The sequence below is a fragment of the Tepidiphilus succinatimandens genome, from assembly GCF_006503695.1.
Taxonomy (GTDB): domain Bacteria; phylum Pseudomonadota; class Gammaproteobacteria; order Burkholderiales; family Rhodocyclaceae; genus Tepidiphilus; species Tepidiphilus succinatimandens.
The window spans coordinates 56,187-146,736 of record NZ_SBIK01000002.1 but is presented as its reverse complement, the minus strand read 5'-3'; the positions used below and the strand labels follow the sequence as shown (position 1 = coordinate 146,736).

The window sequence follows — 90,550 nt, the reverse complement described above, 5'->3', positions numbered from 1 at the left end:
AAGACCACGGTCACGGGCGTGGAAATGTTCCGCAAGCTCCTCGACCAGGGGCAGGCGGGCGACAACGTCGGGGTGCTGCTGCGCGGCACCAAGCGCGAAGACGTCGAGCGCGGTCAGGTACTCGCCAAGCCCGGGACGATCACGCCGCACACGCACTTCGAGTGCGAAGTGTACGTGCTCTCCAAGGAAGAAGGCGGGCGTCACACGCCGTTTTTCAGCAACTACCGGCCTCAGTTCTACTTCCGCACCACCGACGTCACCGGCGCGATCAAGCTGCCCGAAGGGGTGGAGATGGTGATGCCGGGTGACAACGTGAAGCTGGAAGTGAAGCTGATTGCCCCGATCGCGATGGAAGAAGGCTTGCGCTTCGCCATCCGTGAAGGCGGTCGCACCGTCGGTGCCGGCGTCGTCTCCAAGATCATCGAGTAATTGCCTTGCCCGTACAGCCCGGCGGGGATCGCTCCGCCGGGTTTTTCTTCTCCCTCGCTCTTTGGAATGAATCATGAACAACCAGAAGATCCGCATCCGCCTCAAGGCATTCGATTATCGGCTGATCGACCAGTCCGCGCACGAGATCGTCGAGGCGGCCAAACGCACCGGCGCCGTCGTCCACGGCCCGATTCCTTTGCCGACCAAGATCGAACGCTACAACGTGCTGCGCTCGCCGCACGTGAATAAGACTTCGCGCGACCAGTTCGAGATCCGCACGCACCGGCGTCTGATGGACATCGTCGAGCCCACGGACAAGACCGTCGATGCGCTGATGAAGCTCGATTTGCCCGCCGGCGTGGACGTCGACATCAAGCTGATGTAACCCCCGCTTGCATGCGGGATCGAACCGCCTTATAATGGCGTGTTTTCCCCGCTGCGGCGGGTGGTTTTTCGTAAACGTCCGGTCAATCGTAACCGGTTCGAGGAGAACAACATGAGTCTAGGCCTTGTCGCTCGCAAGGTGGGCATGACTCGGATTTTCACCGAAGATGGCCAGTCCATCCCGGTGACCGTGCTCGAAGCCTCCGCCAACCGTGTGACGCAACTCAAGACGCCCGAGACCGACGGCTATGCCGCCGTCCAGATCGGGTTCGGGTCGCGCAAGCCCTCGCGCACCACCAAGGCGCTCGCCGGGCATTTCGCCAAGGCGGGGGTCACTGCGGCGCGCGTGCTGCGGGAATTCCGCGTCGATCCTGCCGAGCTCGCTTCGCTGCAGCTCGGTCAGGAACTGTCCGTGACGATGTTCCAACCGGGACAGAAAGTCGACGTCACTGGCCGCTCCATCGGCAAGGGCTTCGCCGGCGCGATCAAACGCCACAACTTCAGCTCCAACCGTGCCTCGCACGGCAACTCGATCACCACGCGCGCGCCCGGCTCCATCGGCATGGCGCAGGATCCCGGCCGGGTCTTTCCCGGCAAGCGCATGGCGGGGCATCTGGGCGACGAGACCGTCACGGTGCAGAATCTCGAGATCGTGCGCGTCGATGCCGAACGCAATCTCCTGCTCGTCAAGGGGGCGGTTCCCGGTGCCAAGGGCGGCGACGTGATCGTGCGCCCGGCGGTCAAAGGCTAAGGCGAGGTGGATATGGAACTCAAGCTATTGAATGCGCAGGGTCAGCCTGCCGGAACCGCCCAGGTCTCCGACACGCTCTTCGCCCGCCCCTACAACGAGGCGCTGGTGCATCAGGTCGTCGTCGCCTATCAGGCCAATGCCCGGCAAGGTACGCGCGCCCAGAAAGATCGCTCGCAGGTGCATCACTCCACCCGCAAGCCGTGGCGCCAGAAAGGCACGGGCCGCGCGCGCGCCGGGATGACCTCCAGCCCGCTGTGGCGGCATGGTGGCAAGATCTTCCCGAGCTCGCCCGAGGAAAACTTCAAGCAGAAGGTCAACCGCAAGATGTTCCGTGCGGCCATGGCCACCATTCTCTCGCAGCTCGCCCGGGAAGACCGCCTGGCGGTGATCGACGACTTCCGCGTCGAGGCGCCCAAGACCAAGCTCGTCGCCCAGAAGATCAAGGACATGGGTCTGGCCGGTACCCGCGTGTTGCTCGTCACCGACGAACTCGACGAGAACCTGCTGCTCGGCAGCCGCAACCTCAAGGACGTGCTGGTGCTGGCGGCGCATGAAACCGACCCGGTGGCGCTGGTGCATTTCCCCAAAGTGCTGCTCACCAAGGGCGCCGTGGCCAAATTCGAGGAGATGTGGCAATGACGATCAGCGAAGAACGCCTCTATCAGGTTCTGCTCGGACCGCAGATCTCGGAGAAGGCCACGATGCTTGGGGAGCGCCTCAACCAGGTGGTGTTCCGCGTCGCCTCCGATGCGACCAAACCCGAGATCAAGGCCGCCGTCGAAAAGCTTTTCGAGGTCGAAGTCCAGGGCGTGCGGGTGCTCAACGTCAAAGGCAAGGAAAAGCGGATGGGGCGCATCACCGGCCGTCGTTCCGGCTGGAAGAAAGCCTTCGTCTCGCTCAAGCCGGGCCAAGAGCTCAGCTTCATGGCCGGGGAGTAAACCATCATGGCAGTGATCAAGATGAAACCGACTTCGCCTGGCCGCCGTGCCATGGTGCGGGTCGTCAACAAGGAACTCTACAAGGGGCGGCCGTATCCCTCCCTCGTCGAGGCGATGACGCGCCTGGCGGGCCGCAACAACGCGGGGCGCATCACCACGCGGCACAAGGGCGGCGGGCACAAGAAGTTCTACCGCATCGTCGACTTCCGCCGCAACAAGGACAACATTCCGGCCAAGGTCGAACGCATCGAATACGATCCGAACCGCTCGGCACACATCGCGCTGCTGTGCTATGCCGATGGCGAGCGCCGTTACATCCTCGCGCCGAAGGGGCTGACGGTGGGGCAGACGGTGATGAGCGGCCCGCAGGCGCCGATCAAGCCCGGCAACGCGCTGCCGATCCGCTCCATCCCCGTGGGTTCGACGCTGCACAACGTCGAGCTCGTTCCGGGCAAGGGCGGTCAGCTTGCCCGAGCCGCCGGGGCGTCGGTGCAGCTCGTCGCGCGCGAAGGCGCCTATGCCCAGGTGCGGCTGCGCTCGGGCGAGGTGCGTAAGGTCCACGTCGAGTGCCGCGCCACCATCGGCGAAGTCGGCAACGGCGAGCATTCGCTGGAAAAACTCGGCAAGGCCGGCGCCTCGCGCTGGCGCGGGATCCGTCCCACCGTGCGCGGCGTGGCGATGAACCCGATCGACCACCCGCACGGCGGTGGCGAAGGGCGCACCGGCGAAGGCGGCGTGCCGCGCAGCCCGTGGGGTCAGCCGACCAAGGGATATCGCACTCGCCGCAACAAGCGCACGGACAACATGATCGTCCAGCGCCGGCACAAGCGTTAAGGGGTAAGCCATGGCACGTTCAGTCAAAAAAGGGCCGTTCGTCGACGCCCATCTGCTCAAGAAGGTCGAGCAAAGTCGCGCGACCAACGACAAGCGTCCGATCAAGACCTGGTCTCGTCGCTCCACGATCATTCCCGAGTTCATCGGGCTGACGTTCGCGGTGCACAACGGCCGGCAACACGTCCCGGTCTTCATCACCGAGGCGATGGTCGGGCACAAACTCGGCGAATTCTCCTTCACCCGCACCTTCCGAGGGCACGCCGCGGGCAAGAAGGCCAAACGCTAACGCTCGAGGATACGAGATATGGAAACCAAGGCTATCGTGCGCGGCGTGCGCCTTTCTCCCCAGAAAGGCCGACTCGTCGCCGACCTCATCCGCGGCAAGCCGGTGGCGCAGGCGCTCGACATTCTCGCGTTCTGCCCGCAGAAAGGCGCGCATTTGATCCGCAAGGCGCTCCTGTCGGCCATCGCCAATGCCGAACACAACGACGGTGCCGACGTCGACGAGCTCAAGGTCAAACGCATCATGGTCGAGAAGGGCGTGGTGCTCAAGCGCTTCCGGGCGCGGGCCAAAGGGCGCGGGGCGAAGATCCTCAAGCCCACGGCGCACATCATCGTCGCGGTCGGAGAATAAGGAGCAAACATGGGACAGAAAATCCATCCGACCGGCTTTCGCCTCGTCGTCACCCGTGACTGGGCTTCGCGCTGGTTTGCGCCGAGCAAAGATTTTCCGCGCCTGCTGCAGCAGGACGCCCAGGTGCGCGGCTACCTGAAGAACAAGCTCAAGCACGCCGCGGTGAGCCGCATCGTCATCGAGCGCCCGGCCAAGAGCGCCAAGATCACGATCCACTCGGCGCGTCCGGGCGTGGTCATCGGCAAAAAGGGCGAAGACATCGAGCTGCTCAAGGCCGACCTCAACCGCCGCATGGGCGTGCCGGTGCACCTCACGATCGAAGAGATCCGCAAGCCCGAGCTCGACGCGCAGCTCATCGCCGAGTCGGTCGCCACCCAGCTCGAGAAGCGCATCCAGTTCCGGCGGGCGATGAAGCGCGCGATGCAAAATGCCATGCGGCTCGGCGCCAAAGGCATCAAGATCATGACTTCCGGCCGTTTGGGCGGAGCCGAGATCGCGCGTTCCGAATGGTATCGCGAAGGCCGCGTGCCGCTGCAGACGCTGCGCGCCGACATCGACTACGGTTTTGCCGAGGCGCAGACCACTTACGGCATCATCGGCGTCAAGGTCTGGCTCTACAAAGGTGACATCCTGGCGCGCAACCAGGCGCCGCAGGAGCCCGTCGAACGGGAAGCCCGGCGTCCTTCGCGGGGCCGTCGCGAAGAAGGAGAGGGCGCGCGTCGTGGTCGTCGCACCCGCGCCGCCAAAGCGAACGTAACTTCGGGAGTGGGCGATGCTGCAGCCGAAACGAACTAAATTCCGCAAGGTCCAGAAGGGCCGAAACAAGGGACTGGCGACACGCGGGGCTTCCGTTTCCTTCGGTGAATTCGGTCTCAAGGCCATCGGTCGCGGGCGACTGACCGCCCGCCAGATCGAGGCCGCGCGGCGTGCCATGACCCGCCACATCAAACGCGGTGGGCGCATCTGGATTCGCGTGTTCCCCGACAAACCCATTTCCAAGAAGCCGGCCGAAGTCCGGATGGGGAGCGGGAAAGGGAACCCCGAATACTGGGTCGCCGAGATCCAACCGGGCAAGGTGCTCTACGAGATGGATGGCGTGAGCGAAGCGCTCGCCCGTGAAGCCTTCGCGCTCGCGGCCGCCAAGCTGCCCTTCAAGACCATCTTCGTCACCCGCAAGCTGGGAGCGGCATGATGAAAGCCAAGGAACTGCGCGAAAAAAGTGTCGCCGAGCTCGAGCAGGAGCTGATTGCGCTGCGCAAGGCGCAATTTTCCCTGCGGATGCAGCAGGCGACGCAGCAACTGACCAATACCGCGGCGATGCGCGCCACGCGGCGTGACATCGCCCGCATCAAGACCCTGCTGCGGGAAAAAGGGGTGCGTAAATGACCGAAGAAGTGCAAAACAAGACCCGGCAGCGCATGGTCGGGCGCGTCGTGAGTACGGCCCGGGCCAAGACCGTGGCCGTGCTGGTGGAACGTCGCGTGGCGCATCCGCTTTACGGGAAGATCGTTACCAAGTCCCGTAAATTCCATGCTCACTGCGAGGACCCGGCCGTGGCGCTCAACGACATCGTCGAAATCGAGGAGTGCCGTCCGATCTCCAAGACGAAGACGTGGAAAGTCGTCCGGCTCGTCGCCAAGGCGGCGTTGGCCTGATTTTTTCCCTTGCATTTTCCTGCCGCATCAGTTATAGTGCCGGACTCTCGCCCCGTCGTATGGCGGGGCGCTTCGCTTTCCCGTCCGCCCGTCGATGAAGTCGGGCGGACGTGCGAGTCCAAGACTGTCCGCACTTGCGGTATAAGTTGGAGAAATTCATGATCCAGATGCAGACCCTCTTGCAGGTCGCCGACAACAGCGGCGCGCGCAAGGTCATGTGTATCAAGGTGCTCGGCGGCTCCAAGCGCCGCTACGCCAACATCGGCGACATCATCAAGGTGTCGATCAAAGAGGCCGCGCCGCGCGGTCGCGTGAAAAAGGGCGATGTGTATAACGCCGTCGTGGTGCGTACCGCCAAGGGCGTGCGCCGCCCCGACGGTTCGCTCGTCAAGTTCGACGGCAATGCGGCCGTGCTGCTCAACAACAAGTTCGAGCCGATCGGTACGCGCATCTTCGGTCCCGTCACCCGCGAGCTGCGTACCGAGCGCTTCATGAAGATCGTCTCGCTCGCCCCCGAAGTCATCTGAGGTGTCGCAATGAAGAAGATCCGTAAGGGCGATCAGGTGATCGTGATCGCCGGCAAAGACAAAGGGCGCCGGGGGGTGGTGACGCGCCGCGTCAATGACGAGAAGCTCATCGTCGAGGGCATCAATCGCGTCAAGAAGCACGTGCGCCCCAATCCCTTGCGCGGAATCCCCGGCGGCATCGTCGAAAAAGAGATGCCGATCCACATCTCCAACGTCGCCTTGTTCAATCCGCAGACCCAGAAAGCCGACCGGGTCGGGATCCGGGTGCTGGAAGACGGCCGCAAGGTGCGCTTCTTCAAGAGCACCGGCGAATTGGTGGATGTCTAAGGAGCGAACATGGCCCGGTTGCTGCAACAGTACAAAGAAAAGATCGTGCCCGAACTCATCAGCAAGTTCGGCTACAAGTCGATCATGGAAGTGCCGCGCATCACCAAGATCACGCTCAACATGGGTGTGGGTGAGGCGGTGGCCGACAAGAAGGTTCTGGAAAATGCCGTGAAGGATCTTGCCGCCATCTCCGGTCAGAAACCGGTGATCACCAAGGCGCGCAAGTCGATTGCCGGCTTCAAGATCCGCGAAGGCTATCCCATCGGCTGCAAGGTGACCTTGCGCGGGGAACGTGCCTACGAGTTCCTCGATCGGCTCATTTCGATCGCGCTGCCGCGTGTGCGTGACTTTCGCGGCGTGGGCGGAAAAGGGTTCGATGGTCGCGGCAACTACAACCTTGGGGTGCGCGAGCAGATCATCTTTCCGGAAATCGAATACGACAAGGTCGATGCGCTGCGCGGCATGAACATCACGATCACGACCACGGCGAAGACCGACGAAGAGGCCAAGGCGCTGCTGGCCGCATTCAAATTTCCCTTCCGGAATTGAGGCTGACATGGCAAAGAAATCGATGATCAACCGCGAGGAAAAGCGTCGCAAGCTCGTGGCCAAGTACGCGGCCAAGCGTGAAGCGCTGCTCGCCAAAATCCAGGACATGAGTCTGTCCGAAGAAGAGCGCATGCAAGCGCGCTTCGAGCTGCAGCAGCTGCCGCGCAACGCCAGTCCCACGCGGCTGCGCAACCGCTGCGCGATCACCGGCCGTCCGCGCGGAACCTTCCGCAAATTCGGGCTGTGCCGCCACAAGCTGCGCGAGATGGCTTTCCGCGGCGAAGTCCCCGGCATGACCAAGGCGAGCTGGTAAGGGAGTCCGAAGATGAGCATGTCTGATCCGATCGCCGATATGTTGACGCGCATCCGCAATGCGCAGAAGGCGGAAAAGCCCACCGTCGAGGTTCCCGGCTCCAAGCTCAAGGCCGCGATCGCCCGAGTCTTGCACGAAGAGGGCTACATCGATGGGTTCGAGGTGCGTCAAGAGGGGCCGAAGTCGACCCTGGTATTGAAGCTCAAGTATTACGCCGGTCGCCCCGTGATCGAACACATCGAGCGGGTCTCTCGTCCCGGTCGCCGTATCTATCGTCCGGTTGCCGAGCTGCCCAAGGTCATGAACGGCCTGGGCGTGGCCATCGTGTCGACCCCCAAAGGGGTGATGACCGATCGTGCCGCCCGCAAGGCGCAGGTTGGCGGCGAAGTGCTCTGTTACGTCGCCTAAGGGAGATCGAGATGTCGCGTATCGCAAAACAACCGATCGAGGTTCCGGGTGGCGTCGAGGTGAAAATCGACGGCAGCCGCGTGGCGGTCAAGGGGCCGCTCGGTGCACTCGAGTTCGCCTTCAATCCGGCCGTACGCATCGTCAAGGAAGGTAACGTCTTGCGCTGTGAGGCCGACGAAAAACTTCCCGGCAGCGATGCTCAGGCTGGTACCGCCCGTGCCATCCTCGCCAACATGGTGCATGGCGTGGCCAAGGGGTTCGAGCGTCGCCTTACCCTGGTCGGCGTGGGGTATCGGGCGCAGCTCCAGGGCAACAAACTGAACCTTTCCTTGGGCTACTCGCATCCGATCGAGCACGAGCTGCCTGCCGGCATCAAGGCCGAAGTGCCTCAGCCGACCGAAATCGTGCTCAAAGGGGCCGACAAGCAGCAGCTCGGTCAGCAAGCCGCCAAGATCCGCGCCTATCGTCCGCCGGAGCCTTACAAGGGCAAAGGCGTGCGCTATGCGGATGAAATCGTGGTCTTGAAAGAGACCAAGAAGAAATAAGGGCATTCGATCATGAACAAGAAACTTGCACGTCTGCGCCGCGCCCGCAAAACCCGGGCGAAGATCGCGCAGCTGAAGGTGCCGAGTCTGACGGTCTACCGTTCCAACTCGCACATCTACGCCCAGATCATTTCCCCGTGCCGTTCGCGCGTTCTCGCTGCAGCGTCTACGCTCGACAAGGACCTGCGCGAAAAAGTGAGCAATGGCGGCAACAAGGCCGCCGCGGCGCTCGTCGGCCGCGCCATCGCCGAGAAGGCCAAGGCGATCGGCATCGAGACGGTTGCGTTCGATCGCTCGGGGTATCTCTATCATGGTCGCGTGCAAGCCTTGGCTGAGGCCGCGCGCGAAGCCGGGCTCAAATTCTGATACGGGAAAAGCGATGGCCAGGAATCAGCAAGACAAGCGGCGGCCTGCAGAGGAGCGGCAGGACGAGCTCAATGAAAAGATGGTGTCGATCAACCGCGTCAGCAAGACCGTCAAGGGCGGCCGCATTTTGAGTTTTGCGGCGCTGACGGTCGTTGGTGACGGTGACGGCGGCATCGGTATGGGCAAGGGCAAGGCGCGCGAGGTGCCGGTAGCGGTGCAAAAGGCGATGCAGTCGGCCCGGCGCGGCATGGTCAAGGTGCCCCTGAAAAACGGCACGATCCAGCACACGGTGATCGCCAAGCACGGTGCCTCCACGGTGATGATGAAATCCGCCCCTCCGGGGACCGGGATCATTGCCGGCGGCGCGATGCGTGCGGTGTTCGAGGTGATGGGCGTCAAAGACGTCATCTGCAAGATCGTCGGCTCGACCAATCCGTACAACGTCGTGCGTGCCACGATCAAGGGGCTGACGGCCACCCGCCGCCCCTCCGAGCTCGCTGCCAAGCGTGGCAAGACCATCGAAGAAATCGTGGAGTGAGCCATGGCGAACGATAAAGTCAAGGTGACCCTGGTCCGGTCGCTGATCGGCACCCGGAAGGATCATCGCGCCACCGTGCGCGGGCTCGGCCTGCGACGCCTCAACCATACGGTGGAACTGGCCGATACGCCGCAGGTGCGCGGCATGATCGCCAAGGTTTCTTATCTCCTGAAGGTCGAGGGCTGACATATGCGACTCAACACCATTCAACCGGCCGAGGGGGCCAAGAAGGCGAAGAAGCGGGTCGGACGCGGCATCGGTTCGGGCTTGGGCAAGACCTGCGGCCGCGGCCACAAAGGCCAGAAATCGCGTTCGGGCGGCTTTCACAAGGTCGGCTTCGAGGGCGGTCAGATGCCGCTGCAGCGGCGCCTGCCCAAGCGCGGTTTCGTTTCGCCCACGGCCGGTGACGTCGCCGAGGTGCGCCTCTCCGATCTCGAACGCATCCCGGTCGACGACATCGACCTGCTCGTGCTCAAGCAGGCGGGCGTGGTGCCGCGCGCGGCCAAGGCGGCCAAGGTGATCCTTGCCGGCTCGCTCACGCGCAAGCTCACCCTGCGCGGCATTGCCGCCACCAAAGGGGCCAGGAACGCGATCGAGGCGGCCGGTGGCACCCTTGTCGACGCCTGAAGCGGGTAGCCCGTCGTGACCAAAGCGACCCAACACGCCTCGGTCGGGAAGTTCGCCGATCTGAAACGCCGCCTCTGGTTTTTGCTGGGAGCGCTCGTCGTTTTCCGGATCGGCGCGCACATTCCCGTGCCGGGCATCGACCCGGCCAAGCTCGCCCAGCTCTTTCAGACGCAGGGCGGTGGCATTCTCGGCGTCTTCAACCTCTTCTCCGGCGGGGCGCTGTCGCGCTTCACGATCTTCGCGCTCGGGATCATGCCCTACATCTCGGCTTCGATCATCGTGCAGCTCATGTCTTACGCCTTTCCGGCGCTCGAGGCATTGAAGAAAGAAGGCGAGGCGGGGCGGCGCAAACTCACCCAGTACACCCGCTATGGCACGGTGGCGCTGGCGCTGATGCAGGGCTTGGGGATTGCGGTCGCCCTTGAGGCGCAGCCAGGGCTGGTGCTCGAGCCGGGCCTGATGTTCCGTTTCGTCACGGTGGTGACGCTGGTCACCGGCACCATGTTCCTCATGTGGCTGGGCGAGCAGATCACCGAGCGCGGCATCGGCAACGGCATCTCGCTCATCATCTTCGCCGGGATCGCCGCCGGTCTGCCGAAGGCTCTGGGCGGACTCTTCGAGCTCGTCTCGAGCGGTTCGATGCATCCGCTCTCGGCGCTCTTCGTCTGTGCCCTGGTGGTGCTGGTGACGGCCTTCGTCGTCTTCGTCGAGAAGGGGCAGCGCAAGATCCTGGTCAATTACGCCAAGCGTCAGGTCGGCAACAAGATCTATGGCGGCCAGAGCTCGCACCTGCCCCTGAAGCTCAACATGGCCGGTGTCATTCCGCCGATCTTCGCCTCGTCCATCATTCTCTTTCCTGCCACGCTCGCGCAGTGGTTCGGGGCGGGCGAGCGCTTTGCTTGGCTCAGGGATCTCGCGGCGGCGCTCTCGCCCGGTCAGCCGGTGTATATCCTGCTCTATGCCTTGGCCATCGTCTTTTTCTGCTTCTTCTATACCGCGCTCGTCTTCAATGCGAAGGAAACGGCGGAGAACCTGAAGAAGAGCGGTGCCTTCGTGCCCGGCATCCGTCCGGGTGAGCAGACGGCGAAATATCTCGACAGGGTGCTGATGCGGCTCACGCTCGCCGGGGCGATCTACATCACCCTCGTGTGCCTGATCCCCGAGTTTCTCATCCTCGAGTGGAACGTGCCGTTCTACTTTGGCGGGACGTCGCTGCTCATCATCGTGGTCGTGACGATGGATTTCATGACGCAAGTGCAGTCGTACGTGATGTCGCACCAGTACGAGAGTTTGCTCAAGAAGGCAAACTTCAAGACCGGCGCGCTGCGGAGGAAGTAAGGGATGGCCAAGGAAGACGTCATCGAAATGCAGGGCGAGGTGATCGAGACGCTGCCCAACGCGACTTTTCGCGTGCGCCTCGAGAACGGCCACGTGATCCTCGGCTATATTTCGGGCAAGATGCGCATGCACTACATCCGCATTCTTCCCGGCGACAAGGTGACGGTGCAGCTCACGCCGTACGATCTCACGCGCGGTCGCATCGTATTCCGTTCCAAGTGAAGAATCCAAGGAGAACTCCATGAAAGTCCAAGCTTCCGTGAAGCGGATCTGCCGCAACTGCCGTATCGTGCGGCGCAAGGGCGTGGTGCGGGTCATTTGCAAGGAAGCGCGCCACAAGCAACGCCAAGGTTGAAGCCGGGGCGCGAATCTTTTATACTTGAGAATTTCGTTTTTTGGGGTGAGTGCAGATGGCCCGTATCGCTGGGGTGAATATCCCGAATCACAAGCATACCGAGATCGCCCTCACGGCGATCTACGGCATCGGTCGTTCCCGTGCCCGCAAGATTTGCGAGGCCGCAGGCGTGCAGCCGACGGCCAAGGTCAAGGATCTGACCGAAGCCGAGCTCGAGCGCCTGCGCGAGGAAGTCGCCAAGTACAAGGTCGAGGGCGACCTGCGGCGCGAGATCACCATGAACATCAAGCGGCTGATGGACTTGGGCTGCTATCGTGGTATGCGCCATCGCCGCGGACTGCCCGTGCGCGGACAGCGTACCCGTACCAACGCGCGCACCCGCAAAGGTCCGCGCAAGACCATCGCTGGCAAGAAGAAATGATGAGGTCGTTCCATGGCTAAGACTACGACGAAGGTGCGCCGCAAGGTCAAGAAGAACGTTGCGGAAGGCATCGCCCATATCCACGCGAGTTTCAACAACACGATCATCACGATCACCGACCGTCAGGGCAACGCGCTCTCGTGGGCAACCTCCGGTTCGGCTGGCTTCAAGGGCTCGCGCAAGAGCACGCCGTTCGCTGCCCAGGTGGCGGCCGATGCCGCCGGCAAGGCAGCCCAGGAATGCGGCATCAAGAGCCTGGAAGTGCGCGTGCAGGGTCCTGGCCCGGGGCGTGAATCCTCGGTACGGGCGCTCGCTGCGCTCGGGATCCGCATCTCCAGCATCCAGGACGTGACGCCGATTCCGCACAACGGCTGCCGTCCGCCCAAGAAACGTCGGATCTAACAGGAGTCGAACGTGGCACGCAATCTCGATCCCAAGTGCCGGCAGTGCCGGCGGGAAGGCGAAAAGCTCTTCCTCAAAGGGGAAAAATGCTTCACGGACAAGTGCGCGATCGAGCGCCGTAGCTATGCCCCAGGTCAGCACGGTCAAACCTCCGGTCAGCGCCTGTCCGAATTCGGTCAGCAGCTGCGTGAAAAGCAGAAGATCCGTCGCCTCTACGGGGTGCTGGAAACCCAGTTCCGCCGCGTCTATGCCGAGGCGGCCCGCCGTCGCGGCCAGACCGGCGAGAACCTGCTGCAACTGCTCGAAGGCCGGCTCGACGCCGTGGCCTACCGCATGGGCTTTGGCGCCTCACGCGCCGAGGCGCGCCAGATCGTGCGCCACAACGGCGTGACGGTCAACGGTCGCCGCGTCAACATCCCTTCCTACCTCGTGCGCCCGGGCGACGTGATCGAGCTCACCGAGAAGGCGCGAGGCCAGCTTCGCGTGAAGGCGGCGCTGGAAGCGGCCGCGCAGCGCGGTTTTCCCGAGTGGATCGAAGTCGACGTGCAAGCGGGCAAGGGGGTGTTCAAGGCCTATCCGCAGCGCGCCGAGCTCTCGCCCACGCTCAATGAAAACCTCGTGGTCGAACTCTACTCGCGATAAGCCCCTCGCAGCGACGAGAAACTGAGGATACGCATCGATGTCTTTGGATAGCCTGCTGAAACCGCGCAGCATCGACGTGGAAAATCTGTCGCCGGTGTTGGCGCGCGTCACGATGGAACCGTTCGAGCGCGGCTTCGGCCATACGCTGGGCAACGCGCTGCGGCGCGTGCTGCTGGCGGCGCTGCCCGGTTGCGCGCCCACCGAGGTACGCATCACCGGACTGCTGCACGAGTATTCGACGATCGAAGGCGTGCGAGAAGACGCCGTCGATCTGTTGCTCAATCTCAAAGGCGTCGTGTTTCGGCTGCATGAGCGCGACGACGCGACCGTGCGCCTCGAAGCCGTGGGGCCCAAGGTGGTGCGCGCTGCCGACATCCAGCTGGGTCACGGCGTCGAGGTCATCAACGGGGACCACGTCATCGCCCACGTCGAAGAGGGCGGCCGCCTGGAGATGGAGATCCGCGTGCAGCGCGGCCGGGGGTACGTCCCGGCCTCCGCGCGCAAGACGGAGGGCGATCGTGCCATCGGTCACATCCTGATGGACGCGTCCTTCAGCCCGGTGCGGCGCGTGGCCTATACGGTCGAGAGCGCTCGTGTCGAGCAGCGCACCGACCTCGACCGTCTGGTGCTCGAGCTGGAAACGAATGGCTCGATCGATCCGGAGGAGGCGATCCGCTACGCCGCCCGGGTGCTGGTCGACCAGCTCTCCGTCTTCGCCGATCTCGAAGGGCGGCAACCTGCCATCCGTTCCGAGAGCGGCGCGGCGATCGATCCGCTTCTGCTGCGCCCGGTCGACGACCTGGAGCTCACGGTGCGCTCGGCCAATTGCCTCAAGGCCGAGAACATCTACTACATCGGCGACCTGATCCAGCGCACCGAGCAGGAACTCCTGAAAACCCCCAACCTCGGCCGCAAGTCGCTCAACGAGATCAAGGAAGTTCTCGCCGCGCACGGTCTGACGCTGGGAATGAAACTGGAAAACTGGCCCCCGCCCGGTTTGGAAAAACTCGGCTGACGGTCAACGCACGAGGAAAGAACAATGCGTCACGGAAACGGATACCGCAAGCTCAACCGCACGACGAGCCATCGCCAGGCGTTGATGCGCAATCTGGCCAACGCCCTGCTGCGCGAAGAGGTCATCAAGACCACCCTGCCCAAGGCCAAGGAACTGCGCCGCTTCGTCGAGCCGCTCATCACGCTGGCGAAGAAGCCGACGCTGGCCAATCACCGGCTCGCCTTCGCCCGTCTGCGCGATCGCGAGATCGTGCTCAAGCTCTTCAACGAAATCGGCCCGCGCGTGCAGAACCGTCCCGGCGGTTACACTCGCGTGCTGAAGTTCGGCTACCGTGACGGCGACAACGCGCCGATGGCGATCATCGAGCTCGTCGACCGTGCCGGTGCCGAGGCCCAGCCGGCGCAGAACGCAGGCTGATCACTCTCTCCTTGGCGGGGAGCAGACCGAGCGCCGCACCGCTTTCCGGGTGCGGCGTTTCGCTTTTTTCAGCCTTGCGCAAGCCGCCCGGCGAGGTAGCGCCCGGTCGCGGAATCCGGATGATGGGCGATCGTCTCGGGCGTGCCGCAGGCGACGATCCGGCCACCGTCGGCCCCCGCGCCAGGCCCCAGGTCGATCACCCAGTCGGCGTGGGCGATCACGTCGAGCTGATGTTCGATCACCACCACCGTATTGCCCCGGTCGCGCAGGGCGAAGAGCGCAGTGAGGAGCTTCTCGACGTCGGCCCAGTGCAGCCCCGTGGTCGGCTCGTCGAGCACGTAGAGGGTGTGCCCCGTGTCGCGGCGCATCAGCTCCGCGGCGAGTTTCAGCCGTTGGGCTTCGCCGCCGGAAAGGGCCGTGGCGGGCTGGTTGAGCGGCAGATAACCCAATCCCAGTTCTCGCAGGGTCTCCAGCTTGCGCCGCAGCGCCGGGTGCGAGCCGAAGGGATGCAGTGCCTCTTCCACGGTGAGCGAGAGCGCCTCATGGATGTTCAGTCCGCGGTAGCGGATCTCCAGCGTCTCGCGGTTGTAGCGTTTCCCGCCGCAGGCCTCGCACGGCAGGTAGACGTCGGGGAGGAATTGGAGGTCGATGCGCCGGTAGCCCTCGCCTTCGCATACTTCGCAGCGCCCCCCTTTCACGTTGAAGGAAAAGCGGGCGGCGCGATAGCCCCGGGCGCGCGCTTCGGGCGTCGCGGCGAAGAGCTCGCGTACCCCGTCCATGATCCCGGTGTAAGTGGCCGGGTTCGAGCGCGGCGTGCGTCCGATCGGGGACTGATCGACGCGGATGAGTTTGTCGATCGCCTCGATCCCCGCAACCCTATCGCAGGGGGCGCGGTATGGGCGGCCAGTGAGATGTCCGAGGACGGCCGGCACCAGCGTCTCTTCCACCAAGGAAGATTTTCCCGAGCCGGAGACCCCGGTGACGACGACGAGCCGTCCCAGGGGAATTTCGACGTCGATCCCTTGGAGATTGTGGGCGCGGCAGCCGTACAGCCGCAGCATCGGCTCGCCTTCCCGGAGCGGGAGGGGGCGATGGGCCACCTGCAGTGGCCGTTTCAGATAGGGGGCGGTTCGGGAACGTGGCGAGGCGAGTAGCGCCGGCAGTGGCCCCGAGACGAGGATCTCGCCGCCTTCGCGCCCGGCGCCGGGGCCTATCTCCACCACGTGATCGGCGCGGCGAATCGCCGCTTCGTCGTGTTCGACCACGACCACGGTGTTGCCCAGATCGCGCAATTCCTCCAGCGTGCGCAGCAAGTCGTCCTGATTGCACGGGTGCAACCCGATGGAAGGCTCGTCGAGCACGTAGAGTACCCCGGTGAGCCCCGAACCGACCTGGCTCGCGAGCCGGATGCGCTGCGCTTCCCCGCCGGAGAGGGTATGCGAGGCGCGATCGAGCGTGAGATAAGCAAGGCCCACCTGCAGCAGAAAGCGCAGGCGCGAGCGGATCGCGCCCAACGTCAGCTCGGCCACTGGATGCGCGGCGCAGGCGGCGGAGATTTTTTCGATCGCCGCGGCGCAGCCCGACAAGGGCAGCGCCGTGAGCTCCGGCAGGCTCATCCCCGCCACGCGCACGGCCCGGGCGAAGGGTTGCAAGCGGCTGCCGCTGCAGGCAGGGCAGGGCAGGTCCTGCCAGGGCAGATCCAGCTTCTTCTCCTTGCGCGCTCTGTCTTCATCGGGGCGGTGGCGCCGCTCGAGATAGGGGATCCAGCCCTCGAAAGGATGGGACTGGCTTACCGTGCGGCCGCCATCGAGCGGGTAGCGAAAGGAGATGGCTTCTCCCCCCGAACCGAAGAGCAGGACCCGGCGCACCGGCTCCGGCAGCTCCTGCCACGGCGTGTCCAGGGAGAAACCGTAGTGCGCCGCTAAATCCTCCAGCAGCCGCGCCGAGAAGGCATTGTCCGCATCGAGCCCGGGTAAGGCGCCCTCGCGCAGGCTGCGTGCGCCCGCCGGCAGGCGATCGGTATCCAGTCTCCATTGTCGTCCCGTGCCCTCGCAGGCGGGGCAGGCGCCGGCCGGGTGGTTGAAGGAGAAACACTGGGGTTCGAGCGCAGGGGCGGTGAAACCGCAGCGAGGGCAGGAGGGCGTGGCGCTGAAGACCAGCTCTTCGCCTGCGTCGAGGTTGCGCACGATGCAGCGCCCGTGTCCCATCTTGAGTGCCAGTTCGAGCGAATCGGCGAGCCGGGCTCTTGCCTCGCCGCGCACGCGGATCCGGTCGATCACCAGGCGCAGCGGTCCGGCGGGCGCTTCTTTCAAGCCGTCGAGCTCGATGAACTCGCCTCCGGCTTCGAGGCGGGTGAACCCCTGCGCCCGCAAGGCAACGAGCGTGCCGCCGGCTTCGCCCTCGATCGCGACAGGAGCGAGTAGGGCGATGCGCCGCCCGGCCAGGGTGCGCGACAGCTCCTCGACGAGCTCGCTCACCGGGCGATGCGTCAGCGCCACTTCCGGATGTTCCGGACAATGCGGCGTGCCCAGGCGGGCGAAGAGCACGCGCAGATAGTCGTGGATCTCGGTGAGCGTGCCCACCGTCGAACGCGGGCTGGGGGTGAGCGTCTTCTGCTCGATGGCGATGGCCGGAGAGAGCCCCTCGATCGCATCGACCTCGGGCCGCGGCAACTGGTCGAGGAACTTGCGCGCCTGGGTGGAGAGCGATTCGACGTAGCGCCGTTGTCCTTCGGCGTAGAGCGTGTCGAAGGCGAGCGAAGACTTGCCGGAGCCGGAGACGCCCGTAATGACGATCAGTCGATGTTGGGGAAGATCGAGATCGACGTTCTTGAGATTGTGGGTACGCGCGCCGCGAATACGGATAAAGACCATGGAGAGGCGGCTGGCAAGAAGGCACGAGGTGCGGCGTAACTGCCCGCGGGGGAGGATTTTCGTGTCTGCAGATGGGTCGTGCAGGATTCGAACCTGCGACCAACGGATTAAAAGTCCGCTGCTCTACCGGCTGAGCTAACGACCCGTCGAAGAAGGCAAGATTATAGGGAATCGTCCGCAGAACTGTCAAGCGATTTCCGCGTCTTTTCCTTCTGGGCAGGGCAGAGAAGGATGGCGAGGCTGCGCTTTCCTTTGACGCCTCATTATGGAACAATAGCAGCAACGAAGAATCGAGGAAACGACCATGCTCGACCGGGAAGGATACCGCCCGAACGTCGGCATCGTGCTCGTCAACGCGCGCAACGAGGTGTTCTGGGGCAAACGGATCCGCGAACATTCCTGGCAGTTCCCGCAAGGCGGCATCAAGAAAGGGGAGACGCCGGAAGAGGCAATGTACCGCGAGCTGCATGAGGAAGTCGGGTTGCTGCCGCAGCACGTCCGCATCCTGGGGCGCACGCGCGACTGGCTGCGCTACGACGTGCCGCGGCGCTGGGTGAAGCGCCAGTGGCGCAATGTCTATCGAGGGCAGAAGCAGATCTGGTTCCTGCTGCGTCTGGTGGGGCGTGACTCCGACGTCTGTCTGCGCGCCACCGCACACCCCGAGTTCGATGCCTGGCGCTGGGCGCACTACTGGGTGCCGCTCGATGCGGTGATCGCCTTCAAGCGCCGCGTCTATCAGCTTGCCCTGATCGAACTGTCGCGCTATCTCGACGTGCCGCCACCGCACACCCAGCCGCAGTATCGCGAGCTGATCGAGGAACTGCCGCCCGACTTGCCTGCCGCGCCGCGAATGGAGGAACGCCATGGACGCTGAACGGCTCGACGCGCTCGACCGGATGATCGTGGAATTCGATCGCGCCTTGCGCACCGTGTTCGCGCCGGCAAGGGGTGCCCGGCCCATGCCCGGGGCCGATTTGCCCGGCGGCCCGCTCGAAGAGGCCGAGCGCCGGCACGTGGAGGGGCTGTTGCGGGTGGATCACACCGGCGAGATCTGCGCCCAGGCGCTCTATCAGGGGCAGGCGCTCACCAGCCGCGACCCCGCGATCCGCGAGGCGCTGCGCCGCGCCTCTGACGAAGAGGTCGATCACCTCGCTTGGACCGAAGCGCGTCTGCATGAGCTCGGCGGACGGACCAGCCTGCTCGATCCTCTGTGGTATCTGGGTTCCCTGGCGATCGGAGTGGCGGCAGGGGTGGCAGGGGACGACTGGAACCTGGGCTTTCTCGCCGAGACCGAACGTCAGGTCGAGCGCCACCTCGAGGGGCATCTGCAGGCGCTGCCGCAGGCGGATCGGCGCAGCCGCGCCATCCTCGAGCAGATGAAGGAAGACGAGGCGGGACATGCCCGGCTCGCGGAGTCGCTTGGCGCCCGGCCTCTGCCAGCGCCGATCCGCGGCGCGATGAGGCTCGCTTCCAGGGTGATGACCACGCTCGCCTACCGCATTTGAATCGCCGCCAGCGGCGGGGTCACGCTTCCTCGACGATCTCCCAGGTGTGTTCGAGTTCGGCCGTCTTGCCGAGCATGATGGACGCCGAGCAGTATTTTTCCGCCGAGAGCTTCACCGCCCGCTCGACGCGGTCCGCATCCAGTCCCCGGCCGCGCACGACGTAGTGGAAGCGGATGCGGGTGAAGACTTTGGGGTCGCTCGGGGCGCGTTCGGCCTCGAGCCGTACTTCGCAGCCGCGCACCGCCTGCCGCCCTTTTTCCAGGATCATCACGATGTCGAAGGCGGTGCAGCCGCCAGCACCGGCGAGCAGCAGCTCCATGGGGCGCGGCGCCAGATTCCGTCCACCCGCCTCCGGGGCTCCGTCCATGGCCACGAGGTGGCCCGAGCCCGTCTCCGCCAGAAAAGTGCGCCCCTCGACCCAGCGAACCGTGCATTCCATGTCACATCCTCCGTGTTTTGCGCAGTGCAAGATTGTAGGAGATTTCTCGATAAGAGAGTCTGATTTTATTATCGAAAAGTTTATTGTGCAGCGCGCCATTTTTTCTTGCTTTTTACGCCAGGCATCCCTATCATACGCATCAACGAATCACGACTTGTGTGGTTCGACCGGTGTCTCCTCCACCCTCCTCCTTTGGTGTGGATTGAACGCCGCCTCTTCGAGGCGGCGTTTTTTTTTCGTCTGCCCTGGAGGATGCGATTGACAAGGGGGCTCTCCTTGCGCTAACATCGCCTGCTTTCCAGAAGGGCCAGACTCGGGCCTGAGATGATCGAGGATACGCATGAAAACGTTCTCCGCCAAGCCGCACGAAGTCACGCGTGACTGGTTCGTCGTCGATGCGTCGGGCAAGGTGCTGGGTCGGCTCGCGGCCGAGATCGCCCGCCGCCTGCGTGGCAAGCACAAGGCGATCTACACCCCCCACGTCGATACCGGTGATTACATCGTGGTCGTCAACGTCGACAAGATCCGCGTCACGGGCAACAAGGCTACCGACAAGAAATACTACCGCCACTCGGGTTATCCTGGCGGTATCTATGAGACTACATTCGAGAAGCTGCTGCAGCGCCATCCCGAGCGGGTGCTCGAGAAAGCGGTCAAGGGCATGCTGCCCAAGGGGCCGCTGGGTTACGCGATGCTGAAGAAGCTCAAGTGCTACGCCGGCGCCGAGCATCCGCACGCCGCGCAGCAGCCAAAAGTGCTGGAAATCTGAGGAGTCAGCGATGGCGGTGTCGTACAATTACGGAACGGGGCGGCGCAAGGAAGCCGTCGCCCGCGTGTTCATCAAGCCGGGTTCGGGCAATATCGTCGTCAATGGCAAGCCGCTCGACGAATTCTTTTCCCGCGAGACGGGGCGCATGATCGTGCGTCAGCCGCTGAGCCTGCTCGAAGTCGAGAATCGGTTCGACATCATGGTCAATGTCGACGGCGGCGGCGAGTCCGGCCAGGCCGGCGCGGTGCGCCATGGCATCACCCGGGCGCTCATCGATTACAACCCGGAATGGAAGGCGCAGCTGCGCGCTGCCGGGTTCGTGACGCGCGACGCGCGCGAAGTCGAACGCAAGAAAGTCGGCCTGCGCAAAGCCCGTCGCGCCAAGCAGTTCTCCAAGCGCTGACCGTCTTCGTCGGTTCCGTTTCATGGAAAGCCACCCCCGCGGTGGCTTTCGTCGTTTTCGGATGGCGCTCTCGATTTTTGATCGCGGCCGGGTGATAATCGCATCTGGTGATCCTTGGAGGTCGGACGATGATCAAGGTAGGGGTTGTCGGTGGCACGGGCTATACGGGCGTAGAATTGCTGCGGCTGCTCAGCCACCATCCCGAGGTGTCGCTCGAGGCGATCACCTCGCGCACCGAGGCCGGAATGCCGGTGGCCGAGATGTTTCCCAGTCTGCGCGGCCACGTGGACTTGCGTTTCGCCACGCCCGACGAAGCAAGGCTCGAGCGCTGCGACCTCGTCTTCTTTGCCACCCCCAACGGCGTGGCGATGAAAGAGGCGCGGCGACTCCTGGATGCCGGAGTGCGCCTCATCGATCTCGCAGCGGATTTTCGCCTGGCCGACGTCGACCAATGGGAGCGCTGGTATGGCATGACGCATGCCGCACCCGAACTCCTCGAGGAAGCCGTCTACGGCCTGCCGGAAGTCGAGCGCGAGGCGATCGCCCGTGCGCGTCTGGTGGCCAACCCTGGCTGCTATCCCACCGCGGTGCAGCTCGGCTTTCTGCCGCTGCTCGAGGCGAATGCCGTCGCGCGCGACGGGTTGGTGGCCGATTGCAAGTCTGGTGTCTCCGGTGCCGGGCGCAAGGCCGAAGTGCATACGCTCTTTGCCGAAGCCGCGGACAACTTCAAGGCCTACGGTGTGGCCGGTCACCGCCATCTACCCGAGATCCGTCAAGGGCTGCAGCGCATCGCCCGCGGCCTGCCGGTGGAATTGACCTTCGTGCCGCATCTCACGCCCATGATCCGCGGAATCCATGCCACCCTCTATGCGCGGCTCACGGACCCGTCACTCGACGTGCAGGCGCTCTTTGCCGAGCGCTATGCCGGAGAACCCTTCGTGGACGTGCTGCCGGCTGGTTCGCATCCGGAGACGCGCTCGGTGCGCGCGAGCAACCTGTGCCGCATCGCCGTGCACCGGCCGCAGGGAGGTGACGTCGTCGTCGTGCTCTCCGTGATCGACAACCTGGTCAAAGGGGCGGCAGGGCAGGCGGTGCAGAACATGAACCTGATGTTCGGTTTTCCGGAAACCCTGGGGCTAGACCTGGTGCCAGTGAGCCCCTGAAACCACGGGAACGGCGCGCGCCATTTCCGGTCCATAACTCCGTCGCGCCCGCGACGACCCTGACGAGGAGCCCATATCATGACGACCGAAACCCAGACCGACGACGTGCTCATCTTTACCGACAGCGCCGCCGCCAAGGTGCGCGAGCTGATCGAAGAAGAAGGCAACCCGGACCTCAAGCTGCGCGTGTTCGTGACCGGCGGCGGCTGTTCCGGCTTCCAGTACGGCTTCACCTTCGACGAGGAAGTGGCCGAAGACGACGCCGTGATCGAGAAGGGCGGCGTGACGCTGCTCATCGATCCCATGAGCTACCAGTACCTGGTCGGCGCCGAGATCGACTACGTGGAAGGAATCGAAGGGGCGCAGTTCGTGATTCGCAACCCCAATGCCACCACCACCTGCGGCTGCGGACAGTCTTTCTCCGTGTGACGCTTTCGGCAAAGATCGGCGAACGATAAGGGAGGGAGCGATGCAGATCGCAGGGGGAGTGTTTCTCATCACCGGTGGCGCCTCCGGCCTGGGAGCGGCCACCGCCCGCATGGTCGTGGCCGGTGGCGGCAGAGTGGTACTTGCCGACCTCGACGAGGCGAAGGGCCAAGCGTTGGCCGCCGAACTGGCTGGTAACGCCTATTTCGTACGCACCGACGTCACCGACGAAGCGAGCGCCAAGGCAGCCGTCGCGGCGGCGGACGAGCGCTTCGGCCGGCTCGACGTGCTGGTCAATTGTGCTGGCGTCGTTCCGGCCGAGAAGATCGTCGGCAAGGAAGGTCCGCACCGGCTGGAATCTTTCGCCCGAACGATCCAGATCAACCTCATCGGCACCTTCAACCTGATGCGCCTGGCCGCTGCCCGCATGAGCGCCAACGAACCCAATGCCGAGGGGGAGCGCGGTGTCATCGTCAATACGGCCTCCGTGGCCGCTTTCGACGGTCAGATCGGGCAGGCGGCCTATGCCGCTTCCAAGGGGGGAGTGGTGTCGCTCACCTTGCCGGCGGCGCGTGAATTGGCCCGCTGGGGGATCCGGGTGATGGCCATCGCTCCCGGGATCATGGAAACGCCCATGCTGTTGGGGATGCCGGCCGACGTGCAGGAGTCCCTGGGCAAGATGGTACCCTTCCCGCCGCGCATGGGGCGTCCGGCCGAATATGCCGTTCTGGTGCGGCACATCGTCGAGAACGTCTATCTCAACGGGGAAGTGATCCGCCTCGACGGCGCCATCCGCATGGGGGCAAAATGAACCGCAGCGGAGACGAACGAAGGCAGGGATGAACGAGACCACTTTGGAGCGGGCGGAGAGTGCTGCCGGCGCAGAGGAAAGCTGCTATCACTGTGGCCTGCCGATCCCGCCCCAGACGCATTTCACCGTGGTGATCGACGGCCGGGCGCGGCGCATGTGCTGTGCTGGCTGTGCCGCCGTGGCCCAGGCCATCGTCGATAACGGTTTGTCCGACTACTACCGCCACCGCGATGCCATGCCCGAGCCGGTGCGAGAAGCCCTGCCCGAGGTGGTGCGCGAGCTCGAATCCTTCGATCTGCCCGAGCTCACCGAGCAAGTCTCACGGCCGGTGGGCGAGCACGAGCGCGAGGTCACCCTCATCCTCGAAGGCATCACCTGCGCGGCCTGCGTCTGGCTCAACGAACAGCACCTGCGCCGTCAGCCGGGCGTCACCCACGTCGAGATCAACTACGCCACCCGCCGTGCGCTGGTGCGCTGGGACCCGGAGCGCACCAGCCTGTCGCGCATCCTCAAGGCGATCGCCGAGATCGGCTATCGCGCCCATCCCTTCGATCCGAAGAAGGCCGAGGAAGTGGCCCAGCGCGAACGCCGTTCCATGCTGTGGCGCGTCTTCGTGGCCGGCTTTGCCTCGATGCAGGTGATGATGTATGCCATTCCCACTTACCTGGCAGGTGAGGGGGACATGCCGGCCGACATCGAACGCCTGCTGCATTGGGCAAGCCTCGTGCTGACCCTGCCGGCGGTGTTTTATTCCTGCGGACCGTTTTTTGCCAACGCCTGGCGCGACCTGAAGCTGCGGCGCATCGGCATGGACGTGCCAGTGGCGCTGGGCATTGGCGTGGCGTTTCTCGCCAGCCTCTGGGCGACCGTCAGCGGCCAGGGCGAGGTCTACTTCGATTCGGTGTCGATGTTTGCCTTTTTTCTGCTGGGGGGGCGTTTCCTCGAAATGCTCGCGCGCCAACGGGCGGTGCGTGGCCTGGAAGAAGTCGCCCGCGTCATCCCTGCGGTGACCGAACGGCTAGAGTCTGGTACCTGGGAACGGGTGCCGGTGGCGCGGCTCGCGCCGGGCGATCGCATCCGCGTGCGTCCTGGACAGACCATCCCCGTCGATGGACGCGTGGGTTTGGGACACAGCGAAGTGAGCGAAGCCATCCTCACCGGGGAGAGTCGCCCCATCCCCAAGGCCGAAGGGGATCTGGTGCTCGGTGGCAGTCTCAACGGCGGCGGGGTGCTGGAGGTCGTGGTGGAGCGCGTCGGTGAGGAGACGCGGCTTGCCACCATCCGCCGGGCGATGGAGCGCGCCCAGAGCGAGAAACCGGCGCTTGCCTCGCTCGCCGACCGCTATGCCAGCCGTTTCATCATCGCGGTGCTGGGATTGGCCGTGATCACCATCGGGCTGTGGGCATGGGTCGATTCCTCCCGCATCGTTCCCATCGTCGTCTCGGTGCTCGTCGTCGCCTGTCCCTGCGCCCTGTCGCTGGCCACTCCCGTGGCCTTGACGGCGGCCACCGACGCCCTGATGCGCTCGGGGGTGTTGGTGACGCGCGGTCATGCCCTCGAGACCTTGGCGCGGCTCACCGACATCGCCTTCGACAAGACCGGCACGCTCACGCGCGGACAGCTGACCGTGGTCGAGGTCTTGCCGGCGCCCGGGCGCGATGCGCGCCAGGCGCAGACGCTCGCTGCGGCGCTGGAGGCGGCGAGCGAGCACCCCATCGCACGCGCGTTCACCGGGACGGCGCCGGCAAACGTGCCGGTCGCGGCATTCGAGGCCATCACTGGCCAAGGCTTGAGTGCCCGGGTCGCCGGCAAACGGACCTGCATCGGTCGTCCCGAGTGGGTGGCCTCGACGCTTGGGCTGTCCCTCGAGGCGATGCCGCGCGCAAGCGATGATCGTGCGCTCACGCGCGTGGCGCTGGGGGACGAAACCGGCTGGATCGCCGTTTTCGGTCTGTCCGATGTCCTGCGTGAGGAGGTACCGGAGCTGCTGCACGAACTTCATGGACTCGGTTTGCGCACGCATCTGCTCTCCGGCGATGCGCCGGAGATCGCGGAAACGGTGGCGCGCACGCTCGCCATCGACGAGGTCCGCGCCGGCATCACGCCCGAAGGCAAGATCGACGCCTTGCGTCAGGTGATGGCGCAGCCGGGGCGGGTGGTCGCCATGGTCGGCGACGGCGTCAACGACGCGCCGGTGCTCGCGGGGGCGCATGTCTCGGTGGCGATGGGTGGGGGGGCGGATCTCGCCCGACTCAATGCCGACGTCGTGCTGCTGGGCGACGATCTCTCGGGCATCGCACGCGCCATACGCCATGCGCGGCGCACGCTCGCGATCGTGGCGCAGAACCATCGCTGGGCCTTTGCCTACAATCTGCTCGCCATCCCCTTCGCCATGGCCGGCTGGGTGACGCCGTGGATGGCGGGGCTCGGCATGGCGGCGAGTTCCCTGGGCGTGGTGCTCAATGCGCTGCGCCTGCAGCGCGCGAGGTGAGACGATGGAAAGCCTCTATATCCTGATTCCGCTGTCGGTGGTGCTGGTGTTCGTCATCGGGCTCGTCTTCTGGTGGTCGGTGAAGAGCGGACAGTTCGACGACCTGCAGGGGCCGGCCTACCGCATCCTCTTCGAGGATAGGGACGAGGCCGGCTCCGGCGATGCGGTGCCTCCCTCAGGCAAGCCGGCGGATGAAGAAAAAAAGTGATGTTGTTTGACTTGCGTCAAAAACCTCTATGAAGACAAGGAATAGAATCTTCCTCGGTTTGGGTGCGAATCCAAGCCGTTTTTGGGTTCCTTGTCTCTCTGTTGGGGTTGGGGCACGCTGGGGCGTGCCCCTTTTTTTGTCCCCGCCGCCACACTTTTCCTGCGTTTGCTACGCCATCGACTAAAATGTTGACTGAAGTCAACACGACTTTGCACGTGCGGCGTATCCTACCGCCTGTCGCAGTCGGCGGACGCGCCGGGGTGATTTCGGTAAGTTCTCATTGGAGAGGTGACCATGCAAACGGAAACGACTTATAACTACAAAGTCGTGCGCCAGTTCGCCATCATGGCGGTGGTGTGGGGCATCGTAGGCATGCTGGTCGGGGTGTTGATCGCCGCCCAGCTGGTCTGGCCGCAGCTGAATTTCCCTCAGCTCGGCGAGTGGTTCCACTTCGGGCGCTTGCGCCCCTTGCACACGAACGCGGTGATTTTCGCCTTCGGCGGCTCGGCGCTCTTCGCCACGTCCTACTACGTGGTGCAGCGTACCTGCCACACCCGGCTCTTTGCGCCGGGCTTGGCAGCCTTCACTTTCTGGGGCTGGCAGCTGGTGATCGTGCTCGCCGCGCTCTCCTTGCCGCTCGGGTTCACGACGGCCAAGGAGTATGCCGAGCTCGAGTGGCCGATCGACATCCTCATCACCCTCGTGTGGGTGGCCTACGCCGTGGTGTTCTTCGGCACCATCGCCAAGCGGCAGGTGAGCCACATCTACGTCGCCAACTGGTTCTACGGCGCCTTCATCATCGCCGTGGCGCTGCTGCACGTGGTCAATAGCGCCGAAGTTCCAGTGCTTGCCGCCGGTCTTCTCACGCCGAAGTCCTATTCGGCCTACGCCGGGGCGCAGGATGCCATGGTGCAGTGGTGGTACGGCCACAACGCCGTGGGCTTCTTCCTCACCGCCGGGTTCCTGGGCATGATGTACTACTTCGTGCCCAAGCAGGCCGGTCGTCCGGTGTATTCTTACCGGCTCTCCGTGGTGCACTTCTGGGCCCTCATCTTCACCTACATGTGGGCCGGTCCGCACCACCTGCACTACACTGCGCTGCCCGACTGGACCCAGTCGCTGGGGATGATCTTCTCGCTCATCCTGCTCGCGCCGTCGTGGGGTGGGATGATCAACGGCATCATGACGCTCTCCGGTGCCTGGCACAAGCTGCGTGACGACCCGATCCTCAAGTTCCTCATCGTGTCGCTCTCTTTCTACGGCATGTCGACCTTCGAAGGCCCGATGATGTCGGTGAAGACGGTCAACGCCCTGTCGCACTACACTGACTGGACCGTGGGTCACGTGCACTCCGGGGCGCTCGGCTGGGTGGCGATGGTGACCATCGGCTCCCTCTACTACCTGATCCCGCGGCTCTACGGCAAGGTCGAGATGTACTCGAAGGATCTGGTCACGGCGCACTTCTGGATCGCTACCATCGGCATCGTGCTCTACATCGCCTCGATGTGGATCTCGGGCGTGATGCAGGGTCTGATGTGGCGCGCCACCAACCCCGACGGCACGCTCACCTATGCCTTCGTCGAGGCGGTGAAGGCCTCCTACCCCTTCTGGACCATCCGGGTGCTCGGCGGGCTGTTGTTCCTGACCGGGATGCTGGTGATGGCCTACAACGTGTTCAAGACCGTCGCGGGCGCCAAGCCCGTCGATGCGCCGGTGCTGGCTCCGGCCCATGCGTGAGGGAGAGTGAATCATGGCCAATTCCAAACACGAAATCCTCGAGCGTAGCGTCACGCTGCTCATCATCGCCACCTTGCTGGTGGTGAGCATTGGTGGCCTGGTCGAGATCGTGCCGCTGTTCTTCCAGCATTCGACCACCAAGCCGATCGACCGGCAGGGTAATCCGCTCGATGTCAAACCCTACGACGCGCTGCGCCTCACCGGTCGCGACATCTACATCCGCGAAGGCTGCTACAACTGTCATTCGCAGATGGTGCGTCCCTTCCGGGCCGAGACCGAGCGTTATGGCCACTACTCGGTGGCGGGTGAATACATCTACGACCGCCCCTTCCAGTGGGGGTCCAAACGTACCGGTCCCGATCTGCACCGTGTGGGCGGCCGCTATTCGGACAACTGGCACATCGCGCACCTGCGCAACCCGCGCGACGTCGTGCCAGAGTCCAACATGCCGGCCTTCCCCTGGCTCGACCGGCCGATCAGCCAGCGCGACATCAACGCCATCCAGGACAAGATGAAGGCGCTTCGTGCCTTGGGCCACCCCTACACCGACGAGGAGATCGCGCAGGCGCCATCCATGCTCGAGGGCAAGACGGAGATGGAGGCCCTGGTGGCCTACCTGCAGGGCCTCGGCCGGGCGTTGTCCAATTTCCAGTGAGTGAGAGGAGGGCGTGATGGACATCAACGACCTGCGTTCCTTGGTGACGGTGCTGTCGTTCCTTTGCTTCATCGGTATCTGCGTTTGGGCGTACAGCCGCGCCGCCAAGCCGGCGTTCGAAGAAGCCGCACGCCTGCCGTTCCTCGAGGACGACGACCCGGTGCTCGCCAACGATCACAAGGAAGGGAACTAAAATGGCAGACTTCATCAATGGGTTCTGGAACGCGTACGTGATGGTGCTCGTGGCGCTGAGTATCGCGTTCTGCATCTTCATCATCGCCTCCAACATGCGGGCGAGCGGCAAGGTGGGTGAGCTGCAGCCGCACAAGTGGGACGAGACGCTGCAGGAGTGGAACAACCCGCTGCCGCGCTGGTGGATGTATCTGTACTGGCTCACCATTTTCTTCGGCATCGCTTACCTCATCATCTACCCCGGCTTCGGCTCTTTCCCTGGCATCGCCAAGTGGACCTCGGTGGGGCAGTGGGAGCAGGAGATGAAGAAGGCCGACGAGCAGTATGGTCCGAAGTTCGCCAAATACCGCAACATGGACGTGAAAGCGGTGGCGGCCGATCCCGAGGCGATGGGCATGGGCAAGCGGCTCTTCCAGACCTACTGCATGCAGTGCCACGGGGCCGACGCGCGCGGGGCCAAGGGCTTCCCCAACCTGACTGACCATGACTGGCTGGGCGGGGACGGCTCGCCCGAGTACATCAAGACCACCATCACCGCGGGGCGCATGGGCGTGATGACACCCTTCAAGGACATCCTCTCCGAGGATCAGATGAAGGACGTGGCCAATTACGTGCGCTCGCTCTCGGGCCTGTCGCACGACGCGCAGCGCGCGCAGCGGGGCGCCCAGGTCTTTGCCGAGAACTGCGCCGTCTGTCACGGGCCGGACGCCAAGGGGAATCCGCTGCTGGGTGCGCCCAATCTCACCGACGACATCTGGCTGTGGGGCTCGTCGGAGGCCCAGATCATCTCCAACGTGACCAACGGCATCCAGAACCGTATGCCGGCGTTCGGGGAATTCCTGGGCGAGGACAAGGTCCACATTCTCACTGCCTACGTGTGGGGCCTGAGCAACAAGCAGTAAGGTCTGAGGCAGCAAAACCCGCGGCGGGGCGTCTGGGGACGTCTCGCCGCATCTTCCCTTCCCGCCGGAGTGCTTCTGTTCTATAAAGAACGCGGGTTCTGACGAAGAGTCTTCCTCATCATGAACGAACCGCTGAAAACCGCCGAGACGCGCCCTGCCGCGAAGGCCGCTGCTTCCGAAGAGGCGCCTTCCACGCTCTACGCCAAGCGCAAGAAACTCTATGTCCGTTCCACCACGGGGCCTTTCCAGCGGCTGCGGTGGTTCTTCGTCTTTCTCACCCAGGCGATTTTCTACGGTTTTCCGTGGCTCACCTGGAACGACCGTCAGGCGGTGCTCTTCCATCTCGTCGAGCGCAAGTTCTACCTCTTCGGCTGGGTGTTCTGGCCGCAGGACGTCTTCTACCTCTCGCTCATCCTGATCCTGTCGGCCTACGCGCTCTTTTTCTTCAGTGCCGTGGCCGGGCGTGTGTGGTGCGGCTATACCTGTCCGCAGACGGTCTATACCGAGATCTTCCTATGGTTCGAGGAAAAGATCGAGGGCGATCACATCAAGCGGCGCAAGCTCGACGCTTCGCCCTGGACCATGGAGAAAATCCTCAGACGCGGCGCCAAATACGCCGTATGGATCATCTTTTCCCTCGTCACGGGCTTCACGCTGGTCAGTTATTTCACGCCGCAAAGAGAGCTGTGGCATGAGCTGCTTTCCTGGAGCTTCGGCCCGTGGGAGACTTTCTGGATTTTCTTCTACGCCGGGTTTACCTTCCTCCTCGCCGGGGTGCTGCGCGAGCAGGTATGCAAGTACATGTGCCCTTATGCGCGCTTCCAGGGCGTGATGTTCGACCCGGACACCCTCATCATCACGTACGATGCCGAGCGAGGCGAGCCGCGCGGGCCGCGCAAGAAGGGGGTCGATCCCCGTTCGCTGGGTCTGGGGGATTGCATCGACTGCGGCATCTGCGTGCAGGTTTGCCCCACGGGGATCGACATTCGCAACGGGCTGCAGTATGAATGCATCGCTTGCGCCGCCTGCATCGATGCTTGTAATCAGGTGATGGACAAGATGGGCTACCCTCGCGGACTCATCCGTTACACCACCGAAAACGCGATGGCGAATCATTGGGACCGCGCCCAGACCATCCGCCGCGCGCTGCGTCCGCGGGTGCTCATCTACGGCGTCATCCTCATCGTGGTGGCGTCGGTGCTCTTCTGGAAGATCGCTACCCGGCCCGACGTGCGCGTCGACGTGATGCGCGACCGGGCCGCGCTCGCGCGCGAGATCCGCGGCGGTTGGATCGAGAACGTCTATACGCTCAACATCATGAACATGGTCGAGCGGCCGCGGCGCTTCACGCTCACGGTGGGTGGTTTGCCCAACCTCAAGCTCGAGGGTCCGGCGGAGTTCGACGTGCCGCCCGCGACGACCTTGCCGCTGACGGTGCAGGTGCAGGCGCCGGCAGGAACGGCCCCCGCCGGGACGCACAAGATCTATTTCGAGGTCAAAGTGGTGGGCGAACCCGAAGATGTGACGCGAGAAGTGGCCACCTTCATCATTCCGGAGTAAGGCAATGGAAGCTCGGATGGATGCGCGCAATACGTCCCGGACGATACCCTGGTACCGCCAGAAATGGCCATGGCTGCTGATGCTGCCGCCGGCGGCAGCGGTGGTGGGCGGGTTCATCACCCTGTGGCTGGCGATCAAGACCTGGGATGGCTTGGTGGTCGACGATTATTACAAGGAAGGCTTGGCGATCCGCAAGACGATGGATCGATCGCTGAAGGCCGGCGAGCTCGGCCTGACCGCCTATGTGAGCATCGATGCCGAGCGTCTGCGCCTGCGCTTCGACGAGGAGCGCGCCAAGGCGAGACCGCCTTTTCTCGTCGTGACGCTCACCCATCCCACCCGGGCCGGCATGGATCAGGTGGTGCGCCTGGTGCGCGACGAGGGGCGCTACGTCGCGCCGATTGCGCCGCTCAACGCTGGGCGCTGGCTGGTGCAGATCGAAGATGAGTCCCGCGAGTGGCGACTGAACGGGACCGTGCATGTTCCCACAGAGAGCGAGGTGAAAATCGAACCGTTCGTACCTGCAGCAGACTGAAAGGAGGGACGTGCCATGTCGGATGCACTGCGTGAATTGTTTTCTTCGGGGATTGGCTTGCTGAGCCTCTTCACCATCGCCTTCATCATCGTGATGGCGTTTTACATCTACCGCTACGTCAAGCAGCAGATCCAGGAAGAGGAAAAAAGTGGCAGCACCGCCGCCTCTTCGGGGCAACAGAAGCACCGTTTGTCGTAACGCGAAACGAGAAAAGGCCGCATCGTGCGGCCTTTTTTGAGTACAGCGGGCAAAGGGGCTCAGCGGTAGACGAGCACCGGCAGCTTGCTGTGGGTAAGCACTTTTTGCGTCTCGCTGCCGAGCAGGAGGCCCGCCAGACCGCGTCGGCCGTGTGAGGCCATGAAGATGAGGTCGCAGCCGTGGCGCTGGGCGCAGTCGATGATCGCCTCCCACGGCGTGTCGCTCACCACCGTGTCGGTGTCGCACGGCACGTTTTCCTTTTCCGCCATCGCCTTGGCTTCGGCGAGGATCCGGTCGGCTTCTTCCTTGGCCGCGCGGCGGAATTGATCCGGCGTGGTGGGGTCGATCAGGGCGCCTTCGCCGTAGACCGGCAGCGGAAAATCCGGTTGGGCGTAGAAAAAGGTGATTTTCGCGCCAATGCTTTTGGCAAAGGCGACGGCGCGCTCAGAGGCGCTGCGCGACAGATCCGAGCCGTCCGTCGGCACCAGAATGTGTTTGAACATCGTGCTCCCTCCTCGAGTAGGTTAACATCGACCCATTATAACCACGCTCGGCCGAGGTGCAAGATGACGAAGAAAGGGCGACGACCGGGAAATGATGCCGAAAACCATGAAGGACACGGTGCAGGAAAAGGGCGCCGTCGCGAGCCGCCCCATTTTTTGCGCCGGCACCTTCCTCTCTTTCCCGAGGTGCGTTTCCTCGGGGGAGTGCAAGAGGTCACGGGGTCGTGTTACCACGTGGCGGCGCCTGGCGGCGAGTTTCTCGTCGAGTGCGGCATGTTCCAGGGAGGGCGCGAGGCGACGCGCAAGAACCTGGAAGCCTTCGCGTTCGATCCTTGGGCGCTGCAGGCGGTGATCGTCACCCATGCGCATCTGGATCATTCCGGTTTGCTGCCGCGTCTGGTGGCCTTGGGCGCAAGGGCGCCGATCCATGTGACGGAGGCGACCGCCGATTTGTTGCGGGTGATGCTGCTCGACAGCGCCCACATCCAGGAAAAGGAATGGGAGTGGCTCTCGAAACAGTCGCATCGTACCCGCCGCCGTCTGATGGTCTCCGATGCGCCGCTCTACACGGTGGCGCAGGCACAGGAGAGCCTGCGCTGGCTGCAGCGACACGATTATGGGCGCTGGTTTCCCGTGGTGGCGGGTGTGCGGGCCAGGTTTCATGACGCCGGGCACATCCTGGGTTCGGCCATCCTCGAGCTGGAGCTCGAGCGCGGCGACGGGGCGCTGCGCCGCTGGGTGTTCAGCGGGGATCTGGGCATGCCGGGGAGGCCCTTGGTGCGCGATCCAGCGCTGATTCCTGAAGCCGACGTCGTCTGGGTCGAATCGACTTACGGCGATCGGGAACATCGCCCATGGGACGAGTCGGTCGCCGAGCTGGAGACGGTGCTGCGCCAGACGCTGCCGCGGGGCAACGTCGTGATCCCGGCCTTTGCCGTCGGTCGCACCCAAGAGATGATCCTGCTGCTCGCCGATCTGGTACGCCGCGGCCGCTTGAATTCTCTCAACGTGGTGGTCGACTCGCCCATGGCCACCGAGGCGAGCGAGATCTCGGCGCGTCACCTCGAGCTGTGGGATGAACCCAGCCGAGAGCTTTTTTCCTGGATGCAGCGTAACCGCGACCGTTTCCGTCTGCGATTCACGGCAAGCGTGGAGGAGTCGATGGCGCTCAACGGCGTGCGCTCAGGGCTGGTGATTGTTTCAGCCAGTGGCATGTGCGAGGCCGGTCGCATCAAATATCACCTAAAATACAATCTACCCCGGCCGGAATGCGCCATCGTCATTGCCGGCTTCCAGGCGGCAGGCACCTTGGGGCGGCGGCTCGTCGATGGGGCGCAGCAGGTGACGATCTTCGGGGAACGGATCGCGGTGCGCGCCAGTCTGCATACGATAGGCAGCATGTCTGCGCATGCAGACCGGCAAGGTTTGCTCGGCTGGTTGCGCGGTTTCCGGCGCCCGCCGCAGCAGTGTTTCGTCACGCACGGCGAATCGGGGCAGTCGCAGTCCTTTGCCCATACGATCCGCAGCGAGCTCGGTTGGTCCAGCGTCGAGATCCCGGCTCGCGGTCAGACGTGGCAGGATTCTTGGCAACGAGGAGGTCGTCATGGCGAGAAGTAGGGCACGCAATCCGCGGCAGGAGCCGCGCGAGGAAGTGGAACGGCGCATCGAGGAGACGCCCGAACAGGTGGCGGAGATCGTGCATCGCGCCATGGAGGGCAGTTTCGATCCCTTGGGCAACATCGCCCCCATTCTGCACGCGCAGGTGCTTTGGGCCTTGCATCCGGTGGCGCTGTGGTCGAAGGAGATCGAGCTCGGCAAGCGCAACGTCGCGCTGATGCGCTATGTCGCGCAGCGCCTCTCGGGTCAGCCGGCCGAGCCGCCTTTCGTTCCCGAGCCTTATGACATCCGTTGGGACCATCCCGTATGGACCGAATCGGTCTGGTGGTCGACCCTGCAGCAGGGCTATCTCGGTTGGGGGCAGTCCCTGGTCGAGATGGTGCGCCAAACCCCCGCGATCGACGAGCGCGAACGGCGCCGCGCCGTTTTCTGGACGGGGGAATTCGTCAATGCGCTTGCACCGACCAATTTCTTTTGGACCAACCCCAAGGCGCGCGAGCTTGCCGCCAAGACGTGGGGGTTGAGCCTCTTCGAAGGGTTCAAGAACTTTTTCGCCGATCTGGCGGCCGGGCAGGTGCGGATGACGCGGCCGGACGACTTCCACGTCGGGGTGAACCTCGCCACGACGCCGGGGGATGTGGTGCACCGCAATGGGCTGGTGGAGATCATCCGCTATGCGCCGACCCGGCCGCAGGTGCATCGCCGTCCGGTGGTGATCGTGCCGCCGTGGATCAACAAGTTCTATGTGCTCGATCTCACTCCCGACAAGAGCCTGGTGAAGTATCTGTGCGACCAAGGGTTCGAAGTCTTTATCATCAGCTGGAAGAACCCCACGCGCGAGATGGCCAACACGACCTTCGACGACTATCTCATGCAGGGGGTGGACGTGCTCGTCGAGACGGCACGTTCGATCACCGGCGCCGACAAGGTCAATGCCGTGGGCTATTGCATCGGCGGTACGGCCTTGGCGAGCTACCTCGCGGTGATGAACCGCAAGGCGGGGGCAGACGCATGCCCCGTGGCGGATGCAACCTTCTTCACGACCCTCGTCGATTTCTCCGCCCCGGGCGACATCGAGGTCTTCATCGATCCGGCCACGGTCGATTTTCTCTGCCGCAAGATGCAGCTCGACGGTTATCTGCGCGGCGAGGACATGGCTGAGGCGTTTCGCTTGTTACGCTCCAACAGTCTCATCTGGCGCTACGTCGTGCACGGCTGGCTCTACGGCGAGGAGCCGGCGCCTTTCGACGTGCTCTACTGGAACATGGATCCGACGCGCATGCCGGCGAAGATGCACTGCTGGTATCTGCGCGAGTTCTATCTCAACAACCGCCTCATCCAGCCCGATGCGCTGACCCTGGCGGGCGTTCCCGTGGATCTGCGCCAGATCGTGCAACCGGTCTATGCCGTGGGCACCGAAGACGATCACATTGCCCCCTGGCAGCAGACTTTCAAGCTGCTGCGGCACGTGCGCGGGCCGCGGCGCTATGTGCTGTCGAGCTCGGGTCACATCCTGGGTATCGTCAACCCGCCGAAAGATCCACCAAAGCGCAAGTACTGGGTGAGCGACGTCGGCGATCCGGTGCCGCGAGCCGATTCCTGGCTCAAGTCGGCACCCGAGCATCCCAACAGCTGGTGGGACGATTGGGTCGCCTGGCTCAGACCGCAGGCGGGCGAACTGGTGGCGCCGAAGGACCCGGCGAGCGTGCCTTCACTCGGAAAGGCGCCGGGAAGCTACGTCCTCGAGCGCTGACGGCGCGCCGGTTCGTGTTTAGTGAGACAGGGGCGCCTGGATGAGACCACGCAGGCGCTCCCGGTCGCGCAGCCGGATGTTCTTGTGCTGCACCTCGATGAGCCCTTCTTCCTGGAAGTGCGACAGGGTGCGGGAGACCGTCTCGAGCTTGAGCCCGAGGTAGGAGCCGATTTCTTCGCGCGTCATCCGCAGCCGGAATTCCGTGCCGGAGAATCCACGGGCGGCGAAGCGTTGGGCGAGGTTGAGCAGGAATGCGGCAAGCCGCTCTTCGGCGCGCATGGTGCCGAGCAGCATCATGACACTTTGTTCGCGCACGATCTCGCGCGAGAGCACCTTGTGAAATTGCGCTTGAAGTCCGTGGATTTCGCGTGCGAGCGCTTCGAGGCGGGCGTATTCGATCACGCACACCTCGCTGTCTTCGAGCGCGATGGCGCTGACGACGTGCAGCCCCGTGCTGATGCCGTCCAGCCCCAGGAGCTCGCCGGTCATCTGGAATCCGGTGACCTGTTCCCGCCCGTCCTCAAGCACGATGGTGGTCTTGAACGAGCCGGCGCGGATGGCGTAGAGTGCTTGGAAGGGGCTGCGCACTTCGTAGAGCGCTTGATGGCGTTTGAGCTTGCGCCGGGTGCCGATGAGTTCCTCGATGCGGGCCACGTCTTCTTCGCTCAGCCCGACCGGCAGGCACAGTTCCATGAGGTTGCACTGGGAGCAGGCCACGCGCAATTGGCGCAAGGTGGGCGGAAGTTGGAGGTCCATTGTGCTTCTCTGGGGGGAAAGGAAACGTTTTCGTTGATGGCGGTCAACTCATCGTTGGCCGATTCGTGCCATATTATGGAGGTTGCCGCAGGCGTTCATGAGCACCGCGATGCAGGAAACCCATCGTCTCGTCGTCGACCCGGAGCTGATCCGTCGTTTCGACATCAGCGGGCCGCGTTATACCTCTTACCCCACGGCCGATCGCTTCGTCGAAGCCTTCGGGCCGGCCCAGTATGCCCGCTGGCTTGGCAGCCGCGAGGTGGGGGGGCTCAACCGGCCGCTGTCATTATACGTGCACATCCCCTTCTGCAATACGATCTGTTACTATTGCGCCTGCAACAAGATCATCACCAAGGATCATTCCCGCAGCGCGCGCTACCTCGATTTCCTCGAGCGCGAGATCGAGCTCGTCGATGGGCATCTGGCTGGCGGCCGTGAGGTTACCCAGCTGCACCTGGGCGGCGGCACGCCCACTTTCCTGGCCGAAGACGAGATGCGCCGGTTGATGGCGGCGATCCGGGCGCATTTCCAGCTCGCCGAGCATGGGGAATTCTCCATCGAGGTCGACCCGCGCAAGGTGGATGCGGCGCAGGTGGCCTTGCTCGCCGAGCTCGGATTCAACCGCATGAGCATCGGGGTGCAGGACTTCGACCCGCTGGTGCAGGCCGCGGTCAATCGCATCCAGAGTTTCGACGAGACGGCGGCGGTGCTGGAAGCGGCGCGCGACAATGGCTTCAAGTCGGTGAGCATGGATCTCATCTATGGTTTGCCGCACCAGACGGTGGAGCGGTTCGCCGCTACCCTCGAACGGGTGATCGAACTCTCGCCCGATCGCCTCTCGCTCTACAGCTATGCCCACCTGCCGCGGCTCTTCAAGCCGCAGCGGCGCATCGAGGAGGCGGCCCTGCCCACGGCGGCCGACAAGCTCGGCATCATGAAGTACGCCATCGAGCGTCTGGTCGATGCCGGCTACGTCTATATCGGCATGGATCACTTCGCCAAGCCCGACGACGAGCTGACGATCGCCCAGCAGCAGGGGCGCCTGCACCGCAATTTTCAGGGCTATTCGACCCAGGCCGAGTGCGACATGATCGCTTTCGGCACCTCCTCCATCAGCAAGCTGGGGGCGATCTACGCGCAGAATCACAAGACCGAGGAAGACTACTACGACGCGCTCGAGCGCGGTGAGCTGCCGGTGCTGCGCGGGGTGGAACTGACCGCCGACGACGTGCTGCGCCGTTCCATCATCCAGGCGTTGATGTGCCATTTCGAGCTGTCGATCGAATCGATCGAGATCGCGCATCTCATCGACTTCCGCCGTTATTTCGCGCCGGAGCTGAACGACCTGGCGCGCATGGCCGAGGCGGGGTTGGTGGAGATCGGAGATCGCTGGATCACGGTACTGCCGCCGGGGCGGCTGCTGGTGCGGGCGATCGCCATGGTGTTCGACCGCTACCTGCGCCACGACCGCGAACGCGCCCGCTATTCGCGCGTGATCTGAGGCGGCGACGTGGCCTGGAGCGGTTTCCTCGCGGTCTTCCTCATCGGGCTCCTGGGCGGGGTGCATTGCCTCGGCATGTGCGGCGGCATCGTCGGCGCGCTGTCGCTGCAGACGGCGCAGGGGGCGAAGTGGCCGCTGCATCTGGCCTACAACCTCGGACGCATCACCACCTATACCCTGCTGGGGGCGCTGTTGGGCTGGCTGGGGGCGATCGGCGGGATGCTCGAAGGGGTGCTGCCGGTGCAGCTCACGCTCTACGTGCTCGCCAACCTCATGCTGGTGGCCATGGGGCTCTATTTCCTCGGCCAGACGCGCTGGCTCGCGCCATTCGAGCGCGCCGGCCACCGACTCTGGCAGCGGATCCAGCCGCTCACGCGCCGTTTCCTGCCGGTGCGCTCGGTGGCGCAGGCGTTTCCGCTCGGTCTACTGTGGGGGTTCCTGCCCTGTGGGCTCGTCTATAGCGTGCTTGCGACGGCGCTGCTGGCGGGCGACGGGGTGCGCGGTGCCGGGGTGATGTTCGCCTTCGGCCTTGGGACGCTGCCCAATCTGCTCGCCGCCGGGTTGCTGTTGCGGCGTTTTCGCAACGTGGCGGGACACCCTTGGGTGCGCCGCGCCGCGGGCTTCTTGGTGGTCGCCTTCGGGCTTCTCGGCCTGTGGCGCGCGCCGCAGCTGGGCGGCATGATCTGGCAGGGCGTGGTCTGCCACCCCTGAAGCCGCAGGCTGCCGTTATATAATCCTCCTCGACAGGGCCGGCGCACGCCGCCGGCTGCGATTTTTTTGTACGAGGGAGGAGTTTTCATGGCTTTCGAACGCGTTTCCGCCGGCAAGGACGTGCCCAACGACATCAACGTCATCATCGAGATCCCGGCACAGTCCGATCCGATCAAGTTCGAGGTAGACAAGGATAGCGGCGCCATTTTCGTCGATCGCTTCATGGGTACGACGATGCGCTATCCGCTCAATTACGGCTATGTGCCGCACACGGTGGCCGGTGACGGCGATCCGGTCGACGTGCTCGTGGTCACGCCGTTTCCGCTGCAACCGGGGGTGGTGATCCGCTGCCGTCCGGTGGGCCTGCTGAAGATGGAAGACGAATCGGGAGTCGATGCCAAGGTGGTGGCGGTTCCGGTGTCCAAGCTCACGCCGCTCTACGACAAGGTGCACTCGCTCGAGGATCTTCCGGAGCTCCTGCTGAAACAGACCGTGCATTTCTTCGAACACTACAAAGATCTGGAGCCGGGCAAGTGGGTCAAGGTGCTCGGCTGGGCGGGCGTCGAGGAGGCCAAGCAGGAGATCCTCGCCGGCGTGAAGAATGCCTCGTCAGCCCAGTAAAACGGCGCAGAGAGGATGAACGCGCTGCGCCTGGGCCTGGCCCAGATCGATCCGGTGGTGGGGGATTTCGCCCACAACGCGGCGCTCATCGCCGGGGTGTTCGCGCGGCTTGCCGCACAGGGCGCGGAGCTCGTCCTCACGCCGGAGCTCGCCCTGAGCGGCTATCCGCCGGAAGACCTGCTCCTGCGCCCTGATTTTTATCGCGCGGCGCGGCGCCATCTGGAATCGCTGGCGGCGCTCACTACCGAGGAGGGTCCGGCGCTTCTCGTGGGCGTGCCTTGGGCCGACGAGGGCGGTCGCTTCAACGCAGCGGCGCTGCTGCGCGGCGGCCGTATCGACGGGATCTATCGCAAGCGTCTGCTGCCGAACTACGCCGTCTTCGACGAGAAACGTTACTTCTGCGCTGGCAATGAGCCCTTCGTCTTCACCCACCGCGGCGTTCGGGTGGGGGTGGTGATCTGCGAGGATGCCTGGTCGGCCGGGCCGGTGGAAGAGACGGCGGTGCAGGGGGCGGAGCTCGTCGTGGCGCTCAACGCGTCGCCCTATCACCAGCAGAAGTGGCGTGAGCGCCAGGCCGTAGTCGCCGAGCGGGTCCGGGCCTCTGGCCGGGCGATGCTCTATGCCAACCTGGTTGGAGGGCAGGACGAGCTCGTCTTCGACGGTGCTTCTTTCGCCGTCGATGCGCAAGGCGCCTTGGCCTGGCAGGGACCGTTCTTCGCCGAGGCAGAGGCGGTGCTCGAGTGGCGCGAGGGGAGTTGGCAGCCGCATGCCCCTTGCTTCGATCCCTTGCCGCCCGAGGAGGAGCTCTATCGGGCGCTGGTGCTGGGGGTGCGCGATTATCTCGGCAAGAACGGTTTCCCCGGCGCGATCATCGGGCTCTCGGGCGGCATCGACTCTGCGCTCACGCTGTGCCTTGCCGTCGACGCGCTTGGGCCCGAGCGCGTGCGCGCCGTGATGCTGCCTTCGCCCTATACGGCGACCATGAGCCTGGAAGATGCCGCGACGCTCGCCGCCCGGCTCGGGGTGCGTTACGACGTCATTCCCATCGAGCCGGCGATGAATACGTTCTCGGCGATGCTGGAGCCTTTCTTCGCCGGCTTGCCGCCGGATACCACCGAAGAGAATCTGCAGTCGCGCATCCGCGGGGTGCTGCTCATGGCGCTTTCCAACAAGACAGGGGCGCTGGTGCTCACCACCGGCAACAAGAGCGAGATGGCCACCGGCTACGCCACGCTCTACGGCGACATGGCAGGCGGCTTTGCCGTGCTCAAGGATGTGTATAAGACTCAAGTGTATCGGCTCGCGCGCTGGCGCAACCGCAATGGTGAGGTGATTCCCGAACGCATCATCACGCGTCCGCCTTCGGCCGAGCTCAAACCCAACCAGTGCGACCAGGATTCCTTGCCGCCCTACGACGTGCTCGATCAGATCATCGAGCGCTACATGGAATGGGAATGCTCGCCACGGGAGATCATCGCCGCTGGGTTCGACGCTGCGGCGGTGCGTCGTGCCGTCACCCTTTTGAAGCGCAGCGAGTACAAACGGCGCCAGGCGCCGATCGGCGTGCGGGTGAGTCGTCGTGCCTTCGGGCGCGATTGGCGCTATCCCATCACGGCGCGCTATGCCGACGAATACGACGAGGAGAGCGGGGCATGAAAAAGATCGAGGCGATCATCAAGCCGTTCAAGCTCGACGAGGTGCGCGAGGCGCTCTCCGAGATCGGCGTGAGCGGCCTGACCGTCACGGAGGTCAAGGGCTTCGGCCGGCAGAAAGGGCACACGGAGCTCTATCGCGGCGCCGAATACGTGGTCGATTTCCTGCCGAAGATCAAGGTGGAGGTGGTCGTCACCGACGATCGCGTCGCCCAGGTGGTCGACGTCATCATGGAGACGGCGCGCACCGGCAAGATCGGCGACGGCAAGATCTTCGTGCTGCCGGTCGAGCAGGTGATCCGCATCCGCACCGGCGAGACCGACGGTAACGCGATCTGAGCCGAGTCATTCGCGGGGCGCGCGCAGCAGCACGATGAGCGCGCCACTGCCGCCGCGCGTGGGCGGGGCTTCGCAGAAGGCGAGGATCTCGTCGCGCTGCGCAAGCCAGCGCCGCGACAGGTGGCGCAGCACGGAGAAACCGCCTGGCGAGCGCAGACCCTTGCCGTGGATGACGCGGATACAGCGCAGCCCCTGGCGCCGGGCGCGGGTGAGGTAGGCCGAGAGCGCCTCGCGCGCCTCGAGCCGCGTGAGGCCATGCAGGTCGACTTCGCCTTGCAGCGCCCAGCGGCTGCGCCGCAGGTCGGTGAGCACGCGCCGCGGCACGCCGGGGCGCAGGAAGTGGGTGCTCTCATCGGCTTCCAGCCAGTCTTCGAGTTCCAGCGGGGCGAGCAGCTCCTCGGCGAGGATGGTGCGTTCGTCGGCGAGCTTTTGTCGCGGCACCGGCGCCGGGCGCGGGCGCTCGGGCTCCACCCGCGGCGGGAATGTGAGAGGACGAACGCCCGCGCGCCAGTCTGCTTCTTCGGCGGGTGCCTGTCGGGGGGCGGCACCGGGCGGGGCGGCCTTCCCTTTTTTGAGCGCAGCCAAGGGGGCCGCCCAGGCCGGCGGGCGAGGGCGGGCCATGGGATTCAGCTTTCCATGCCGTCGAGGTAGCGTTCGGCGTCGAGCGCGGCCATGCAGCCGCTGCCGGCGCTGGTGACGGCCTGACGATAGACGGGGTCTTGCACGTCGCCGGCGGCGAACACCCCTTCGATCGAGGTGGCCGTGGCGTTGCCGTGGCGACCGCCGCGCGTGACGAGGTAGCCGTTCTCCATGTCGAGCTGTCCGACGAAAAGCTCGGTATTGGGCTTGTGCCCGATGGCGACGAACACGCCTTTGACGGGGATCTCGCGCGTGCCGCCATCGACCACGTTCTTCACCCGCACCCCGGTCACGCCGGAGTCGTCGCCCAGGATCTCGTCGACCACGCTGTCGAGCACCAGCTCGATCTTGCCCGCGGCGACTTTCTCCATGAGCTTGTCGACCATGATCTTTTCGGCACGGAACTGCCGGCGGCGATGTACCAGGGTGACCTTGCGCGCGATGTTGGCGAGATAGAGCGCCTCTTCGACGGCGGTGTTGCCGCCGCCGATGACGGCGACGTCCTCGCCTTTGTAGAAGAATCCGTCGCAGGTGGCACAGGCCGACACGCCCCGGCCCATGAACTTTTCTTCCGAGGGCAGCCCGAGGTACTTGGCGGTGGCGCCAGTGGCGATGATGAGCGCGTCGCAGGTGTAGCTGCCGGCGTCGCCCGTGAGGCGGAAGGGGCGCTGCGAGAGATCGGCCGTGTGGATGTGGTCGAACACGATTTCGGTGCCGAAGCGCCGGGCGTGTTTCTCGAAACGCTCCATGAGCTCCGGTCCCTGGACGCCTTCGGGCTCGGCGGGCCAGTTGTCTACCTCGGTGGTGGTCATGAGCTGGCCGCCTTGTGCAAGCCCGGTGATGAGGACGGGCTCGAGGTTGGCGCGAGCGGCGTAGATGGCGGCGGTGTAACCGGCGGGACCGGAACCGAGGATGATGAGACGGCTGTGGCGGGGGTTCATGCGAGGACTCCGAAGAAGAAAGCAGGCAGGGCGCGAGGCTGGGCCCATGAATCCAATTATAGAATGCTTACGCTTGCTGCTGCCCTCGCTGTGCCGAGGGGGATGGGCGCTGGCGTATAATTTTCCTTCCTTTCCGTGCGGTACGGCCTTGCCGATGAACTGGATCGCCTCGTTGCGTGCTTCCCGCGGTGCGCGGGAACTCGTCTGGGTGCTGCTCGCCGCGCTCGGTGTGTATTTCGCCTTGATTTTCATTGGGTACTCCCCCTCCGATCCGGGTTGGTCCCGCGATGCGGCGGTGGAGTCCATCGCAAACCCCGGCGGGCGGGTCGGGGCCTGGCTGGCGGATCTCTTCCTGTCGCTGTTCGGGATTTCCGCCTGGTGGATGCTCGCGTTTGCGGTGCGGGGTCTGTGGTCCGCCTGGCGCCTGTGGCACGGCCTCGAAGGCCCGGAACGGGGCTGGAGGGCTTCCTTTGCGGTGGCGGCTGCGGGGCTCCTTCTCTTGCTTTTGTCGAGCAGCGCTCTGGAGGCCTTGCGCTTCCATGCCCACACTTTCTCGTTGCCTCAGGGCTCGGGCCCGGGAGGGGTGATCGGCGTGACCTTGGCCGAGACGGTCGCGCGCGAATTCGGTTTCACCGGAGGAACGCTCCTTCTGCTCGCGCTGTGGATGGCTGCCGTCAGCCTGACCTTCGGGATGTCCTGGCTCGACGTGTGTGAGTGCATCGGTGCCGGGGTCGAGACAGCCGTCGGTGCGCTGCAGCGGCATTGGGAGCGGCAGCGGGCCGCGGCGCCCGGCGGTGGGGGGAGATTCGTTTTTTCTCGCGGCGAAACGGAGGGTCTAGATCTCTCTTGGCGTCGGCGATGGGAACGCTTCCTTTCGGGGGTTGGCGCCCTGCGTGCCCGCTGGCAGGCACGGCGTACCGCCCCCGGGCGCAGTGCTGTGCCGCCGCGCGTCGAGCCGAGTCTGGGGACGGAAGAAAGTCCTGCGGTCGCGCCGCGCCCTTCCGTTCGGGCGGAAGATGCTCAGGCCGCCGCCAGCAGGCCGGAGACGTCTGACGAAGCGGTGCACAGACCGCCGTCGCCGAAGCAGCCGATCGAGCATGGGCGCAGTCGTGCGGGCGCCGCGCACGTTCCGGCAAACGAAGGAACGCTCGAACCGCTGCCGCCCCTGGCACTGCTCGATGCGCCTGCGCCCGCCACGGTGTCGGTGAGCGCCGAGACGATGGCGGCCACCGCCCGGCTCATCGAGAGCAAGCTCGCCGAGTTCGGCGTGCGCGTGCAGGTGGTCGGGACGATTCCCGGCCCGGTGGTGACGCGCTACGAAATCGAGCCGGCCACGGGCGTGAAGGGGGCGCAGATCGTCAACCTGGCCAAGGACCTGGCGCGGGCGCTGTCGCTCGTGTCGATTCGCGTGGTCGAGATCGTGCCGGGGAAATCGTGCATGGCGCTCGAAGTACCCAATCCGAAGCGCCAGATCGTGCGTTTGAGCGAAGTGCTCGACTCGCGTGCCTATCGCGAGATGGCTTCGCCCCTGACGCTGTGCCTGGGCAAGGACATCGCCGGGCAGCCGGTGGTGGCGGATCTGGCCAAGATGCCGCACCTGCTGGTGGCCGGCACCACCGGCTCGGGTAAATCGGTGGGCATCAACGCCATGATCCTGTCGCTCATCTACAAATCGACACCGGAACGGGTGCGCCTCATCATGGTCGACCCCAAGATGCTGGAGCTGTCGATCTACGAGGGGATCCCGCACCTGCTCGCGCCGGTGGTCACCGACATGCGGCTTGCGGCCCAGGCGCTCGACTGGTGCGTGGGCGAGATGGAGCGGCGCTACAAGCTGATGGCAGCGCTGGGGGTGCGCAACATCGCCGGCTACAACGCCTTGCTCGAGCGGGCGCAGCGCGAGGGCGAATATCTCGGCAACCCCTTTTCGCTCACGCCGGATTCGCCCGAGCCGCTGGAGAAGATGCCCTACATCGTCGTCGTGGTCGACGAGCTCGCCGACCTGATGATGGTGGTGGGCAAGCGCATCGAGGAGCTCATCGCGCGGCTCGCGCAGAAGGCGCGCGCGGCTGGCATCCACCTCATCTTGGCGACGCAGCGGCCTTCGGTGGACGTGATCACCGGGCTCATCAAGGCCAACGTCCCCACGCGCATCGCTTTCCAGGTTTCCTCGAAGATCGATTCGCGCACCATTCTCGATCAGATGGGGGCCGAGACCTTGCTCGGCATGGGGGACATGCTCTACCTCGCGCCCGGAACCGGCATGCCGCAGCGGGTGCACGGGGCCTTCGTCGCCGACGACGAAGTGCATCGGGTGGTCGAATACCTCAAGCGGCTGGGGCCGCCGCGCTACGTCGAGGAGGTGCTCGCCGAGCCCGAGGAGGAAGAGGAAGGGCTGGAAAGTCCGGACGGGGGCGAGGAGAACGACCCTTTGTACGATCAGGCGGTGGAAGTGGTGCTGCGCACGCGCCGGCCCTCGATTTCCTTGGTGCAGCGGCATCTGCGCATCGGGTACAACCGGGCGGCGCGGCTCATCGAGGCGATGGAACGCGCGGGACTGGTGTCGCCGCCGGAGCACAATGGCAACCGCCAGGTGCTGGTGCCGGCGCGGGGAGAAGAGGTGTGAAGAAAGGTTTTGCGGGATGGGTGTTGGCGCTGTGGGCAATGCTGTGGGCTGGAGCGGCCATCGCTCAGCAGAGCGTGGCCGAGGAGGCGGTGCGGCGGCTCGAATCCTTCGTGACGCAGACGGGCGCGGCCCAGGGGCGTTTCCGCCAGGAGGTGCTCGACCCGCAGGGGCGGGTGGTGCAACGCTCCGAGGGGCGTTTCGTCTATGAGCGGCCGAGCCGTTTCCGCTGGGAGGTGACGGCACCGGCGCGCCAGCTGGTGGTGAGCGACGGCAAGGCCGTGCAGGTGTGGGACGCGGATCTGGAGCAAGTGGTGGTGACGCCGCTCGCGCAGGCGCTCTCCGGCTCGCCGGTGGCGATCCTGGCCGACGCCCAGGCGCTGCACCGCGAGTTCGCCCCCGAGGGGGGGCAAGTGGAAGGGGATCACTGGGCGGTGCGCCTGCGGGCTCGCTCGGCAGAGGCCGGCATCGTGCGCGTCGTGGTCGAAGGCGAAGGAGAGCGGCTGCTGCGCATGCGCCTCGAAGATCATTTCGGCCAGACGAGCGAGATCACGTTCACCGAGTTTGCGCGGGCCTGGTCGGTGCCGCCGGCCGAGTTCGCCTTTACTGCGCCGCCCGGCACCAAGGTGCTGGAAAACCAACCGGGGCGTCGATGAGCGGGGAGGCGCGCGCGCCGCTCGCCGAGCGCATGCGTCCGCAGCACCTCGACGAGGTGGTGGGGCAGGAGCATCTGCTCGGGCCGGGCAAGCCGCTGCGGGTTGCCTGGGAGCAGGGGCGGCTCTTCTCCATGATCCTGTGGGGTCCGCCCGGTGTGGGAAAGACCACGCTCGCGCGCTTGCTCGCGCAGGCGGTAGGGGCGCGTTTCATCGCGCTGTCGGCCGTCATGGCGGGGGTGAAGGAGATCCGCGCGGCGATCGACGAAGCCCGGGCCGAGCGCGAGCGCGGCGGTACGACGGTGCTCTTCGTCGACGAGGTGCACCGCTTCAACAAGGCGCAGCAGGACGCCTTCCTGCATCAGGTCGAGGAGGGGTTGGTCACTTTCATCGGCGCCACCACCGAGAACCCTTCGTTCGAAGTGAATTCGGCGCTGTTGTCACGCACCACCGTGCTGCGGCTCGAGCCTCTGGATGCAACGGCGCTCACGACGCTGCTCGCTCGCGCCGAGGCGCGTTTTCCCGAGGAGGCGGTACCCTTGGACGATGCGGCGCGCGCCATGCTGGTCGAACTCGCCGACGGGGACGCGCGGCGGCTGTTGAACGACGTGGAATGGCTGTGGCAGGCGGCGCGAGCCCGGGGGCAGGCGGTGATCGACGTGCCGTTCGCGCGTTCGGTGATGGGCGAGCGGCTGCGGCGCTTCGACAAGGGAGGCGACGCCTTCTATGACCAGATCTCGGCCCTGCACAAGGCGGTGCGCGGCTCCGACCCCGACGCCGCGCTCTATTGGTTCGTGCGTATGCTCGACGGTGGCGCCGATCCGCTCTATCTGGGGCGGCGCATCGTACGCATGGCGAGCGAAGACGTGGGCCTTGCCGATCCGCGCTCGCTCACGCTCGCGCTCGATGCCTGCGCCGCCTACGAGCGGCTGGGTTCCCCCGAAGGGGAGCTGGCGCTTGCCGAGGCGGTGGTGTATCTGGCCTGTGCGCCGAAGTCGAACGCCGTCTACCTTGCCTACAACGCCGCGCGCGCTTTCGTGCGTCAGGACGGCTCGCGCCCGGTGCCGGTGCATCTGAGGAATGCCCCCACCCGGCTCATGAAGGAGCTGGGCTTCGGCAAGACCTACCGCTATCCGCACGACGAGCCAGAAGGATACGCTGCCGGCGAGCGCTATTTCCCCGACGGGATGGCGCCGCAGCGCTGGTACCGGCCGGTGGAACGGGGGTTGGAGGCGAAGATCCGCGCCAAACTGGAGCACCTGCGCGAGCTGGATGCGCAGGCGCAACGGCGCCGCTCATGAACCCGCGTTGTCGGGAGCACGCAAGGGGTGATCGGCGAGCAGCCGCTTGCAGGCTTCGTGCGCCTGCTGCGCCTTGGCGGCATTGCCGTCTTCAATGGCGCGCTCGGCGATCTCGAGCAGCCAGTTGGTCAGCACGACGATGCCTTCGTCGGATTGGGAGAGGCTGCAGGCGATGAGGCCGGCGGCTTCGGCGGGGAGGTCATGATGCTCGGCCAGCAGCCCGATTTCTTCTTCGGTGAGGCTGCAATAGTCGAGGCAGTCGCGCAAGGTCAGCATGGCTCTATCCTGCCCAGGTTCAGCAAGTTCAGCATAGGTTCTGCCGAACCTTCTGTCCAATCGAATTTTCTTTTTGTTTTCAGTCTATTTCGTTGTCTGAGCCTATCGGGGAAATTTTTTACAGATCATGTCGTGGATGCCCCGCTTGGGCTCGGGGTTTGCTACACTTCGCGCTTGTCCGCGTTGGCCGCATCCAGGCGCGCGCGAGGCGAGCGCAAGCCGCGGGGCACGGTTTTTTTCCCTTTTCAGCAAAGGAGGCGACGAGATGTTGCAGACCCTTTTCGGACGGTTGCCGTTCGTGAAAACCGCTGCGGTGTCGTGGCGGCGCGTGGCGGCAGCGACCGCGTTGACGTGCTGCGCGGCGGTGGGCGCGGCGCAGGCGGCTTCGGACGACAAGCAGCTCAATATCTACAACTGGTCGGATTACATCGCCCCGACTACCCTCCCCAATTTCGAGAAGGAAACCGGAATCAAGGTGCGCTACGACACCTTCGATTCGAACGAGACGCTGTTTGCCAAGCTCGCCGCGGGCAACACCGGCTACGACATCGTCGTTCCTTCGGCCCACTGGGCGGCGATCGAGATCAAGGCGGGATTCTTCAAACCGATCGACAAATCCAAGATCCCCAATTACAAGAACCTCGATCCCGAGCTCATGAAGCTGCTCGCGACGATGGATCCGGGCAACCAGTACCTCATTCCCTGGATGTGGGGCTATACCACGGTGGGGATCAACGTCGACAAGGTGCAAAAGGCGCTCGATGGGATGCCCATGCCCGAGAATCCCTGGGATCTGCTCTTCAAGCCCGAGTATGCGAGCAAACTGAAGAGCTGCGGCATTTCGCTGCTCGATTCCGGTGGCGACATCATGGAGGCGGCGTTCAATTATCTGAACATTCCCGTGGATAGCCACAATCCGGAGGATTTCCGCCGCGCCTGGGAGATGGTCGACAAGATCCGCCCCTACGTGACGCAGCTCTCCTCGAGCGGCTACATCAACGATCTGGCCGGCGGCAATCTCTGCCTGTCCTTCGGCTGGTCCGGCGACATCGGTATCGCCGCCAACCGGGCCAAGGAAGCGAAGAATGGGGTGAACATCAAGGTGTTCCCGCCCACGCACGGCGGGGTACTGCTCGTCGATACGGTGGCGATTCCGGCCGACGCGAAGCACGTCGACAATGCCTACAAGTTTCTCGACTATCGGTTGCGGCCGGAGGTGATCGCGGCCGACACCAATACCGTTTTCTATGCCAATCCGGTGCCAGCGTCCTTGCCGTATGTCGACGCCTCGATCAAGAGCAACGACTATGTGTTCCTCAAGCCGGAGCTGATGCGCAAGCTCCGTCCGCCGAAAGTCTATAGCAATGAGGAACGGCGCTTGGTGACGCAGTACTATACGAAATTCCGCACCAATCGCTGAATGAAGTTTTGCATGAAGTGACTCTACGCGCCCCGGTTCCGACCGGGGCGCAAATCTTTCTCCCATCACTTTCTGAGGAGTTTCGGCACCGTCATGAACCAGACCGCCGCTGCTCGCGCCGATGCCGCCAGGGGTGCGCCCGATTTCCTGAAGATCGAGTCCATTCGCAAAGAGTATGACGAGGTCGTTGCCGTCAACAACGTCAGCCTGGCCATCGAGCAGGGCGAGATCTTCGCGCTGCTCGGTTCGTCGGGCTGTGGCAAGACGACGCTGTTGCGGATGCTGGCCGGTTTCGAGGTACCGACGGCAGGACGCATCGTCCTCGACGGCCAAGACATCACGGCTCTGCCGCCTTACGAGCGGCCGATCAACATGATGTTCCAGTCCTACGCCCTCTTTCCCCATCTGACGGTGTACGACAATATCGCGTTTGGCCTCAAGCGCGAAGGGATGCCCAAGGCGCAGATCGCCGAGCGCGTCGAGCAGATGCTCGATCTGGTGCAGCTCAAACCTTATGCCAAGAGAAAACCGCATCAGCTCTCGGGCGGGCAGCAGCAGCGCGTGGCGCTGGCGCGCAGTCTGGCTAAGCGTCCCAAATTGCTGCTGCTCGATGAGCCGATGGGCGCGCTGGATCGCAAACTGCGCGAGCGCACGCAGATCGAACTCGTGCATATCTTGCGCCAGGTGGGCCTGACCTGTGTCATCGTCACCCATGACCAGGAAGAGGCGATGACGATGGCCGATCGCATCGCGGTGATGCGCGAGGGCCGTTTCCTGCAGATCGGCACGCCCAGCGAGGTCTATGAGAATCCGAAGAACCGCTTCGTGGCCGATTTCATCGGTAGCGTCAATCTCTTCGACGGGGAGCTCGTGGTCGATGAGCCGCATTACTGCGAGATCCAGACGGCGGAGTGCTTGTTCCACGTCGGGCACGGCGTGGAGGGCAAGCAGGGGATGAATCTCACCGTGGCCCTTCGTCCCGAGAAGATCTCGCTCGAGCCCGGCTGGCAGGATCTTCCCTACAACGCCGTACAGGGGACGGTGGCGGCGCGCAGCTACATGGGCAGCTATACCGCCTACGAGATCGAGTTGCCCTCGGGGCGCCGTTTGCGCGTCACCGTCACCAACGTCGATCGCTATGAGGAGCCCTATGAGCTTGGGGTGCGCGTGACGGCGCATTGGATGCCGTCGGCGCCCGTGGTCATCGTCGAGTGAAACGCCCGCTGCAGGAGATCGCCATGCTGCGTCGCCCCTGGTTGCCGCCGGGTCGCTGGTTCGTGATCGGCGTGCCGGAGTTCTTCCTCTTCGTCTTTCTGCTGCTGCCTTTCCTGATCCTGCTCAAGATCAGTTTTTCCCACGCCGATGCCGTCGGGGTGGGGTTCGAACCTCTGATCTCGTGGCTGGAAGAGGGCACGCTCAGCATCAAGCTGCATTTCGATGCCTATCTGAGCGTGATGCAGGACGACGTCTATCTGCTCACCTATCTCTCGTCGGTGGGCTATGCGCTGCTGACGACCTTGCTGTGCCTCGTCATCGGCTATCCCTTCGCCTATTTCCTGGCCCAGAGTTTCCCGACGCTGCGGCCGGTGATGCTGATGCTCATCATGCTGCCGTTCTGGACGCCGTTCCTCATCCGCATTTATGCGTGGAAGAACATCCTGGACGCCAACGGCCTGCTCAACCAGTTCCTGCTGTGGGCTGGCATCGTGGATGAGCCGCTGCAGTTGATGTTTACCAAGTTTTCCTTCATGGTGGGCATGGTCTATGGCTATATCCCCTTCATGATCCTGCCGCTGTACTCCAACCTCGTCAAGCTCGACCGGCGGCTGCTGGAAGCGGCGGCCGATCTGGGGGCGCGGCCTTGGCAGCGTTTCTGGCTGGTGACCGTGCCCTTGTCGCGCGAGGGGATTCTCGCCGGCTCGCTCCTCGTCTTCATCCCGGCGGTGGGGGAATACGTGATCCCCGAGCTGCTCGGCGGCATCTCGATCCTGAACATCGGCCGCATGATGTGGAACGAATTCTTCATCAACCTCGACTGGCAGCGGGCCGCGGCGGTGACGATGCTGATGGTGCTCATCATCCTCTTCCCGATCTGGCTCTTCAACCGCTACCAGATGCGCCTGATGGAGGCCCGGCGATGAGACGTTTCCCGTGGCTGGCGACGCTGTGGACGGTGCTCGTCTATGGCTTCCTGTACCTGCCGATCGTGGTACTGGTGATCTATTCCTTCAACGATTCGCGCATGGTCACGGTCTGGGGCGGGTGGACCTTGCGCTGGTACGCCGAGGCGGCGGCCGACCAGGTGGTGATCGACGCCTTGGTGCTGTCGCTGGAGATCGCGGTGGCCACCGCCACCGCTTCCGTGGTGCTGGGCACCTGTGCCGCCTACGCCTTGACACGCTATCGGCGCTTCCCCGGCAAAGGGCTCTTCACCTTGCTCCTCAACGTGCCGCTGGTATTGCCGACGGTGGTGCTGGCGATGGTGCTGCTGCTCTTCTTCGTCAGCATGGAGCATCTCTTCGGTTTTCCGCAGAAGGGGTTTACGACGCTCTTCATCGGCCATACGGTGATGTGCGTCTCCTACGCCGCGATCACCATCATGTCGCGGTTGCGGGAAGTGGATCCGGCGCTGGAGGAGGCGGCGATGGATCTGGGGGCGCGTCCTTCGCAGGTGTTCTTCCTCGTGACCTTGCCGGCCATTTTTCAGGCGGTGGCCTCGGCCTGGCTGCTGACGCTGTCACTGTCGCTCGACGAGGTGGTGATCTCGGCCTTTCTCTCGGGGCCGGGAACGTCGCCGCTGCCGGTGGTGATCTTCTCGCGGGCCCGTTTGGGACTCAATCCCGAGATCAACGTCATCGGCGCCGTCACCGTCTATCTGGTGCTGGCCGGTCTGCTCCTGGCCAGCGTCTGGATGGCGCGGCGGGCCAAGCAGCGGGCGCGTGAAAATGCGGCCTTGCTGCGCCAGGCCCAGGTGGAGGCCTTGACTTCGTCTTCGGCCTCCTGACGGCCCGCTGGCGTTGCCGGGCGGGCGAGGTTGCTGGTATCGTTGCGTCTTTCTTTTCGTGACGTTCAGGATGGTGTGATGCTCGACGTTCAGTGGTTGCGTTCCCGGCTCGACGAAGTGAAGGCGGCGCTCGCGCGGCGTGGCGCGAAGATCGACTGGTCCCGGTTCGAGGCGCTCGAGTCCGAGCGCAAGGATCTGCAGACCCGCACCCAGGAACTGCAGGCCCAGCGCAACGCCCTTTCGAAGGAAGTCGGACGGCGCAAGGGGCGGGGCGAGGATGCTTCCGACCTGCTCGCCCAGCTCGCGCTGATCACCGCCGAGCTCGACGCGTGCGAAGAGCGGCTCTCGGCCTTGCTCACCGAGTTGGAATCCTTCCTCGCCACCCTACCCAATATCCCTCATCCTTCCGTTCCCGACGGAACGAGCGAGGCCGACAACGTGGAGGTGGCGTGCTGGGGCTCGCCGCGGCTGTTCGATTTTCCGGTGCGCGATCACGTCGACGTGGGTACGCCCCTGGGGCTGGATTTCGAGGCGGCAGCGAAAATCGCCGGGGCGCGCTTTTCCGTGATGCGCGGCGACGTGGCGCGGCTGCATCGGGCGCTGGGGCAGTTCATGCTCGATCTGCACACGCGCGAGCATGGCTACCTCGAAGTCTATGTGCCCTATCTCGTCAATGCGCGCAGCCTCTTCGGGACGGGGCAGCTGCCCAAGTTCGCCGAGGATCTCTTTGCCGTGCCGCGCGATGCGGAGAATTTCTACCTCATTCCCACCGCCGAGGTGCCGGTGACCAACCTGGTGCGCGATGAGATCGTGGAGGAATCGGCATTGCCGCTGAAGTTTGTTGCGCACACGCCATGCTTTCGCTCGGAGGCCGGTGCTTATGGGCGCGACACGCGCGGCATGATCCGCCAGCATCAGTTCGACAAGGTGGAGCTGGTGCGCATCGAGCATCCGGATCGTTCTTGGGAGGCGCTCGAGGAGCTCACCGGGCACGCGGAGACGGTGCTACAGCGCCTGGGCCTGCCCTATCGCAAGGTGGCTTTGTGCGCCGGGGATCTTGGGTTTTCCGCGGCAAAGACCTATGATTTGGAAGTGTGGCTGCCGGGGCAGAATACCTACCGCGAGATTTCTTCGTGCTCGAACTTCGAGTCCTTCCAGGCCCGCCGGCTGCAGGCACGGTTTCGGCCGGCCGGCGGCAAGGGCAAGCCCCAGCCAGTGCATACCTTGAACGGTTCGGGGCTGGCGGTGGGACGGACCTTGGTGGCGGTGCTGGAGAACTACCAGCAGCGCGATGGTTCGGTGGTCGTGCCCGAGTCACTGCGGCCGTGGATGGGGGGGCAGGAGGTGATCGAGCCCCGTCGGTGATCAAACGCACAAAGGGGGGAGCATGGGCGTGATCGTGGGAGTGGCGAGCGCACCGCAGCCGCAGGAGCGGCGGGTGGCGCTGGTGCCGGAGCTGGTGAAGAAATACGAGGCGCTCGGGGCCAAGGTCGTGATGGCCGCGGGCGCGGCCAGGCGGGCGCATTGGGCCGACGAGGCGTTTCCGGGGGTGGAGATCGTGCCCGAGCCGGCGGAGGTGTTCCGCCGCGCGCAGCTCGTGCTGTGCGTGCAGCCGCCGCGCGACGAGGAGCTCGCGCTCATGCCCGAAGGCTCGGTCCTGGTGGGAGCGTTGCACCCCTGGGGCAGCCGCGAGCGCGTCGAGCGCCTACTCGAGCGGCGCATCACCGCCTTCGCGCTCGAGCTCTTGCCGCGCATCTCGCGCGCGCAGAGCATGGACATCCTTTCTTCCCAGGCGACGGTGGCCGGCTACGAGGCGGCGCTGATCGCCGCCGATCACAGCCCGAAGTTCTTTCCCATGCTCACCTATGCCGCCGGTACCATCCGTCCGGCCAAGGTACTGGTGATCGGGGCCGGAGTGGCGGGGCTGCAGGCGATCGCCACCGCCCGGCGCCTGGGGGCGGCAGTGGAAGCCTACGATGTGCGCCCGGAGACGCGCGAGCAGGTGGAGTCGCTCGGGGCGAAGTTCCTCGACACGGGGGTGCGGGCGGTGGGCGAGGGCGGCTACGCGCGCGAGCTCACCGAAGAGGAGAAGGCGATCCAGGCGGAGAAGCTCGGCAAGGCGGTGGGCCAGGCCGACGCGCTCATCACCACGGCTTCCATTCCGGGGCGGCCGGCGCCGCGCATCATCACCGCCGAGATGATCGCGCGCATGCGCCCCGGGGCGGTGGTGGTCGATCTGGCCGCCGAGACGGGGGGCAACGTCGAGGGTACGGTGCCGGGCGAGAAGACCTGGGTCGGCGAGGTGCTGCTGATCGGCCCGACTTTCGTGCCCAGCCGCATGCCGGTGCATGCCTCCGAGATGTTCTCCAAGAATGTGTTCAACTTCGTTTCGCTCTTCCTGCGCGAAGGAAGCTTGGCGCTGGCGTGGGACGACGAGGTGCTCGCCGGCACCTGCATGACGCACGCCGGCGAGCTCAAGAGCGAGCGGGTTCGCCAATGGCTGGGTCTGTGAGGAGGGAGCGGTGATGGACGGTTTGAGCGCGTTGTTCATTTTCATGTTGGCGGCGTTTACGGGCTACGAGGTGATCGCGCGGGTGCCGGTCATCCTGCACACACCCTTGATGTCGGGTTCGAATTTCATCCACGGGGTGGTGCTGATCGGGGGAATGATCGTGCTCGGGCAGGCGCCGTCCGACGATCCGGCCTCGCTCGCGCTGGGCTTCATCGCCGTGCTGCTGGGGGCGGCCAATGCCGCCGGCGGCTACGTCGTCACCGAGCGGATGCTGGCGATGTTCAAGTCGAACAAGGGCGCCGGGGAGGGCGGGCGATGAGCACGTTCATCCATTTCATCTATTTCCTGGTGGCGATCGCCTTCATCCTCGGGTTGAAGGCGATGAGCTCTCCGGCCACGGCGCGCCGCGGCGTGCAGTGGGCGGGCTACGCCATGGTCGCGGCGGTGCTCGTCACTTTCTATTTGCCGGGGATGCACAACTACGGCTTGATGATCACCGCGATCGTCATCGGGGCGGCGATCGCCTGGTATTTGGGCAAGACGGTGAAGATGACCGACATGCCGCAGATGGTGGCCATCTACAACGGCATGGGTGGCGGGGCGGCGGCGGCGATCGCCGCGGTGGAGTTTTTGCGGCAGGACGCCGTGCATCACGCCTCGGTCGGCTTGCTCGCCGCGCTCGGGGCGATCATCGGCGCGGTGGCCTTTTCCGGTAGCTGCGTGGCCTTTGCCAAGCTGCAGGGGCTCTTGAAGAAGACCTACCAGGTGCCGCAGCAGAACAACGTCGTGTTCTTCCTCGCGCTCTTTACCTTCGGCATCGGTTTGACGATCGGTTTTTCCTCGCATCCGGGCGGTTTCGAGCTCACGATCTTCTTCCTGCTCGCGCTCGCTCTGGGGGCGCTGCTCACCCTGCCCATCGGTGGGGCGGACATGCCGGTGGTCATTTCGCTCCTCAACGCCTTCACGGGCCTGGCGGTCGGCTTCGAAGGGTACGTGCTCGCCAATCCCTTGCTGATCGTGGCCGGCACGGTGGTCGGCGCTTCCGGTACGCTGCTCACGCTCCTCATGGCCAAGGCGATGAACCGTTCGATCCGCACCGTGATCTTTGCGCCGATCACCGGCGAGGCGCAGGAGACGCAAGGGGAGGTGAGCGGTTCGCTCAAGGAATATTCGCCCGACGACGCGGCGGCTACCCTGCGCTACGCGCAGAAGGTGATCATCGTGCCGGGCTACGGCATGGCGGTGGCCGGCGCCCAGCACAAGGTGTGGGAGATGGCGCAGCTGCTCGAAGAGGCGGGGGTGGAGGTGAAGTTCGCCATCCACCCGGTGGCGGGGCGCATGCCGGGACACATGAACGTGCTGCTCGCAGAGGCCGGCGTGCCCTACGACAAGATCTTCGACCTGGAGGAGATCAACGCCGAGTTCGCCCAGACCGACGTCGCCCTGGTGATCGGCGCGAACGACGTGGTCAACCCCGCGGCGCGCACCAACAAGTCGAGCCCCATCTACGGCATGCCCATCCTCAACGTGGATCAGGCGCGCGAGGTGCTGGTGATCAAGCGCGGCAAGGGTACGGGGTACTCCGGCATCGAGAACGAGCTCTTCTACCGCGACAACTGCCACATGGTCTATGGCAGCGCGCAGGAGGTGGTCGCCCGCATCATCCAGCGCCTGAAGGAGCTGGAAGCCTGAGCGTCTGTGGGCCCGGGCCCGTGCAGGAATCGCCGCGGTCGGGGCAGCAGTTTGATTCATTGGCTTGGAGAGCGGGGATGCGCCGTGTCCTTGCATTGGCCGCGTGGGTGTGCTGCGGCGGCGTCTGGGCGCAAGGCGGGGTGCTGCCTCAGCCGGTGCCGCCGCTTGCCGCGCCTGAAGTGCGCCAGGCTTGGCCTACGTCGCCGCTGCGTGAAGGGCCGGATCCGGGCTTTGCTGGTATCTGGGCGACTTCGATCGACCTGCAGACGCTCGCCCTGATGCTGCAGCTGCGCGACTGGTGCCTGAACCGCAGCATTCCCGACGAAGCGCTGCAACGTCAGCTCGAACGGCTCGGCACGCTCACGGGGCGCGAGGAGAATTGCCGGACGGTGTTGTCGCGCTGAATCGGCTTTATTCCATCCCTCTGACGTGCAGGGGTTCGCCCGACGTGACGGCCGGGCCGAACCACGGTCCTTGTTGCAATCGAACGCCCAAGGCGGCGAGGAAATCGCGTTGTCCTGCCGTGGCCACGCCCTGGGCGCGCACTTCGAGCTGCATCGCCTGCGCGAGCGATACCGTCCCGCCGACGAGCGCCTCCAGCCGCTCGTCCCGTCCCAGACCCGAGATCCACGAGGCAGGCAGCATCAGCCCGCTCCAGGGGAGCCGGGCGAGCTGCTCGAGCGGCAAGGCGGCCTCGTCGAGCCCGGCGGCGATCCAGCGGATGCCGCGTTGGGAGAGCGCGAGCAGCGTCGCTGCGGCTTCGGTGTCGAGCGCAGCGCAGGCGGGCAGATCGAGGGCGAATTCGAGCGCCTCGGGGCGGATGCCGGCGGCGAGCGCCATCTCCACCGATTGGGTCAGAGCCGGGTCGCGCAGTGCCTCCGCGGCCAGCGAAAGGGTGATGCGACCGGGCAGGCGGGGGGCGAGCACGGTCAGTCCGGCGAAGGCAGAGCGGGTCAGGCGCGGGATGGCTTGCGCCCGGCGCGCGAGTTCGGTGAGCCGTTCGGGGGCGAGGCCGGCGAAGGCGGGATGGTTCCACACGAGTCGGGCATGGGCGCCGGCAAGCCGCCGCTGCTGGAGATCGACGAGCGGCTCCAACTGCAAGGCGAAGGATTCTTCGGGGCTCTTCCTGAGCGCAACGGCGAGCGGATCGAGCGGCGGGACCGCCGGGGCGGAGGGAGTGACGGCAGGGGCGAATCGCGGCAGGCGTTCGAAGACGAGGACGCGCCATCCTCGTTGGGGCCCGTCGAGCACGCGGGCGCGCACCGGCGCTTCGCCCAGCCCCTCGATCCGGGCGAGCGGTGCTTCGCCCTCCGGCGGCCAGGCGACGGCGGCAAAGCGCGACAGCGGCTGCAGCAGCCATTCCCTCCGTTCGGCAGGGAAGAAGGGTCGAGCGGCATCGTTGAGCGCGGCGATGCGCCCGGCTTCATCCAGCACCACCACCGGCTGGGGCACGGCGGCGGCGAGTCGCGGCCAAAAGGCATCGGTGTGCGCGACGTCGCGGTATACCTCACCGATCAGGTCGGGTGAGAAGAGGATGGCATGCAGGCCCGGGCGCAGGCGGGCGGCGGCGATGAAGCGGAAGAGCCGCGAGCGGCCGCCTGGAAGCGCCATGCGGATGCTGCCGCGGCTTTGCCCCTGGATGAACCAACGGGCCCGTGCCTGCAGGAATTCCTTGTCCGAGGGGAAGAGGTTGGCGAGCGGCTGCCGGATCAGGTCGCGGTAGTCGCGCTCGAGCAGGCGGCAGGCGGCGGTGTTCGCCTCCAGGATGGTTTCGTCGCTGGTGAGGATGAGCCCTTCGTCGATGAGCTCGAGGAGGGCGAGGTACAGGCCCGTTTCCGCGCCCTCGGAGAAATCGGGCCGGAAAGGTTCGCTGGGCGGTTGGGTTTCCATGGTGACGGAGGCTCGGCGCACAATGGGCGATAGGGACACGATATCACCTTCGGTCAACGCGCAGTGGCGAAATAAGACCGGCGTAATGAGCGTTTATCCGTGCTTGGAACGGGCGGCGCGGCTGGATTTTGCTTGTGCGGTCTGGGTCGAGAAGGGGTAAGGGAACCGATTTTTGTTGCAACGCAGCATTGACGTGGTAAACTCACTCTACCCAATAATCTCGAGCAAAGGAGAAGAAGAATGGCAAGGGACTTCAACGCGATCATGGGCTACCGTTTCGAGGAGCTGCACGTCGGGATGACGGCGGAGACGAGCCGTACCGTCACCGACGCCGACATCCTCATGTTCGCCGGCGTTTCGGGCGACATGAACCCGGTGCACATGGACGACGAGTTCGCCGCCACGACCATGTTCAAGGGGCGCATCGCCCACGGCTTTCTCACCGTGAGCTTCGTCTCGTCGGTGCTGGGCACGAAGATGCCGGGCCCGGGGGCGGTATATGTGTCACAGACGGTGCGCTTCCTCTCGCCGGTGCGCGCCGGCGACACGGTGGTGTCGCGTGCGACCGTCATCGGGCTGCTGCCGGAGAAACGGCGCGTCACGCTGGACACGCGTTGCATCGTGCGCGACAAGGTGGTGCTCGAAGGCGAAGCGGTGGTCTTCATTCCGCCGCGTTGATGCAGCGCAGCATTTCTGGAAAGGAAAGGCGCCGGGGCAGTCCGACCGGCGCCTTCTCGCGTCAACGGGGCTTGGTCTTGTCGCGCTCGATCAGCGCATAGGCCGAGTGGTTGTGGATGGACTCGAAGTTCTCCGATTCGGCGACGTAATGCACGATGCGCGGGTCGGCATCGAGCCGGGCGGCGACGTCGCGCACCATGTCTTCGACGAACTTTGGGTTGTCGTAGGCGTGCTCGGTGACGTATTTCTCGTCGGGGCGCTTCAAGAGCCCATAGAGTTCGCTGGAGGCTTCTTTCTCGGCCAGTTGCACGAGCTCTTCGATCCAGACGTGATCGATCGTGCGTGCGGTGATGGTGACGTGCGAGCGCTGGTTGTGCGCGCCGTAAGCCGAGATCTTCTTCGAGCAGGGGCACAGGCTCGTGACCGGTACCACCACTTTCATGGTGAAGCGGTACTCGCCGCCGGCGAGGATCTCGCCGATGAAGGTGACGTCGTAGTCCATCAGGCTTGGCACGCCGGTGACCGGGGCGCGCTTCTCGATGAAGTAGGGAAAGCTCATCTCGATGTGGCCGGTCTCGGCTTCGAGCCGCTCGACCATCTGCCGCAGCATGGGTTCGAAATTCTCGACCGAGATCTCGCGCTCGTGGGCGTTGAGGATCTCGACGAAGCGCGACATGTGCGTGCCCTTGAAGTTGTGCGGCAGCCCCACGTACATGTTGAAGGTGGCGACGGTGTGCTGCACGCCGCCGCTGCGGTCACTCACGCGGATGGGGTGGCGGATGCTCTTGATGCCGACCTTGTCGATGGCCATGTGGCGGTGATCGGCGAAGGATTGCACGTCGGGGATGGGTTGGATCGCTTGGTCCATGTCGGGTTCTCTCGTTTCGTTCTTGGGGGGTGATCCTATCGTAGACCCATGCCGTGACGGGTCAAGCATCGCCGCCATCGAAGCGCGCTATCGCCGCCTGGATGCCGTCGGCGTCGAGCCCTACCAGGCGCAGCAGCAGGGCCGGGTCGCCGTGCTCGATGAAGCGATCGGGCAGTCCCAGGCGCAGCAGCCGGGGTGGGGTGTCCAGCGTCTGGACGATGCGCGCGACTTCGGCTCCGGCCCCGCCGATGACGGCGTTCTCTTCCAGCGTGACGAGCACGTCATGGGTGGCGGCCACGGCGCGTATCGTGGTCTCGTCGAGCGGTTTGACGAAGCGCAGGTTGACCACCGTGGCGTCGAGCCGCTCACCGACTTCGCGCGCTGGCGCCACCATCGAACCGAGGGCGAGCAGCGCGATGCGCCGGCCCTGGCGCAGCAGTTCGGCTTTGCCGATCGGCAAAGGCTCTAACCCTGGATCAAGGGGGACGCCGGGGCCATGACCACGGGGGTAGCGTACCGCTGCTGGGCCGTCGTGCAGGAAAGCGGTGGTGAGCATGCGGCGGCATTCGTTCTCGTCGGCCGGTGCCATCACCACGAGATTGGGCACGCAGGCCAGAAAGCTCAGGTCGAAGGCGCCGTGGTGCGTGGGTCCGTCGGCGCCCACCAGTCCGCCGCGGTCGATGGCCAAGACCACGGGCAGGTTCTGCAGGGCGATGTCGTGGATGAGCTGGTCGTAGGCGCGCTGCAGGAAAGTGGAGTAGATCGCCACCACCGGTTTGAACCCTTCGCAGGCAAGCCCGGCGGCGAGGGTGAGGGCGTGCTGCTCGGCAATGCCGACGTCGAAATAGCGCTCGGGGTATTCCTGGGCGAAGCGCACCAGGCCCGAGCCCTCGCGCATGGCCGGGGTGATGCCGATGAGGCGTGGGTCGCGCGCGGCCATGTCGAAGATCCAGTCGCCGAAGATCTGGGTGTAGGTGGGGCGGCTGGCCTTGGCCGGCTCCAGCCCCTTGGCGTGGTCGAAGCGCGACACGCCGTGATAGAGCACGGGGTCGGCCTCGGCGAGTTTGTAGCCGCGCCCTTTCTTGGTGACGACGTGCACGAAGCGCAGGCCGCCGAGCTTGCGCAGGTTGGCAAGCGTCGGAACCAGCACGTCGAGGTCGTGCCCATCGATGGGGCCGTAGTAGTGGAAACCGAATTCCTCGAAGAGCGTGCCCGGCGGCGAGATCATGCCCTTGACGTGTTCTTCGACGCGTCGCGCGAGCGCCTTGATTGGCGGGGCGGCCGAGAGCACCGTCTCACCCACCCGGCGCGCGGTGTTGTAGGGCTCGCCGCTCAGAAGCCGCGCGAAAACCTGGGTGAGCGCCCCCACCGGCGGCGAGATCGACATCTCGTTGTCGTTGAGGATCACCGTGAGGTCGATTCCGTCGAGGTCGCCGGCGTGGTTGAGCGCCTCGAATGCCATGCCGGCCGACATCGCCCCGTCGCCGATCACCGCCACGCATTGGCGCTTTTCGCCGCGGGCACGGGCGGCGAGCGCCATGCCCAGTGCGGCCGAGATGGAGGTGGAGGAGTGTCCCGTGCCGAAGGTGTCGTAGGGGCTCTCTTCGCGCTTGGGAAAGCCGGAGAGCCCGCCATGCTGGCGCAGCGTGGCCATGCGGTCGCGCCGGCCGGTGAGGATCTTGTGACCGTAAGTCTGATGCCCCACGTCCCAGACGAGGCGATCGTAGGGGGTGTCGTAGACGTAGTGCAGCGCGATGGTGAGTTCGACGGCGCCGAGGTTGGAAGCCAGGTGCCCGCCAGTGTGCGCCACCGTCTCGAGGATGAACTGACGCAGCTCGGCGGCGAGCCGCTTGAGTTCGGGCAGCGACAGGCGGCGCAGGTCGGCAGGGTCGTCGATGCGGCTGAGTAGGGGAAAACGTTCAGTCATGGGGGTCAGCGCCGGCGGTTGGCAACGAAACGGGCGAGCTCGCGCAGGCGCTCGGCGCGCGCGCCCACCGGTTCGAGCGCACCGAGGGTTTCTTCCAGGGTGCGCTGGGCCGCCTCGATCGCTCCCTCCAATCCCAGGAGCGTGACGTAGGTGGCCTTGGCGTGGCGCTCGTCCTTGCCGGCCGTCTTGCCCAGGGTGGCGCTGTCGGCGGTGGCGTCCAGGATGTCGTCGGTGATCTGGAAGAGCAACCCTAGGGCGTTGGCGCCGCGTTCGAGCGCCGTGCAGGCGGTTTCATCGGGTTCGTCGCAGTGAGCGCCGGCGAGGATCGCGTAGCGGATGAGCGCCCCGGTCTTGCACCGATGCAGCGTTTGCAGCGCTTCGAGGGGAATCTTGCGGCCGGTGGCAGCGAGGTCGAGTGCCTGGCCACCGGCCATGCCGTGCGAGCCGGCCGCGCGGGCGAGGCCACGCAAGAGGCCGAGCTGGCGATCGGGTGACAGGCCGGGAAGCGGCGTGGCGAGCAGCTGGAAGGCGAGCGTCTGGAGCGCATCCCCCGTGAGCAGGGCCGTGGCTTCGTCGAAGGCCACATGGACGGTGGGGCGGCCATGACGCAGCGCGTCGTCATCCATTGCGGGGAGGTCGTCGTGCACCAGAGAATAGACGTGGATGAGCTCGACCGCCGCAGCGACGGGCAACAGGGTCTCGATGGGGGCATCGAACCCCTCGCCGGAAGCGAAGACGAGCAGCGGCCGGATGCGCTTGCCGCCGCCGAGCACGGCGTAGCGCATCGCTTCGTGCAGGCGCTGGGGTTCGGCCTCGGCGGCGGGCAGGATCTGATCGAGGAAGTGTTCGACGAGGGCACGGCGGCGCTCGCACCACGTCTCGAACGGTTCGCGCTCAGAGAACGTCATCGTTCGGCGGGCGGGTCGAGGGGCACGAAAGTGCCGTTTTCGATGGCGAGCAGCCGCTGTTCGGCTTCGTCGAGCACCTGACGGCAGCGACGCACCAGCGCCACGCCTTGCTGATAGCGCTGCAGCGCCGTCTCCAGCGGCAGGCGGCCGGTCTCCAGCGCCTGGACGATGCGCTCGAGTTCGGTGAGCGCGGCTTCGAAGTCGAGGTGCTCGGGTGCGGCAGTGGATTCGCTCATGTCGCCTCCGTGAGGGTTTTGGGAAGGGTGAAGCGGACGTTTTCCGCCACGCCCGGCAGCTCGGCGATTTCGGCAGCGCCCAGTTCCCGCAACCGGGCGAGCACGCGCTGTACGAGTGCTTCCGGGGCCGAAGCGCCGGCGGTGAGACCGATGCGCCGCGCGCCCTCGATCGTCTCGGCGGTGAGCGCCGTTTCGTCCTCGATGAGGTGCGCCGGAACCCCCAGCGCTGCGGCCACTTCCCGCAGGCGGTTGGAATTGGAGCTGTTGGGCGAGCCGATCACCAGCACGAGATCGCATTGGGCGGCAAGGCGCTTGACGGCGTCCTGACGGTTTTGCGTGGCGTAGCAGATGTCGTCTTTTTTCGGACCGAGGATGTGCGGATAGCGTGCGGTGAGCCGCTCGATGAGGCGCCGGGCGTCGTCGACCGACAGCGTCGTCTGGGTGACGTAGGCGCAGCGTTCGGGGTCGAGCGTGAGCCGGGCGACGTCCTCCTCGGTCTCGACGAGGTGGATGCGATCGGGCACCTGCCCCATCGTGCCTTCCACCTCGGGATGCCCTCGGTGGCCGATCATCACGATGTCGTAGCCTTGGCGGTGCAGGCGCTGTACTTCGTGGTGCACCTTGGTCACCAGCGGGCAGGTGGCGTCGAGCACGGTGAGGCCGCGCGCGCGGGCCCGCTCATGGACTCCTTGGGCCACGCCGTGGGCACTGAAGACGACCACGGCTCCGTCGGGTACCTCGTCGAGCTCTTCGACGAAGACGGCGCCGCGCGCGCGCAACGACTCGACCACGTGGCGGTTGTGCACGATCTCGTGGCGCACGTAGATGGGGGCGCCGAAGTGCTCGAGCGCCCGCTCGACGATCTCGATGGCCCGATCGACTCCGGCGCAGAAGCCGCGGGGATTGGCGAGCAGGACGGTGGGGGCGGCGTTCATGGGATTCAGCTGATGCCGATGATGTGCACTTCGAGCCGGACGGTCTTGCCGGCGAGCGGATGGTTGAAGTCCACGACGCCGTATTCTTCGGTGAGTTCCCGCACCAGCCCCGCGTAGCGCGAACCGTCGGGGGCGGCGAATTCCAGGAGCGTCATCGCGTCGGTGACTTCCGGGGGGAAATCGGCGCGCGCCACGCGCTCGACGAGCTCGGGGCGATGCGGGCCGAAGGCTTCTTCGGGCGGCAGCGTGAAGACGCGGCGCTCGCCCACGCGCAGGCCCGCCAGGCAGCGCTCGAGCGCCGGCAGCACTTCGCCGGTGCCGAGCTGCAAGGTGGCGGGAGTGGCCTCGAAGGTGCTCACCACGGCGGTGCCGTCTTCGAGGAGAAAGCGGTAGTGCAGGGTAACGAGGCTGTCGGGGCGGACGGTGTCGGTCATGTCGCTCATTCCTGGGAAGCGGGGCGAGGGGTATCGTGGGGCCGGCGGTAGTGCCACAGCAGCAGCGCCACACCGACCGTGATGGCGCTGTCGGCAAGATTGAAGGCGGGCCAAGCCCAGCGCCCGGCGTGAAAGAGCAGGAAATCGTAGACGGCGCCGTGCGCCAGCCGATCGATGGCGTTGCCGAGCGCGCCGCCGACGATCAGGCCGTAGGCGAAGCGCTCCATCCGTTCCGCCCCCGGGCTCGCGGCGAGCCACGACAGCCACGCGCTCACGCCGAACGCGAGGGCGAGGAAGAGTCCTCGCTGCCAGCCGCTGGCTTGGGCGAGAAAGCTGAAGGCCGCGCCGGTATTGTATACCGAGACGAGCTGTAGGAAAGGCGCGAGCACCAGGCGTTCGCCCTCGGGAAGCCAGCGCGAGAGGGCGATCTTGCTGCCCTGGTCGAGCGCGATCACCGCCAGGGCGACGGCAAGCGTCGGCCGTAGCCGGGCGAAGGCGCTCATGCCCAGCGGCGCGTCTCGCCCGCGCCGTGCAGATTGTCGATGCAGCGTGCGCACAGGGTGGGGTGCTCGGGGTCGCGGCCCACGTCGGCCTCATAGTGCCAGCAGCGCTCGCATTTGGCGTGCGGGCTCGGTTCGATCTCGATGCCCTCGGCTTCGGGGGTATCGACCTCGACGAGGCGCACTTGGGAGGTGATGAGGGCGAACTTGAGCTCTTCGCCCAAGGCCGCGAGCGCCGTGTAGCGTTCGCCGTGGGCGCGGATCGTGACTTCGGCCTGCAACGAAGGGCCGATGCGGCCCTGCATGCGCACCGCCTCGATCGCCTTGTTGACCGCCTCGCGCGTCTCGAGCACGGTCGCCCAGCGCCGCTCGATCGTCTCGGCCTGTGGGACCGCCGGAATCTCGTGCCAGGTGTGCAGCATCACGCTGTCGTCGTCGCTGCCGGTGAGGTAGGTCCAGATCTCTTCGGCGGTGAAAGCGAGCACCGGCGCCATCAGGCGCACGAAGGCGTGCAGGATGTGGTGGATCGCCGTCTGCGCCGAGCGCCGCGGCAGGCCATTGGCAGGCGTCGTGTAGAGACGATCCTTGAGGACGTCGAGATAGAAGGCGCCCAGTTCCTCGGCGGCGTAGTTCTGCAGCGCCTGCACCACCTTGTGGAATTCGAAACGCTCGTAGTCGGCGCAGACCTGCGCCTGCAGGCGCGCCAGGCGCAGCAGGGCGTAGCGGTCGAGCTCCACCATGTCTTCCACCGGCACCGCATCGCGCGTGTGCTCGAAGTCGGCCACGTTGGCGAGCATGAAGCGCAGGGTGTTGCGCAGCCGCCGGTAGACCTCGACGACGCGATCGAGGATTTCCTTGGAGATGGTGAGCTCGCCGGAATAGTCGGTGGCGGCCACCCACAGGCGCAGGATTTCGGCGCCGAGCGTGTCGGCGACCTGCTGCGGCGCGACGACGTTGCCGCGCGACTTCGACATCTTCAGCCCTTGGCCGTCGACCACGAAGCCGTGCGTGAGCAGCCCCCGGTAGGGCGGATGCCCGTCGATGGCGCAGCCGGTGAGCAGCGACGAGTGGAACCAGCCACGGTGCTGGTCGGAACCCTCTAGGTAGAGGTCGGCCGGGTGTCCCAGCTCGGGGTGCGAGCCGCGCAGCACGTGCACGTGGGTGGTGCCGGAGTCGAACCACACGTCCAGCGTGTCGAGCACTTTTTCGTAGCGATCGGCTTCCTCGCCAAGGAGTTCGCGGGGATCGAGCCGGAACCAGGCGTCGATCCCCTCGCGCTCGACGCGCCGGGCGACTTCCTCGATGAGCTGCGCCGTAGCGGGGTGCGGTTCGCCCGTGGTCTTGTCGACGAAGAAGGCGATCGGCACGCCCCAGTTGCGTTGGCGCGAGATGCACCAGTCGGGGCGATTGGCGATCATGGCATGCAGCCGTGCCTGGCCCCAGGCGGGGTAGAAACGGGTAGCGTCCACGCCGCGCAAGGCTTTGTCGCGCAGGGTCTCGCCGTCGGGCAAGGCGCGGCCGGGAATCGTGTCCATGGCGATGAACCACTGGCCGGTGGCGCGGTAGATCGTCGGACTCTTGTGGCGCCAGCAGTGGGGGTAGCTGTGGCGGATCGGCGCGTGGGCAAAGAGCGATCCGACTTCTTCGAGCTTGGCGACGATCTTCGGGTTCGCGTCCCAGATCGAGAGCCCACCGAAGAAGGGGAGCGCAGGGTCGTAGGTCCCGTCGCCGCGCACCGGCATGAGGATGTCTTCCTGGCGCATGCCGGCCTTGAGGCAGGTGAGGAAGTCGTCGACGCCGTAGGCCGGGGCCGAATGCACCAGCCCCGTGCCGGTGGAGACATCGACGTAATCGGCCGCGATCACCAGGCTGTCGCGGGCGTAGAAAGGGTGGCGGAAACGCAGCCGGTCGAGCGCCGCGCCGTGCGCCGCGCCCAGCACGCGCCCCTCGAGCCCGTAGCGCGCGAGCGCCTGTTCGCGCAGCGCCGCGGCGAGGATGAGGGCGCCGCGGGGCGTGGCTACCAGCTCGTAGACGACTTCGGGGTGCACGTTGATCGCCTGGTTGGCAGGGATCGTCCACGGCGTGGTGGTCCAGATCACGGCGTAGATCGGCCCCTGCGGCGGCTCGCTCAGGCCGAAAGCGTGGGCAAGGCGCGCGCGCTCGGCGGGGTCTTCTAGGGGAAAGCCGACGTCGATCGCCGGCGAGGTGCGCTCCGCGTACTCGATCTCGGCTTCGGCCAGGGCCGAGCCGCAGTCGAAGCACCAGTTGACGGGTTTGAGCCCCTTGTAGAGGTAGCCGCGCTCGTAGATCTTGCCCAGCGCCCGGATCTCGTTCGCCTCGTTGGCAAAGTTCATCGTGAGGTAGGGATTGTCCCAGTCGCCCAGCACGCCCAGGCGAATGAAATCTTTCATCTGGCGCTGGATCTGCTCGGCGGCGTATTCGCGGCAGCGGCGGCGGGCTTCGTCCGGCGGCAGGTGCTTGCCGTAGAGTTTTTCGATCTGGTGTTCGATCGGCAGGCCATGGCAATCCCAGCCCGGAACGTAGGGGGCATCGAACCCGGCCAGCGTCTTCGAGCGCACGATGATGTCCTTGAGGATCTTATTGACCGCGTGCCCGATGTGGATGTCGCCATTGGCGTAGGGCGGGCCGTCGTGCAACACGAATTTGGGGCGGCCGCGGCAAACCTCGCGGATCTTGCGATAGAGCTTTTTCTGCTGCCATTGCGCGATCCAGCCGGGTTCGCGCTTGGCGAGGTTGGCGCGCATGGGGAAGGGGGTATCGGGCAGATTGAGCGTGGCGCGGTAGTCGGTCATGGATGATCCTCGGTCAGGGGGAACGCTGCGCCGTGGTGCCGATGCCATTGGCGGGCATGGACGACGTCTTCGCCGATCTGGGCGCGCAGGGCGTCCAGATCGGCGAATTTGCGTTCCTCGCGCAGTTTGTGGAAAAAGGCGACGCACACGCGGCGACCGTAGCATTCGCCGCTCCAGTCGAGCAGATGGACTTCGAGCCGCGGCGTGAGCCCGCCCACGGTCGGGCGCAGGCCGATGTTGGCCACCGCGGGCAGGGGCGAGGCGGCAAGCCCCACGACGCTGCAGACATAGACGCCCGGCGGTGCGAGCCGGCGCGCAGACAAGGGGATGTTGGCGGTGGGAAAGCCGAGCGCGCGCCCGAGCTTTTCGCCGTGCATCACCCGGCCCTCGATGCTGTAAGGGCGACCGAGCAGCCGAGCGGCCTGTTCGAGCTTTCCCTCGGCCACCAGGGTACGGATGAGGCTGCTGGAGACGCGCAGTCCGTCGATGCGCACTTCCGGCACCGGCTCGACGGTGAAGCCGAATCGCTCGCCGGCTTCGAGCAGTTCGGCGAGCCCGCCGCCGCGCCGGGCGCCGAAACGGAAGTCGTCTCCGATGACGAGGTGCTGGACGTTGAGCCCGCGCACGAGCAGCGTTTCGATGAATTCCTCAGCCCCGAGTCGCGCAAGGCGAGAATCGAATCGCAGCACGTGCAGGCGGTCGAGCACCGAGTCGGCGAGCGCGAGGAGCTTTTCGCGCAGGGAGCTCAGCCGCGGCGGGGCGGCCTGCGGCGCAAAGAATTCACGCGGGTGGGGCTCGAAGGTGAGGGCGGCGGCTTGGGCGTGCGCTTCGTCGGCGCGCTCCCGCACCAGGCGCAACAAGACCTGGTGTCCGCGATGGACGCCGTCGAAATTGCCGATCGTCAGCACGGTGGGCGGATGAGGTCCGCCGATGCCTCGGATGACGCGCATAGCCGCTATGCCGGAAAAAACTTCGATTATATCGGCTGTGCAGCGAAACGGCGCCGTTTCAGCCTTTGCCGTCTCGGGCTGCCATCAGGAGCCGCGGCGTCGGTGCAGCGGCTTCGAGATAGCGCTGCAGCCCCTTGCTGATCGCCTGCGCCAACCGCTCCTGGTAGGCGGGGTCGTTGAGGCGGCGTTCTTCCTCGGGATTGCTGATGAAGGCGGTTTCGATGAGCACGGCGGGCACGTCGGGGTTGCGCAGCACGGCGAAGTTGGCGTATTCGATGTCGCGTTTGTGCAAGGGGTTGATCTCGCCGAGCGAGGCGAGCAGGTGCCGTCCGAGCTTGGCGGAATCCTGCATGGTGGCGGTGAGGGAGAGATCGAGCAGGGTCTTGGCGACGTGCTCGTTTTTTTGTCCCAGGTTGACCCCGCCGATGAGATCGGCCTCGTTTTCCTTGTTGGCGAGCCAGCGGGCGGTGGTGCTCGAGGCACCACGGTCACTCAGCACATAGACGGAGCTGCCGCGCGGGCTGGAGGAGACGACGGCATCGGCGTGGATGGAGACGAAGAGATCGGCCTGGGCGGCGCGGGCGCGGCGCACGCGCTCACCCAGGGGAACGAAATAGTCGTCGTTGCGGGTGAGGGCGCAGCGCAGCTTGGGCTGCGCATCCAGGATACGTTTCAGCCGGCGGGCCACGGCCAGGGTCACGTCTTTTTCGCGCGAGCCGAAGCGGCCGATCGCGCCCGGATCCTCGCCGCCGTGGCCAGGGTCGATGACGATCACGTAGGGGGCGCTGGCTGGAGTCCGGCCCTTGGCTGGCGGAGAAAGAGCGGCGGCAGGGGGAAGGTCGGGGGTCTCGCTCAGCTGGGGGGTGCCGGCCGTCGATGAGGCCCCATGCTTGTTGCCGAGTTCGGCAAGCAGCGCTTGGATCGGATCGCGCGGCGTTTTGGGGTAGACGTCGATCACCAGGCGATGGCGGTACTGCGCCACCGGATCCAGGGTGAAGATCTGGGGTTCGGCTTTCTGCTTGAGGTCGATGACTACCCGCACGACGTCGGGACGGAACTGACCCACCCGTACGCCTTGGATGTAGGGGTCCTCGGCCGAGATCTTGCCCGGCAGGCTCTTGAGGACTTCGTCGAGGCTCATGCCCGGCAGGTCGATCACCAGGCGGTCGGGATCGGGGACGAACTGGTATTCGAAATGCAGCGGCTGGTTCGCCTCCAGCGTGATTCGCGTATAGTCTTCGGCCGGCCAGGCGCGCACGGCGACGAAAGCCGCTCCCTGCGCCCAGCCCAAGCGGGGCGTGAGGGTGAAGGCGGCAAGCAGCGCACCCGCCTGGCCGAGAAAGCGCCGCCTGCGGGGCGTGACGGCATCGGTCAGCGCGATGGGGCGAGACGGTCGAGGCATTCGCTGGCCCTCGGGGTCGAAGCGGTGAGTCGGGCTTCGCGGCTGCCGTCGGGACGCGGCGCGAGCGCGAGCGTCAGATCCGGCGCCGGCGTGTGCGGTGCGGCTTTTTCCGGCCATTCGACGAGGCACACGCCCGTGCCGTCGAAGTATTCGTCGAGTCCGGCGCCGAAGAATTCCTCTGGCGTCGCGAAGCGGTAGAAATCGAAATGATACAGGTTCAAACCGGACACGGTGTACGGTTCGACGAGTCCGTAGGTCGGGCTCTTGACGGGGCCGGTGTGCCCCAGGGCGCGCAGCATTGCGCGCACGAAGGTGGTCTTGCCGGCGCCAAGGGGGCCGACGAGATGGATGACCCAGCCGGGAGCGAGGCAGGGGGCGAGACGCTGGGCGAGCGCCGCCGTGGCGGCTTCGTCGGCAAGGGGGAGAAGGAGTTCGCGATGCAAGGACATGAGAGGCCTCGGACGGTGGAACCGATCGACTGGGCGGCGCGCAAACGTGCGATCGCCGAAGCAGCGGCCAGGCTCGGGTTTTCGGCGATGCGGGTGGTCGAGCCCGACCTGTCGGCGTGCGAGGCGGGCCTGCTCGCCTGGCTGGAAGCCAGATTCCACGGTGAGATGGATTATATGCGCCGACACGGGCTTTTGCGCGCGCGTCCCGCCGAACTGGTGCCGGGCACGGTACGGGTGATCTCTTTGCGCTTCCCCTATTGGCCGGCGGATGCGGCACCGGCGCAGGAAGTGCTCGCTGACCCGGGGCTCGGCTACGTGTCGCGCTATGCCCTGGGGCGGGATTACCACAAAGCGGTGCGCGTGCGCTTGGCGCGGCTCGTCGCGTTCATGGAGGCGATGGGGCCGCATCGGGGACGGGTCTTCGTCGATTCGGCGCCGGTGATGGAAGTGGCGCTCGCCGAGCGCGCAGGCTTGGGCTGGCGCGGCAAGCACACGCTCTTGTTGAACCGCGAGGAAGGGTCGTTCTTCTTTCTCGGCGAGATCTTCACCGACTGGCCCCTGCCGGTCGACGAACCGGTTGCGCCGCACTGCGGACGCTGCACGCGCTGCCTCGATCTCTGTCCGACCCGGGCGATCGTAGCTCCCTATCGTCTGGACGCGCGCCGATGTATCTCTTATTTGACCATCGAGCATCCCGGGCCGATTCCCGAAGTCCTGCGTCCGGCGATCGGCAACCGCATCTATGGCTGCGACGATTGCCAGCTCGTCTGCCCGTGGAACCGCTTCGCGCGGCGCGTCGATCTGCCCGAATTCACGCCGCGCCACGGGCTGGATGCTCCGATGCTCACTTCGCTCTTTGCTTGGAGCGAGGGCGAGTTCCTGGAAAAGTTCGCCGGCAGTCCGATACGGCGCATCGGTTGGGAACGGTGGCTGCGCAACCTGGCCGTGGCCCTGGGCAACGCCCCCACGAGTCCGGAGGTGGTGGCGGCGCTCATGGCACGGCGCGAGCATCCCTCCGCCCTGGTGCGTGAGCATGTCGCCTGGGCGCTCGCGCGGCATGGAGTGTCTTGAAGGGCGGTGCTACACTCGCGCTTTTGCAGGGAAGGCACAGGATGACGAAGGCGGATCGCCCCATCGGGGTGTTCGATTCCGGCGTGGGCGGCCTGACCGTGGTGCGCGCGCTCATGGAGCGGCTACCGTTCGAATCCATCGTCTATTTCGGCGACACGGCGCGCGTGCCCTATGGGATCAAGTCGCCGGACACCATCGCGCGTTACGCGGCCCAGCTCACCCGTTTCCTGCTCGCGCAGGACGTGAAGATGCTGATCGTGGCGTGCAACACCATGGCGGCGGTGGCGCAGGAAGTGGTGCGCACGCTCGCCGGACCGAACGTGCCGGTGCTCGACGTGATCGAGGCTGGCGCCCGGGCGGCGGTGGCGGCCACGCGCAACGCCACGGTGGGCGTGATCGGTACGCCGACCACCATCAACAGCAACACCTATGCGCTTCGCATTCATGCGCTGCGCGGCGATGTGCGGGTGCATTCACAAGCCTGTGCCCTCTTCGTGCCGCTGGTGGAAGAAGGCTGGCTCGACCATCCGGTCACGCGCCTCACTGCCGAGGAGTACCTCAAGCCGGTGCTCGCCGAAGGAGTGGACACCCTCGTGCTCGGCTGCACCCATTATCCCTTGCTCAAGCCGGTGCTCGCCGACATCGCCGGACCGCAGGTGCGCATCGTCGATTCGGCCGTGACCACGGCCGAGCAGGCGGCGCGGGTACTCGATGGTGCGGAGGGTCTGCGCGCCGGTGCCGGCAGCGTGCCGCGGCACCGCTTCTACGTCACGGACGTGCCGCTGCGTTTCCAGACCATCGCCGAACGATTCCTGGGGCGGGCTTTGCCGGAGGTAGTGCGGGTCGACGTGCCGGAGTAGGGCTCAAGGCTCGGGCCCGGTGGCGACGGGTCGGCGCGCATCGGCGCACCACTCGCTCCACGAGCCGGGGTAGAGGCGCGAGCCGCAAAGCCCCGCCGATTCCATGGCCAGCAGGTTGTGGCAGGCGGTGACGCCGGAACCGCACTGATGCACCACTTCCGACGGATCGCGGCCAGCAAGCAAGGCCGCGAACTCGGCGCGCAGCACCTCGGGCGGACGGAATCGGCTGTGCTCGTCGAGGTTGAGGCGATAGAAGCGGTTGACGGCGCCGGGGATGTGCCCCGCGACCGGGTCGAGCGCCTCGTTCTCGCCGCGATAGCGGTCGGGACTGCGGGCATCCACGATGAGAAAGCGACCGCTCCCGAGCTGGGCGAGGAGCTCTTCGGTGGTGACGGTGGGCATGCACGGCTCGGGCGCGGCAGGGTAGGTGCACGGCCCCGCTTGCCGAACGCTGCGATCGAACGGCAGGTTGTCGCTGCGCCAGGCGTTCCAGCCGCCGTCGAGCACGGCCACGCGCCGATGCCCGATCCAGCGCAGCATCCACCAGGCGCGCGCCGCGAACATCCCCCCATCGTCATCGTAGACCACGACCTGCGTCTCGGGCGTGAGGCCGCACGCCCCCACGAAACGAACGAAGTCGCCGTACGGCGGCAACGGATGGCGGCCGTTCGTGCCGGTGCGCGGGCTGGAGAGATCTTCGTCCAGATGCCAGAAGATCGCTCCGGGGATATGGGCTTCCATCCAAGCCCGACGCCCGAGCGCCGGATCGCTGAGATCGTGCCGGCAGTCGATCACCCGCCAGGAAGGATCGTCCAGGTGTTCGGCGAGCGTGCGGGTAGAGACGAGATGGGCGAAGGACTCATGGATTACCGCGTTCATTTCGCCCTTCCTTGAGCCAGGAAAGCGCCTCTTCCTCGGAATCGAACACCTTGATCTCCGCTTCGAGGAAAAGGCTCTCGAGCCAGGTGAGCAGGGCGAGCCAATCGTCTTCGGCCACGATGGCGATGCGGCGAAAGTCGCTCGGATGCTGACGGGCGAAGCGGAATTCCTCCCACGCGGCATCGATCGTGAACCCCAGCATGCCGCGCAGGTCGAGCAAGACGTCTACCGGACCGCCGAAACGGTTGCGGTATTCGACCGCATCCTCGAATTCCTTGAAATCCTCGAGCGTGAATTCGCCGAAGACGGCGGCGGAAATGAAGTCGTCGCGTACTTCGATGGTGATCACGGCGGCGGGCTCCCTGCGGGCGGAAAGGTCGTTTCACACTATAGCGGCACAGTGCCGCCGCTGCAAGTCGCATCCGGGCGCAAGGGCAAGCGCAAGACCGCCCTCAACCCGTGCGGTTGCGCTGCCTCCAGGGATAGGCGGCCATGCAGGGCGCGGGCGAGGTTGGCCGCGATCGACAATCCCAGGCCGCTGCCGCCGGTGTCGGGGTTGCGCGAAGGTTCCAGCCGCACGAAAGGTTCGAGCACAGCCTCGCGCGCCTCGGGCGGAATGCCCGGTCCGTCGTCTTCGACGATGAATTCGCAGCATCCGCCGGCAAGGGGCCGTAAGCGCAGCTTGGCCTGCGTCCCGTAGCGCAGGGCATTGTCGAGCAGGTTGGCGAGGATGCGTCCGAGCGCGGTCGGATCGAGGTGCGCCGTCAGCGCCGAGGCGGGCAAGTCGGCCTCGATCTCGGCGCCCCCTTCGTGATAGAGGTCGAGCAGATCGGCGGTGAAGGCGACGAGGTCCACGTCCTGGTATTCGAGGCGGGGAGTGAGGCTGCGGGCATAGTCGAGGCTGAGTTCGATGAGACGCTGCATTTCGCTGAGGTCGCGTTCGATGCCGGCGCGGGTCTCGTCTTCGGGCAGCGATTCCAGGCGCAGGCGGATGCGCGCCAGCGGCGTGCGCAGGTCGTGCGCGATGCCGGCGAGCAGGGCGGTGCGGGCGGTGAGCAGCCGCTCGAGCCGTTCCTGCAAGGCGTTGAGCGTGCGGGCGGTGAGCGCCACCTCATAGGGGCCGTGCTCGGACAGAGGGGCGGCCGGGGCCTGAGGGGTGGCGAAGGTTTCGAGCGCACGGATGAGGCGCTCGAGCGGTGCGGTAACGCGGCGCAGGGCCCAGAGCGCGACGATCCAGGTACCGAGCCCGGCAAGCGCGAGCGCCGCGACGATGCGCCACGGTAACCCCGGGGGGCGGCGGGGGGCTGGCGGCAACATCGCGCTCAGGGGGGTCCCATCGTCGAGGAGGACGGTGATGCCTTGCCGTGGTCCGGTCTCGGTGTCGATCGCCCAGAAGGAGAGGTCTTCCGGAGCGAGGAAATCGGCGAGCGCGTCGTGCCAGAGCGGTGGCAGCGGCAAGAGGCGGGCCTGCGGCGGTGGCGCGGCAGGCGCGACGAGCAATGGGGCGAATTCCCAGCGCTGCGCCGCCTGCAGCCGCTCGCTCCAGGGGAGCGCTTCCATGACGGCGACGGCGCGCGCGAGCGCATGGGCGGCGTCGCGCTGCACTCTCGCCTCGGCCGCGAGGCGGCTTTGATGGGCGAGCAGCCCCAGGGTGAGGGCGAAGAGCGCCACGACGGCGGCGCTCACCACCCACGCGAGCCGGGTGCTCAGGCGCCGTCCGAAGGAAAGCAGGGGCAGCAGGCTCATTCGATCGCTTCGACCGGCGCGGCGAGCACGTATCCTTGGCCGCGCACCGAGCGGATGGCCCGGGGCGCCTGCGGGTCGACCTCGAGCTTGGCGCGCAGCCGGCTCACGGCGATGTCGATGGCGCGGTCGAACACGTCGGCGCTGCGCCCGCGCGTGGCGCGCATGAGGTAGTCGCGCGTGAGCACTTCATTGGGATGCTGCACGAAGAGCGACAAGAGGGCGAACTCGCTGCCGGTGAGCGGCTGCGACGTGCCGTCGGGCAAGAGAAGGGTGCGGGCCACGGTGTCGAATTCGACCGGGCCGATGCGCCAGCGGCGCGGCGCGAGCGAGGGTTGCGCACCGGTGCCGCGCGTGCGGCGCAGGATGGCCTTGATGCGCGCTTCCAGCTCACGCGGCAGGAAGGGTTTGGTCAGGTAGTCGTCGGCGCCGACCTCCAGGCCGAAGACGCGGTCGAAATCGTCGCTGCGCGCGGTGAGCATCAGTACCGGTACCGCCTGGGTGCGGGGGGTGGCCCGCAGCCGGCGCAGTATGCTGGGGCCGTCTTCTCCGGGCAACATCCAGTCGAGCACGATGAGATCGGGCAGCCGTTGCGCCAGCACCCCGTCGAGCGCCGCGGCATCGGCCACCGCATCGACCGAGAATCCTCGCCGCCGCAGATCTTCGGCCAGCAGCCGGCGGAATTCGTGGTCGTCGTCGACCAGAACGAGATGATAAGGGGTTTCCATCGCGACGTCCCGCCTCAAGGAAGATGTCGCTTCCATTATGGCGCAGCCGCAGTGAAAGAAAAATGCGCGATCGTCGCCGAAAACAAACGTTACACGCTGCAACCCTGATGAGGGGAAAACGCCTCGTCGGTGTGCTGTAATGACCTCGTCCGCTATGGGACGGAACGCAAGGAGAGATGACGATGAACGCAACGACGCAATCTGCGACTATAAAGAAAGGGGGTGCCCGCCGCTGGCGTCAAGGGGTGCTCGCGCTGGCACTGGCCGGTGCGGCGGCATCGGGGTTTGCCCAGCCGATGGGCCCCGGGCCCGCGCCGATGGGCCCTGCCGGCCCGGGCGCCGGGCCGGCAGCGCGGCAGCAGATGACGCCGGAGCAATGGCGTGAACGCATGCAGCAGCGCCACGAGGCCGAGGTCAAGCGTCTCGAGGGCTTGCTGAATCTGCGCCCCGAGCAGCGTGCTGCATGGGAAGAATTCGTCGCTGCCTGGGACAAGCACCGCGAGCAGTTCTTCTCCTACCGCTGGGATCAGGAGGACTCGCGCGCCGTGACGGCGCTGGGGCGGCTACAGCAGCGCGAAGAGATGCTCTCGGCGCACCTGGAGGCGGTGCGCAGTCTGCGCGAGGCGGTGCAGAAGTTCTACACCCAGCTCGACGACGCGCAGCGCGACGTGTTCGATCGCGAGTTCCTGCGCTGGGGTAAAGGGCCGAAAGGCGGAGGACCTCGTCCCCGCTGAGCGGCTTTGCCGAAACGATCGCGGCGCGTGATTGCCTGATCCCGTCGTCGCGATCGTTTTTTTCGATCGTGAGTCCTATTGGCGTGCGGAACAAACGGCTCTAGAATGGGCTCTGAAACGATATCGGTAGCATCACCAGGAGTCCGCCCCTTGAACAACGTCGTCAAGAACCTCGCGATCTGGATCGTCATCGGCATGGTGCTGATGACGGTGTTCAACCAGTTCAACGATCAGCGCCCCGTCGCCGCCAACACCATGGAGTACTCCCAGTTCATGGAGGAGGCGAAGTCCGGGCGCATCACCAAGGCGGTCATCGATGGGCGCGTGGTCAAGGCGCTCACCGTCGATGGGCGCCAGATCACCGTCTATACGCCGGGGGTTCAGGATATCTGGATGGTCTCCGACCTCATGAAGGCGGGGGTGCGCATCTCGGCGACCAAGCCGGACGAGGGCCCGTCGCTGCTCACCAACATCCTCGTGTCCTGGTTCCCCATGCTGTTGCTCATCGGCGTGTGGGTCTTCTTCATGCGCCAGATGCAGGGCGGGGGCAAAGGCGGGGCCTTCTCCTTCGGCAAGTCGCGCGCGCGCCTGCTCGACGAGTCGAGCAACACGGTCACTTTTGCCGACGTCGCTGGCTGCGACGAGGCCAAGGAAGAAGTGCAGGAACTCGTCGATTTCCTGCGCGATCCCTCCCGTTTCCAGAATCTGGGCGGGCGCATCCCCAAAGGCGTGCTCATGGTGGGCCCCCCGGGTACGGGCAAGACGCTGCTCGCCAAGGCGATCGCCGGCGAGGCCAAGGTGCCGTTCTTCAGCATCTCGGGTTCGGATTTCGTCGAGATGTTCGTGGGCGTGGGCGCGGCGCGTGTGCGCGACATGTTCGAGCAGGCGAAGAAGCACGCTCCCTGCATCATCTTCATCGACGAGATCGACGCCGTGGGCCGCCAGCGTGGCGCCGGGCTGGGCGGCGGCAACGACGAGCGCGAGCAGACGCTCAACCAGCTGCTCGTCGAGATGGACGGCTTCGAGGGCGCAAGCGGCATCATCGTGATTGCCGCCACCAACCGTCCCGACGTGCTCGACCCGGCGCTGCTGCGCCCGGGGCGCTTCGACCGGCAGGTGGTGGTGTCGCTGCCCGACGTGCGCGGCCGCGAGCAGATCCTCAAGGTGCACATGCGCAAAGTGCCGATCGCGCCCGATGTCGACGTCTCCATCCTTGCGCGCGGCACCCCCGGCTTCTCCGGCGCGGATCTCGCCAACCTCGTCAACGAGGCGGCGCTCTTCGCCGCGCGCAGCAACAAGCGCCTGGTGGATATGGACGACTTCGAACGGGCCAAGGACAAGATCATGATGGGGGCCGAGCGGCGCTCGCTCATCATGTCCGACGAAGAACGGCGCAACACGGCCTATCACGAAGCCGGGCACGTGGTGGTGGCCAAGCTCCTCGACAAGACCGACCCCGTGCATAAAGTCACCATCATCCCGCGCGGTCGCGCCCTGGGCGTGACCATGCAGCTGCCCGAGGGCGACCGCTACAGCCAGGACCGGGAACGGCTGCTGCAGACCATCGCCGTGCTCTTCGGCGGGCGCATCTGCGAAGAGATCTTCATGCACCAAATGACTACCGGCGCCTCCAACGACTTTCAGCGCGCCACCGACATCGCGCGCAAGATGGTCACGCAGTGGGGCATGTCCGACGTGCTCGGCCCGATGGTCTATGGTGAAGAGGAGGGCGAGATCTTCCTGGGCCGCTCGGTGACCACGCACCGCAACGTCTCCGAGGCGACCATGCAGAAGGTCGACGCCGAGATCCGGCGCATCATCGACGCGCAGTACGCTCTGGCGCGGCGCCTCATCGAGGAGAACCGCGACAAGGTCGAGGCGCTCGCCCAGGCCCTGCTCGAATACGAGACGCTGGACGCCGAGCAGATCGACGACATCATGGCCGGTCGCCCGCCCCGTCCGCCCAAGGATCAAGGCAATGGCGGTGCGCCACGCCGCAGTGGCTCTTCGCCAGGGCGGGCGAGCGAGCCCCGGCCCGGAGCGGCGCCCGACTCTCCCGAACCGGCGCTGTGATGCGGTGGCTGCAGGCTGGACGCTTTCGGCTCGATCTCTCCGAGCCGAAAGTGATGGGCATCGTCAACCTCACCGAGGATTCCTTCTCCGGCGACGGGCTCGGCGCGCAGCACGACCGCGCGCTGCGCCAGGCCGAAGCCTTCATCGCGGCGGGGGTCGATCTGCTCGATCTCGGGGCGGAGTCGACACGCCCCGGGGCCGAGCCGGTGCCGGCCGAGCGGGAGCTCGAACGCTTGCTGCCGGTGCTGGAAGCCCTGCGCGGGGCGCCGGTGCCGCTGTCGGTCGACACGATGAAGCCCGAAGTGATGCGTGAAGTGCTGCGCGCCGGGGCCGATCTCATCAACGACGTGGCCGGATTCCGCCTGCCCGGCGCCATCGAGGCGGTGGCCGGCAGCGACTGCGCCCTGTGCGTCATGCACATGAAAGGCGAGCCGCGCACCATGCAGCAGTCTCCCGCCTATGAAGATGTGGTTGCGGAGGTGGAGGCATTTCTCGCGCAGCGCACGGCGGCGCTATGTGCGGCGGGCGTTGCGCGCGAGCGCATCCTGTGGGATCCGGGTTTCGGCTTCGGCAAGACGCCCGCGCACAACGCGGCGCTCTTTCGCGCCTTGCCGCGGCTGGCGGCGCACCAGCCGCTCTTGGTGGGCGTGTCGCGCAAAACCATGATCGGGCAGATCACGGGGCGGCCTGTGGGCGAGCGGCTCGCCGGCAGCCTCGCGGCCGCCGTGCTCGCGTGGGCGAACGGCGCCTCCATCGTGCGGGTGCACGACGTGGCGGCTACGGTCGATGCCCGCGAGATCCTGCGCGCCCTGGGGCCGGTCGCCGCAGACGGGGCGCTGGCCTGAACCTTGCCGTCTGATTTCATGCGACAATTCGCACCCTCTGTCATCCGGGGGTAAGGATGGGTCGTTATTTCGGTACGGATGGCATTCGCGGCCGCGTCGGCGAGCCGCTGATGTCGCCGGATTTCATCTTGAAGTTGGGCCATGCCGCCGGGCGGGTGCTCGCGCGGCAATCACGCGGTGCTGCCAAGCGCCCCGCAGTGCTCATCGGCAAGGATACGCGCATCTCCGGCTACATGATCGAGTCGGCACTGGAGGCCGGTTTGTCGGCAGCCGGCGTCGACGTGGTGCTGTGTGGTCCTTTGCCGACGCCGGGGGTGGCCTATCTCACCCGCGCCCTGCGGCTGGAAGCCGGCGTGGTCGTGAGCGCTTCGCACAATCCCTATCCCGACAATGGCATCAAGTTTTTCGGCCCCGACGGCGAGAAACTGCCCGATGCGCTGGAAGCCGAGATCGAGGCGGCGCTCGAGGCACCGCTCGTCTGCCGTGAGGCGCACGAGCTGGGCCGCGCCCGCCGGCTGGACGATGCCGCCGGCCGCTACATCGAGTTCTGCAAGAGCACGTTCCCCGCTTCGATGTCGCTCGAAGGGCTGAGGCTGGTGCTCGATTGTGCCCATGGCGCGGCCTATCAGGTGGCCCCGGCGGTATTCCACGAACTGGGCGCCGAGGTGGTGGCGCTCGCCAACCAGCCCAACGGCTTCAACATCAACGAAGGCGTCGGGGCGACGCATCCCGAATACCTGCAGGCCATGGTCCGCACGCACGAGGCGGATCTGGGCATCGCCCTCGACGGCGACGGGGACCGGGTGATCATGGCCGATGCCGAGGGCCGTCTCTATGACGGCGACGAGCTCCTCTACGTGATCGTGCGCGATCGGGTGCTCTCCGGGGGATTCATCGAAGGCGTGGTCGGTACGCTCATGTCGAATCTGGGGCTGGAGCACGCCTTGCAACGGCTCGGCGTGAAACTCGTGCGCGCCAAGGTGGGTGATCGCTACGTCGCCGAGGCGCTGCGCGAGCGGGGTTGGAGCTATGGCGGCGAAAATTCGGGGCACCTGCTGTGCCGCGAGGTCCATACCACGGGGGACGGCATCGTGAGCGCCCTGCAGGTGCTCGCCGCCCTGCGGCGCCGGGGCGAGACCTTGGCGCAGGCCTGCGCCGATCTCGTGCGCTATCCCCAGGTCTTGCGCAACGTTCCGGTGCCGCGCGGCTACGATTGGCAGGCACAACCGACGGTGGTGGAGGCCTGCCGCGCCGCCCAGGCCGATCTTGCGCAGGAGGGACGGATTTTATTGCGCCCGTCCGGCACCGAGCCGCTGTTGCGCGTGATGGTGGAAGGGCGCGACGCCGCGCTCGTACGGCGCTGGGCCGAGGACCTCGCCGCCGCGGTCGAAGCCTCGCTCGTCGCGGAAAACGCATCGATGCGCTCGGGGGCGAACCCATGAAGAAGATCGTGCTCGGCAACTGGAAGTCCTTGGGGGATACGGCGAGCAACGCCGTCCTGCTCGCCGCGCTGGCCGCCCATCCGCCGGCGGCCGGCGTCGAGGTCGGCGTCTGTGTCCCCTTTCCTTTTCTTACCCAGGCGAGGGCGGTGCTGGAGGGCACGGCGATCGGCTGGGGGGCGCAGAACGTCAGCCCCTTTGGCGCCGGGGCCTATACCGGAGAAGTGCACGCCGGAATGCTTGCCGAATTCGGCTGTCGCTACGCCCTCGTGGGACATTCGGAGCGGCGTCAGCTTTTTGCCGAGACGGACGAACGGATTGCTGATAAAATCGATCGTTTGTTGGCGGCAAACGTCCGGCCCGTGGTCTGCGTCGGCGAGACGCTCGCCGAGCGCGAGGCAGGCGGATGGCGCGAGACGCTCGGCCGGCAGGTGGCGGCGCTCGCCGCCCGGCTCGGTCCCGAGAAACTTTCCCGCGCCTGGTTTGCCTACGAGCCGGTCTGGGCGATCGGCACGGGACGTGTGGCCGCGCCGGCCGACATCGCCGAGGCGCACGCCTTCTTGCGTGAGCGGCTCATGGCGCTCGGGGTGCCGGCCGAAGAGGTCGTGATCCTCTATGGGGGCAGCGTCAAGGCGGACAACGCCCAAGGGGTTTTCGCCGTGCCGGGGTGCGATGGCGCGCTCGTCGGGGCGGCTTCGCGCGTCGTCGAGGAATTCATTGCCATCGTTGCCGCGGCCGGTGCCGCGGTAGTTCGAGGATAAGGAAACGAATCATGTCTGGACTCTGGTTTTCCGTCGTCTTGACGATCCACGTCATCATCGCCGTCGCACTCATCGTGCTGGTGCTGTTGCAGCGGGGCAAGGGGGCCGATGCGGGCGCGGCCTTTGGCGGAGGCTCTTCGGCGAGTCTCTTCGGCGCAAGCGGCGGAGCGAATTTCCTCAGCCGCACCACGGCGGTGCTCGCCACGCTCTTCTTTCTCACGAGCTTGACGCTCACCTACCTCGCAAGCCATCGCCGCGTCGAAGGGCAGGGGAGCATCATGCAAAGCGCTCCCGCCGAACCGGCGCCGCAGTCGTCGGCCCCTGCGCCTTCTCAGGCGCCGGCCGTGCCGCAGTAAAAGAGCGCTTGCAAAAACGCGGGCTTCCGCTATAATTCGCGAACTACGCAAGCCGACGTGGTGGAATTGGTAGACACGCCATCTTGAGGGGGTGGTGGCGCAAGCCGTGTGAGTTCGAGTCTCACCGTCGGCACCAGGAAAAGCAGCCGAAACCGCTGCTTTTTTTTCGTCGAATCTATGATAAATAAATAACAACGACAACGCCGGGTTTCGTTCGTCTGGGCTCTGAAGAGCGGCAGGTTTTGCGCTATCATGAGGCCGTATTCCCGACGAGCGGAGCAGCCGAGAGGTGATCATGATCGAGAATTACTTTCCGGTGTTCGTGTTTCTCGTGGTCGCGCTGCTCTTTAGCATGGCGCCGGTTTTGCTCGGCTGGTTGCTCGGCCCGCGGCGGCCCGATCCGGAAAAACTCTCGCCCTATGAGTGCGGCTTCGAGCCTTTCGAGGATGCGCGCATCCGCTTCGACGTCCGCTACTACCTGATCGCGATCCTCTTCATCCTGTTCGATCTCGAAATCGCCTTCCTCTTCCCTTGGGCGGTGGTCTTCAAAGAGATGATCGCCGAGGGGACGCACGCGCTCTATGTGTTCGGTACCGTCATGATTTTCCTGGCGGTGCTGGTGATCGGCTACGTCGTCGAGTGGAAGAACGGCGCGCTCGACTGGGAGTGAAACGATGAGCATCGAAGGGGTCATGCGCGAGGGCTTTCTCACCACCTCGCTCGATACGATCATCAACTGGACCCGTACCGGCTCGCTGTGGCCCATGACCTTCGGGCTGGCCTGCTGCGCGGTGGAGATGATCCACGCCGGCTGCGCACGCTACGATCTCGACCGCTTTGGCGTCGTCTTTCGTCCCAGCCCGCGCCAATCCGACGTGATGATCGTCGCCGGCACCCTGTGCAACAAGATGGCTCCGGCCCTGCGCAAGGTCTACGACCAGATGCCCGAGCCGCGCTGGGTGATCTCCATGGGCTCGTGCGCCAACGGCGGCGGCTACTATCATTACTCCTACTCGGTGGTGCGCGGTTGCGACCGCATCGTGCCGGTAGACGTTTATGTGCCTGGCTGCCCGCCTACGGCCGAGGCGCTGCTCTACGGCATCATCCAGCTGCAGAACAAGATCAAGCGCACCTCGACCATCGCGCGCTGAAGTCCCGGAGATCCTGCCCATGAGTCGCATCGAACGTTTGGCGCAAACCCTGCAGGAGGTGCTCGGCGAGAAGGCGCTCGAGGTGCTCGTCGATCGCGGCGAGGTCACGCTGCGGGTGAGCGCCGCCGACTATCCCGTGGTGGCCGAGCTGCTGCGCGATCATCCCGATCTGGCTTTCGAGCAGCTCATCGACCTCTCCGGTCTCGATTATTCCGGCTACGGCAATCGCCCGTGGCCTGGCCCGCGCTTCGCCGTGGCCGTGCACCTGCTGTCGTTGCAGCACAACGTGCGCCTGCGCCTCAAGACCTTCGCCGAAGACGACGAATTTCCCATGCTCCCTTCGCTGATCGAGGTCTGGCCCAGCGTCGACTGGTACGAGCGCGAGGCGTTCGACCTCTTCGGCATCCTCTTCGAGGGGCACCCCGACTTGCGGCGCATTCTCACCGATTACGGCTTCGTGGGGCATCCGCTGCGCAAGGATTTTCCGGTGAGCGGTCACGTCGAGATGCGCTACGACCCCCATTTGCGCCGTGTGATCTACCAACCCGTCACGATCGAGCCGCGCGTCAACGCGCCGCGCATCGTGCGCGAAGCCCACTACGGGGACGTCGACCATGGCTGAGATCCGCAACTACACGATCAACTTCGGTCCACAGCACCCCTCGGCCCACGGCGTGCTGCGGCTCATTCTCGAGCTCGACGGCGAGGTGGTCGAACGCGCCGATCCGCACATCGGGCTGCTGCACCGCGGCACCGAGAAACTTGCCGAAACGCGCACCTGGGTGCAGTCGGTCCCCTACATGGACCGGCTGGACTACGTCTCGATGATGTGCAACGAGCATGCCTACTGCATGGCCATCGAACGGCTGCTCGGCATCGAGGTGCCGATCCGCGCCCAGTACATCCGGGTGATGTTCGACGAGATCACGCGCATCCTCAACCACCTGCTCAACATCGGCACGCACGCGCTCGACATCGGCGCCATGACCATGGTGCTTTACACCTTCCGCGAGCGCGAAGACCTCATGGATGCGTACGAGGCGGTCTCCGGTGCGCGCATGCACGCGGCCTATTACCGGCCGGGCGGCGTCTATCGCGACCTTCCCGACCAGATGCCGAAGTACCAGGTGAGCAAAGTCAAGGACGAGAAGCGGGTACGCGAGCTCAACCGCAACCGCGAGGGGTCGTTGCTCGACTTCCTCGAAGATTTTACCGAGCGCTTCCCCAAGTACCTCGACGATTACCACGAGTTGCTCACCGACAACCGCATCTGGAAGCAGCGCACCGTCGGCATCGGCGTCGTCTCGCCCGAACAGGCGCTCGCCTGGGGCTTCACCGGACCCATGCTGCGCGGCTCCGGCGTGGCCTGGGACCTGCGCAAGAAGCAGCCCTACGAGGTCTACGACCAGCTCGAATTCGACGTTCCCGTGGGCACCAACGGCGACTGCTACGACCGCTACCTGGTGCGCATGGAAGAGATGCGCCAATCGAACCGCATCATCAAGCAGTGCATCGACTGGCTGCGCAAGAACCCGGGCCCGGTGATCACCGACAACCACAAGGTGGCCCCGCCGCCGCGGGCCAAGATGAAGGAAGGGATGGAAGAGCTCATCCACCACTTCAAGCTGATGACCGAGGGCATCCACGTGCCGCCGGGTGAGGTCTATGCTGCGGTCGAGCATCCCAAAGGCGAATTCGGTGTCTATGCCGTCTCCGACGGCGCCAACAAGCCTTACCGCGTCAAGCTGCGCGCGCCGGGTTTCGCGCATCTGTCGGCGATGGACCGCATGGCGCGGGGGCATCTCGTCGCCGACGTGGTGGCGATCATCGGGACCATGGACATCGTCTTCGGCGAAATCGACCGCTGAGACGGGGAGAACGCACGACCATGCTGAGTCAAGAGTCGCTCGCGAGCATCGATCGCGAAATCGCCAAGTATCCCGAGGGCCAGAAGCGTTCGGCAGTGATGGCGGCACTGCGCATCGCGCAGGAAGAGAAGGGGTGGCTCGCCCCGGAGACGATCGAATTCGTCGCCAACTATCTCGAGATCCCGCCGGTAGCCGCCTATGAGGTCGCGAGCTTCTACAACATGTACGATCTCGAACCGGTGGGCAAGCACAAGATCACCGTGTGCACCAACCTGCCGTGCGCCCTCTCGGGCGGAGTCCATGCCGCCGAATACCTCAAGCAGAAGCTCGGCATCGACTTCGGCGAGACCACGCCCGACGGTCTCTTCACGCTCAAGGAAGGCGAGTGCATGGGGGCCTGCGGCGACGCTCCGGTGATGCTCGTCAACAACCACCACATGTGCAGCTGGATGACGAAGGAAAAGATCGACCAGCTCATCGAGCAGCTGAGGGCCAAATGAGCGCGCAAGGACTGATCCTCAAAGGACTCGACGGCGACCGCACCTGGCGGCTAAAAGACTACGAAGCGCGCGGCGGCTACTCGGCCCTGCGTCGGCTCCTGGCGGAGAACGTGCCGCCGGAGCAGGTGATCCAGGAAGTCAAGGCTTCGGGGTTGCGCGGCCGCGGCGGTGCGGGCTTCCCCACCGGCCTGAAGTGGAGCTTCATGCCGCGGCAATTTCCTGGCGAGAAGTACGTCGTATGCAACTCCGACGAGGGCGAGCCGGGCACTTTCAAGGATCGCGACATCCTGCGCTACAACCCGCACGCCGTCATCGAGGGCATGATCATCGCCGGTTATGCCATGGGGTGCCGGCGCGGCTACAACTACATCCACGGTGAAATCTTCGAAGTCTATCTGCGCTTCGAAGAGGCGCTCGAGGAAGCCCGCGCCGCGGGGTACCTCGGCGAGAATATCCTCGGCAGCGATTTCTCCTTCGACCTCTACGCGCATCATGGCTATGGCGCCTACATCTGCGGCGAGGAAACGGCGCTGCTCGAGTCGATCGAAGGCAAGAAGGGGCAGCCGCGCTTCAAGCCGCCTTTCCCGGCGAGTTTCGGCCTCTACGGCAAGCCCACCACCATCAACAACACCGAGACCTTCGCCTCCGTGCCTTTCATCCTGCAGATGGGCGGCGAAGCCTTCCTCAACCTCGGCAAGCCCAACAACGGCGGCACGAAGATCTTCTCCGTGTCCGGTCACGTCAATCGTCCCGGCAACTACGAGGTGCCTCTGGGCACCCCCTTTGCCGAGCTGCTGGAGATGGCCGGCGGCGTGCGCGGGGGGCGCAAGCTCAAGGCGGTGATTCCCGGCGGCTCCTCGGCCCCGGTGCTTCCGGCCGAGATCATGATGCAATGCACGATGGACTACGATTCCATCGCCAAGGCCGGTTCCATGCTCGGTTCGGGCGCGGTGATCGTGATGGACGAGACCACCTGCATGGTCAAGGCCCTGGAGCGCCTCTCCTACTTCTATTTCGAAGAATCCTGCGGGCAATGCACCCCTTGCCGCGAGGGCACCGGCTGGCTCTACCGCGTCGTGCATCGCATCGAGCACGGGCAGGGACGGCCCGAAGATCTCGCGCTGCTCGAATCGGTCACCGGCAACATCATGGGGCGCACCATCTGCGCCCTGGGCGATGCGGCCTCGATGCCGGTGCAGAGCTTCATCAAGCACTTCCGCAGCGAATTCGAGCATCACATCGAGCACAAGCAGTGTCTGGTGCCGCCCGAAGTGCAGCGGGCGGGAAGTGAAATCTACGTGGGGCCGTCATGCTAGAACTCGAAATCGACGGGAAGCCGGTCCAGGTCGACGACGGCAGCACCGTGATGGATGCGGCGAAGAAGCTGGGCATCTACATCCCGCACTTCTGCTATCACAAGAAACTGTCGATCGCCGCCAACTGCCGCATGTGCCTGGTGCAGGTGGAGAAGGCGCCCAAGCCGCTGCCGGCCTGCGCCACGCCCGCCACCAACGGCATGAAGGTATATACGCACTCGCCAGCGGCGGTGAAGGCGCAGAAAGGGGTGATGGAGTTCCTCCTCATCAACCACCCCCTCGACTGCCCGATCTGCGACCAGGGCGGTGAGTGCCAGCTGCAGGATCTGGCCGTCGGTTACGGACAAACCGCCTCCCGTTATCAGGAAGAGAAAAGGGTCGTACACGAGAAGGATCTCGGGCCCCTGGTGCAGACCTTCATGACGCGCTGCATCAACTGCACCCGCTGCGTGCGCTTCCTCGACGAGATCGGCGGCTACCAGGAGATGGGGCAGGCGTTCCGCGGTGAGCGGGCCGAGATCATGCCCTTCCTCGGGCGCACGATCGACTCCGAACTCTCGGGCAACATCATCGACCTCTGCCCGGTCGGTGCGCTGACTTCCAAGCCCTTCCTCTACCGCGCGCGTACCTGGGAACTCACCCGTCGCCGCTCGGTGAGCCCGCACGACGGTTTCGGTTCGAACCTGATCGTGCAGTCGCGCCACGACGTGGTCAAGCGCGTGCTGCCGCTCGAAGTGGAAGCCATCAACGAATGCTGGCTCTCCGATCGCGACCGGTTTGCCTATCCCGGGCTCGAAGCGGCCGACCGGCTCACGACCCCGCTCGTCAAACGTGACGGCCAATGGGTCGAAGTCGATTGGGCGACCGCGCTCGAAGTGGCGGTCAATCGCCTCAAGAGCGTCATCGACGAAGAGGGAGCGCAGCAGGCGGCCTTCCTCGCCCATCCCATGGCTACCGTCGAAGAGCTCCATCTGCTCAAGCGTTTGGGTGAGGCGTTGGGCGTGGGTCTGGTCGATGCGCGTCCCGATCGGCTGGATGCCAGAGCCGACGCCGCCCGCGGGGCCGCCGCCTGGCTCGGCATGGATTATGCCGCTATCGCCGAGCTCGATCGCCTCTTCGTGATCGGCTCGACCCTGCGCCAGGAACTACCGCTGCTCGCGCATCGCGTGCGCCAGGCGGCCAAACGCAGGCTCAAGGTGGCTGCGCTCGATTTCGTCGCCGACGACTGGCGCCTGCCGGTCGCGCCACGCCTCGTGGTCAAGCCGAGCGAATTCGTGGCGCGGCTCGCATCTATCGTGCGCGCTGTGGCCGAGGAAAAAGGCGTGACCCTGCCTGCCGTGGCTGAGGCGGCCGCGGCGCCGAACGAGGCCGAACGGGCGCTCGCCCAACAGCTGCTCTCGGGAGAGCGCCGGGCGATTTGGCTCGGAGCGCTCGCTCTGGCGCATCCGGATGCGGCGGCGATCGAATCGCTCGCATCCGGGCTCGCCCAGCTCACGGGGGCGACGCTGGGTTGGCTGCCGGCCGGAGCGAATGCCGTCGGGGCGCAGCTCGTGGGGGCGATCGGGGCCGAGACGGCGCTCGCTTCGCTTGAACAGCCGCGCCGGGCCTACCTGCTGCTGCACCTCGAACCGGAAGATTTCGCCGATCAAGCGGCGGCGCGCAACGCCTTCGAGCGCGCGCGCACCGTGGTGGCGCTCACCCCTTACGCCGGCGAGGCGCTGCGCGCCTGTGCCGACGTGCTGCTGCCGGTGGCGCCTTTCACCGAAACATCCGGCACCTTCGTCAATCTTGCCGGCATGGCGCAGTCCTTCACCGCCGTGGTGCGCCCCAAAGGGGAGACCCGGCCGGGGTGGAAGGTGCTGCGCGCCATCGGTGCGATGCTCGGATTCGCCGGCTTCGCCCAGCAGAGCTCGGAAGAGGTGAAGGCCGAGGCCCTGCCCGAAGGCTGGCAGGCGCGGCTCGCGCACAGCGGCGCTTCCGGCTTCCTGGCCGCGACGCGGCCTGCCGGCGAAGGGCTGGAGCGCATCCCGCTCGCACATCCTTACGCGCGTGATCCGATCGTGCGCCGTTCCCCGCCGCTGCAGCAGACGGCCGAGGCGCGGCGTCTGCGTCTGGCGCGGATTCATCCGGATACGGCGCAGGCGCTGAAGGTAGCCGAGGGGGATCAGATCGCCGTGGGTGCCGGGTGTGTGGCCGAGGCGGCGCTGGACGCGAGCGTGCCGCCGGGCGCCGTACTGCTGGCTCTGGATGGGGTGTTCGCCCAGGCGGGAAGGCCGTGGGCGGTGCTGAGCGTGGAGCGTGCATGATGGAATCGACCTGGCAAACCCTCGCCTCTTGGTTCGGCCCGGCCTGGCCGACGGTCTGGGTGCTCTTGAAGATCGTCGTGCTCCTCATCCCCCTCATGCTGGCCGTGGCCTATCTCACTTTCGCCGAGCGCAAGGTCATCGGCTACATGCAGGTGCGCATCGGACCGAACCGCGTCGGTCCCAAGGGGTGGTTGCAGCCGATCGCCGATGCTCTGAAGCTCCTTTTCAAGGAAGTGATCTTCCCCACGCAGGCGAACAAGGCGCTGTACGTGATCGGGCCGATCATGGCACTCACGCCGGCTCTGCTTGCCTGGGTGGCGATTCCCTATGGCGAAGGGATGTGGATCGCGAACATGGATGCCGGCGTGCTCTTCCTGCTCGCGGTCACCTCGCTCGAGGTCTACGGCATCATCATCGCCGGCTGGGCCTCCAACTCCAAGTACCCCTTCCTCGGGGCGATGCGCGCCTCGGCGCAGATGGTCTCCTACGAGGTGGCGATGGGCTTCGCGCTCATCTGCGTGCTGCTCATCGCCGGCAGTCTCAACTTCCAGGACATCGTCCATTCGCAGGCGCAGGGGCGATTCGCGCAGATGGGTCTGGGATTCCTTTCCTGGAACTGGCTGCCGCTCTTGCCGTTGGCGGTGGTGTACTTCATCTCGGGCGTGGCCGAAACGAACCGCGCCCCCTTCGACGTGGTCGAGGGTGAATCCGAGATCGTCGCCGGGCACATGGTGGAGTATTCGGGGATGGCGTTCGCGCTCTTCTTCCTCGCCGAATACGCCAACATGATCCTGGTTTCTTTCCTCACCTCGATCTTCTTCTTCGGCGGCTGGCTCTCCCCCGTGGGATTCCTGCCCGACGGCCTGCACTGGCTGGTCATCAAGGCGGCGGTCTTCCTCTTCCTTTTCCTGTGGTTCCGCGCCACCTTCCCGCGGTTCCGCTACGACCAGATCATGCGCTTGGGTTGGAAGGTCTTCGTGCCGGTCACCTTGATCTGGCTGTTCGTGGTGACGGTGTGGATGTTGTCGCCGCTGTCGATCTGGCGCTGAGGAGAATCATACGATGGGCGCGCACAACCTGATCGGAACCTTGTTCCTGAAAGAGCTCTTCAAGGGGCTCGCCGTGACCGGGCGGCACTTCTTCGCCCGCAAGATTACGGTGCAATATCCCGAAGAGCGCACGCCGCAAAGCCCCCGTTTCCGGGGATTGCACGCGCTGCGCCGCTATCCCAACGGCGAGGAGCGCTGCATCGCCTGCAAGCTGTGCGAGGCGATCTGCCCGGCCATGGCCATCACCATCGAGGCCGAGCCGCGCGCCGACGGGTCGCGCCGCACCACGCGCTACGACATCGATCTGACCAAGTGCATCTTCTGCGGGTTTTGCGAAGAGGCCTGCCCGGTCGATGCCATCGTCGAGACGCGGGTGTTCGAGTACCACGGCGAGCAGCGCGGCGACCTCTATTACACCAAGCAGATGCTGCTGGCGGTGGGCGACAAGTACGAAGCGCAGATCGCCGCCGACCGGGCGGCCGACGCGAAGTATCGTTGAGACGGGAAAAGGACAGGCCATGGAATTCCAAACCGTCGTGTTCTACCTCTTCGGCGCGATCGCGGTGGCCGCGGCCCTGGGCGTGATCCTGGTGCGCAACCCGGTGCATGCCGCGCTCTTTCTGGTGCTCGCCTTCTTCTCCTCGGCGGCGATCTGGCTCCTGCTCGAGGCGGAATTCCTGGCCATCGCGCTCGTGCTCGTCTATGTGGGCGCCGTGATGGTGCTCTTCCTCTTCGTCGTGATGATGCTCGACATCAACATCGACCGACTGCGCGAGGGTTTCTGGTCCAACCTGCCGCTGGGGTTGCTGGTGGCGGCGGTGCTGGTGGTCGAGATGGTGCTGGTGCTCACGGGCGACTTCTTCCGCCAAGCGCCGGCGCCAGTGCCCCTGCCGGCCGATGCGAGCAACACCGCCGACATTGGACGGGTGCTCTATACCGTCTATGCCTATCCGTTCGAAATCGCGGCCATGGTGCTGCTGGTGGCGATGGTCGCCGCGGTGAGCCTGACGCTGCGCAAGCGCAAGGACGCGCGTTATCTCGATCCGGCCGAGCAGGTGAAGGTGAAGGCGGCCGATCGGCTGCGG

The 90,550-nt window shown here is 65.5% G+C and carries 107 protein-coding genes and 2 tRNA genes (1 of these 109 running past the window's edge); 85 read left to right on the top strand and 24 right to left on the bottom strand.

The features are described from left to right. The 30 genes from EPD82_RS02875 to rplQ all read left to right on the top strand — a co-directional run. On the top strand, positions 1-429 hold a 429-nt coding region (locus EPD82_RS02875), incomplete at its 5' end, for an EF-Tu C-terminal domain-related protein (RefSeq protein WP_240803296.1). 73 nt (positions 430-502) lie between these two features. After that, positions 503-814, top strand: coding sequence for a 30S ribosomal protein S10 (gene rpsJ / locus EPD82_RS02870; protein WP_028874999.1), 312 nt, complete (start codon positions 503-505; stop codon positions 812-814). Positions 815-925: 111 nt separating this feature from the next. After that, positions 926-1,564 (top strand): 50S ribosomal protein L3, encoded by a 639-nt coding sequence (rplC, locus tag EPD82_RS02865; protein WP_141055119.1) that lies wholly within the window; start codon positions 926-928, stop codon positions 1,562-1,564. Positions 1,565-1,576: 12 nt separating this feature from the next. Further along, positions 1,577-2,203 (top strand): 50S ribosomal protein L4, encoded by a 627-nt coding sequence (gene rplD / locus EPD82_RS02860; RefSeq protein WP_055423434.1) that lies wholly within the window; start codon positions 1,577-1,579, stop codon positions 2,201-2,203. After that, positions 2,200-2,502, top strand: coding sequence for a 50S ribosomal protein L23 (gene rplW / locus EPD82_RS02855; protein ID WP_037990027.1), 303 nt, complete (start codon positions 2,200-2,202; stop codon positions 2,500-2,502). The genes rplD and rplW overlap by 4 nt, the downstream gene beginning before the upstream one ends. A gap of 6 nt (positions 2,503-2,508) precedes the next feature. Further along, positions 2,509-3,336, top strand: a complete 828-nt coding sequence (rplB, locus tag EPD82_RS02850) for a 50S ribosomal protein L2 (protein ID WP_055423435.1) — start codon at positions 2,509-2,511, stop codon at positions 3,334-3,336. Between the two features lie 10 nt (positions 3,337-3,346). Further along, on the top strand, positions 3,347-3,622 hold the full coding sequence (rpsS, locus tag EPD82_RS02845) for a 30S ribosomal protein S19 (RefSeq protein ID WP_028874994.1): 276 nt from the start codon (positions 3,347-3,349) through the stop codon (positions 3,620-3,622). 18 nt (positions 3,623-3,640) lie between these two features. Continuing rightward, positions 3,641-3,970 (top strand): 50S ribosomal protein L22, encoded by a 330-nt coding sequence (gene rplV, locus EPD82_RS02840; protein WP_055423436.1) that lies wholly within the window; start codon positions 3,641-3,643, stop codon positions 3,968-3,970. A gap of 9 nt (positions 3,971-3,979) precedes the next feature. Continuing rightward, positions 3,980-4,765: a 30S ribosomal protein S3 gene (gene rpsC, locus EPD82_RS02835; RefSeq protein WP_055423437.1), complete on the top strand. Its 786-nt coding sequence runs from the start codon at positions 3,980-3,982 to the stop codon at positions 4,763-4,765. Continuing rightward, positions 4,743-5,162 carry a 50S ribosomal protein L16 gene (gene rplP, locus EPD82_RS02830; RefSeq protein WP_141055116.1) on the top strand — a complete coding sequence of 140 codons (420 nt, stop codon included), beginning with the start codon at positions 4,743-4,745 and terminating at the stop codon, positions 5,160-5,162. The genes rpsC and rplP overlap by 23 nt, the downstream gene beginning before the upstream one ends. Continuing rightward, complete coding sequence (gene rpmC / locus EPD82_RS02825) at positions 5,162-5,356, top strand: 50S ribosomal protein L29 (protein ID WP_055423439.1); 195 nt, start codon at positions 5,162-5,164, stop codon at positions 5,354-5,356. Before rplP ends, rpmC begins: the two co-directional genes overlap by 1 nt. Further along, a complete protein-coding gene (rpsQ, locus tag EPD82_RS02820; protein ID WP_055423440.1) occupies positions 5,353-5,625 on the top strand; it encodes a 30S ribosomal protein S17 in 273 nt (90 codons plus the stop codon). The genes rpmC and rpsQ overlap by 4 nt, the downstream gene beginning before the upstream one ends. A gap of 158 nt (positions 5,626-5,783) precedes the next feature. Next, positions 5,784-6,152 carry a 50S ribosomal protein L14 gene (rplN, locus tag EPD82_RS02815; protein WP_028874988.1) on the top strand — a complete coding sequence of 123 codons (369 nt, stop codon included), beginning with the start codon at positions 5,784-5,786 and terminating at the stop codon, positions 6,150-6,152. A 9-nt stretch (positions 6,153-6,161) separates the two neighbouring features. Beyond that, on the top strand, positions 6,162-6,479 hold the full coding sequence (gene rplX / locus EPD82_RS02810; RefSeq protein ID WP_055423441.1) for a 50S ribosomal protein L24: 318 nt from the start codon (positions 6,162-6,164) through the stop codon (positions 6,477-6,479). 9 nt (positions 6,480-6,488) lie between these two features. Further along, positions 6,489-7,028 carry a 50S ribosomal protein L5 gene (gene rplE, locus EPD82_RS02805; RefSeq protein ID WP_055423442.1) on the top strand — a complete coding sequence of 180 codons (540 nt, stop codon included), beginning with the start codon at positions 6,489-6,491 and terminating at the stop codon, positions 7,026-7,028. A gap of 7 nt (positions 7,029-7,035) precedes the next feature. Then, positions 7,036-7,341, top strand: coding sequence for a 30S ribosomal protein S14 (gene rpsN / locus EPD82_RS02800; protein WP_055423443.1), 306 nt, complete (start codon positions 7,036-7,038; stop codon positions 7,339-7,341). A 12-nt stretch (positions 7,342-7,353) separates the two neighbouring features. Beyond that, on the top strand, positions 7,354-7,749 hold the full coding sequence (gene rpsH / locus EPD82_RS02795; protein WP_141055113.1) for a 30S ribosomal protein S8: 396 nt from the start codon (positions 7,354-7,356) through the stop codon (positions 7,747-7,749). An 11-nt stretch (positions 7,750-7,760) separates the two neighbouring features. Next, positions 7,761-8,294 (top strand): 50S ribosomal protein L6, encoded by a 534-nt coding sequence (rplF, locus tag EPD82_RS02790; protein WP_141055110.1) that lies wholly within the window; start codon positions 7,761-7,763, stop codon positions 8,292-8,294. A 12-nt stretch (positions 8,295-8,306) separates the two neighbouring features. Further along, positions 8,307-8,660 carry a 50S ribosomal protein L18 gene (gene rplR, locus EPD82_RS02785; RefSeq protein ID WP_055423446.1) on the top strand — a complete coding sequence of 118 codons (354 nt, stop codon included), beginning with the start codon at positions 8,307-8,309 and terminating at the stop codon, positions 8,658-8,660. Positions 8,661-8,673: 13 nt separating this feature from the next. Then, complete coding sequence (gene rpsE, locus EPD82_RS02780; protein WP_055423447.1) at positions 8,674-9,198, top strand: 30S ribosomal protein S5; 525 nt, start codon at positions 8,674-8,676, stop codon at positions 9,196-9,198. A 3-nt stretch (positions 9,199-9,201) separates the two neighbouring features. After that, positions 9,202-9,384 (top strand): 50S ribosomal protein L30, encoded by a 183-nt coding sequence (gene rpmD, locus EPD82_RS02775; protein ID WP_055423448.1) that lies wholly within the window; start codon positions 9,202-9,204, stop codon positions 9,382-9,384. A 3-nt stretch (positions 9,385-9,387) separates the two neighbouring features. Next, positions 9,388-9,825, top strand: coding sequence for a 50S ribosomal protein L15 (gene rplO / locus EPD82_RS02770; protein WP_055423449.1), 438 nt, complete (start codon positions 9,388-9,390; stop codon positions 9,823-9,825). 15 nt (positions 9,826-9,840) lie between these two features. Continuing rightward, on the top strand, positions 9,841-11,163 hold the full coding sequence (gene secY / locus EPD82_RS02765) for a preprotein translocase subunit SecY (protein WP_055423450.1): 1,323 nt from the start codon (positions 9,841-9,843) through the stop codon (positions 11,161-11,163). A gap of 3 nt (positions 11,164-11,166) precedes the next feature. Beyond that, on the top strand, positions 11,167-11,385 hold the full coding sequence (gene infA / locus EPD82_RS02760; protein ID WP_028874977.1) for a translation initiation factor IF-1: 219 nt from the start codon (positions 11,167-11,169) through the stop codon (positions 11,383-11,385). Between the two features lie 19 nt (positions 11,386-11,404). Further along, entirely contained in the window at positions 11,405-11,518 is a 114-nt protein-coding gene (gene rpmJ / locus EPD82_RS02755) for a 50S ribosomal protein L36 (protein WP_028874976.1), read from the top strand. A 55-nt stretch (positions 11,519-11,573) separates the two neighbouring features. Further along, positions 11,574-11,939, top strand: coding sequence for a 30S ribosomal protein S13 (gene rpsM, locus EPD82_RS02750; protein WP_055423451.1), 366 nt, complete (start codon positions 11,574-11,576; stop codon positions 11,937-11,939). Between the two features lie 12 nt (positions 11,940-11,951). Continuing rightward, positions 11,952-12,341 (top strand): 30S ribosomal protein S11, encoded by a 390-nt coding sequence (gene rpsK / locus EPD82_RS02745; RefSeq protein ID WP_055423452.1) that lies wholly within the window; start codon positions 11,952-11,954, stop codon positions 12,339-12,341. 12 nt (positions 12,342-12,353) lie between these two features. After that, positions 12,354-12,983, top strand: a complete 630-nt coding sequence (rpsD, locus tag EPD82_RS02740) for a 30S ribosomal protein S4 (protein ID WP_055423453.1) — start codon at positions 12,354-12,356, stop codon at positions 12,981-12,983. Between the two features lie 37 nt (positions 12,984-13,020). After that, on the top strand, positions 13,021-13,998 hold the full coding sequence (locus EPD82_RS02735; RefSeq protein WP_141055105.1) for a DNA-directed RNA polymerase subunit alpha: 978 nt from the start codon (positions 13,021-13,023) through the stop codon (positions 13,996-13,998). 24 nt (positions 13,999-14,022) lie between these two features. Next, positions 14,023-14,415 (top strand): 50S ribosomal protein L17, encoded by a 393-nt coding sequence (gene rplQ / locus EPD82_RS02730; RefSeq protein ID WP_055423455.1) that lies wholly within the window; start codon positions 14,023-14,025, stop codon positions 14,413-14,415. A 68-nt stretch (positions 14,416-14,483) separates the two neighbouring features. Here the strand turns inward: rplQ and uvrA are convergent, their stop codons facing one another. After that, complete coding sequence (gene uvrA / locus EPD82_RS02725; protein ID WP_141055103.1) at positions 14,484-17,288, bottom strand: excinuclease ABC subunit UvrA; 2,805 nt, start codon at positions 17,286-17,288, stop codon at positions 14,484-14,486. Positions 17,289-17,360: 72 nt separating this feature from the next. After that, positions 17,361-17,433, bottom strand: a tRNA-Lys gene (locus tag EPD82_RS02720). 159 nt (positions 17,434-17,592) lie between these two features. On the opposite strand from EPD82_RS02720, the gene EPD82_RS02715 reads away from it, so the two are divergent. Further along, on the top strand, positions 17,593-18,162 hold the full coding sequence (locus EPD82_RS02715; RefSeq protein WP_055423457.1) for an RNA pyrophosphohydrolase: 570 nt from the start codon (positions 17,593-17,595) through the stop codon (positions 18,160-18,162). Continuing rightward, positions 18,152-18,793, top strand: coding sequence for a 2-polyprenyl-3-methyl-6-methoxy-1,4-benzoquinone monooxygenase (coq7, locus tag EPD82_RS02710; RefSeq protein ID WP_055423458.1), 642 nt, complete (start codon positions 18,152-18,154; stop codon positions 18,791-18,793). The genes EPD82_RS02715 and coq7 overlap by 11 nt, the downstream gene beginning before the upstream one ends. A 19-nt stretch (positions 18,794-18,812) precedes the next feature. Here the strand turns inward: coq7 and EPD82_RS02705 are convergent, their stop codons facing one another. Continuing rightward, positions 18,813-19,232 (bottom strand): OsmC family protein, encoded by a 420-nt coding sequence (locus tag EPD82_RS02705; protein WP_055423459.1) that lies wholly within the window; start codon positions 19,230-19,232, stop codon positions 18,813-18,815. A 340-nt stretch (positions 19,233-19,572) separates the two neighbouring features. Between EPD82_RS02705 and rplM the strand changes: the two genes are divergently transcribed. From rplM to EPD82_RS02635, 14 genes are all read left to right on the top strand, one after another. Beyond that, positions 19,573-20,001, top strand: a complete 429-nt coding sequence (gene rplM / locus EPD82_RS02700) for a 50S ribosomal protein L13 (RefSeq protein WP_055423460.1) — start codon at positions 19,573-19,575, stop codon at positions 19,999-20,001. Between the two features lie 10 nt (positions 20,002-20,011). After that, positions 20,012-20,404, top strand: coding sequence for a 30S ribosomal protein S9 (gene rpsI, locus EPD82_RS02695; RefSeq protein WP_055423461.1), 393 nt, complete (start codon positions 20,012-20,014; stop codon positions 20,402-20,404). A gap of 128 nt (positions 20,405-20,532) precedes the next feature. Continuing rightward, complete coding sequence (gene argC, locus EPD82_RS02690; protein WP_055423462.1) at positions 20,533-21,567, top strand: N-acetyl-gamma-glutamyl-phosphate reductase; 1,035 nt, start codon at positions 20,533-20,535, stop codon at positions 21,565-21,567. Between the two features lie 78 nt (positions 21,568-21,645). Beyond that, entirely contained in the window at positions 21,646-21,996 is a 351-nt protein-coding gene (gene erpA, locus EPD82_RS02685; RefSeq protein ID WP_055423463.1) for an iron-sulfur cluster insertion protein ErpA, read from the top strand. Positions 21,997-22,036: 40 nt separating this feature from the next. Then, the gene (locus tag EPD82_RS02680) at positions 22,037-22,804 is read left to right on the top strand and encodes a 3-hydroxyacyl-CoA dehydrogenase (RefSeq protein WP_141055100.1); all 768 of its coding nucleotides are present in this window, start codon (positions 22,037-22,039) and stop codon (positions 22,802-22,804) included. Positions 22,805-22,832: 28 nt separating this feature from the next. Next, positions 22,833-25,295 carry a heavy metal translocating P-type ATPase gene (locus tag EPD82_RS02675; protein WP_141055097.1) on the top strand — a complete coding sequence of 821 codons (2,463 nt, stop codon included), beginning with the start codon at positions 22,833-22,835 and terminating at the stop codon, positions 25,293-25,295. 4 nt (positions 25,296-25,299) lie between these two features. Next, positions 25,300-25,503, top strand: coding sequence for a cbb3-type cytochrome oxidase assembly protein CcoS (gene ccoS / locus EPD82_RS02670; protein ID WP_141055093.1), 204 nt, complete (start codon positions 25,300-25,302; stop codon positions 25,501-25,503). 294 nt (positions 25,504-25,797) lie between these two features. After that, a complete protein-coding gene (gene ccoN, locus EPD82_RS02665) occupies positions 25,798-27,240 on the top strand; it encodes a cytochrome-c oxidase, cbb3-type subunit I (protein ID WP_141055090.1) in 1,443 nt (480 codons plus the stop codon). A 13-nt stretch (positions 27,241-27,253) separates the two neighbouring features. Next, entirely contained in the window at positions 27,254-27,895 is a 642-nt protein-coding gene (gene ccoO / locus EPD82_RS02660) for a cytochrome-c oxidase, cbb3-type subunit II (protein ID WP_141055087.1), read from the top strand. A 16-nt stretch (positions 27,896-27,911) separates the two neighbouring features. Further along, on the top strand, positions 27,912-28,088 hold the full coding sequence (locus EPD82_RS02655) for a cbb3-type cytochrome oxidase subunit 3 (protein ID WP_055423469.1): 177 nt from the start codon (positions 27,912-27,914) through the stop codon (positions 28,086-28,088). Position 28,089: 1 nt separating this feature from the next. Next, a complete protein-coding gene (gene ccoP, locus EPD82_RS02650) occupies positions 28,090-28,989 on the top strand; it encodes a cytochrome-c oxidase, cbb3-type subunit III (protein ID WP_141055084.1) in 900 nt (299 codons plus the stop codon). Between the two features lie 120 nt (positions 28,990-29,109). Continuing rightward, the gene (gene ccoG, locus EPD82_RS02645) at positions 29,110-30,549 is read left to right on the top strand and encodes a cytochrome c oxidase accessory protein CcoG (protein ID WP_141055081.1); all 1,440 of its coding nucleotides are present in this window, start codon (positions 29,110-29,112) and stop codon (positions 30,547-30,549) included. Positions 30,550-30,565: 16 nt separating this feature from the next. Next, positions 30,566-31,084, top strand: a complete 519-nt coding sequence (locus tag EPD82_RS02640; protein ID WP_055423471.1) for a FixH family protein — start codon at positions 30,566-30,568, stop codon at positions 31,082-31,084. A gap of 15 nt (positions 31,085-31,099) precedes the next feature. Continuing rightward, positions 31,100-31,282, top strand: coding sequence for a DUF3149 domain-containing protein (locus tag EPD82_RS02635; protein ID WP_055423472.1), 183 nt, complete (start codon positions 31,100-31,102; stop codon positions 31,280-31,282). Between the two features lie 59 nt (positions 31,283-31,341). Here the strand turns inward: EPD82_RS02635 and EPD82_RS02630 are convergent, their stop codons facing one another. Beyond that, positions 31,342-31,785: a universal stress protein gene (locus tag EPD82_RS02630; protein WP_055423473.1), complete on the bottom strand. Its 444-nt coding sequence runs from the start codon at positions 31,783-31,785 to the stop codon at positions 31,342-31,344. Positions 31,786-31,989: 204 nt separating this feature from the next. Here EPD82_RS02630 and EPD82_RS02625 point away from each other — a divergent pair, with 204 nt between their 5' ends. Both EPD82_RS02625 and EPD82_RS02620 read left to right on the top strand, forming a co-directional pair. Then, the gene (locus EPD82_RS02625) at positions 31,990-33,402 is read left to right on the top strand and encodes an MBL fold metallo-hydrolase RNA specificity domain-containing protein (RefSeq protein WP_240803295.1); all 1,413 of its coding nucleotides are present in this window, start codon (positions 31,990-31,992) and stop codon (positions 33,400-33,402) included. Beyond that, a complete protein-coding gene (locus tag EPD82_RS02620; RefSeq protein WP_141055074.1) occupies positions 33,389-35,155 on the top strand; it encodes a PHA/PHB synthase family protein in 1,767 nt (588 codons plus the stop codon). The genes EPD82_RS02625 and EPD82_RS02620 overlap by 14 nt, the downstream gene beginning before the upstream one ends. Positions 35,156-35,173: 18 nt before the next feature. On the opposite strand, the gene fnr is transcribed toward EPD82_RS02620, so the two are convergent. After that, positions 35,174-35,911 (bottom strand): fumarate/nitrate reduction transcriptional regulator Fnr, encoded by a 738-nt coding sequence (gene fnr, locus EPD82_RS02615; protein WP_141055071.1) that lies wholly within the window; start codon positions 35,909-35,911, stop codon positions 35,174-35,176. Between the two features lie 97 nt (positions 35,912-36,008). On the opposite strand from fnr, the gene hemN reads away from it, so the two are divergent. The 5 genes from hemN to EPD82_RS02590 all read left to right on the top strand — a co-directional run bounded on the left by hemN (position 36,009) and on the right by EPD82_RS02590 (position 40,735). Next, positions 36,009-37,412, top strand: a complete 1,404-nt coding sequence (gene hemN, locus EPD82_RS02610) for an oxygen-independent coproporphyrinogen III oxidase (RefSeq protein WP_206202154.1) — start codon at positions 36,009-36,011, stop codon at positions 37,410-37,412. Between the two features lie 9 nt (positions 37,413-37,421). After that, a complete protein-coding gene (locus tag EPD82_RS02605) occupies positions 37,422-38,123 on the top strand; it encodes a sulfite exporter TauE/SafE family protein (protein WP_055423476.1) in 702 nt (233 codons plus the stop codon). 87 nt (positions 38,124-38,210) lie between these two features. Beyond that, complete coding sequence (gene ppa / locus EPD82_RS02600) at positions 38,211-38,744, top strand: inorganic diphosphatase (protein ID WP_055423477.1); 534 nt, start codon at positions 38,211-38,213, stop codon at positions 38,742-38,744. 15 nt (positions 38,745-38,759) lie between these two features. Then, positions 38,760-40,400 carry an NAD+ synthase gene (locus EPD82_RS02595; protein ID WP_055423478.1) on the top strand — a complete coding sequence of 547 codons (1,641 nt, stop codon included), beginning with the start codon at positions 38,760-38,762 and terminating at the stop codon, positions 40,398-40,400. Next, positions 40,397-40,735: a P-II family nitrogen regulator gene (locus EPD82_RS02590; RefSeq protein WP_028874947.1), complete on the top strand. Its 339-nt coding sequence runs from the start codon at positions 40,397-40,399 to the stop codon at positions 40,733-40,735. The genes EPD82_RS02595 and EPD82_RS02590 overlap by 4 nt, the downstream gene beginning before the upstream one ends. Positions 40,736-40,741: 6 nt before the next feature. Here the strand turns inward: EPD82_RS02590 and EPD82_RS02585 are convergent, their stop codons facing one another. Together EPD82_RS02585 and trxB are read right to left on the bottom strand one after the other, a co-directional pair. After that, positions 40,742-41,356: a Smr/MutS family protein gene (locus tag EPD82_RS02585; protein WP_055423479.1), complete on the bottom strand. Its 615-nt coding sequence runs from the start codon at positions 41,354-41,356 to the stop codon at positions 40,742-40,744. A gap of 5 nt (positions 41,357-41,361) precedes the next feature. Next, on the bottom strand, positions 41,362-42,315 hold the full coding sequence (trxB, locus tag EPD82_RS02580) for a thioredoxin-disulfide reductase (protein ID WP_055423480.1): 954 nt from the start codon (positions 42,313-42,315) through the stop codon (positions 41,362-41,364). 154 nt (positions 42,316-42,469) lie between these two features. Here trxB and EPD82_RS02575 point away from each other — a divergent pair, with 154 nt between their 5' ends. Genes EPD82_RS02575 through EPD82_RS02565 form a run of 3 tightly spaced genes read left to right on the top strand, consistent with a single transcriptional unit; the run spans position 42,470 to position 46,892 of the window. Continuing rightward, positions 42,470-44,941, top strand: coding sequence for a DNA translocase FtsK (locus EPD82_RS02575; protein ID WP_055423481.1), 2,472 nt, complete (start codon positions 42,470-42,472; stop codon positions 44,939-44,941). Then, on the top strand, positions 44,938-45,594 hold the full coding sequence (gene lolA, locus EPD82_RS02570) for an outer membrane lipoprotein periplasmic chaperone LolA (RefSeq protein WP_055423482.1): 657 nt from the start codon (positions 44,938-44,940) through the stop codon (positions 45,592-45,594). The genes EPD82_RS02575 and lolA overlap by 4 nt, the downstream gene beginning before the upstream one ends. Then, entirely contained in the window at positions 45,591-46,892 is a 1,302-nt protein-coding gene (locus EPD82_RS02565) for a replication-associated recombination protein A (RefSeq protein ID WP_055423483.1), read from the top strand. The genes lolA and EPD82_RS02565 overlap by 4 nt, the downstream gene beginning before the upstream one ends. On the opposite strand, the gene EPD82_RS02560 is transcribed toward EPD82_RS02565, so the two are convergent. Then, a complete protein-coding gene (locus tag EPD82_RS02560) occupies positions 46,887-47,168 on the bottom strand; it encodes a hypothetical protein (RefSeq protein WP_055423484.1) in 282 nt (93 codons plus the stop codon). The genes EPD82_RS02565 and EPD82_RS02560 overlap by 6 nt on opposite strands. Before the next feature lie 265 nt (positions 47,169-47,433). Between EPD82_RS02560 and EPD82_RS02555 the strand changes: the two genes are divergently transcribed. The 9 genes from EPD82_RS02555 to EPD82_RS02515 all read left to right on the top strand — a co-directional run bounded on the left by EPD82_RS02555 (position 47,434) and on the right by EPD82_RS02515 (position 56,200). After that, on the top strand, positions 47,434-48,588 hold the full coding sequence (locus EPD82_RS02555) for a polyamine ABC transporter substrate-binding protein (RefSeq protein WP_141055067.1): 1,155 nt from the start codon (positions 47,434-47,436) through the stop codon (positions 48,586-48,588). Positions 48,589-48,681: 93 nt separating this feature from the next. After that, entirely contained in the window at positions 48,682-49,803 is a 1,122-nt protein-coding gene (locus tag EPD82_RS02550; protein WP_141055064.1) for an ABC transporter ATP-binding protein, read from the top strand. A gap of 23 nt (positions 49,804-49,826) precedes the next feature. Beyond that, complete coding sequence (locus EPD82_RS02545; protein WP_055423548.1) at positions 49,827-50,729, top strand: ABC transporter permease; 903 nt, start codon at positions 49,827-49,829, stop codon at positions 50,727-50,729. Continuing rightward, positions 50,726-51,592 (top strand): ABC transporter permease, encoded by an 867-nt coding sequence (locus EPD82_RS02540; RefSeq protein ID WP_141055062.1) that lies wholly within the window; start codon positions 50,726-50,728, stop codon positions 51,590-51,592. The genes EPD82_RS02545 and EPD82_RS02540 overlap by 4 nt, the downstream gene beginning before the upstream one ends. 78 nt (positions 51,593-51,670) lie before the next feature. Further along, complete coding sequence (gene serS, locus EPD82_RS02535) at positions 51,671-52,957, top strand: serine--tRNA ligase (RefSeq protein ID WP_141055059.1); 1,287 nt, start codon at positions 51,671-51,673, stop codon at positions 52,955-52,957. A gap of 22 nt (positions 52,958-52,979) precedes the next feature. Further along, on the top strand, positions 52,980-54,104 hold the full coding sequence (locus EPD82_RS02530; RefSeq protein WP_141055056.1) for an NAD(P) transhydrogenase subunit alpha: 1,125 nt from the start codon (positions 52,980-52,982) through the stop codon (positions 54,102-54,104). Between the two features lie 13 nt (positions 54,105-54,117). Continuing rightward, entirely contained in the window at positions 54,118-54,423 is a 306-nt protein-coding gene (locus tag EPD82_RS02525) for an NAD(P) transhydrogenase subunit alpha part 2 (protein WP_141055053.1), read from the top strand. Further along, the gene (locus EPD82_RS02520) at positions 54,420-55,796 is read left to right on the top strand and encodes an NAD(P)(+) transhydrogenase (Re/Si-specific) subunit beta (RefSeq protein WP_141055049.1); all 1,377 of its coding nucleotides are present in this window, start codon (positions 54,420-54,422) and stop codon (positions 55,794-55,796) included. Before EPD82_RS02525 ends, EPD82_RS02520 begins: the two co-directional genes overlap by 4 nt. 77 nt (positions 55,797-55,873) lie before the next feature. After that, entirely contained in the window at positions 55,874-56,200 is a 327-nt protein-coding gene (locus tag EPD82_RS02515) for a hypothetical protein (protein ID WP_141055046.1), read from the top strand. Positions 56,201-56,207: 7 nt separating this feature from the next. Here the strand turns inward: EPD82_RS02515 and EPD82_RS11875 are convergent, their stop codons facing one another. Next, positions 56,208-57,686, bottom strand: a complete 1,479-nt coding sequence (locus EPD82_RS11875) for an EAL domain-containing protein (RefSeq protein ID WP_170210772.1) — start codon at positions 57,684-57,686, stop codon at positions 56,208-56,210. Positions 57,687-57,926: 240 nt separating this feature from the next. On the opposite strand from EPD82_RS11875, the gene EPD82_RS02505 reads away from it, so the two are divergent. Next, on the top strand, positions 57,927-58,364 hold the full coding sequence (locus EPD82_RS02505; protein ID WP_055423494.1) for a MaoC family dehydratase: 438 nt from the start codon (positions 57,927-57,929) through the stop codon (positions 58,362-58,364). 61 nt (positions 58,365-58,425) lie between these two features. Here the strand turns inward: EPD82_RS02505 and folE2 are convergent, their stop codons facing one another. The 11 genes from folE2 to tsaE all read right to left on the bottom strand — a co-directional run bounded on the left by folE2 (position 58,426) and on the right by tsaE (position 69,786). Further along, positions 58,426-59,232 (bottom strand): GTP cyclohydrolase FolE2, encoded by an 807-nt coding sequence (gene folE2 / locus EPD82_RS02500; RefSeq protein ID WP_141055042.1) that lies wholly within the window; start codon positions 59,230-59,232, stop codon positions 58,426-58,428. A gap of 61 nt (positions 59,233-59,293) precedes the next feature. Beyond that, complete coding sequence (gene dxs, locus EPD82_RS02495) at positions 59,294-61,159, bottom strand: 1-deoxy-D-xylulose-5-phosphate synthase (RefSeq protein WP_141055039.1); 1,866 nt, start codon at positions 61,157-61,159, stop codon at positions 59,294-59,296. A gap of 5 nt (positions 61,160-61,164) precedes the next feature. Beyond that, positions 61,165-62,067, bottom strand: a complete 903-nt coding sequence (locus EPD82_RS02490; RefSeq protein ID WP_141055036.1) for a polyprenyl synthetase family protein — start codon at positions 62,065-62,067, stop codon at positions 61,165-61,167. Next, positions 62,064-62,303 carry an exodeoxyribonuclease VII small subunit gene (gene xseB / locus EPD82_RS02485; protein ID WP_141055033.1) on the bottom strand — a complete coding sequence of 80 codons (240 nt, stop codon included), beginning with the start codon at positions 62,301-62,303 and terminating at the stop codon, positions 62,064-62,066. Before xseB ends, EPD82_RS02490 begins: the two co-directional genes overlap by 4 nt. Continuing rightward, positions 62,300-63,238, bottom strand: coding sequence for a 4-hydroxy-3-methylbut-2-enyl diphosphate reductase (ispH, locus tag EPD82_RS02480; RefSeq protein ID WP_141055030.1), 939 nt, complete (start codon positions 63,236-63,238; stop codon positions 62,300-62,302). Before ispH ends, xseB begins: the two co-directional genes overlap by 4 nt. A gap of 5 nt (positions 63,239-63,243) precedes the next feature. Further along, a complete protein-coding gene (locus EPD82_RS02475) occupies positions 63,244-63,672 on the bottom strand; it encodes an FKBP-type peptidyl-prolyl cis-trans isomerase (protein WP_055423500.1) in 429 nt (142 codons plus the stop codon). Positions 63,673-63,677: 5 nt separating this feature from the next. Further along, the gene (lspA, locus tag EPD82_RS02470; protein ID WP_141055026.1) at positions 63,678-64,175 is read right to left on the bottom strand and encodes a signal peptidase II; all 498 of its coding nucleotides are present in this window, start codon (positions 64,173-64,175) and stop codon (positions 63,678-63,680) included. After that, positions 64,172-66,985 carry an isoleucine--tRNA ligase gene (gene ileS, locus EPD82_RS02465; protein ID WP_141055023.1) on the bottom strand — a complete coding sequence of 938 codons (2,814 nt, stop codon included), beginning with the start codon at positions 66,983-66,985 and terminating at the stop codon, positions 64,172-64,174. Before ileS ends, lspA begins: the two co-directional genes overlap by 4 nt. Beyond that, positions 66,982-67,935 (bottom strand): bifunctional riboflavin kinase/FAD synthetase, encoded by a 954-nt coding sequence (locus EPD82_RS02460; RefSeq protein ID WP_141055020.1) that lies wholly within the window; start codon positions 67,933-67,935, stop codon positions 66,982-66,984. Before EPD82_RS02460 ends, ileS begins: the two co-directional genes overlap by 4 nt. Before the next feature lie 58 nt (positions 67,936-67,993). Beyond that, a complete protein-coding gene (locus EPD82_RS02455; protein WP_141055017.1) occupies positions 67,994-69,337 on the bottom strand; it encodes an N-acetylmuramoyl-L-alanine amidase in 1,344 nt (447 codons plus the stop codon). Next, a complete protein-coding gene (tsaE, locus tag EPD82_RS02450; RefSeq protein WP_055423505.1) occupies positions 69,307-69,786 on the bottom strand; it encodes a tRNA (adenosine(37)-N6)-threonylcarbamoyltransferase complex ATPase subunit type 1 TsaE in 480 nt (159 codons plus the stop codon). The genes EPD82_RS02455 and tsaE overlap by 31 nt, the downstream gene beginning before the upstream one ends. Here tsaE and queG point away from each other — a divergent pair. Beyond that, positions 69,775-70,857 (top strand): tRNA epoxyqueuosine(34) reductase QueG, encoded by a 1,083-nt coding sequence (queG, locus tag EPD82_RS02445; protein ID WP_141055014.1) that lies wholly within the window; start codon positions 69,775-69,777, stop codon positions 70,855-70,857. The genes tsaE and queG overlap by 12 nt on opposite strands. 41 nt (positions 70,858-70,898) lie before the next feature. Further along, a complete protein-coding gene (gene murI, locus EPD82_RS02440; RefSeq protein ID WP_055423507.1) occupies positions 70,899-71,717 on the top strand; it encodes a glutamate racemase in 819 nt (272 codons plus the stop codon). A gap of 3 nt (positions 71,718-71,720) precedes the next feature. Here the strand turns inward: murI and EPD82_RS02435 are convergent, their stop codons facing one another. Genes EPD82_RS02435 through EPD82_RS02420 form a run of 4 tightly spaced genes read right to left on the bottom strand, consistent with a single transcriptional unit; the run spans position 71,721 to position 75,067 of the window. Next, entirely contained in the window at positions 71,721-72,596 is an 876-nt protein-coding gene (locus EPD82_RS02435) for a sulfurtransferase (RefSeq protein ID WP_141055010.1), read from the bottom strand. After that, on the bottom strand, positions 72,577-72,945 hold the full coding sequence (locus tag EPD82_RS02430; RefSeq protein ID WP_055423509.1) for a SpoIIAA family protein: 369 nt from the start codon (positions 72,943-72,945) through the stop codon (positions 72,577-72,579). Before EPD82_RS02430 ends, EPD82_RS02435 begins: the two co-directional genes overlap by 20 nt. A 38-nt stretch (positions 72,946-72,983) precedes the next feature. Then, a complete protein-coding gene (locus tag EPD82_RS02425; protein ID WP_170210771.1) occupies positions 72,984-74,342 on the bottom strand; it encodes a sensor histidine kinase in 1,359 nt (452 codons plus the stop codon). After that, entirely contained in the window at positions 74,339-75,067 is a 729-nt protein-coding gene (locus EPD82_RS02420; protein WP_141055004.1) for a response regulator, read from the bottom strand. Before EPD82_RS02420 ends, EPD82_RS02425 begins: the two co-directional genes overlap by 4 nt. A 182-nt stretch (positions 75,068-75,249) precedes the next feature. Here EPD82_RS02420 and EPD82_RS02415 point away from each other — a divergent pair, with 182 nt between their 5' ends. The 17 genes from EPD82_RS02415 to EPD82_RS02335 form a co-directional block, all read left to right on the top strand. Then, entirely contained in the window at positions 75,250-75,801 is a 552-nt protein-coding gene (locus tag EPD82_RS02415) for a Spy/CpxP family protein refolding chaperone (protein ID WP_157287450.1), read from the top strand. Positions 75,802-75,951: 150 nt separating this feature from the next. After that, positions 75,952-77,874: an ATP-dependent zinc metalloprotease FtsH gene (gene ftsH / locus EPD82_RS02410; protein WP_055423513.1), complete on the top strand. Its 1,923-nt coding sequence runs from the start codon at positions 75,952-75,954 to the stop codon at positions 77,872-77,874. Beyond that, positions 77,874-78,719 (top strand): dihydropteroate synthase, encoded by an 846-nt coding sequence (gene folP, locus EPD82_RS02405; RefSeq protein WP_141055001.1) that lies wholly within the window; start codon positions 77,874-77,876, stop codon positions 78,717-78,719. Before ftsH ends, folP begins: the two co-directional genes overlap by 1 nt. A 56-nt stretch (positions 78,720-78,775) precedes the next feature. Then, complete coding sequence (gene glmM, locus EPD82_RS02400) at positions 78,776-80,161, top strand: phosphoglucosamine mutase (protein WP_141054998.1); 1,386 nt, start codon at positions 78,776-78,778, stop codon at positions 80,159-80,161. Next, positions 80,158-80,919 carry a triose-phosphate isomerase gene (tpiA, locus tag EPD82_RS02395; RefSeq protein ID WP_141054995.1) on the top strand — a complete coding sequence of 254 codons (762 nt, stop codon included), beginning with the start codon at positions 80,158-80,160 and terminating at the stop codon, positions 80,917-80,919. The genes glmM and tpiA overlap by 4 nt, the downstream gene beginning before the upstream one ends. A gap of 11 nt (positions 80,920-80,930) precedes the next feature. Then, positions 80,931-81,275, top strand: coding sequence for a preprotein translocase subunit SecG (gene secG / locus EPD82_RS02390; RefSeq protein ID WP_055423517.1), 345 nt, complete (start codon positions 80,931-80,933; stop codon positions 81,273-81,275). 51 nt (positions 81,276-81,326) lie between these two features. Next, positions 81,327-81,411 (top strand) — tRNA-Leu (locus tag EPD82_RS02385). Between the two features lie 159 nt (positions 81,412-81,570). Further along, the gene (locus EPD82_RS02380; protein ID WP_141054992.1) at positions 81,571-81,945 is read left to right on the top strand and encodes an NADH-quinone oxidoreductase subunit A; all 375 of its coding nucleotides are present in this window, start codon (positions 81,571-81,573) and stop codon (positions 81,943-81,945) included. 4 nt (positions 81,946-81,949) lie between these two features. Further along, positions 81,950-82,426: a NuoB/complex I 20 kDa subunit family protein gene (locus EPD82_RS02375; RefSeq protein ID WP_055423519.1), complete on the top strand. Its 477-nt coding sequence runs from the start codon at positions 81,950-81,952 to the stop codon at positions 82,424-82,426. Positions 82,427-82,445: 19 nt separating this feature from the next. Then, positions 82,446-83,048 carry an NADH-quinone oxidoreductase subunit C gene (locus EPD82_RS02370; RefSeq protein ID WP_055423520.1) on the top strand — a complete coding sequence of 201 codons (603 nt, stop codon included), beginning with the start codon at positions 82,446-82,448 and terminating at the stop codon, positions 83,046-83,048. Next, positions 83,041-84,294, top strand: a complete 1,254-nt coding sequence (locus EPD82_RS02365) for an NADH-quinone oxidoreductase subunit D (protein ID WP_055423521.1) — start codon at positions 83,041-83,043, stop codon at positions 84,292-84,294. Before EPD82_RS02370 ends, EPD82_RS02365 begins: the two co-directional genes overlap by 8 nt. Positions 84,295-84,314: 20 nt before the next feature. Further along, on the top strand, positions 84,315-84,794 hold the full coding sequence (gene nuoE, locus EPD82_RS02360) for an NADH-quinone oxidoreductase subunit NuoE (protein ID WP_055423522.1): 480 nt from the start codon (positions 84,315-84,317) through the stop codon (positions 84,792-84,794). Further along, on the top strand, positions 84,791-86,110 hold the full coding sequence (nuoF, locus tag EPD82_RS02355) for an NADH-quinone oxidoreductase subunit NuoF (RefSeq protein WP_206202152.1): 1,320 nt from the start codon (positions 84,791-84,793) through the stop codon (positions 86,108-86,110). Before nuoE ends, nuoF begins: the two co-directional genes overlap by 4 nt. After that, entirely contained in the window at positions 86,104-88,416 is a 2,313-nt protein-coding gene (nuoG, locus tag EPD82_RS02350; RefSeq protein WP_141054989.1) for an NADH-quinone oxidoreductase subunit NuoG, read from the top strand. Before nuoF ends, nuoG begins: the two co-directional genes overlap by 7 nt. After that, on the top strand, positions 88,413-89,465 hold the full coding sequence (gene nuoH, locus EPD82_RS02345; RefSeq protein ID WP_198289026.1) for an NADH-quinone oxidoreductase subunit NuoH: 1,053 nt from the start codon (positions 88,413-88,415) through the stop codon (positions 89,463-89,465). Before nuoG ends, nuoH begins: the two co-directional genes overlap by 4 nt. A 13-nt stretch (positions 89,466-89,478) precedes the next feature. After that, positions 89,479-89,964, top strand: coding sequence for an NADH-quinone oxidoreductase subunit NuoI (nuoI, locus tag EPD82_RS02340; protein WP_028874905.1), 486 nt, complete (start codon positions 89,479-89,481; stop codon positions 89,962-89,964). A 19-nt stretch (positions 89,965-89,983) separates the two neighbouring features. Then, positions 89,984-90,550, top strand: partial view of an NADH-quinone oxidoreductase subunit J gene (locus EPD82_RS02335; protein ID WP_055423525.1) — the 5' portion only. The gene runs 30 nt beyond the window's last position; 567 of the gene's 597 nt are visible here — the first part of the coding sequence; the start codon lies at positions 89,984-89,986; its stop codon lies beyond the right edge, outside the window.

What these genes read in the sequence shown, in the direction of transcription:
- folE2 (WP_141055042.1), bottom strand. Translation starts at nt 59,232, where the DNA reads ATGGACCAAGCGATCCAACCCATCCCCGACGTGCAATCCTTCGCCGAT.
- EPD82_RS02595 (WP_055423478.1), top strand. Translation starts at nt 38,760, where the DNA reads ATGAACGCGCTGCGCCTGGGCCTGGCCCAGATCGATCCGGTGGTGGGG.
- EPD82_RS02575 (WP_055423481.1), top strand. Translation starts at nt 42,470, where the DNA reads ATGAACTGGATCGCCTCGTTGCGTGCTTCCCGCGGTGCGCGGGAACTC.
- EPD82_RS02455 (WP_141055017.1), bottom strand. Translation starts at nt 69,337, where the DNA reads ATGCCTCGACCGTCTCGCCCCATCGCGCTGACCGATGCCGTCACGCCC.
- EPD82_RS02560 (WP_055423484.1), bottom strand. Translation starts at nt 47,168, where the DNA reads ATGCTGACCTTGCGCGACTGCCTCGACTATTGCAGCCTCACCGAAGAA.
- coq7 (WP_055423458.1), top strand. Translation starts at nt 18,152, where the DNA reads ATGGACGCTGAACGGCTCGACGCGCTCGACCGGATGATCGTGGAATTC.
- EPD82_RS02460 (WP_141055020.1), bottom strand. Translation starts at nt 67,935, where the DNA reads ATGCGCGTCATCCGAGGCATCGGCGGACCTCATCCGCCCACCGTGCTG.
- EPD82_RS02420 (WP_141055004.1), bottom strand. Translation starts at nt 75,067, where the DNA reads ATGGAAACCCCTTATCATCTCGTTCTGGTCGACGACGACCACGAATTC.
- trxB (WP_055423480.1), bottom strand. Translation starts at nt 42,315, where the DNA reads ATGAACCCCCGCCACAGCCGTCTCATCATCCTCGGTTCCGGTCCCGCC.
- rpsJ (WP_028874999.1), top strand. Translation starts at nt 503, where the DNA reads ATGAACAACCAGAAGATCCGCATCCGCCTCAAGGCATTCGATTATCGG.
- EPD82_RS02530 (WP_141055056.1), top strand. Translation starts at nt 52,980, where the DNA reads ATGGGCGTGATCGTGGGAGTGGCGAGCGCACCGCAGCCGCAGGAGCGG.
- rpsS (WP_028874994.1), top strand. Translation starts at nt 3,347, where the DNA reads ATGGCACGTTCAGTCAAAAAAGGGCCGTTCGTCGACGCCCATCTGCTC.
- uvrA (WP_141055103.1), bottom strand. Translation starts at nt 17,288, where the DNA reads ATGGTCTTTATCCGTATTCGCGGCGCGCGTACCCACAATCTCAAGAAC.
- ccoN (WP_141055090.1), top strand. Translation starts at nt 25,798, where the DNA reads ATGCAAACGGAAACGACTTATAACTACAAAGTCGTGCGCCAGTTCGCC.
- nuoH (WP_198289026.1), top strand. Translation starts at nt 88,413, where the DNA reads ATGATGGAATCGACCTGGCAAACCCTCGCCTCTTGGTTCGGCCCGGCC.
- EPD82_RS02675 (WP_141055097.1), top strand. Translation starts at nt 22,833, where the DNA reads ATGAACGAGACCACTTTGGAGCGGGCGGAGAGTGCTGCCGGCGCAGAG.
- EPD82_RS02680 (WP_141055100.1), top strand. Translation starts at nt 22,037, where the DNA reads ATGCAGATCGCAGGGGGAGTGTTTCTCATCACCGGTGGCGCCTCCGGC.
- rplR (WP_055423446.1), top strand. Translation starts at nt 8,307, where the DNA reads ATGAACAAGAAACTTGCACGTCTGCGCCGCGCCCGCAAAACCCGGGCG.
- rplF (WP_141055110.1), top strand. Translation starts at nt 7,761, where the DNA reads ATGTCGCGTATCGCAAAACAACCGATCGAGGTTCCGGGTGGCGTCGAG.
- rplP (WP_141055116.1), top strand. Translation starts at nt 4,743, where the DNA reads ATGCTGCAGCCGAAACGAACTAAATTCCGCAAGGTCCAGAAGGGCCGA.
- rplW (WP_037990027.1), top strand. Translation starts at nt 2,200, where the DNA reads ATGACGATCAGCGAAGAACGCCTCTATCAGGTTCTGCTCGGACCGCAG.
- folP (WP_141055001.1), top strand. Translation starts at nt 77,874, where the DNA reads ATGCGGTGGCTGCAGGCTGGACGCTTTCGGCTCGATCTCTCCGAGCCG.
- EPD82_RS02370 (WP_055423520.1), top strand. Translation starts at nt 82,446, where the DNA reads ATGAGTCGCATCGAACGTTTGGCGCAAACCCTGCAGGAGGTGCTCGGC.
- rplB (WP_055423435.1), top strand. Translation starts at nt 2,509, where the DNA reads ATGGCAGTGATCAAGATGAAACCGACTTCGCCTGGCCGCCGTGCCATG.
- rplM (WP_055423460.1), top strand. Translation starts at nt 19,573, where the DNA reads ATGAAAACGTTCTCCGCCAAGCCGCACGAAGTCACGCGTGACTGGTTC.
- dxs (WP_141055039.1), bottom strand. Translation starts at nt 61,159, where the DNA reads ATGACTGAACGTTTTCCCCTACTCAGCCGCATCGACGACCCTGCCGAC.
- fnr (WP_141055071.1), bottom strand. Translation starts at nt 35,911, where the DNA reads ATGGACCTCCAACTTCCGCCCACCTTGCGCCAATTGCGCGTGGCCTGC.
- EPD82_RS02655 (WP_055423469.1), top strand. Translation starts at nt 27,912, where the DNA reads ATGGACATCAACGACCTGCGTTCCTTGGTGACGGTGCTGTCGTTCCTT.
- tsaE (WP_055423505.1), bottom strand. Translation starts at nt 69,786, where the DNA reads ATGTCCTTGCATCGCGAACTCCTTCTCCCCCTTGCCGACGAAGCCGCC.
- hemN (WP_206202154.1), top strand. Translation starts at nt 36,009, where the DNA reads ATGAGCACCGCGATGCAGGAAACCCATCGTCTCGTCGTCGACCCGGAG.
- EPD82_RS02635 (WP_055423472.1), top strand. Translation starts at nt 31,100, where the DNA reads ATGTCGGATGCACTGCGTGAATTGTTTTCTTCGGGGATTGGCTTGCTG.
- ppa (WP_055423477.1), top strand. Translation starts at nt 38,211, where the DNA reads ATGGCTTTCGAACGCGTTTCCGCCGGCAAGGACGTGCCCAACGACATC.
- EPD82_RS02545 (WP_055423548.1), top strand. Translation starts at nt 49,827, where the DNA reads ATGCTGCGTCGCCCCTGGTTGCCGCCGGGTCGCTGGTTCGTGATCGGC.
- EPD82_RS02490 (WP_141055036.1), bottom strand. Translation starts at nt 62,067, where the DNA reads ATGACGTTCTCTGAGCGCGAACCGTTCGAGACGTGGTGCGAGCGCCGC.
- infA (WP_028874977.1), top strand. Translation starts at nt 11,167, where the DNA reads ATGGCCAAGGAAGACGTCATCGAAATGCAGGGCGAGGTGATCGAGACG.
- EPD82_RS02415 (WP_157287450.1), top strand. Translation starts at nt 75,250, where the DNA reads ATGAACGCAACGACGCAATCTGCGACTATAAAGAAAGGGGGTGCCCGC.
- EPD82_RS11875 (WP_170210772.1), bottom strand. Translation starts at nt 57,686, where the DNA reads ATGGAAACCCAACCGCCCAGCGAACCTTTCCGGCCCGATTTCTCCGAG.
- argC (WP_055423462.1), top strand. Translation starts at nt 20,533, where the DNA reads ATGATCAAGGTAGGGGTTGTCGGTGGCACGGGCTATACGGGCGTAGAA.
- nuoE (WP_055423522.1), top strand. Translation starts at nt 84,315, where the DNA reads ATGCTGAGTCAAGAGTCGCTCGCGAGCATCGATCGCGAAATCGCCAAG.
- lspA (WP_141055026.1), bottom strand. Translation starts at nt 64,175, where the DNA reads ATGAGCGCCTTCGCCCGGCTACGGCCGACGCTTGCCGTCGCCCTGGCG.
- serS (WP_141055059.1), top strand. Translation starts at nt 51,671, where the DNA reads ATGCTCGACGTTCAGTGGTTGCGTTCCCGGCTCGACGAAGTGAAGGCG.
- ccoS (WP_141055093.1), top strand. Translation starts at nt 25,300, where the DNA reads ATGGAAAGCCTCTATATCCTGATTCCGCTGTCGGTGGTGCTGGTGTTC.
- EPD82_RS02505 (WP_055423494.1), top strand. Translation starts at nt 57,927, where the DNA reads ATGGCAAGGGACTTCAACGCGATCATGGGCTACCGTTTCGAGGAGCTG.
- ccoO (WP_141055087.1), top strand. Translation starts at nt 27,254, where the DNA reads ATGGCCAATTCCAAACACGAAATCCTCGAGCGTAGCGTCACGCTGCTC.
- rplO (WP_055423449.1), top strand. Translation starts at nt 9,388, where the DNA reads ATGCGACTCAACACCATTCAACCGGCCGAGGGGGCCAAGAAGGCGAAG.
- EPD82_RS02590 (WP_028874947.1), top strand. Translation starts at nt 40,397, where the DNA reads ATGAAAAAGATCGAGGCGATCATCAAGCCGTTCAAGCTCGACGAGGTG.
- ccoG (WP_141055081.1), top strand. Translation starts at nt 29,110, where the DNA reads ATGAACGAACCGCTGAAAACCGCCGAGACGCGCCCTGCCGCGAAGGCC.
- EPD82_RS02715 (WP_055423457.1), top strand. Translation starts at nt 17,593, where the DNA reads ATGCTCGACCGGGAAGGATACCGCCCGAACGTCGGCATCGTGCTCGTC.
- ispH (WP_141055030.1), bottom strand. Translation starts at nt 63,238, where the DNA reads ATGAACGCCGCCCCCACCGTCCTGCTCGCCAATCCCCGCGGCTTCTGC.
- EPD82_RS02735 (WP_141055105.1), top strand. Translation starts at nt 13,021, where the DNA reads ATGTCTTTGGATAGCCTGCTGAAACCGCGCAGCATCGACGTGGAAAAT.
- rpsK (WP_055423452.1), top strand. Translation starts at nt 11,952, where the DNA reads ATGGCTAAGACTACGACGAAGGTGCGCCGCAAGGTCAAGAAGAACGTT.
- EPD82_RS02640 (WP_055423471.1), top strand. Translation starts at nt 30,566, where the DNA reads ATGGATGCGCGCAATACGTCCCGGACGATACCCTGGTACCGCCAGAAA.
- rplX (WP_055423441.1), top strand. Translation starts at nt 6,162, where the DNA reads ATGAAGAAGATCCGTAAGGGCGATCAGGTGATCGTGATCGCCGGCAAA.
- rpsQ (WP_055423440.1), top strand. Translation starts at nt 5,353, where the DNA reads ATGACCGAAGAAGTGCAAAACAAGACCCGGCAGCGCATGGTCGGGCGC.
- EPD82_RS02435 (WP_141055010.1), bottom strand. Translation starts at nt 72,596, where the DNA reads ATGAACGCGGTAATCCATGAGTCCTTCGCCCATCTCGTCTCTACCCGC.
- EPD82_RS02550 (WP_141055064.1), top strand. Translation starts at nt 48,682, where the DNA reads ATGAACCAGACCGCCGCTGCTCGCGCCGATGCCGCCAGGGGTGCGCCC.
- rplQ (WP_055423455.1), top strand. Translation starts at nt 14,023, where the DNA reads ATGCGTCACGGAAACGGATACCGCAAGCTCAACCGCACGACGAGCCAT.
- nuoG (WP_141054989.1), top strand. Translation starts at nt 86,104, where the DNA reads ATGCTAGAACTCGAAATCGACGGGAAGCCGGTCCAGGTCGACGACGGC.
- EPD82_RS02540 (WP_141055062.1), top strand. Translation starts at nt 50,726, where the DNA reads ATGAGACGTTTCCCGTGGCTGGCGACGCTGTGGACGGTGCTCGTCTAT.
- ccoP (WP_141055084.1), top strand. Translation starts at nt 28,090, where the DNA reads ATGGCAGACTTCATCAATGGGTTCTGGAACGCGTACGTGATGGTGCTC.
- EPD82_RS02425 (WP_170210771.1), bottom strand. Translation starts at nt 74,342, where the DNA reads ATGAGCCTGCTGCCCCTGCTTTCCTTCGGACGGCGCCTGAGCACCCGG.
- EPD82_RS02475 (WP_055423500.1), bottom strand. Translation starts at nt 63,672, where the DNA reads ATGACCGACACCGTCCGCCCCGACAGCCTCGTTACCCTGCACTACCGC.
- murI (WP_055423507.1), top strand. Translation starts at nt 70,899, where the DNA reads ATGACGAAGGCGGATCGCCCCATCGGGGTGTTCGATTCCGGCGTGGGC.
- rpsI (WP_055423461.1), top strand. Translation starts at nt 20,012, where the DNA reads ATGGCGGTGTCGTACAATTACGGAACGGGGCGGCGCAAGGAAGCCGTC.
- EPD82_RS02520 (WP_141055049.1), top strand. Translation starts at nt 54,420, where the DNA reads ATGAGCACGTTCATCCATTTCATCTATTTCCTGGTGGCGATCGCCTTC.
- rpsE (WP_055423447.1), top strand. Translation starts at nt 8,674, where the DNA reads ATGGCCAGGAATCAGCAAGACAAGCGGCGGCCTGCAGAGGAGCGGCAG.
- queG (WP_141055014.1), top strand. Translation starts at nt 69,775, where the DNA reads ATGCAAGGACATGAGAGGCCTCGGACGGTGGAACCGATCGACTGGGCG.
- EPD82_RS02705 (WP_055423459.1), bottom strand. Translation starts at nt 19,232, where the DNA reads ATGGAATGCACGGTTCGCTGGGTCGAGGGGCGCACTTTTCTGGCGGAG.
- rplV (WP_055423436.1), top strand. Translation starts at nt 3,641, where the DNA reads ATGGAAACCAAGGCTATCGTGCGCGGCGTGCGCCTTTCTCCCCAGAAA.
- EPD82_RS02380 (WP_141054992.1), top strand. Translation starts at nt 81,571, where the DNA reads ATGATCGAGAATTACTTTCCGGTGTTCGTGTTTCTCGTGGTCGCGCTG.
- EPD82_RS02630 (WP_055423473.1), bottom strand. Translation starts at nt 31,785, where the DNA reads ATGTTCAAACACATTCTGGTGCCGACGGACGGCTCGGATCTGTCGCGC.
- nuoI (WP_028874905.1), top strand. Translation starts at nt 89,479, where the DNA reads ATGGGCGCGCACAACCTGATCGGAACCTTGTTCCTGAAAGAGCTCTTC.
- rplC (WP_141055119.1), top strand. Translation starts at nt 926, where the DNA reads ATGAGTCTAGGCCTTGTCGCTCGCAAGGTGGGCATGACTCGGATTTTC.
- rpmD (WP_055423448.1), top strand. Translation starts at nt 9,202, where the DNA reads ATGGCGAACGATAAAGTCAAGGTGACCCTGGTCCGGTCGCTGATCGGC.
- EPD82_RS02620 (WP_141055074.1), top strand. Translation starts at nt 33,389, where the DNA reads ATGGCGAGAAGTAGGGCACGCAATCCGCGGCAGGAGCCGCGCGAGGAA.
- rpmJ (WP_028874976.1), top strand. Translation starts at nt 11,405, where the DNA reads ATGAAAGTCCAAGCTTCCGTGAAGCGGATCTGCCGCAACTGCCGTATC.
- rplD (WP_055423434.1), top strand. Translation starts at nt 1,577, where the DNA reads ATGGAACTCAAGCTATTGAATGCGCAGGGTCAGCCTGCCGGAACCGCC.
- EPD82_RS02515 (WP_141055046.1), top strand. Translation starts at nt 55,874, where the DNA reads ATGCGCCGTGTCCTTGCATTGGCCGCGTGGGTGTGCTGCGGCGGCGTC.
- nuoF (WP_206202152.1), top strand. Translation starts at nt 84,791, where the DNA reads ATGAGCGCGCAAGGACTGATCCTCAAAGGACTCGACGGCGACCGCACC.
- EPD82_RS02525 (WP_141055053.1), top strand. Translation starts at nt 54,118, where the DNA reads ATGGACGGTTTGAGCGCGTTGTTCATTTTCATGTTGGCGGCGTTTACG.
- erpA (WP_055423463.1), top strand. Translation starts at nt 21,646, where the DNA reads ATGACGACCGAAACCCAGACCGACGACGTGCTCATCTTTACCGACAGC.
- rpsM (WP_055423451.1), top strand. Translation starts at nt 11,574, where the DNA reads ATGGCCCGTATCGCTGGGGTGAATATCCCGAATCACAAGCATACCGAG.
- rplE (WP_055423442.1), top strand. Translation starts at nt 6,489, where the DNA reads ATGGCCCGGTTGCTGCAACAGTACAAAGAAAAGATCGTGCCCGAACTC.
- EPD82_RS02585 (WP_055423479.1), bottom strand. Translation starts at nt 41,356, where the DNA reads ATGGCCCGCCCTCGCCCGCCGGCCTGGGCGGCCCCCTTGGCTGCGCTC.
- xseB (WP_141055033.1), bottom strand. Translation starts at nt 62,303, where the DNA reads ATGAGCGAATCCACTGCCGCACCCGAGCACCTCGACTTCGAAGCCGCG.
- tpiA (WP_141054995.1), top strand. Translation starts at nt 80,158, where the DNA reads ATGAAGAAGATCGTGCTCGGCAACTGGAAGTCCTTGGGGGATACGGCG.
- rplN (WP_028874988.1), top strand. Translation starts at nt 5,784, where the DNA reads ATGATCCAGATGCAGACCCTCTTGCAGGTCGCCGACAACAGCGGCGCG.
- rpsC (WP_055423437.1), top strand. Translation starts at nt 3,980, where the DNA reads ATGGGACAGAAAATCCATCCGACCGGCTTTCGCCTCGTCGTCACCCGT.
- EPD82_RS02555 (WP_141055067.1), top strand. Translation starts at nt 47,434, where the DNA reads ATGTTGCAGACCCTTTTCGGACGGTTGCCGTTCGTGAAAACCGCTGCG.
- secG (WP_055423517.1), top strand. Translation starts at nt 80,931, where the DNA reads ATGTCTGGACTCTGGTTTTCCGTCGTCTTGACGATCCACGTCATCATC.
- glmM (WP_141054998.1), top strand. Translation starts at nt 78,776, where the DNA reads ATGGGTCGTTATTTCGGTACGGATGGCATTCGCGGCCGCGTCGGCGAG.
- rpsH (WP_141055113.1), top strand. Translation starts at nt 7,354, where the DNA reads ATGAGCATGTCTGATCCGATCGCCGATATGTTGACGCGCATCCGCAAT.
- rpmC (WP_055423439.1), top strand. Translation starts at nt 5,162, where the DNA reads ATGAAAGCCAAGGAACTGCGCGAAAAAAGTGTCGCCGAGCTCGAGCAG.
- ileS (WP_141055023.1), bottom strand. Translation starts at nt 66,985, where the DNA reads ATGACCGACTACCGCGCCACGCTCAATCTGCCCGATACCCCCTTCCCC.
- rpsN (WP_055423443.1), top strand. Translation starts at nt 7,036, where the DNA reads ATGGCAAAGAAATCGATGATCAACCGCGAGGAAAAGCGTCGCAAGCTC.
- EPD82_RS02365 (WP_055423521.1), top strand. Translation starts at nt 83,041, where the DNA reads ATGGCTGAGATCCGCAACTACACGATCAACTTCGGTCCACAGCACCCC.
- EPD82_RS02565 (WP_055423483.1), top strand. Translation starts at nt 45,591, where the DNA reads ATGAGCGGGGAGGCGCGCGCGCCGCTCGCCGAGCGCATGCGTCCGCAG.
- EPD82_RS02375 (WP_055423519.1), top strand. Translation starts at nt 81,950, where the DNA reads ATGAGCATCGAAGGGGTCATGCGCGAGGGCTTTCTCACCACCTCGCTC.